This window comes from Solirubrobacter soli DSM 22325 (genome assembly GCF_000423665.1).
Classification (GTDB): Bacteria; Actinomycetota; Thermoleophilia; order Solirubrobacterales; family Solirubrobacteraceae; genus Solirubrobacter; species Solirubrobacter soli.
The window spans coordinates 452,599-564,351 of the sequence record NZ_AUIK01000008.1; the positions used below are offsets into that span (position 1 = coordinate 452,599).

The 111,753-nt window shown below is 72.3% G+C and carries 108 protein-coding genes and 1 pseudogene (2 of these 109 cut by a window edge); 63 read left to right on the forward strand and 46 right to left on the reverse strand.

What is annotated here, in order from left to right; translation table 11 throughout:
• The 7 genes in view from G569_RS0106345 to kdpF are tightly spaced (at most 46 nt apart) and all read right to left on the reverse strand, a layout consistent with a single transcriptional unit that may run on beyond the window.
• Positions 1-340: the start of an ABC transporter ATP-binding protein gene (locus tag G569_RS0106345; RefSeq protein ID WP_028062797.1), read on the reverse strand. The gene continues 419 nt to the left of window position 1, outside the view; the window shows 340 of its 759 coding nt (coding positions 1-340); its start codon is at positions 338-340; its stop codon lies beyond the left edge, outside the window.
• Positions 341-386: 46 nt separating this feature from the next.
• The gene (locus G569_RS0106350) at positions 387-953 is read right to left on the reverse strand and encodes a putative universal stress family protein (protein WP_028062798.1); all 567 of its coding nucleotides are present in this window, start codon (positions 951-953) and stop codon (positions 387-389) included.
• Positions 950-2,008: a histidine kinase gene (locus G569_RS0106355; RefSeq protein ID WP_028062799.1), complete on the reverse strand. Its 1,059-nt coding sequence runs from the start codon at positions 2,006-2,008 to the stop codon at positions 950-952. Before G569_RS0106355 ends, G569_RS0106350 begins: the two co-directional genes overlap by 4 nt.
• Before the next feature lie 25 nt (positions 2,009-2,033).
• The gene (gene kdpB, locus G569_RS0106360) at positions 2,034-4,106 is read right to left on the reverse strand and encodes a potassium-transporting ATPase subunit KdpB (protein WP_028062800.1); all 2,073 of its coding nucleotides are present in this window, start codon (positions 4,104-4,106) and stop codon (positions 2,034-2,036) included.
• Positions 4,103-4,711, reverse strand: coding sequence for a potassium-transporting ATPase subunit C (locus G569_RS0106365; RefSeq protein WP_028062801.1), 609 nt, complete (start codon positions 4,709-4,711; stop codon positions 4,103-4,105). The genes kdpB and G569_RS0106365 overlap by 4 nt, the downstream gene beginning before the upstream one ends.
• A gap of 3 nt (positions 4,712-4,714) precedes the next feature.
• A complete protein-coding gene (kdpA, locus tag G569_RS0106370; protein ID WP_028062802.1) occupies positions 4,715-6,403 on the reverse strand; it encodes a potassium-transporting ATPase subunit KdpA in 1,689 nt (562 codons plus the stop codon).
• Between the two features lie 2 nt (positions 6,404-6,405).
• Complete coding sequence (kdpF, locus tag G569_RS60470) at positions 6,406-6,495, reverse strand: K(+)-transporting ATPase subunit F (RefSeq protein ID WP_064750271.1); 90 nt, start codon at positions 6,493-6,495, stop codon at positions 6,406-6,408.
• Positions 6,496-6,667: 172 nt separating this feature from the next.
• Between kdpF and G569_RS0106385 the strand changes: the two genes are divergently transcribed.
• Complete coding sequence (locus G569_RS0106385) at positions 6,668-6,850, forward strand: hypothetical protein (protein ID WP_028062803.1); 183 nt, start codon at positions 6,668-6,670, stop codon at positions 6,848-6,850.
• On the opposite strand, the gene gad is transcribed toward G569_RS0106385, so the two are convergent.
• Together gad and G569_RS46050 are read right to left on the reverse strand one after the other, a co-directional pair.
• Positions 6,847-8,244 carry a glutamate decarboxylase gene (gene gad / locus G569_RS0106390; RefSeq protein WP_028062804.1) on the reverse strand — a complete coding sequence of 466 codons (1,398 nt, stop codon included), beginning with the start codon at positions 8,242-8,244 and terminating at the stop codon, positions 6,847-6,849. The two genes, G569_RS0106385 and gad, sit on opposite strands and share 4 nt — an antisense overlap.
• Before the next feature lie 10 nt (positions 8,245-8,254).
• On the reverse strand, positions 8,255-9,538 hold the full coding sequence (locus G569_RS46050; RefSeq protein WP_211232919.1) for a chloride channel protein: 1,284 nt from the start codon (positions 9,536-9,538) through the stop codon (positions 8,255-8,257).
• 109 nt (positions 9,539-9,647) lie between these two features.
• Between G569_RS46050 and G569_RS46055 the strand changes: the two genes are divergently transcribed.
• From G569_RS46055 to G569_RS0106415, 5 genes and pseudogenes are all read left to right on the forward strand, one after another.
• Positions 9,648-10,934: a cation:proton antiporter gene (locus G569_RS46055; protein ID WP_037495129.1), complete on the forward strand. Its 1,287-nt coding sequence runs from the start codon at positions 9,648-9,650 to the stop codon at positions 10,932-10,934.
• A gap of 46 nt (positions 10,935-10,980) precedes the next feature.
• Positions 10,981-12,123 (forward strand): annotated as a pseudogene (locus G569_RS65185) (SulP family inorganic anion transporter); the annotation flags it as partial.
• 111 nt (positions 12,124-12,234) lie between these two features.
• Positions 12,235-12,669 carry an STAS domain-containing protein gene (locus G569_RS65190; RefSeq protein WP_245602433.1) on the forward strand — a complete coding sequence of 145 codons (435 nt, stop codon included), beginning with the start codon at positions 12,235-12,237 and terminating at the stop codon, positions 12,667-12,669.
• Positions 12,670-12,742: 73 nt separating this feature from the next.
• Positions 12,743-13,120 carry a response regulator gene (locus G569_RS46065; protein WP_169542083.1) on the forward strand — a complete coding sequence of 126 codons (378 nt, stop codon included), beginning with the start codon at positions 12,743-12,745 and terminating at the stop codon, positions 13,118-13,120.
• Between the two features lie 13 nt (positions 13,121-13,133).
• Positions 13,134-13,772, forward strand: a complete 639-nt coding sequence (locus G569_RS0106415; protein WP_028062805.1) for a response regulator transcription factor — start codon at positions 13,134-13,136, stop codon at positions 13,770-13,772.
• Here G569_RS0106415 and G569_RS46070 read toward each other — a convergent pair whose 3' ends face one another.
• On the reverse strand, positions 13,773-14,891 hold the full coding sequence (locus tag G569_RS46070; protein WP_053225946.1) for a sensor histidine kinase: 1,119 nt from the start codon (positions 14,889-14,891) through the stop codon (positions 13,773-13,775).
• Between the two features lie 21 nt (positions 14,892-14,912).
• Positions 14,913-16,013 (reverse strand): S1C family serine protease, encoded by a 1,101-nt coding sequence (locus tag G569_RS0106425; protein WP_064750272.1) that lies wholly within the window; start codon positions 16,011-16,013, stop codon positions 14,913-14,915.
• A 97-nt stretch (positions 16,014-16,110) separates the two neighbouring features.
• Between G569_RS0106425 and G569_RS0106430 the strand changes: the two genes are divergently transcribed.
• The gene (locus tag G569_RS0106430) at positions 16,111-17,211 is read left to right on the forward strand and encodes a hypothetical protein (protein ID WP_028062807.1); all 1,101 of its coding nucleotides are present in this window, start codon (positions 16,111-16,113) and stop codon (positions 17,209-17,211) included.
• On the opposite strand, the gene G569_RS0106435 is transcribed toward G569_RS0106430, so the two are convergent.
• A complete protein-coding gene (locus G569_RS0106435; protein WP_028062808.1) occupies positions 17,195-18,058 on the reverse strand; it encodes a hypothetical protein in 864 nt (287 codons plus the stop codon). The genes G569_RS0106430 and G569_RS0106435 overlap by 17 nt on opposite strands.
• Before the next feature lie 103 nt (positions 18,059-18,161).
• Here G569_RS0106435 and G569_RS60880 point away from each other — a divergent pair, with 103 nt between their 5' ends.
• Complete coding sequence (locus tag G569_RS60880; RefSeq protein WP_084284325.1) at positions 18,162-18,689, forward strand: metal-dependent hydrolase; 528 nt, start codon at positions 18,162-18,164, stop codon at positions 18,687-18,689.
• Here the strand turns inward: G569_RS60880 and G569_RS0106445 are convergent.
• The 3 genes from G569_RS0106445 to G569_RS57385 are packed head-to-tail and all read right to left on the reverse strand — an operon-like array spanning position 18,601 to position 21,383.
• On the reverse strand, positions 18,601-19,365 hold the full coding sequence (locus tag G569_RS0106445) for a glycosyltransferase family 2 protein (protein ID WP_028062810.1): 765 nt from the start codon (positions 19,363-19,365) through the stop codon (positions 18,601-18,603). The genes G569_RS60880 and G569_RS0106445 overlap by 89 nt on opposite strands.
• Positions 19,366-19,367: 2 nt before the next feature.
• Positions 19,368-20,654 carry a phospholipase D-like domain-containing protein gene (locus G569_RS0106450; RefSeq protein ID WP_157591853.1) on the reverse strand — a complete coding sequence of 429 codons (1,287 nt, stop codon included), beginning with the start codon at positions 20,652-20,654 and terminating at the stop codon, positions 19,368-19,370.
• Positions 20,655-20,681: 27 nt separating this feature from the next.
• Entirely contained in the window at positions 20,682-21,383 is a 702-nt protein-coding gene (locus tag G569_RS57385; protein WP_028062812.1) for a hypothetical protein, read from the reverse strand.
• An 86-nt stretch (positions 21,384-21,469) separates the two neighbouring features.
• On the opposite strand from G569_RS57385, the gene G569_RS0106460 reads away from it, so the two are divergent.
• Positions 21,470-22,549, forward strand: a complete 1,080-nt coding sequence (locus G569_RS0106460) for a lysylphosphatidylglycerol synthase transmembrane domain-containing protein (protein ID WP_028062813.1) — start codon at positions 21,470-21,472, stop codon at positions 22,547-22,549.
• A gap of 23 nt (positions 22,550-22,572) precedes the next feature.
• Positions 22,573-23,904 (forward strand): hypothetical protein, encoded by a 1,332-nt coding sequence (locus G569_RS0106465; protein WP_028062814.1) that lies wholly within the window; start codon positions 22,573-22,575, stop codon positions 23,902-23,904.
• Here G569_RS0106465 and G569_RS0106470 read toward each other — a convergent pair.
• Positions 23,901-26,702, reverse strand: coding sequence for a helix-turn-helix transcriptional regulator (locus G569_RS0106470; protein ID WP_028062815.1), 2,802 nt, complete (start codon positions 26,700-26,702; stop codon positions 23,901-23,903). The genes G569_RS0106465 and G569_RS0106470 overlap by 4 nt on opposite strands.
• 106 nt (positions 26,703-26,808) lie before the next feature.
• Here G569_RS0106470 and G569_RS0106475 point away from each other — a divergent pair, with 106 nt between their 5' ends.
• The 6 genes from G569_RS0106475 to G569_RS0106500 are packed head-to-tail and all read left to right on the forward strand — an operon-like array spanning position 26,809 to position 32,200.
• Complete coding sequence (locus G569_RS0106475) at positions 26,809-27,009, forward strand: putative signal transducing protein (protein ID WP_028062816.1); 201 nt, start codon at positions 26,809-26,811, stop codon at positions 27,007-27,009.
• Entirely contained in the window at positions 27,002-27,373 is a 372-nt protein-coding gene (locus G569_RS0106480; protein WP_028062817.1) for a SpoIIAA family protein, read from the forward strand. The genes G569_RS0106475 and G569_RS0106480 overlap by 8 nt, the downstream gene beginning before the upstream one ends.
• A gap of 2 nt (positions 27,374-27,375) precedes the next feature.
• Positions 27,376-28,635: an FAD-dependent oxidoreductase gene (locus tag G569_RS0106485; protein WP_028062818.1), complete on the forward strand. Its 1,260-nt coding sequence runs from the start codon at positions 27,376-27,378 to the stop codon at positions 28,633-28,635.
• Complete coding sequence (locus G569_RS0106490; protein ID WP_028062819.1) at positions 28,635-29,168, forward strand: DUF1269 domain-containing protein; 534 nt, start codon at positions 28,635-28,637, stop codon at positions 29,166-29,168. The genes G569_RS0106485 and G569_RS0106490 overlap by 1 nt, the downstream gene beginning before the upstream one ends.
• A gap of 48 nt (positions 29,169-29,216) precedes the next feature.
• Positions 29,217-31,400: a S8 family serine peptidase gene (locus G569_RS57390; RefSeq protein WP_084284329.1), complete on the forward strand. Its 2,184-nt coding sequence runs from the start codon at positions 29,217-29,219 to the stop codon at positions 31,398-31,400.
• Positions 31,397-32,200 carry a substrate-binding domain-containing protein gene (locus tag G569_RS0106500; protein WP_028062820.1) on the forward strand — a complete coding sequence of 268 codons (804 nt, stop codon included), beginning with the start codon at positions 31,397-31,399 and terminating at the stop codon, positions 32,198-32,200. Before G569_RS57390 ends, G569_RS0106500 begins: the two co-directional genes overlap by 4 nt.
• A 4-nt stretch (positions 32,201-32,204) precedes the next feature.
• Here the strand turns inward: G569_RS0106500 and G569_RS46085 are convergent, their stop codons facing one another.
• Positions 32,205-34,007: an alkaline phosphatase gene (locus G569_RS46085; protein ID WP_084284332.1), complete on the reverse strand. Its 1,803-nt coding sequence runs from the start codon at positions 34,005-34,007 to the stop codon at positions 32,205-32,207.
• A gap of 66 nt (positions 34,008-34,073) precedes the next feature.
• Entirely contained in the window at positions 34,074-34,952 is an 879-nt protein-coding gene (locus G569_RS0106510; protein WP_157591854.1) for a hypothetical protein, read from the reverse strand.
• Between the two features lie 43 nt (positions 34,953-34,995).
• Between G569_RS0106510 and G569_RS0106515 the strand changes: the two genes are divergently transcribed.
• From G569_RS0106515 to G569_RS0106540, 6 genes are all read left to right on the forward strand, one after another.
• Positions 34,996-36,324, forward strand: a complete 1,329-nt coding sequence (locus G569_RS0106515; RefSeq protein ID WP_028062822.1) for a dihydrolipoyl dehydrogenase family protein — start codon at positions 34,996-34,998, stop codon at positions 36,322-36,324.
• 54 nt (positions 36,325-36,378) lie between these two features.
• Positions 36,379-38,598, forward strand: a complete 2,220-nt coding sequence (locus G569_RS0106520; RefSeq protein WP_028062823.1) for a hypothetical protein — start codon at positions 36,379-36,381, stop codon at positions 38,596-38,598.
• A gap of 71 nt (positions 38,599-38,669) precedes the next feature.
• Complete coding sequence (locus G569_RS0106525) at positions 38,670-39,122, forward strand: hypothetical protein (protein WP_028062824.1); 453 nt, start codon at positions 38,670-38,672, stop codon at positions 39,120-39,122.
• A gap of 29 nt (positions 39,123-39,151) precedes the next feature.
• Positions 39,152-39,436, forward strand: coding sequence for a hypothetical protein (locus G569_RS0106530; RefSeq protein WP_028062825.1), 285 nt, complete (start codon positions 39,152-39,154; stop codon positions 39,434-39,436).
• Between the two features lie 62 nt (positions 39,437-39,498).
• A complete protein-coding gene (locus tag G569_RS0106535; RefSeq protein WP_028062826.1) occupies positions 39,499-44,079 on the forward strand; it encodes a DUF6531 domain-containing protein in 4,581 nt (1,526 codons plus the stop codon).
• On the forward strand, positions 44,076-44,543 hold the full coding sequence (locus G569_RS0106540) for a HEAT repeat domain-containing protein (protein WP_028062827.1): 468 nt from the start codon (positions 44,076-44,078) through the stop codon (positions 44,541-44,543). The genes G569_RS0106535 and G569_RS0106540 overlap by 4 nt, the downstream gene beginning before the upstream one ends.
• Here G569_RS0106540 and G569_RS46090 read toward each other — a convergent pair.
• Both G569_RS46090 and G569_RS62270 read right to left on the reverse strand, forming a co-directional pair.
• The gene (locus tag G569_RS46090) at positions 44,536-45,132 is read right to left on the reverse strand and encodes a DUF4291 domain-containing protein (protein WP_053225950.1); all 597 of its coding nucleotides are present in this window, start codon (positions 45,130-45,132) and stop codon (positions 44,536-44,538) included. The two genes, G569_RS0106540 and G569_RS46090, sit on opposite strands and share 8 nt — an antisense overlap.
• Positions 45,090-46,760: a protein kinase domain-containing protein gene (locus tag G569_RS62270; protein ID WP_064750273.1), complete on the reverse strand. Its 1,671-nt coding sequence runs from the start codon at positions 46,758-46,760 to the stop codon at positions 45,090-45,092. The genes G569_RS46090 and G569_RS62270 overlap by 43 nt, the downstream gene beginning before the upstream one ends.
• An 18-nt stretch (positions 46,761-46,778) precedes the next feature.
• On the opposite strand from G569_RS62270, the gene G569_RS0106555 reads away from it, so the two are divergent.
• Positions 46,779-50,951, forward strand: coding sequence for a type VII secretion EssC family protein (locus G569_RS0106555; RefSeq protein ID WP_028062828.1), 4,173 nt, complete (start codon positions 46,779-46,781; stop codon positions 50,949-50,951).
• On the opposite strand, the gene G569_RS46100 is transcribed toward G569_RS0106555, so the two are convergent.
• Positions 50,936-51,700 (reverse strand): neutral zinc metallopeptidase, encoded by a 765-nt coding sequence (locus G569_RS46100; protein ID WP_053225953.1) that lies wholly within the window; start codon positions 51,698-51,700, stop codon positions 50,936-50,938. The two genes, G569_RS0106555 and G569_RS46100, sit on opposite strands and share 16 nt — an antisense overlap.
• Before the next feature lie 159 nt (positions 51,701-51,859).
• Between G569_RS46100 and G569_RS0106570 the strand changes: the two genes are divergently transcribed.
• Entirely contained in the window at positions 51,860-52,186 is a 327-nt protein-coding gene (locus tag G569_RS0106570) for a YkvA family protein (RefSeq protein ID WP_084284402.1), read from the forward strand.
• Positions 52,187-52,329: 143 nt separating this feature from the next.
• Here G569_RS0106570 and G569_RS0106575 read toward each other — a convergent pair whose 3' ends face one another.
• Positions 52,330-52,719, reverse strand: a complete 390-nt coding sequence (locus tag G569_RS0106575) for a VOC family protein (RefSeq protein WP_028062830.1) — start codon at positions 52,717-52,719, stop codon at positions 52,330-52,332.
• Between the two features lie 2 nt (positions 52,720-52,721).
• Complete coding sequence (locus tag G569_RS0106580; RefSeq protein ID WP_084284339.1) at positions 52,722-53,675, reverse strand: RNA polymerase subunit sigma-70; 954 nt, start codon at positions 53,673-53,675, stop codon at positions 52,722-52,724.
• Between the two features lie 85 nt (positions 53,676-53,760).
• On the opposite strand from G569_RS0106580, the gene G569_RS46105 reads away from it, so the two are divergent.
• Complete coding sequence (locus G569_RS46105; RefSeq protein WP_053225955.1) at positions 53,761-54,594, forward strand: serine/threonine-protein kinase; 834 nt, start codon at positions 53,761-53,763, stop codon at positions 54,592-54,594.
• Here G569_RS46105 and G569_RS46110 read toward each other — a convergent pair.
• Positions 54,575-54,853 carry a cupin domain-containing protein gene (locus G569_RS46110; protein ID WP_053225956.1) on the reverse strand — a complete coding sequence of 93 codons (279 nt, stop codon included), beginning with the start codon at positions 54,851-54,853 and terminating at the stop codon, positions 54,575-54,577. The genes G569_RS46105 and G569_RS46110 overlap by 20 nt on opposite strands.
• A 40-nt stretch (positions 54,854-54,893) precedes the next feature.
• Entirely contained in the window at positions 54,894-55,952 is a 1,059-nt protein-coding gene (locus G569_RS57400) for an RNA polymerase sigma factor (RefSeq protein ID WP_053225957.1), read from the reverse strand.
• A gap of 96 nt (positions 55,953-56,048) precedes the next feature.
• Between G569_RS57400 and G569_RS0106600 the strand changes: the two genes are divergently transcribed.
• A complete protein-coding gene (locus tag G569_RS0106600) occupies positions 56,049-56,582 on the forward strand; it encodes a hypothetical protein (protein ID WP_028062832.1) in 534 nt (177 codons plus the stop codon).
• Here G569_RS0106600 and G569_RS46120 read toward each other — a convergent pair.
• Positions 56,579-57,406 carry an SGNH/GDSL hydrolase family protein gene (locus G569_RS46120; protein WP_053225958.1) on the reverse strand — a complete coding sequence of 276 codons (828 nt, stop codon included), beginning with the start codon at positions 57,404-57,406 and terminating at the stop codon, positions 56,579-56,581. The two genes, G569_RS0106600 and G569_RS46120, sit on opposite strands and share 4 nt — an antisense overlap.
• Positions 57,407-57,447: 41 nt before the next feature.
• On the opposite strand from G569_RS46120, the gene G569_RS46125 reads away from it, so the two are divergent.
• Both G569_RS46125 and G569_RS46130 read left to right on the forward strand, forming a co-directional pair.
• Positions 57,448-58,065 carry an N-acetylmuramoyl-L-alanine amidase gene (locus G569_RS46125; protein WP_053225959.1) on the forward strand — a complete coding sequence of 206 codons (618 nt, stop codon included), beginning with the start codon at positions 57,448-57,450 and terminating at the stop codon, positions 58,063-58,065.
• Between the two features lie 13 nt (positions 58,066-58,078).
• Positions 58,079-59,974, forward strand: a complete 1,896-nt coding sequence (locus G569_RS46130) for a beta-propeller domain-containing protein (RefSeq protein ID WP_053225960.1) — start codon at positions 58,079-58,081, stop codon at positions 59,972-59,974.
• A 90-nt stretch (positions 59,975-60,064) separates the two neighbouring features.
• Here the strand turns inward: G569_RS46130 and G569_RS65890 are convergent, their stop codons facing one another.
• Positions 60,065-60,190 (reverse strand): hypothetical protein, encoded by a 126-nt coding sequence (locus G569_RS65890; RefSeq protein ID WP_306764995.1) that lies wholly within the window; start codon positions 60,188-60,190, stop codon positions 60,065-60,067.
• Between the two features lie 112 nt (positions 60,191-60,302).
• Here G569_RS65890 and G569_RS46140 point away from each other — a divergent pair, with 112 nt between their 5' ends.
• Together G569_RS46140 and G569_RS46145 are read left to right on the forward strand one after the other, a co-directional pair.
• Entirely contained in the window at positions 60,303-61,835 is a 1,533-nt protein-coding gene (locus tag G569_RS46140; RefSeq protein WP_064750274.1) for an MFS transporter, read from the forward strand.
• Entirely contained in the window at positions 61,832-62,437 is a 606-nt protein-coding gene (locus G569_RS46145; RefSeq protein WP_053225962.1) for a TetR/AcrR family transcriptional regulator, read from the forward strand. Before G569_RS46140 ends, G569_RS46145 begins: the two co-directional genes overlap by 4 nt.
• A 150-nt stretch (positions 62,438-62,587) precedes the next feature.
• Here the strand turns inward: G569_RS46145 and G569_RS0106635 are convergent, their stop codons facing one another.
• The 3 genes from G569_RS0106635 to G569_RS46150 are packed head-to-tail and all read right to left on the reverse strand — an operon-like array spanning position 62,588 to position 65,662.
• Positions 62,588-63,742, reverse strand: a complete 1,155-nt coding sequence (locus G569_RS0106635; RefSeq protein ID WP_028062833.1) for a ribonuclease D — start codon at positions 63,740-63,742, stop codon at positions 62,588-62,590.
• 40 nt (positions 63,743-63,782) lie between these two features.
• Positions 63,783-64,769, reverse strand: a complete 987-nt coding sequence (locus tag G569_RS64470) for a L,D-transpeptidase family protein (protein WP_053225963.1) — start codon at positions 64,767-64,769, stop codon at positions 63,783-63,785.
• 50 nt (positions 64,770-64,819) lie between these two features.
• Positions 64,820-65,662 (reverse strand): alpha/beta fold hydrolase, encoded by an 843-nt coding sequence (locus G569_RS46150; protein WP_053225964.1) that lies wholly within the window; start codon positions 65,660-65,662, stop codon positions 64,820-64,822.
• A gap of 127 nt (positions 65,663-65,789) precedes the next feature.
• Between G569_RS46150 and G569_RS57410 the strand changes: the two genes are divergently transcribed.
• The gene (locus tag G569_RS57410) at positions 65,790-66,437 is read left to right on the forward strand and encodes an EcsC family protein (protein WP_053225965.1); all 648 of its coding nucleotides are present in this window, start codon (positions 65,790-65,792) and stop codon (positions 66,435-66,437) included.
• Between the two features lie 105 nt (positions 66,438-66,542).
• Here G569_RS57410 and G569_RS0106655 read toward each other — a convergent pair whose 3' ends face one another.
• Positions 66,543-67,202: an SDR family NAD(P)-dependent oxidoreductase gene (locus tag G569_RS0106655; protein WP_028062835.1), complete on the reverse strand. Its 660-nt coding sequence runs from the start codon at positions 67,200-67,202 to the stop codon at positions 66,543-66,545.
• A 44-nt stretch (positions 67,203-67,246) separates the two neighbouring features.
• Here G569_RS0106655 and G569_RS46160 point away from each other — a divergent pair, with 44 nt between their 5' ends.
• Positions 67,247-68,146, forward strand: a complete 900-nt coding sequence (locus tag G569_RS46160) for a 3'-5' exoribonuclease YhaM family protein (protein WP_053225966.1) — start codon at positions 67,247-67,249, stop codon at positions 68,144-68,146.
• 12 nt (positions 68,147-68,158) lie between these two features.
• On the opposite strand, the gene G569_RS46165 is transcribed toward G569_RS46160, so the two are convergent.
• Positions 68,159-69,331, reverse strand: a complete 1,173-nt coding sequence (locus G569_RS46165) for an MFS transporter (protein WP_053225967.1) — start codon at positions 69,329-69,331, stop codon at positions 68,159-68,161.
• 114 nt (positions 69,332-69,445) lie between these two features.
• On the opposite strand from G569_RS46165, the gene G569_RS0106670 reads away from it, so the two are divergent.
• On the forward strand, positions 69,446-70,081 hold the full coding sequence (locus G569_RS0106670) for a GntR family transcriptional regulator (RefSeq protein ID WP_053225968.1): 636 nt from the start codon (positions 69,446-69,448) through the stop codon (positions 70,079-70,081).
• Positions 70,082-70,266: 185 nt separating this feature from the next.
• Here the strand turns inward: G569_RS0106670 and G569_RS0106680 are convergent, their stop codons facing one another.
• Together G569_RS0106680 and G569_RS0106685 are read right to left on the reverse strand one after the other, a co-directional pair.
• Positions 70,267-70,713: a pyridoxamine 5'-phosphate oxidase family protein gene (locus G569_RS0106680; protein ID WP_028062837.1), complete on the reverse strand. Its 447-nt coding sequence runs from the start codon at positions 70,711-70,713 to the stop codon at positions 70,267-70,269.
• Positions 70,710-72,617, reverse strand: coding sequence for a helix-turn-helix transcriptional regulator (locus tag G569_RS0106685; protein ID WP_245602425.1), 1,908 nt, complete (start codon positions 72,615-72,617; stop codon positions 70,710-70,712). Before G569_RS0106685 ends, G569_RS0106680 begins: the two co-directional genes overlap by 4 nt.
• A gap of 189 nt (positions 72,618-72,806) precedes the next feature.
• On the opposite strand from G569_RS0106685, the gene G569_RS0106690 reads away from it, so the two are divergent.
• Both G569_RS0106690 and G569_RS0106695 read left to right on the forward strand, forming a co-directional pair.
• Positions 72,807-73,445 (forward strand): response regulator, encoded by a 639-nt coding sequence (locus G569_RS0106690; protein ID WP_037494854.1) that lies wholly within the window; start codon positions 72,807-72,809, stop codon positions 73,443-73,445.
• Positions 73,442-73,648, forward strand: coding sequence for a histidine kinase dimerization/phospho-acceptor domain-containing protein (locus G569_RS0106695; protein WP_028062840.1), 207 nt, complete (start codon positions 73,442-73,444; stop codon positions 73,646-73,648). The genes G569_RS0106690 and G569_RS0106695 overlap by 4 nt, the downstream gene beginning before the upstream one ends.
• Here G569_RS0106695 and G569_RS46170 read toward each other — a convergent pair.
• Positions 73,626-74,531: an acyl-CoA desaturase gene (locus tag G569_RS46170; protein WP_037494857.1), complete on the reverse strand. Its 906-nt coding sequence runs from the start codon at positions 74,529-74,531 to the stop codon at positions 73,626-73,628. The genes G569_RS0106695 and G569_RS46170 overlap by 23 nt on opposite strands.
• Positions 74,532-74,616: 85 nt before the next feature.
• Between G569_RS46170 and G569_RS0106705 the strand changes: the two genes are divergently transcribed.
• From G569_RS0106705 to G569_RS0106720, 4 genes are all read left to right on the forward strand, one after another.
• The gene (locus G569_RS0106705) at positions 74,617-75,861 is read left to right on the forward strand and encodes a PucR family transcriptional regulator (protein ID WP_028062841.1); all 1,245 of its coding nucleotides are present in this window, start codon (positions 74,617-74,619) and stop codon (positions 75,859-75,861) included.
• A 7-nt stretch (positions 75,862-75,868) separates the two neighbouring features.
• Positions 75,869-76,711, forward strand: coding sequence for a dTDP-4-dehydrorhamnose reductase (gene rfbD, locus G569_RS46175; RefSeq protein ID WP_037494860.1), 843 nt, complete (start codon positions 75,869-75,871; stop codon positions 76,709-76,711).
• Positions 76,712-76,713: 2 nt separating this feature from the next.
• Positions 76,714-77,703: a dTDP-glucose 4,6-dehydratase gene (rfbB, locus tag G569_RS0106715; RefSeq protein ID WP_028062842.1), complete on the forward strand. Its 990-nt coding sequence runs from the start codon at positions 76,714-76,716 to the stop codon at positions 77,701-77,703.
• An 88-nt stretch (positions 77,704-77,791) separates the two neighbouring features.
• Positions 77,792-78,613: a hypothetical protein gene (locus tag G569_RS0106720; protein ID WP_028062843.1), complete on the forward strand. Its 822-nt coding sequence runs from the start codon at positions 77,792-77,794 to the stop codon at positions 78,611-78,613.
• Here G569_RS0106720 and G569_RS57415 read toward each other — a convergent pair.
• Together G569_RS57415 and G569_RS0106730 are read right to left on the reverse strand one after the other, a co-directional pair.
• Entirely contained in the window at positions 78,542-79,021 is a 480-nt protein-coding gene (locus tag G569_RS57415) for a GyrI-like domain-containing protein (RefSeq protein WP_053225969.1), read from the reverse strand. The genes G569_RS0106720 and G569_RS57415 overlap by 72 nt on opposite strands.
• A complete protein-coding gene (locus G569_RS0106730) occupies positions 78,994-79,398 on the reverse strand; it encodes an MTB12 C-terminal domain-containing protein (RefSeq protein WP_028062844.1) in 405 nt (134 codons plus the stop codon). The genes G569_RS57415 and G569_RS0106730 overlap by 28 nt, the downstream gene beginning before the upstream one ends.
• A 40-nt stretch (positions 79,399-79,438) precedes the next feature.
• Here G569_RS0106730 and G569_RS0106735 point away from each other — a divergent pair, with 40 nt between their 5' ends.
• The 4 genes from G569_RS0106735 (at position 79,439) to G569_RS0106750 (ending at position 86,795) form a co-directional block, all read left to right on the forward strand.
• Positions 79,439-80,125: a uracil-DNA glycosylase gene (locus tag G569_RS0106735; protein WP_028062845.1), complete on the forward strand. Its 687-nt coding sequence runs from the start codon at positions 79,439-79,441 to the stop codon at positions 80,123-80,125.
• Positions 80,126-80,209: 84 nt separating this feature from the next.
• Positions 80,210-81,403 carry an MFS transporter gene (locus G569_RS0106740; protein ID WP_028062846.1) on the forward strand — a complete coding sequence of 398 codons (1,194 nt, stop codon included), beginning with the start codon at positions 80,210-80,212 and terminating at the stop codon, positions 81,401-81,403.
• Positions 81,404-81,433: 30 nt separating this feature from the next.
• The gene (locus G569_RS0106745; RefSeq protein WP_028062847.1) at positions 81,434-85,780 is read left to right on the forward strand and encodes a DEAD/DEAH box helicase; all 4,347 of its coding nucleotides are present in this window, start codon (positions 81,434-81,436) and stop codon (positions 85,778-85,780) included.
• Positions 85,781-85,817: 37 nt separating this feature from the next.
• Positions 85,818-86,795, forward strand: coding sequence for a tetratricopeptide repeat protein (locus tag G569_RS0106750; RefSeq protein ID WP_028062848.1), 978 nt, complete (start codon positions 85,818-85,820; stop codon positions 86,793-86,795).
• On the opposite strand, the gene G569_RS0106755 is transcribed toward G569_RS0106750, so the two are convergent.
• Positions 86,770-87,423, reverse strand: a complete 654-nt coding sequence (locus tag G569_RS0106755) for a hypothetical protein (RefSeq protein WP_037494864.1) — start codon at positions 87,421-87,423, stop codon at positions 86,770-86,772. The genes G569_RS0106750 and G569_RS0106755 overlap by 26 nt on opposite strands.
• 69 nt (positions 87,424-87,492) lie before the next feature.
• Complete coding sequence (locus G569_RS46185) at positions 87,493-88,752, reverse strand: reverse transcriptase family protein (protein ID WP_037494865.1); 1,260 nt, start codon at positions 88,750-88,752, stop codon at positions 87,493-87,495.
• A 181-nt stretch (positions 88,753-88,933) separates the two neighbouring features.
• Between G569_RS46185 and G569_RS0106765 the strand changes: the two genes are divergently transcribed.
• The gene (locus tag G569_RS0106765; RefSeq protein WP_028062850.1) at positions 88,934-89,704 is read left to right on the forward strand and encodes an Fpg/Nei family DNA glycosylase; all 771 of its coding nucleotides are present in this window, start codon (positions 88,934-88,936) and stop codon (positions 89,702-89,704) included.
• Positions 89,701-90,426 carry a glycerophosphodiester phosphodiesterase gene (locus tag G569_RS0106770; protein ID WP_028062851.1) on the forward strand — a complete coding sequence of 242 codons (726 nt, stop codon included), beginning with the start codon at positions 89,701-89,703 and terminating at the stop codon, positions 90,424-90,426. The genes G569_RS0106765 and G569_RS0106770 overlap by 4 nt, the downstream gene beginning before the upstream one ends.
• Here G569_RS0106770 and G569_RS0106775 read toward each other — a convergent pair.
• Positions 90,390-90,863: a hypothetical protein gene (locus G569_RS0106775; RefSeq protein ID WP_028062852.1), complete on the reverse strand. Its 474-nt coding sequence runs from the start codon at positions 90,861-90,863 to the stop codon at positions 90,390-90,392. The two genes, G569_RS0106770 and G569_RS0106775, sit on opposite strands and share 37 nt — an antisense overlap.
• 63 nt (positions 90,864-90,926) lie before the next feature.
• Between G569_RS0106775 and G569_RS46190 the strand changes: the two genes are divergently transcribed.
• The 10 genes from G569_RS46190 (at position 90,927) to G569_RS0106825 (ending at position 99,598) form a co-directional block, all read left to right on the forward strand.
• Positions 90,927-91,451, forward strand: coding sequence for an RNA polymerase sigma factor (locus G569_RS46190; protein WP_053225970.1), 525 nt, complete (start codon positions 90,927-90,929; stop codon positions 91,449-91,451).
• Positions 91,444-92,502, forward strand: coding sequence for a DUF4349 domain-containing protein (locus tag G569_RS0106785; RefSeq protein WP_028062853.1), 1,059 nt, complete (start codon positions 91,444-91,446; stop codon positions 92,500-92,502). Before G569_RS46190 ends, G569_RS0106785 begins: the two co-directional genes overlap by 8 nt.
• Positions 92,503-92,550: 48 nt before the next feature.
• Entirely contained in the window at positions 92,551-93,246 is a 696-nt protein-coding gene (locus tag G569_RS0106790) for a Crp/Fnr family transcriptional regulator (RefSeq protein WP_028062854.1), read from the forward strand.
• On the forward strand, positions 93,236-93,649 hold the full coding sequence (locus tag G569_RS46195; protein ID WP_053225971.1) for an NUDIX hydrolase: 414 nt from the start codon (positions 93,236-93,238) through the stop codon (positions 93,647-93,649). The genes G569_RS0106790 and G569_RS46195 overlap by 11 nt, the downstream gene beginning before the upstream one ends.
• 11 nt (positions 93,650-93,660) lie before the next feature.
• Positions 93,661-94,059, forward strand: coding sequence for an ASCH domain-containing protein (locus G569_RS0106800; RefSeq protein ID WP_028062855.1), 399 nt, complete (start codon positions 93,661-93,663; stop codon positions 94,057-94,059).
• A 53-nt stretch (positions 94,060-94,112) separates the two neighbouring features.
• Complete coding sequence (locus G569_RS0106805; protein ID WP_028062856.1) at positions 94,113-95,339, forward strand: hypothetical protein; 1,227 nt, start codon at positions 94,113-94,115, stop codon at positions 95,337-95,339.
• Positions 95,340-95,429: 90 nt separating this feature from the next.
• On the forward strand, positions 95,430-95,720 hold the full coding sequence (gene groES / locus G569_RS0106810) for a co-chaperone GroES (protein ID WP_028062857.1): 291 nt from the start codon (positions 95,430-95,432) through the stop codon (positions 95,718-95,720).
• 27 nt (positions 95,721-95,747) lie between these two features.
• On the forward strand, positions 95,748-97,376 hold the full coding sequence (gene groL / locus G569_RS0106815) for a chaperonin GroEL (protein WP_028062858.1): 1,629 nt from the start codon (positions 95,748-95,750) through the stop codon (positions 97,374-97,376).
• A gap of 143 nt (positions 97,377-97,519) precedes the next feature.
• Positions 97,520-99,349, forward strand: coding sequence for a methyl-accepting chemotaxis protein (locus tag G569_RS0106820; protein WP_028062859.1), 1,830 nt, complete (start codon positions 97,520-97,522; stop codon positions 99,347-99,349).
• Positions 99,350-99,379: 30 nt separating this feature from the next.
• On the forward strand, positions 99,380-99,598 hold the full coding sequence (locus tag G569_RS0106825; RefSeq protein WP_028062860.1) for a hypothetical protein: 219 nt from the start codon (positions 99,380-99,382) through the stop codon (positions 99,596-99,598).
• Here the strand turns inward: G569_RS0106825 and G569_RS46200 are convergent.
• Genes G569_RS46200 through G569_RS0106845 form a run of 4 tightly spaced genes read right to left on the reverse strand, consistent with a single transcriptional unit; the run spans position 99,570 to position 102,417 of the window.
• A complete protein-coding gene (locus G569_RS46200; RefSeq protein WP_037494872.1) occupies positions 99,570-99,797 on the reverse strand; it encodes a hypothetical protein in 228 nt (75 codons plus the stop codon). The genes G569_RS0106825 and G569_RS46200 overlap by 29 nt on opposite strands.
• A complete protein-coding gene (locus G569_RS0106835) occupies positions 99,798-100,568 on the reverse strand; it encodes an ABC transporter ATP-binding protein (protein WP_028062861.1) in 771 nt (256 codons plus the stop codon). It abuts the gene before it with no gap.
• Complete coding sequence (locus G569_RS0106840; RefSeq protein WP_028062862.1) at positions 100,565-101,551, reverse strand: FecCD family ABC transporter permease; 987 nt, start codon at positions 101,549-101,551, stop codon at positions 100,565-100,567. Before G569_RS0106840 ends, G569_RS0106835 begins: the two co-directional genes overlap by 4 nt.
• Positions 101,552-101,571: 20 nt before the next feature.
• Positions 101,572-102,417, reverse strand: a complete 846-nt coding sequence (locus G569_RS0106845; RefSeq protein ID WP_028062863.1) for an ABC transporter substrate-binding protein — start codon at positions 102,415-102,417, stop codon at positions 101,572-101,574.
• 72 nt (positions 102,418-102,489) lie between these two features.
• Between G569_RS0106845 and G569_RS0106850 the strand changes: the two genes are divergently transcribed.
• From G569_RS0106850 to G569_RS0106865, 4 genes are all read left to right on the forward strand, one after another.
• Entirely contained in the window at positions 102,490-103,677 is a 1,188-nt protein-coding gene (locus tag G569_RS0106850; protein WP_084284367.1) for an HtaA domain-containing protein, read from the forward strand.
• On the forward strand, positions 103,674-104,978 hold the full coding sequence (locus G569_RS0106855; RefSeq protein ID WP_028062865.1) for an HtaA domain-containing protein: 1,305 nt from the start codon (positions 103,674-103,676) through the stop codon (positions 104,976-104,978). Before G569_RS0106850 ends, G569_RS0106855 begins: the two co-directional genes overlap by 4 nt.
• A gap of 17 nt (positions 104,979-104,995) precedes the next feature.
• Positions 104,996-105,988 carry an HtaA domain-containing protein gene (locus G569_RS0106860; RefSeq protein WP_028062866.1) on the forward strand — a complete coding sequence of 331 codons (993 nt, stop codon included), beginning with the start codon at positions 104,996-104,998 and terminating at the stop codon, positions 105,986-105,988.
• Between the two features lie 222 nt (positions 105,989-106,210).
• Positions 106,211-107,023 carry a HugZ family pyridoxamine 5'-phosphate oxidase gene (locus tag G569_RS0106865; RefSeq protein ID WP_028062867.1) on the forward strand — a complete coding sequence of 271 codons (813 nt, stop codon included), beginning with the start codon at positions 106,211-106,213 and terminating at the stop codon, positions 107,021-107,023.
• Here G569_RS0106865 and G569_RS0106870 read toward each other — a convergent pair.
• Entirely contained in the window at positions 107,013-108,635 is a 1,623-nt protein-coding gene (locus tag G569_RS0106870; RefSeq protein WP_084284370.1) for a Vgb family protein, read from the reverse strand. The genes G569_RS0106865 and G569_RS0106870 overlap by 11 nt on opposite strands.
• Before the next feature lie 64 nt (positions 108,636-108,699).
• Here G569_RS0106870 and G569_RS0106875 point away from each other — a divergent pair, with 64 nt between their 5' ends.
• From G569_RS0106875 to G569_RS0106890, 4 genes are read left to right on the forward strand one after another with little or no spacing between them, the layout of a single operon-like run.
• A complete protein-coding gene (locus G569_RS0106875) occupies positions 108,700-109,278 on the forward strand; it encodes a TetR/AcrR family transcriptional regulator (protein WP_028062869.1) in 579 nt (192 codons plus the stop codon).
• The gene (locus G569_RS0106880; RefSeq protein ID WP_028062870.1) at positions 109,275-109,994 is read left to right on the forward strand and encodes a hypothetical protein; all 720 of its coding nucleotides are present in this window, start codon (positions 109,275-109,277) and stop codon (positions 109,992-109,994) included. The genes G569_RS0106875 and G569_RS0106880 overlap by 4 nt, the downstream gene beginning before the upstream one ends.
• Positions 109,991-110,998 (forward strand): alkaline phosphatase family protein, encoded by a 1,008-nt coding sequence (locus tag G569_RS0106885; RefSeq protein ID WP_028062871.1) that lies wholly within the window; start codon positions 109,991-109,993, stop codon positions 110,996-110,998. Before G569_RS0106880 ends, G569_RS0106885 begins: the two co-directional genes overlap by 4 nt.
• Positions 110,995-111,420, forward strand: coding sequence for a cupin domain-containing protein (locus G569_RS0106890; protein WP_028062872.1), 426 nt, complete (start codon positions 110,995-110,997; stop codon positions 111,418-111,420). The genes G569_RS0106885 and G569_RS0106890 overlap by 4 nt, the downstream gene beginning before the upstream one ends.
• On the opposite strand, the gene G569_RS0106895 is transcribed toward G569_RS0106890, so the two are convergent.
• On the reverse strand, positions 111,407-111,753 hold the end of the coding sequence (locus tag G569_RS0106895) for an alanine racemase (protein WP_064750275.1). The gene runs 670 nt beyond the window's last position; only the last 347 of its 1,017 coding nucleotides appear in the window; the start codon falls outside the window, past its right edge; it ends in the stop codon at positions 111,407-111,409. The two genes, G569_RS0106890 and G569_RS0106895, sit on opposite strands and share 14 nt — an antisense overlap.

Here is a 111,753-nt window from a genome sequence, read left to right on the forward strand (position 1 = left end):
TTCCGGGGTCCTGGAGATGCCGCAACCGAGCCATCAGTGCGAGGTTCTCGCGCCCGCTGAGGACCTCGTCGACGGCCGCGAACTGGCCTGTGAGGCTGATCGACTCGCGCACCCGCGCCGATTGCGTCGCGACGTCGAACCCGTTGACCCCGGCCGCTCCGGCATCTGCCTTCAGCAGCGTGGACAGGATCTTCACGACCGTGGTCTTGCCCGCCCCGTTGGAGCCGAGGAGGGCGAAGATGGTCCCTCGCGGGACACCGAAATCCACGCCGCGGAGCACCTCCAGCTCGTTGAACGACTTCTGCAGTCCTCGTACTTCAATCGCGAGATCGTCTGGCATTGCAGAAGTGTGTGGGGTTTACGCAGCGTCAAGGTCAAGCCCGTTCTCAGAAATGTCCCTTGACGGCCTCGCCGGTGACGCGGCGGTCGTCCGAGAACCCCGGACGCAGGATCAGCACTTCCGCGGGAGCGCGCTCGAGCAGCCAGACGAGGTCGTCGCCCGAGAGGCCGGTGCGCGTGTCGCCCGCGGCGGGGACGATCACCCGGTCGACGGGTTCCTCTTCGAGCAACAGTGCGAGGGCATGCCGGTAGGTGCGGCCGCGCCCGATCCGGGCGTCGACCGGGATCTCGGCGCTCGCTGCAACCTGTTCGATCGCCTCGAGCAGCGGCATGCCGATGCCACACTGACCAGGGACGGCCGCGTCGAGTGGGAGGTGGCGCGGGACGGTGGCCAGGAACGCGGGCACGAGCGTGGCGTCCTCGGCCCGCGCGAGACGGAGTGCGGCGTCGAGCGAGCGGCGCGAGATCGCGGTGCCGGTGAAGGGCAGCAGGATGCGCCGGACGCGTCCGGCGCCGGCGTTGCGGCGCGCTCGGCGGTGGCGCGCGTACGCGAAGCCCCCGACCGCACCGAGCACGATCGCCACCAAGGCGACGGCGACGTCGTAGACGCTCATTTCTCCCTCCTGGCTGCGACGATCCGGACGTCCACGCCGCGAGGGGCTACCTGCATCAGGCGCTGCGGCAGCGGCTCACGGAGACGCCGGAGGCCGCGACGCGGCGGTGACTCGCCGACGAGCACGTATGTGGTGCCGCGCTCGCGGATCTCGTCGGCTGCCGCGGCGACCACATCGTCGGACTCGCGCACGATCATGTGCGCGCCGAGCACCGATGTCAGCTGGCGCAGGGCGGCGAGCGCGCGGGCGCGCTCCTCGTCAGGTGCGCGGCCAGGCGGCTGCACCCACAGCACATCGAGCTCGGCACCGAGCCGCTGCGCCGAGCGCCAGGCGCGGCGGACGAGCCGCTGCGCGGACGGCTGCGGCTGCACGAGCGCGAGTAGGCGCTCGCCGACCGCCGGCGCCGGGGACATCTCGTCGCGGCGCGCGACGACCTCCTCCGCGGTCTGGCGCAGCGCCGCCTCGCGCAGCGCGACGAGGTTCTCGATCCGGAAGAAGCCGTTCAGCGCCGCGTCGATGCGCGCCTCCGGATAGACCTTGCCCTCGCGCAGCCGCGCGAGCAATGCTTCAGGCGTGACGTCGACGAGGACGATCTCGTCGGCGCGCTGGAGGCTCTGGTCGGGCAGCGTCTCGCGGACGCGCACCCCGCTCATCTCGGCGAGGGTGTCGTTGAGCGACTCCAGGTGCTGGACATTCAAGGTCGAGAAGACGTCGATCCCCGCTTCGAGCACGTCCTCGACGTCCTCGAAGCGCTTCGCGTGCTCGACGCCGGGCGGGTTGGTGTGGGCGAGCTCGTCGATCAGGCACAGCGCGGGCGCGCGGCGCAGGATGCCCGGGAGGTCCATCTCCTCCACGGTCACGCCGCGATAGGAGATCGAGCGGCGCGGCACGATCTCCAGATCGGCGACGAGTGCGGCGGTCTCGACGCGCCCGTGGGTCTCCACCAAGCCGATCACGGTGTCGCGGCCGTCGGCCGCTCCCTCCTGGAGCATGCGGTAGGTCTTGCCGACGCCCGCCGCCATGCCGAGGAACACCTTGTGCCGCCCACGGGCCATCAGAGCGCCCGGCGCGTGGGCATCGTCACGCCCCCAGGAGGTTGTGGACGATCAGGTCGATCAACTTGATGCCGACGAACGGCGCGATCAGGCCGCCGACGCCGTAGATCAGCAGGTTGCGGCGCAGCAGAGCGGTCGCCCCGACGGCGCGGTACTTGACGCCGCGCAGCGCGATCGGGACCAGCAGCGGGATCACGATCGCGTTGAAGACGATCGCGGAGATGATCGCCGACTGTGGTGTCCCGAGGTCCATGACGTTGAGCTTCGCCAGCGGGCCTTGGGATGCTCCCGGTGCGGCGTAGGTGGCGACGAAGATCGCCGGCAGGATCGCGAAGTACTTCGCGATGTCATTGGCGATCGAGAACGTCGTCAGCGCGCCGCGGGTGATCAGCAGCTGCTTGCCGACCTCGACGATCTCGATCAGCTTCGTCGGGTTGGAGTCGAGGTCGACCATGTTGCCGGCCTCGCGGGCGGCCTGGGTGCCGGTGTTCATCGTCACGCCGACGTCGGCCTGGGCGAGCGCGGGGGCGTCGTTGGTGCCGTCGCCGGTCATGGCGACCAGGCGGCCCTGCTCCTGCTCTGACCTGATGAGCTCGAGCTTGCGTTCGGGCGTGGCTTCGGCGAGGAAGTCGTCGACGCCGGCCTCCTCGGCGATCTTGGCCGCCGTGAGGCGGTTGTCGCCGGTGACCATGACGGTGCGGATGCCCATCGCGCGCAACTGCTCGAAGCGCGCCCGCATGCCCTCCTTGACGGTGTCCTTCAGGTAGACGACGCCGAGGATCTGGGCGTCGCGGGCGACGGCCAGCGGCGTGCCGCCTTCGCGCGAGATGCGATCGAGGACCGGCGCCAGCTCGGACGGCGCGGCGCCGCCCTCGGCCTCGACCCACTTGACGATCGCCTCGCCCGCTCCCTTGCGCAGCCGCGTCCCATCGGTGTCGATGCCACTCATCCGCGTCTGCGCGGTGAACGGGACGAACTCGTGGGTGCCGAGCTCACGCTCGCGGATGCCGAACTGCTTGGCCAGCACGACGATCGAGCGCCCCTCGGGGGTCTCGTCGGCGAGCGATGCCATCTGCGCCGCCTCGGCCAGCTCGACCTCGCTCACGCCCGGCATCGGCACGAACTCGGCGGCCTGGCGGTTGCCGAGCGTGATCGTGCCGGTCTTGTCGAGCAGCAGCACGTCGACGTCGCCGCTCGCCTCCACGGCGCGGCCGCTCAGAGCGAGCACGTTGCGGCGTACGAGCCGGTCCATGCCCGCGATGCCGATCGCGCTCAACAGCGCGCCGATCGTCGTCGGGATCAACGCGACCAGCAGCGCGATCAGCGTCGTGGTCGAGATGTCGGTGTTCGCGAACTCCGCGAACGGCTTCAGCGCGACGATCACGAACAGGAAGATCAGCGTCAGCCCCGCGAGCAGGATGTTGAGCGCGATCTCGTTCGGCGTCTTGCGCCGCTCGGCGCCCTCGACCAACGCGATCATCCGGTCCAGGAACGACTTGCCGGGCTCCTGCGTGATCTCGACGACGATGCGGTCGCTCAGCACACGCGTGCCGCCGGTCACCGCGCTGCGATCGCCGCCGGACTCGCGGATGACGGGCGCGGACTCGCCGGTGATCGCGGACTCGTCGACCGAGGCGATGCCCTCGATCACCGTGCCGTCGCCCGGGATCACCTCGCCGGCGGTGACCACCACGGTGTCGCCGCGCTGCAGTTGCGACGCGGGGACCTCGCCACCGCTCGAGAGCCGCGCGGTCGTCTCCGCCCGCATCGAGCGCAGCGACGCGGCCTGCGCGCGGCCACGGCCCTCCGCCAGCGCTTCGGCGAGGTTGGCGAAGACGACCGTGAGCCACAGCCAGACCGCGATCGTGAACGTGAACCACCCCGGGTCCTTCGAGCCCAGGATCCACGCGATCGTCGTGATCGCCGCGCCGACCTCGACCACGAACATGACCGGGTTGCGGACCTGCACGCGCGGGTCCAGCTTGGCGAACGAGTGCCCGATCGCGGGCCAGAGGATCTCCGGCGTGAACAGCGACTTCGACTTGCGCGGCGTGCCCGTGGGCGGCGCCGGGGCGGGGGGATGTGCGAGTGCGGTCATCGGCCGAGTGCCTCGTTGAGCTTGGTGGTGTTGACGCCGGGCTCGCCGAGCAAGCCGAGGAAGCGCCCGTCGGTGTTGTCGTCCACGAGCTGGTTGACGCGCTCGAGCGAGATACCGCGCACGGCGGCGACGCGACGCGCCTGGATGCGTGCGTTGTCGACCGAGATGTGCGGGTCCACGCCCGAGCCTGAGGTCGTGACGGCGTCCGCCGGGACCTTGGCGTTGGTCAGGCCGGGGTTGTCAGGGCCGTTGAGCGCGATGTACGCGGCGAGCTGGTCGCGGTAGAAGTACCGCGCGCTGGACTGGTTCGGCCCGCGGTTGGAGAAGAAGGTGCCGTTGGCGTTGTAGCCGGTCTGCGACGGGCGCGGCTGGAAGTAGCGCGGATCGGGTTCGGTGACCTCGTTGCCGTCGGCGTCCTTCTTGGGCTGGCCGTTGGCATCCAGGACCGGCTTGGTCCACGCCTTGGCGATCAGGTCGGGGTTGCCGTCGGCGTTCTTTCCGAACGCGACCTGCGAGATCCCCGTGATCACGAGCGGATAGACGAGCCCGAGCAGGACCGTGAAGACGACCACGGCCAGAGCTGAGGTGATGAAGTTCCGTTTCATGGCTTAGAAGAGCTGGTTGGTCATGCCCTGGACCACCGGTCCGAGCAGCAGGGCGGGGAAGAAGGTCAGCGCGCCGATCAACACCACGACGCCGATCAGCAGCCCGGCGAAGGTCGGCGTGTCCGTGCGCATCGTGCCGAGGCCCGCGGGTGCCACACGCTTCTTCAGCATCACGCCGGCGACGGCGAGCGTGAAGACGATCGGGATGAAGCGCGCGAGCACCATCGTCATGCCGCCGAGCAGGTCGGCGAACGTGATGCCGTGGGCGCCGATGTTCCCGGGCGTCGGCTGGAAGTAGCCCGTGTAACCGGCGAACGCCGAGCCGTTGTTGTTCGCCTGTGACATGTAGGCATACAGCGACTCGCTGAAGCCCTGCGGGCCGGAGGCATAGATCGACGGGGCCCCGTACTTCGAGGCGGTCGCGAGACTGGTGGCGACGAGGATCGCGAGCGGCGTGAACAGGAGGCCGAGCACGATCAACTTGATCTCGCGCGCCTCGATCTTCTTGCCCAGATACTCCGGCGTGCGCCCGACCATCAGGCCACCGATGAAGACGGCCAGCAGGACGTAGAGGAGCATCGTGTACAGGCCCGTGCCGACGCCGCCGAACACGCTCTCGCTGTAGGCGAGGTCGACCATCGGAACCAGGCCCCCGATGCCCGTCAGCGACTCGAACGCGGAGTTGACGGCGCCGGTCGATGTCACTGTGGTCACCGCGGTCCACAGCGCGGAGGGCGCGGTGCCGAAGCGCACCTCCTTGCCCTCCATGTTCGCGCCGACGATGCCGGCCGCGTGCTGGGCGGGGGTGACATGTGACTCGGCGATGTACACGACGATCACCGAGATCGCGAACAGCACGAACATCGCGCCGAAGATCGTCCAGCCCTGCCGGCGGCTGCCGACCATGCGGCCGTACGTGAACGTCAGCGACGCCGGGATCGCGAGCATCGCCAGCGTCTCGAGGAAGTTCGTGAGCCCGTTCGGGTTCTCGAACGGCATCGCGGAGTTGACGTTGAAGAACCCGCCGCCGTTGGTGCCGAGTTCCTTGATGATCTCCTGCGAGGCGACCGGGCCCCAGTGCGAGAGCGACTGGACCACGCCCTGAGACGCGAGCACGAGCGCGCCGACGATCGAGATCGGCAGCAGCACGTACAGCAGCGACCGGGTCAGGTCCTGCCAGAAGTTGCCCAGGCCGGTCGCGCCGGTGCGGCGCGCGGCGATCGCACGGATCAGGGCGACGGCGACGACGATGCCGACCGCGGCCGAGACGAAGTTCTGCACGGCCAGGCCGGCCATCTGGCTGAAGAACGACAGCGTGGTCTCGCCGCCGTAGTACTGCCAGTTGGTGTTGGTGATGAACGACGAGGCGGTGTTGAACGACAGGTCCCAGGTGCCCGAGTGAAAGCCATCGGGATTGAACGGGTGCAACGTCTGCGTGCGGAGAATGAGGTAGAGCGCGAACCAGAACAGGCCGGAGAACACGAGCAGCGCGCCCGCGTAGGACTTCCAACCTTGGGTGCGCTCGACATCGACGCGGAGGACGCGGTAGACGAGCCGCTCCAGCGGCCCGACCACCGGGGTGAGGAACACGCGCTCGTTCGTGAACACGCGAGCCATGTAGCCGCCCAACAGCGGCACGATCGCGATCAGAACGGCGCAGAGGAAGATGATCTGAATCCAGCCCTGGAGCATGGCTAGAAGCGCTCCCCTCGCAACAGCGCGTAGAGGAGGTAGACCGCCAGGACGGCGGAGACGATCAGGCCCGCGAGGTCGGCGGCGCTCATATGCGGTCCACCAGCTCGATCAGGCCGTAGAGCGCGATGAAGGCCACCAGGGCCAGTGCGACGGCGACGAAATCCATGCCACCGATCGTGGATCGCGAGCGGTCAAGCGCCCATTCAGGTTCCGCCCACGCGTATACAGATTTCGTAAAGGACGGTGGGAGCCCCCGGAGTCGTGGTTCTCCGCGATCGGCATCTGTGGCATCGGCGGGTCGTCGACCGCCGCGAGATCCTCAAGGCGGCTCCCGCCCACCTACGCGATCGACGACCTCGTCATCGACGACTCGGCTACGCCGCCGAGTTCTTCGGGCTGCCGCGCGACCGGACCGTCATCGTCGGCTCGCACATCGACGTCTAGTACCCGGTGCCGGTCTTGACGCGTTGCCGGTCGCGGGGGTGTAGTCCGCCCTTGTGACTCAGCGTCTCGCACGCCTCGTTGATGTCGTCGGCCAGGGTGCTCGCCAGCGTGTGGCCGAGCGTCAGCTTGACCAGTGCGCGCATGATCGTCACGTGCTGCGCGTTGGGCGGGAGCGTGTACGCGGGCACCATCCAGCCGCGCTCCGCCGCCAGTTGTGAGGCGACGTCGAACTCGTCGTAGTTGTGGTCGCCCTCGAGCTGGAACGCGACGAGCGGGAGTTGCTCCGCGTCCGGGTCGCCGACCAGGCGGAAGTCCCCGCAGGTGGCGATCCGCTGGGCGAGCGCCCGCGCGTTCGACTGCATCGTCTCCATGATGTAGCGGTAGCCGTCGTGGCCGAAGCGGACGAAGTTGTAGTACTGCGCCAGCACCATCGACGAGCCGGTGGAGAAGTTCAGCGTGAACGTCGCGTCCGTCTTGCCCAAGTAGTTCTCGTAGAAGACGAGGTCCTCGGCGAGGTCCGAGCGCTCGCGGAAGATCAGCCAGCCGATCCCAGGGTAGACGAGGCCGAACTTGTGGCCCGAGACGTTGATCGAGCGGACCTGCTCGAGCCGGAAGTCCCATGCCGAGTCGGGATACAGGAACGGCCACACGAAGCCGCCGCTCGCGGCGTCGACGTGCAGCGGGACGTCGAGGCCCTTCTCGTCGCGCAGCCGGATCAGGAGGTCGTTGATCCCGACGATGTCGTCGGCATGGCCCGTGAAGGTCGTGCCGAGGACGGCGGCCACGCCGATGGTGTTCTCGTCGACGTGCGGTTCGACGTCCTCGGGCCCGATGACGTACTTGTCGGGCTGGAGCGGGATGATCCGCGGCTCGACGTCGAAGTAGCGGCAGAACTTCTCCCACACGACGTGCACGTCGCCGCCGAACACCAGGTTCGGGCGCGTCGTGTCCTTGTTGGCCGCCTCGCGCCGCTGCCGCCACTTCCACTTCAGCGACAGCGCGCCGAGCATGATCGCCTCCGACGATCCCTGCGTGCGGGCGCCGGTCGTCTCCCCGGGGGCGTGGAAGAGGTTCGCCAGCATCCGGATGCAGCGCTGCTCGATCTCCGCCGTCTGCGGGTACTCGGCGTGGTCGATGAAGTTGCGGTGCAGGTTCTCGGCGATGATCCGCTGCGCCTCGGGCTCCATCCACGTGGTCACGAATGTGGCGAGATTGCGCTGCGGGATGCCGTCGAGCACGAGCTCTTCGCCGATCAGTCGCATCGCGTCGACCGCGAGCATCCCGTGTTGGGGGAGTTGATGGTCGGGCGCAGGCTCGAGCAGGAAGCGGTTGCCGTACGCCAGGGCGAGCTTCTCGAGCTCAGCCGTCAGCGGAATTTCGTCTTGTGCGGCCATTTCGGCGACACTAGGCCTGCGCGGTGACCTCCGCATCCCCCGCATCGGATGACTCGCGTGAGAGCGCGAGCGTGGTGATGAGCGCGACGGCGACGCCGACGATGACCAGCGGCTCGACCCCCTTGCCCGCTCCGCCGCTCAGCGCGACCGCGAGCAGGACCGAGGACAGCGGCAGGCGCAGGACGGCGACGAGCGCGGCACCCATGGCGACGGCCACCGCCGGTGTGAGCGCGAGGCCGGGCAGGTGCGAGGCGAGGACGCCGGCGGCGGCGCCGAGGAACAGGCCCGGGAACGTCGGCCCGCCACGGAACCCCGCGAGCGACACGCTCCACGCCAGTCCTTTGAAGGCGATCACCAGGATGAGCGCCCCGATCGACCAGGTGCTCGCCCCCGCGACGAAACCGGTCAGCTGATCCTGGCCCGAGAAGAGCACCTCCTCGGACCCTTTGTCGGTCAACTGCTCGAACGCGATCGCCAAGCCGGCGATGACGATCCCGGCGGCCGGGAGCAGGATCGTCCGCCGCTGTGCGAGCACCGGCAGGAGCGCACGCGCGCCGCCGAAGATGACGAAGCACCCGGCGGCGACGGCCACCGCCAGCGGGACCGTCCAGATGAAGTCGCCGACCCCCGGACGCGGGAAGTCCGGCAGCGTCAGCACACCGAGCGCGTAGTCCTTCGAGCTCAGCCCGGTCCATGACCCGACGCCGATCGTGACCAGCGAGCCGATTCCGGCCGCGAGCAGGCCGACCGGCACGATCACCATCAGGCGCTTGCGATCGAGCCCGGCGGCCTCGATCAGGATCACCGCGCCGACCAGCGGCGAGCCGAAGATGAACGACACCGCGGCGAAGCTCCCCGCCGCCGCCATGACCGCTCGCACCTGGTCGGGGGAATCTTGCTTGATCAGTTGCACGGCGAGCAGGCCGAGCCCGCTTCCGAGTGCGATCAACGGCGCTTCGGGCCCGAGCACGACGCCGAGCGCGATCGTCGCCACGGCCGCCAGCAGCACGCCGGGCAGTTCGATCGGCTGGGTCGACGAGGTCGCGAGGCCGCCCGCCGGCGAGTGGCCGCCCGTCCCCGGAAGCCGCTCGATCGCCAGCGCGGTCACCAACCCGGCGATCGCGAGGACGGGCAGCGGCCACCAGGCGGGCGCGCCGTTGTCGTAGCCGAGCTCGCGCGGCAGGTCGGTGAAGACGCCCTCCTGGAGTTGGTGGATGCCCTCGAGCAGACCCCACGACGCGAACGACACGACCAACCCGACGACCGCAGCGACGACGAGGAGCCCCAACAGCATCGCCGGGCGCATAGGTGACGACATCGGCGAGATGGTGATGGCGACGGCCGCTCTCAACATCACCCTGATCGGACGACGCGCCTGGCGCGGCGGCAGGCACGCTCCGGCGATGAGCTGGTCCCTCGCGCTCGTGGCGCTCGCGCTGATCGGTGTCGCCGCCGTCTCGAGACGGCTCGAAGGCACGCCGGTCACGCCGGCGATGCTGTTCACCGGGTTCGGGCTGCTCGCCGGCCCGCTCGTGCTCGACGGGATCGATCTCGAGGCGAGCGGCTCGATGGTCCGCACGCTGGCCGAGGCGACGCTGACGCTCGTGCTGTTCAGCGACGCGTCCCGCATCGACGTCGGGCGCCTGCGGCGCACGGCGGGCTTGCCGATCCGGCTGCTGGCCGCCGGTCTCCCGCTGACGATCGCGCTGGGGACCTTGGCGGCGGTGGGCGTCCTCGGGGACCTGAGCGTGTCCGAGGCGCTGATCCTCGCCATCGTCCTGGCGCCGACCGACGCCGCGCTCGGCCAGGCCGTGATCGTCCACCCGCGTGTCCCGCCGCGCATCCGCCAGGGGCTCAACGTCGAGAGCGGGCTCAACGACGGCATCTGCGTGCCCTTGCTGTTCGCGGCGGTCGCGCTGGCCGACGCCGAGTCCGAGGTGTCCGGCGGGCACGGTGCCGGGACCCTGCTGGTCGAGGAGATCGGCTACGGCGTGCTCGGAGGCGTGGCCGCCGGGCTCCTCGTCGCCATGGTGGTGGTCCACGCCGGGCGGCGAGAGCTGATCGCCGGCCCGTGGCGCCAGGTGATCCCCGCCGCGGGCGCCGCCCTGAGCTACGGCGTCGCCGCCGCGCTCGGCGGCTCGGGCTTCATCGCCGCGTTCGTCGCCGGCGCCACCTTCCGCATCGCGCTCGGCCGCGACCCGGAGGAGCTCAACCGGCTGACCGAGGAGCTCGGTGACCTCCTCAACGGCGTCACGTTCGTGTTCTTCGGCGCGTTGCTGCTCGGGCCGGCGCTCGAGGAACTGACGGGGCCGATCGTGCTCTACGCCGTGCTGAGCCTGGTCGTGATCAGGCCGCTCCCGGTGGCCGTCGCGATGCTCGGCTCCGGCGCCCGGCCTCCCACGGTCGCGTTCGTCGGCTGGTTCGGCCCACGCGGGCTGGCATCGATCGTGTTCGCCGTGATCGTGCTCGAGGAGTCCGCGCTCGCCCACGAGCACCTGGTCGTGCTGACGATCTATCTGACGGTCGGGCTCTCCGTCCTCGCCCACGGCCTGACGGCCGCTCCGGCGGCGGGCCGCTACGCCCGCTGGTACGGCCGGCACCCGCGCGACGCGCAACCGCCGATGGAGAGCGTGCACACCCACGTCACGCGTACGCGCGGACCGGTGGATGCCGACACCCCCGCGCGGTGATGCGTGCACCTTTGCGCGCGCCGCGCGACACCGGCAGGCTGCGGCGATGTTGCTGCCGATCGTCCGTTGGCTGCCGGCGTATGACCGCCGCTGGCTGCGCGGCGACGTCGCAGCCGGGATCGCCGTCACCGCGCTGATCGTCCCGAAGAACCTCGGCTACGCGGGCATCGCCGGCGTTCCGCTCGAGAACGGGCTCTACGCCGCGGCGGCGGGCGCCGCGATCTACGCGCTGTTCGGCACGTCGCGCCAGATCTCGACCGGGCCGAGCTCGTCGCTCGCCGCGATCGCGGGCGGCGCCGTCCTCCTGACCGGGCTGGCGGGGGACGAGGCCGCGGGGCTCGTCGCGGCGATCGCTCTGGCCACGGGCGTGTTGTTCCTGGCGATGGCGCTGTTCCGGCTGGGCTGGATCGCGCGCTTCCTGTCCAAGGCCGTGGTCACCGGGTTCCTGGCGGGCGCGGCGATCGACGTGGTGATCGGCGAGCTGCCCAAGCTCACCGGGACCGACGCCGACGGCACGAACGCGTGGCGGGAGCTCGGCTCGTGGATCGGCTCGCTCGGCGATGTGCACTAGGCGACCGTCGCCGTCGGCGTCGCCGGGTTGGGCACGATCCTGGTTCTGCGCTTCGCGGCGCCCGCGGTTCCGGGCGCGCTGGTGCTGGTGGCCGGCGGCGTGCTCGCCGGGTACGCGCTCGACCTCGACGCGCGCGGCGTCGCGCTCGTCGGCGACGTGCCCCGCGGGCTCCCGGCGCCGCTGCTGCCGGACGCCGACCTCGTGGCCGACCACATCGCCACGATCCTCACGGCCGCCGTCGCGCTGGTGTTGATCGGCTTCTCGCAGACCGTCGGGGACGCGCGCGCGTTCGCCGGCCGGCACGGCTATCGCGTCGACGTCGACCAGGAGACGGTGGCGCAGGGCATGGCGAACGTGGGAGCGGGGCTGTTCCAGGGCATGCCGGTGTCCACCAGCCTGTCCGCGAGCTCGCTCAACGAGTCGGCGGGCGCTCGCACCCCGGTCGCCTCGCTGGTCACCGGCGGTCTCGTGCTCTTCACGCTCATCGCGCTCGCGCCGGTCTTCTCGCAGCTCCCGAAGGCGATCCTGGCCGCGGTGATCATCGACGCGGTGGTGTTCGGGATGATCGACGTCGCCGAGCTGCGACGGCTGCGCCGTATCGCCCGCTTCGATTTCGCGATCGCCCTGGCGGCGATCGTCGGCGTGCTGTCCGCGGGCGTGCTGGCCGGCGTGGTCATCGGGGTCGCGCTGTCGCTCATCTGGCTCGTGCGCGTGGCGACGTCGCCCGCGATGCCGGTGCTCGGCCGGCAGACCGGCACCGGGTTCTTCCGCGAGCTCGACGAGCACCCCGGCGACGACACGTTCGAAGGCGTGGTCACCCTGCGGCTCGACAGCGGCCTGTTCTTCGCCACCGCCGACGCGCTCGAGGAGCGGGTCCGCGAGCTCACCGACGGGGGCACGAGAGCGCTGATCGTCGACTTCCGCGGCGTCAACTTCATCGACTCCCAGGGCGCCGAGCGCCTGACCGGGATCCTCGAGCTCATGCAGTCCCGCGGTGCGACGCTCCGGCTGGCGCAGGTCAGGCCACACGTCCTGCGGGTGCTGCGGGCGGACGGGTTCGTCGACCGCGTCGGCGCCGCCCACATCCACGACACGCTCGATCTCGCGATGCGGGCGGAACAGGCGTCGGAGGTGGACTTCGACGTCCGCCGCCCCGCCCCGTGACAGATGACAGTCATCCGCCCGGTCATCCGCCCGGCGGATGGTCGCCGAGCCGCTCGGGATCGACCCTGGTGACATGCCCGATCAGCCGATTCGCATCCTCGTCGCGGACGATCACCCGCTGGTCCGCGACGGACTCGTGCGCGCGCTGCGGGCCGACGGCCGGTTCGATGTCATCGGCGAGGCCTCCGACGGGTGGGCCGCGGTGGCGCTCGCGAAGGAGCTCGTCCCCGACTGCGCGGTCCTGGACGTGCGGATGCCCCGCATCGACGGCCTGGAGGCGATGGTCCGGATCCGGGAACGCGATCCGGGCGTCCGCGTCGTCCTCCTGAGCGCGTTCAGCGACGAGCTGGTGATCCGCTCGGCGGTGCGGGCAGGGGCGGCCGCGTACCTGACCAAGGACACCGATCGCGCCGCGATCTGCGAGGCGATCGCCCAGGCGGTCGCCGACTGATACAAGTGGCCGCGTGGATCGTGCCCGGGTGCTGATCGCCGACGATCATCCGCTCTTCCGCGAGGGCCTGGCACGCGCGGTCAGCCAGCGCCCGGAGTTCGAGCTCGTCGCCGAGGCCAAGGACGGGCGCGAGGCGCTGGAGCGGATCCGCGAGCTCGAGCCGGACGTGGCGGTGCTGGACCTGCGGATGCCCGGCCTGGAGGGGATCGACGTCGTCAAGGCCCTGGTGCGCGACGGCGTCCCGACGCGCACCCTGATCCTGTCCGCGGCGTCCGACAGCGCCGTCGTCTACGCGGTGGTCGCCGCGGGCGCCGCCGGCTACTGGAGCAAGGACGCCGACCGGGACACGATCTGCGGGGCGATCGCCGCGGTCGCGCGCGGCGATCGCGTGCTCGACCCGGCGTTGCAGGCCGGCGTGTTCACCGAGATCCACGCGCGCGAGGTCGATGCCGACCGCCCGGTGTTGACCGATCGCGAGCACGAGATCCTCCAGCTGATCGCCGACGGCCTGTCCGCGCCCGCGATCGGCGAGCGGCTCTTCCTCAGCACGGCGACGGTCAAGACGCACCTCGCGCACGTCTACGAGAAGCTCGCCGTCAGCGACCGCGCGGCCGCGGTCGCGGAGGCGATGCGGCGCGGGCTGCTCGAGTAGCTACGGGATCCAGACCCGCACGGTCGTCCCCTGCCCGGGCGCCCCGTCGACGGTGAAGCGACCGCCGAGCGCCTCCGCGCGCTCGGCGGTGGAGGCGAGCCCGATGTGTCCGTCGGCGAGCGCCTGGGCGCGACGCTCGGCGTCGAGCCCGATGCCGTCGTCGCGGACCTCGAGCAGCACGCCGCCGTCGGCCTCGCGCACGTCGATCCACGCGTGGCCGGCGCGAGCGTGCTTGGCGACGTTGATCAGCAGCTCGCGGGCCAACGAGCCCAGGAGCCGCGCATCGCGGTCCTGCGTGAGGGCGTCGACGGACACGGTCGCGGTGAAGCCGCCGCGCCGGCCTTGGGCCTCGGCGAGGGCGGTGAGCGACGCCTCGAGCCCGGACGCGGTCAGGAGCCCTGGGTGCAGGTCGATCAGGACGGTGCGCAGCTGCGGGATCGTGTCGCGGAGCACCGCTCGCGCACGCGGGAGCGCGTCGCGATCGCCGCGGTCGGCATCCGCGAGGTCCTGGGCGACGACCAGCAGGTTCTGGACCGGGCCGTCGTGGAGGTCCGCGGCGAGCCGGCGGCGCTCGCGTTCCTCCGCGTCGAGGATCTCGACCATCAGCCGCCCGCGGACCGCGGCCAGCTCGCCGATGGTCGCCTCGCGGCGGGTCAGCACATTGGAGAGCACGAGCGCGGCGAACGCGGTCCAGACGAGATAGACGATCTCGACGGCCGCCGCCTTCTCGTCGGCGTCACCGCGGTTGAGCGCCAGCGAGCCGTAGATGAGGGTGACGGCGACCGAGACGGCGGCGGTCATGCCGGGGCCGTAGCGCAGCGCGGCCAGCATCGGCATCGCGAAGAAGGCGAAGCGGACCTCGGAGGTGGCGCCGCCGGAAGCGTGGGCCAGGACCGCGAGCAGCACGATGTCGATGGCGGTGAACAGCCAGGGCGGTCCGAGCCGCGACGGCACCAGCGCGAACGCGAACGCAACGACGAGCGCGACCACGAAGGTCGCGCTGTATTGGCCGGGCCGGTCGTCGATGACGGCGCCCACGCCGATCGCGACGTAGAGCGCGCCGCGGACGACGCTGGCGGCGTCGTCCGCGGTGAGCCTGGCGACTCGCGCTCGAAGCACGCCTGCGGTTCTACCACCGCGTCAGCGGCTGGTGACCGCCGTCGGCTGCTTGCCGAGCGTGATCCGCAGCGTCTGCGTGTGACCGTTGCGCTGGACCGTGAGGGTCGTGGTGTCGCCCGGCTGCAGGGCCGCCGTGGCGCCGATCAGCGTCTCCACCGACGTCACTTTCTGATCGCCGATCCCCGTGATCACGTCGCCGACCCGCACCCCGGCCTGGGCGGCGGGCCCGTTGGCCTTGACCTCGCCGACCTGCGCGCCCGTGGCCCCGTTGGCGCCGATGGCGTCCGACGCGCCGATGCCGAGGTCGGCGTGGGCGGGCACGCTGCCGGTCTCGAGCTGCGACAGCTCGTCCTTGGCGATCTCGATCGGGACGGCGAACCCGACGCCCGTGGAGCTGTCGCTGCCGCCGCCGGTGGCGATCTGGTCGGCGATGCCGATCACGTGCCCGGAGGCGTCGAAGACGGGGCCGCCCGAGTTGCCCGGGTTCATCGCGGCGTCGGTCTGCAGGGCGTGCGGGATCGAGTAGCCGTTGAGCCCGGAGATCGTCCGGTCCAGCCCGGAGATCACGCCCGTGCTGAGGCTGCGCTGGACGTCGAACGGGTCGCCGATCACGGCCACCGGGTCACCCACGCGGTGTGTGCCCAGCGACCCGAGCGCGAGCGGGTGCAGGGTCAGCCCGGCCGGGTCGATCTTGATCACCGCGACGTCGGTGGCGGCGTCCCCGCCGAGGACGGTGGCCTTGCGATTGATCCCGCCCGGAAGGGTGACGGTGACCGAGCCGGCACCGGCGACGACGTGGTCGGCGGTGAGGATGTCGCCCTTGGGGTCGATCACCATCCCGGTGCCGGTCGCCGTCGAGGCCGGCAGGTGCGAGGTGATGTCGACGACGCCCGGGTTGGCGCTCGCGTAGAGCGCGGCGGCGTCGAGGCCGGTGGCCGGCGCGGTGCGCACGATCGTCGTGGTCCGGCTCCCGAAGGCGCCCGTCGCGAGCAGCGCGCCGGTGAGCGCGATCACCGCGACGCAGGCGGTCGCGCCGGCGACCATGCCGGCGGGCAGGCGCCGTCGGGGCGGGGGTGGTGGAGGGAACAGCGGCTGTTCGACTGGGGTGGCGGTCTCGTTCATGGATCGAGCATCGCCACGCGTGAGCGTCGCCGGCATCCGCCGATGAGTGAGAGGTGATGTGGTCGTCAGGTCATCCGATCGATCATCCGGTCGGCGGATGACCGTCGCGACCGGCCCGGCGGAGGATCACGAGATGACCGTGCGCGCGATCACCTCCGTGGCTGCCGCCGGGTGCCTGGCGGCCGGCCTGGCGAGCTCGAGCGCCCAGGACCGTCCGGCGCCCGCCGACACCTCCTGCGCCGCCGCCTACACGTCGGTCGCGCGGCGGATCTACGAGCAAGCCGTCGACGGTCCCAACCTGCGCGCCTCGGTGCGTCGGATCGAGCGCTCCAAGGCGGTGGCGTCCGCGGTCGCCGCCGGCGATCCGGCGGCGACGCGCGCGGCTCTGCGCCCGCTGCTGCGGGCCGACATCGTGCGCATCGCGATCATGCGCCACGGCCGTGTCCTGGCCGACGCGGGACATGCGGCGGCGCTCGCACCCGCGACCGGGACGATCGACGACGCGGGCGTCCCGGTCGGCACGTTCCGCCTCTCGGTGCTCGACGACGCCGCGCTGGCGCGGATCATCCACGGCCTCACGGGAGCGCGGGTCGTCGTACGCGCAGGGGTGACGTCCCGGGGCATCTCCGGCACCGCATATCCCTCCGGCCCGCTCTCGATCTCGCTTTCCACGCGGGACCGGTGCGACTCGACCGCGAGCGCGATCGCCAGAGTCGGGAAGCGGCTGTACCGGCAGGAGCGCGGCAGCGCGCAAACCGCCCACGTCCTCGCCGTCGTCGCCCACGACCCGCGGTTCGCCCGCGCCGTCGCGACCGACGACCCCGTCGCGCTGCGCACCCAGATCATCCGGTTCTTCCGGGTCCCGAGCCTGCACGTCGTTCGCATCCGGGCCACGACGGCGAGCGGCGCGCTGGTCGGCGACGTCGGCGGACCGTACGTGCTCGCCCCGGCCTCGGCGCCGGTGCGACTGCACGGCGCGACCGTCGGCACCGTGACGCTCTCGATCCAGGACGACGCGGGCTACATCAAGCTCATCCGCCGGTTCACCGGGGCCCGGGCGATCCTGACGACCCCCGCCGGTCAGGTCCCGGGCAGCGCCTCCGCCCCGGGGCGCGCGGACGCGGTCGCGTCCTTCGACGCGACCGCGTTTCCCGCGGATCCGCTGAGGATCTCGCTGCTGATCAGGCGCCCGTACTGAAGAGCGTGAGCGCGAAACCGCGGTCCGCGAGCGTCCCGGCCGAGTCCGCGGTGAACACCTGGACCGCGCCGCCTGACGTCGTGGCACGTGTCTCGCCGAACGCGGCGCCGACGAGCGTGACCTGCGGCAGCGCGTCGTCGGCCGAGAAGCCGGGGAACGTGACCGTGTAGGAGCCGGTGCCGTTGTGGGTCACGGTCGGGATGCCGCCGCGGCGGTTGAACGCGGCGCCCAGGGTGCCACCGGAGTCGACCTTCACGCCGCCGACCGCGACGCCCAGCGCGTTGGCCGCCAGCTGCGGGTTCGGGTACGTGCCCGAGAGCGCGCCGCCGGCGGTCCCGCTCGGCGGCCCGGGTGTCGCGGCGATGTCCGACGCGTCCTGGCCGTCGACCCGATCGGCGTTGAGCCCGGTCGCGACGCCGTTGGCGTTGGTGGTGAACGGCCGCGCGCTCGGGCTCGGGGTCTTCCCGTCGCCCACGGCGATCAGGCCTGCGACCCCGCCCGCGGTCGAGAACTCGAACGCGTACCCCGCCGCCAGGTTCACCGAGCGCAGGCACGGCGCCGAGCCGGAGGCCGTCCCGCCCGCCGCGCCACGGCAGCCGTAGATCGCCCCGCCGCCCGCCTTGGACCCGGTCTGCGTGTTCGACTGGCGCGTCACGTAGCCGCCCTTCGAACCCGTCGTCGCGTTGAACTGCCCGATGATCTCGGTCTCCTTGGCCGTGGTGCCGTTGCGCACCTCGGCCCTGAGGGGATCACCGGCGGCGATCGCGGCCGCCTGCGCCCGCGGCGCATCACCCGTTTGTGCCTTCGCGAACGGGACCGCGACGAGCGCGAGCGCCGCGGCGCCCATGACGGTCAACCTTGTCGGACTGCGGAACATCAACCCACCTCCGGATCGCTTCGCCAGGCATCCTCCCGGACCGCCTGGACGTCACCGTGGGAAGATCGGGGCGATGCCCGATCGCTCGACGACGGCGCGGCGCGTGCAGGTCTACAGCGACCCGCTGCAGCACGTGCTGATCGCCGCCGCGGTCGTCGCGCCGTTTCGTGACGCCTCCGTGGTGCGGACCGCGGCGGTGGCGTCGATCGTGATCGACGCCGACCACATCGTCGCGGCGCGATCGGTGCGGGTGCGGCACACGACCGGGCTGGATACGCGCCCGCGCAGCCACAGCCTCATCACCGCCCTCGGTGCCGGTGCGGCGGTCGCGGCGGTGCGCGGGGCCGAGCACGGGTGGGCGACCTTCGCCGCGCTCACCTCGCACCTCCTCCACGACGCGGGCGACCGCGCCGCGCCGACGCCGCTCCTGTGGCCGTTCGCGCCGGCCCGCCAGCTCGGCCGCCGCCGCCAGCTCGCGGGCACGGCGCTGCTGGCGTTGGCCTCGGTCGCGGTCAGCCGCGCTTTGGCAGCAGCTTCCGCAGACCCGCCGGCTGCGGGCGCGAGCGGTGGCGGCGCAGCAGCTCCCCCGCGAACAGCGTGAGCCCGATCGTGACCACGAGCTTGACGGCGCGGCTGCCGCGGAACGACGACTCGCCGTGCTCGCGCTGGCGCATCTGCACCGGGACCTCGACCAGCCGCAGCTTCGCGTCGGTGATGCGCACGAGCGCCTCGACCTCCGGGGCGTCGCAGACGTAGTCGTCCGCGAGCAGCGCGAGCGCCTCGCGGTTGACCGCGTAGAGCCCGCTCGTCCCGTCGGAGATCGGCTGCCCGAGCCGCAGCCGCATCAGCAGACGCAGCAGCGACGTCCCCAACACGCGCTCCGGGGCGGGCTTGTAGCGCTCGCCGTCCTTGGCCGACTCGGGCAGGAAGCGCGAGCCGATCGCCACGTCGCACTGCCCGGACTTCACGAGCTCGAGCATGCGGGCGAGCTCAGCCGCGGGATGCTGCCCGTCGGCGTCGAGGCGCCCGCAGAAGTCGTACCCGCGGACGAGCGCCTGGCGGTAGCCCTCGGCGATCCCCTCGCGCAGCCCGCGGTTCTCCGGGAAGGAGACGACGATCGCCCCGCCCGCCTTCGCCACCGCGGCCGTGCCGTCGGTCGAGCCGTCGTCGATGACCAGCAGATCGGCCTCGGGCAGCGAGGAATGGGCCTCGGCGAGCACGCCGGGCAGCGACTGCTCCTCGTTCCATGCCGGGATGAAGACGACGGTTCCGGACATGCTCAGAGGTAGTACGCGATCGAGTGGGCGAGTCGAGCGACCGTCCGCGCGCCGCCCTCCGGCGGCTCGGCGAACCGGCTGCGCACGATGTCCGGCGCGAACAGGCGCTCCTCGACGAGCGCCGCGAGCTCAGGGCTGCGAGCCAGCAGGGCGACCTCCGAGTTGCGGTACAGCGCCCAGGCGTCGAGGTTGACCGTGCCGATGCTGACCACGTCGTCGGCGACGACGACCTTGGCGTGCACGACGACGTCCGGGAGCTCCCAGATCTCGACGCCCGCGTCGAGCAACTGGGCGTAGCGATGCCGTGCCGCCGCGGCCGCCACCGCGCTGTTGGACTGTTGCGCGAGCACCACGCGGACCTTCGCACCGCGCCGGGCGGCGGCGAGGATCCGCTCGACCATCGCCCTGTCGGTCAGGTACGGGTTCATGACGTCGAGCCGCGCGTGCGCCGCGTCGACCTGCGCGGCGATCGCCTGCGACGCCGCGACGAACCCGCCCGGGATGACCTGGGCCAGCGCGGCCGGCGTCGTGCCGGGCTCGGACGGCACCGGGAAGTACGGCGCGAGATCGTCCGGCAACGGGCCGCCGTGGCCGTGGAAGCTCGTCAGGAAGGCGGCCTGCGCCTGCCGCACGACCGCGCCGGTGAACCGGACCATGACGTCGTGGAAGCGGCCGTCGGCGAAGTGGTCCTCGATCCCCGCGCCGCCGGTCCAGGCGACCGCGCCGTCGATCACGTAGAGCTTGCGATGGTCGGCCCGCCCGAGCTCGGCCTGGCTGCCGTCGACGCGCAGCCCGTCCGGGAACAGCCCGCGCCGGCCGGGCGGGAGCACGTCGTTGACCACGATCTGCGCGCCCGCGCCGGCCAGCCGCGTGAACATGTCCCGCGACGCTCCGTAGGGGCGGGAGCCCATCCCGTCCACGATCACCCGCACCGCGACGCCCTCGGCCAGCTTGCCCTCGAGCAGCTTCGCGAGCCGCGCGCCGATCTCGCCGGCCTTCCAGCCGAACATCAGGATGTGCACCGACGACCGGGCCGCCTCGACGTCGGCCAGGATCCGCGGGAAGAAGCTCGCGCCGTCCGGCCACGGGTCGACCGTCGCCGCCGTCGACCACGCGAACGCGAGCGCCGCGTCGCGCGGGCCGGCGTCGGCGCGCGACGCGAACGCGCGGGTCGCCTCCTGCGCGCCGTCCGCCGTCACCGCGTCCGCCGGCGGCGGCCAGCAGGCGCGCTGCGCGATCCCGAGCACGCGCCGGTGGGCGAACGTGAACAGCGCACCCGCGGTCAGCACGGCGCCAGCCGTGGTCGCGCGCCCCACCTACGAGCCCCCGAGCGCGGAGCTGCAGGTCGCCGTGATGCTCGCGAACTGGTCGCGCACCGCCGCCGCCTGGGCGCGCAGATCGTCGCCGTCGAACAACGTGCCGAGCGCGGTGATGTAGGCCTTGGAGCAGTCCTTGACGACGGTCGCCTTGGACTCCGCGGCATCCGCCTCGGCCTGCGCCTGCTTGGCCTCCGCCTTCGCCTTCTCGGTCTCGTCGCCGGCCTGGTCCGCCTCCTCCTTGGCCGCTGCCGCCTCCTTCTCCGCCTCGTCGGCCTTCTTGTTCGCGGCCTCGAGGTCGCCCTGCGTCGCCGCGAGGTCCTCCTCGGTCGCGCCGAGCTGCTTCGCGAGATCGTCATAGACGGACTTGAACGCCGCCACGGCGCCGCCCGCCAGCACGGTGCGGCGCCCGGTCTTCTTGTCCTGCTCCTCGACGTCCTGAGTCGTGGTGTCGAGCTCGCTCTGCGTGCTGTCGAGCTTCTGCGAGGTCTGATCGAGGCTCTGCTTCGTGGTGTCGAGCTCCTGTTGGGTGCTCGCCAGCTCCTGCTGGGTGCTGTCCAGCTCGGCCTGGGTGGAGTCGAGGTCCGACCGGGACGACAGCGCCCAGATCACCAGGCCGGCGCAGACGAGCGCGAGCGCCACGCTCACCCAGACCCAGAGGTTGCGCCGCCGCGTCCCCGGGGCCTCGGTGTCCGTCGCCATCGGCGAATCGTCATGGCCGCGGGCGCGTGTGACGTCATCCGCACCGGGTGATGCGCGAGGCGATCGTCCGGCGCATCGTGGCCCCGATGAGCGCGGCGGAAGCCCTATCGCCCGGCGATCGACTCGAGCGGGCGATCGAGCGGCACGCCGACACGGCCGGCGAGATCGAGCGGGGCGAGCGCGAGAAGCCGCACAACCTGCGCCGCAACGTCCTCTGGCTGGCGGTCACCCTCGTGTCGCTGTACTTCGTCTTTCCGAAGCTGGTCGACGTGTTCGGGTCGTGGCGGGACATCACCCGCTTCTCGGCGGCCTGGCTGGGCGCGATGCTCGGGCTGCAGGTGCTGACGAACGCCTGCATGTGGGACCTCCAGCGCGTCGCGCTGCGGGCGAGACGCTGGCGGCCGGTGATCGCCGCGCAACTGGCCAGCAACGCCCTCTCGAACATCGCCCCCGGCGGCGGTCCGGTCGGCGCGGCGCTGCAGTACCGGATGCTGGTCCAAGCCGGGCTCGAGGGCCCGCGCACCGTGACCGCGCTCACCGCCGTGAACCTGCTCGTGTTCGGCGTCGTGCTGGGGCTGCCGGTCCTGGCGCTCCCGGCGCTGCTGCGCGGGCCCGTCGATCGCACCCTGCTGGAGGCGGCGATCGGCGCCGTGGCCGCGTTCGCGATCACCGCGGGCGCCGTCGCCGTCGTGCTCACCACGGACCGCCCGCTCGCCTGGGCCGGTCGCCTCGCCCAGCGCGTGCGCAACCGCCTGCGCCGCCGGGCCGAGCCGGTGAACGACCTGCCGGAGCGCCTGCTGGCCAGCCGCGACCAGATCATCGGCACGCTCGGACCGCGCTGGAAGCGCGCGGTGCTGGGCACCGTCGGGCGCTGGATCTTCGACTACATGACCCTGCTCGCCGCGCTGGCCGCGCTCGGCTCACACCCCCGCCCCAGCCTCGTCCTGCTCGCCTTCTGCGGTGCCCGCGCGCTGGCCAACATCCCGATCACCCCTGGAGGTCTCGGGTTCGTCGAGGGCGGCCTGACCGCGATGCTCGCGCTGGCCGGCGTCGGCGCCGCCGATGCCGTGCTCGCCACGTTCGCGTACCGCCTGTTCTCCTTCTGGCTCCCGCTGCCGTTCGGCCTCGTCGGAGTCGCCATCGCGCCGCGCGCCGTGGCCGCGTGAGAGCCGTTCCCCCAAGGCTCACGGTGCCGCGCTACAAGGGAGACGTCCGCAACACGATCCTCACGACGGCCGCCGCGATGGCGACCCTTCTGTGCCTGGCGCTGCCCGCGGCCGCGGCGACCTGGACGACCGAGCCCGTGCCCGCCGGTCCAGGGGCGCTCGGCCCGGCCCGGCTCTCGTTCGACGCCCAGGGGCGCGCGCTCCTCGTCTGGAACGGCGTCCCGACGGCATCGCAGCCGCGCTTCACGGGCATGGCCACGCGCGCTCCCGAGGGCGGCTGGACGCGCCTCGCCAACCTTCCGGACGTGGGCTGGGGCAACGCGCAGGCGCTGCAGTACGGCGCGACCCGCGTGCTGTTCGTCAGCGGCCAGGTCGCCTCGGTCGGCGCCAACAATCGCGCGAAGCTGCGTCTCGTCGCCGCGTTCGGCCGCTCCAACGGCAGCGGTCTCGGGAGTTGGCGGACCCTCGCCCCGCTCGAGACGGGGTTCGTCGCGGCGGCGGCGCCGTCCGGCCAGGCGATCGTGCTCTATGACGCGGGCGGCACCGGGCTCTCGACGATCGAGCGGCCGGCCGGCGGGAGCTTTAGCAAGGCGACTCGTGTGTCTTCGGCCGGAGCGTCCACGCCGGCCGTGGCGATCAACGCCCGCGGCGACCGCATCGTCGCGTGGATCAGGTCAGGACGCATCGAGGCCCGCGTCCGCAGCGCGGGTCGCGGCTGGGGCTCGGTGCTCGCCGTCGCCGCGGCTCCCCGCGTCGCGAACACGTCATTGCGAGCGACGGTGAGCACCGGCGGCACGTTCCTCCTCGCGTGGGAGGCCGCGGACGTGCGTGAGAGCTCGCCCACACGCCTGATCGCGGGCGCCGCCCAACGACGGCCGGGCCGGGGGTGGCGCAGCTACCCGCTCGAGAACGGCGTGACCGAGAGCATCCTTCCGGAGACGGCGGCCGCCTTCCCGCTCGTCACGAGCACCGGCGCCATCGCGATCGTCTGGACGGGCGTCGTGGGCGGCGACGCGCACGTCGGCGCCAAGGCCGCGCGGCTGACCAGCACCGGTCTGCGCCCCGCGGCCACCGTCTCCGATCCGGCCGCGGACGCCGCGGTCGCCGACGCGGCCGTCGGGCCGACCGGCCAGGCGGCGATCGTGTGGACCCAGTCGCAGAGCTCCACCTACGCCGCGCTGTCGCCGGGTCCTGGCGCGCCGTTCGCCGCACCCGACCTGCTCACGCCTCCCGGCACCACCGGCATCCCCGGACCGGCCGTCGCGTCGGACCCGGTCACCGGCCGGGCGATCGCGATCGTCCCGGTCGTCCAGGACAGCAGCGGCGGTTACGTGGCGGCCGTGCAGGCGCCTTAGTGAGGGACGAGCTCGCGCGGCAGGTCGCGGCGCGAGCGGATGTCGAGCTTTCGGAACGTGCGGTGCAGGTGGGTCTCGACCGTCTTCTCGGTCACGAACAACGCCTGGGCGATGTCGCGGTTCGTCTGGCCCGCGGCGGCCATCTCGGCCACGCGTCGCTCGGCGGCCGTGAGGGCGTCGATGCCGGAGAACATCGCGCGGCGGGGGCGGGCGCCGAGGATGACGAGCTCCGCGCGGGCCTCGGCGACGAGCGGGGCGGCCTCGCAGCGGGCCGCGATCTCCATCGCCTCCTCCAGCGTGGAGCGGGCGTCGATGCGGCGGCCGTCGCGGCGCAGGACCCGGCCGAGGTCGACGAGCGCCCGCGCGAGCTCGAGCCGGTACTCGGACGCGCGCAGCGTCGCGACCGCCTCCTCGAGCAGTGCCTCGTCGCCGCCGGCCACGACGGCGACGACGCGCTGCGCCGAGCCCAGGCCGCCCGGCGCGCCCCAGGCGCGGGAGATCGCGAGCTGCTCCGAGGCCAGCGCGAACGCCCGCTCGTCGGCACCGGCGGCCGACAGCGCCCGCGCCGCCCAGAGGCGCCAGAGCGCGCCGCGCTCCTCGTAGCCGCCGGCCAGGGCGGCCTCGCCGAACGCGAGGAAGTCCTCGGCGGCGCCGCCCGGGTCGCGGTCGACCTCGAGCCGCACCCACGCGCGGGCCGCCCGCGCCCACACGAGCTCCTGGCGGTCGTAGTCGCCGCGGGCCTCGGCGCCGGCGATCACGGCGCGCGCCTCGTCGACCTGCCCGCGGGCGAGCAGCGCCTCCACGAGCCAGCTGCAGGCGAACGCGACCGAGCGATTGCCCACGGGCGTGTCGCCCAGGGAGAGCGCGGCGTCGAGCGCCGCCTCGAAGTCGGCCGCCGCGGATGAGAGCCGGCCGCGCGCCAAGGCGCTCTGCCCGAGGACGATCCACGCCATCAGCGACTCCGCGATCGAGCCGCGGTCGCGGGCGCGGGCCAGCAGCGCGGTCAACTCGCGCTCGGCGGCGTCCAGCTCCTCGGCCTGCACGAGCACGTACGCGGGCTGCGCGCCGGCGGGGCTGTCGACCGGGAACTCCGCCGTCAGGGCACCGCCGCCGATCGCGCGGCGGGCGATCGCGGCGGCCTCCCGGGCCTGGCCCGAGGTGATGAACGATCGCTCGAGCGCGGCCTGCACGAGCGCGAACCGCTCCTCGGGGCTGCGCCCTTCGAGCTCCGCGAAGCCGGCGAGCAGCTCGTCGCGCCAGGGCGGCGCGGCCAGGTCGCGGACCCAGTTGGCCAGCAGCGCGCGCTCCGCGTCCAGGCGCAGCTGCGCCGCGCCGCCGAGCCGCGTTCCCTCGCGCTCGAGCGCGACGAACGCCTCGTCGAGCCGGCCCCGGGCGGCCAGCGCCGAGCCGAGCAGGACGGCGGTCCGCACCGCGAGCTCGCCCGCCGGCTCCAGCCCGGCGGCGCGCTCGAGCAGCGCGACGGCCTCCTCGACCTCACCGGCCCGCAGCGACGCGTCGCCGAGCGCGCTCAGGACGGCCGCGAGCTCCTCGGAGGCGGGCGGCTCGGCGAGCGCGCGCCGCAGCATCGCGATCGCCGACTGGTTGGCCCCGCGGGTCAGGGCGCGCTCCCCCGCCTCGCGCAGCGTCGCGCCCACCCGCTCGTCGCCGCGCGGGGTCGTCAGCATCAGGTGGTGCGCGACCTCTTCGACGGGCGCGCGCATGTCCACCAGCGCCGCGCCCGCCGCGGCGTGCAGCGCCTCCCGCCGCGCGAGCGGGATGTCCTGATAGACGGCGGTGCGGACCACGGGGTGCACGAACCCCGCGGGCCCCGCGATCCCCGCCTGCGCGAGCTCGTGCAGCCGCGCCGCGACCCCGTCGGCGCTCAACCCCGTCAGCGCGCCGAGCAGCGGGACCGGCGCCTCGTCGCCACCCACCGCCAGCGCTTCCGCGAACTCACGGACGCCGTCGCCCAGGCGGGACAGACGCAGCAGGATCGAGAGCCGCACCTCGTCCGGCACGAGCGTGCCGATCCGCTCCAGCAGCGCGCGCTCGTCGCCGGCCGGCGTCGCGGCCAGCTCGCCCGCGACCTGGCCGAGGAAGAACGGGTTCCCGCCGGACACCCGATGGCACGCGCTGATCGCGGCGGCGCCGAGCGTGCCATTGAAGCGCTGTCGCAGCAGTGCCTCGCTCCCGCGCTCGGTCAGCGCGTCGACCACGACCCGTCGCCGCGCCTCGGTCCGCAGGTGGGCGATCAGCGCCGGATCGGGGGACGCCTCGCCCGTGCGCAGGCCGAGCGCGAGCAGGACGCGCAGCGCCTCGAGGCGGCGCGCCAGGTAGAGCAGGAAGCGCACCGAGGCCGCGTCCGCCCACTGCACGTCGTCGACCACCAGCAGCAGGGGAGCGTCGGTCTCGAGGTTCGCGACGAGCCAATAGAGCCCGTGGTCGACCCCGGTCTGCGGCGAGAAGACCACGCCGGCGTCGGGCCCGACGACGGCCTGGGCGAGCCGGGCCGCACCCGACAGGAGCCGCTCGCGCTCGGCAGGGCCGCTGTCATGCAGAAGACGTTCGAAGAGCTGCCGCGCGATCCCGTATGACACGTCGAGCTCGAGCTCCCCGCCGCGGGCGGTGAGCACGGTCGTGCCTTGTCGGCGTGCGCGGCCGGTCAGCTCGGAGAGCAGGCGGGTCTTGCCCGTGCCGGCCACACCCTCGATCACCAGCAGGGCGCCCTCGCCGCCCGTTGCCCGTTCCAGCAGCCCGCCCGCCGTGGCGAGCTGTCCCTCCCTCTCGATCAGCCCCATCCCGATCGGGAACTCAAACGAGATCCTCCTGTGAGACCGATGAGAACCGCCAGGTTCATGCGGATCGGGTGACGACGCGGCCGCGCCCGAGCGCGACAGTGCCCGCATGAGCGAGTACGTCACGGTCGAGCAGGCGGGGAACGAGGCGATGGCCGACCTGATCAAGCAGCGCTTGGAGGAGGCGGGCATCCCGAGCGTGATCGCGGTGAGCAACCTCGGCGCCTTGGCGCAGGCGGGTGCGTCGTACGCCGTGTCCGTTCCGGCCGAGAACGCCGACGAGGCGCGGGAGCTGCTCGGCAATGGTTGAGCTGATGGCCGACATGCCGGCGGGGACCCTCGGGTTCCGCGTCGACGGCGACATCGAGGACGACGACTACGAGGACGTCCTGGTGCCGGCGCTGAAAGGCGCGATCGAAGGCGGCGGGAAGCTGCGGACGCTCTACCTGATCGAGGAGGTCGACGACATCGAGGGCGAGGCCATGTGGGCCGACGCGAAGCTCGGGTTCGACCTCGGCGTCAAGCATCAGGACGCGTGGGAGCGTTCCGCGATCGTCACCGACATCAAGTGGATGGCGCGCGCCACGCGTCTGTTCGCGTGGATGATCCCCGGCGAGGCGCGCGTGTTCCCGGTGTCCGAGCTGGCGGCCGCGAAGGCGTGGGTGAAGGGATAGCGATGGACGTCCTGATCGCAGGCGGCGGGATCGCCGGGCTGGAAGCGCTGCTCGGGCTGCGCGAGGTGGCCGGCGACCGCGTGCGGCTGACCCTGGTCGCCCCGGGCGCCGAGTTCACGTACCGCCCGATGGCGGTGGCCGAGCCGTTCGCCGTCGGGACGGCGCGTCGGGTCCCGCTCGCCGACGTCGTCGCCGACGCCGGCGCCGAGCTGATCGCCGACGGTCTGGCGGCGGTCGACGACGGTGCGCGGCGGGTGCGGCTGAGCGGCGGCGCCACCCGTGGCTTCGATGCGCTGCTGGTCGCGACCGGCGCACGCGCCGTGGCAGGTGTCGAGGGCGCGATGACGTGGTGGCCCGACGGCGACCCGGAGACCTACGGCGGCCTGCTGCGAGACCTCGAGGAGGGCTACTCGAAGCGGCTCGCGATCGTCGTCCCGCCGGGAGCGACCTGGCCGCTGCCCGCCTACGAGCTGGCGATCATGACCGCGGGCGAGGCGCGCGACCTCGGCCAGGACGATGTCGAAGTAACCGTCGTCACGCCTGAGCGGACGCCGTTGTCGCTGTTCGGCGAAGAGGCGGGCGCCGCCGTCGCCGAGGAGCTCGAACGCGCCGGCGTGCGGCTGATCACCGGCGCGGTCGCCCAGCGTCGCGACGGCGGGCTGGTGCTGGAGCCGAGCGGCGAGCACCTGGACGTCCAGCGCGTCGTCGCGGTCCCCCGCCTGGTCGGCCCGGCCGTCGAAGGCCTGGCCGCGGACGACGAGGGCTTCCTGCTCACCGGCGAGGACGGGCTCGTCGAGGGCGCGGAGCGCACGTGGGCAGCGGGCGACGGGGTCGACTCGCCGCTGAAGTTCGGCGCGCTCGCCACCCACCAGGCACGCGTCGCGATCGCCGCGATCGCGCGGCTCGCCGGCGTGAGCGATCCGCCCGACCCCGGCGAGGCGGTGATCGAGGGCCGGCTGCTCGTCGGCCTCAAGAGCCGCCGGCTGCGCGGGCGCGGCGACGCCGAGAGCGCGCCGCTGTGGTGGCCGCAGGGCAAGGTCGCCGGCCAGTACCTCCCACGCTGGCTGGCCGGCCACGGGTTCGCTCCGCCGCCCGCCGCCGAGCCCCCGAGCGACGAGGGCATCCCGGTGCGCCGGTCGGTCCGTGCGATGGCGGGCGCCGAGGCGAACTACCTCTTCGACGTGCGCCGCCGCTACCGGATCGACGACCCCACGCTCGCCTCGCTCGGCCGGGCGATCCACCAAGCGAAAGGAAACTCCTGATGCCATACGACACCTTGCTCGTCTACGTGGGGGTCTACGAGCGCGTCGAGGACGCCGAGGCCGACTACCAGCTCGTCAAGGAGCTGCACACTGACGCGGACCTGATCGACGCGTACGACGCGGCCGTGATCGAGCGCCGCGACGGCGGGAAGACGAAGATCGTCAAGCGCCACGAGACCCCCACGCGGGTGGGTGGCGTGCTCGGCGGCGGCATGGGCCTGGCGACCGGGGTCGTCGTGGCGCTGTTCCCGTTCGCCGCCGTCGGCGGCGGGCTGCTCGCCGGGACGACCGCGGGCGGCGCGATCCTCGGCGCCGTCGCGGGTCACGCCGCGGCGGGCATGAGCCGGCACGACCTCAAGGAGCTCGGCGAGCATCTCGACACCGGCGAGGCGGGGCTCGTGGTCGTCGCGCTCTCGGACATGGGCGGCAAAGTCGAGGCGGCGATGCAGCGCGCCGAAAAGCTGGAGACCAAGGAGATGAAGGCCGACGCGGCCGAGCTCGAACGCGACGCTGCCGAGGTCGCCGCGACGTAGGTGCGTGCACCCTTGACCCTCGTGTTGGCCGGAGGAACATCGGCGGGCATGGGAGCGCTCACGACACCCCGAATGGTGATCGCCGCTTCGGCGGCTCTGCTCGCACTCCCGGCCGTGGCCAGGGCGCAGGAGCCGCAGGTCCGGCTCGCCGCCCCGGCCTCGTGTCCGGTCAATGTGAACTGCATCCCCGGGTTCAAGCGTGTCTACGACTTCGACCCGACGAGCTCGTTCGTCAAGCTGCCGGTCGCCGACGGTGGGGTGCAGGCGCTCGACGACGGGATCGCCGAGGTCGCCGAGGTGTTCACCTCCAACCCGCAGCTGTCGCGCCCGGACATCCTGCCGCTGGCCGACGACAAGCGGATGATCTCCAGCGACCACATCGTGCCGGTGGTGCGCAGCAGCCTTCTGAAGACCTATGGCCCGGCGCTGCGCAAGCGCCTCGACGCGGCGTCGGCGTTGCTCACGACGCTGCGGCTGCGCGGGCTCAACCAGCAGGTGATCGACGGCCGGTTGCCGGAAGCGGTCGGCGGCGAGTTCATCGACGCCAACGGTCTCGGCGGCCCGGCCCGGCACACGCGCCGCGGACCGGTCATCGTCCTGGGCTGGCAGGCGTTCGACGAGAACGAGACGCTCGCGTACCTCTACGCGGCGGCGCTCCGGGGCGACGGCTTCCGCGTCCGCGTGCGCCCGTCCGGCGGCCTCCGGCCGGAGACCGTGGCCGCGTTCAAGCAGCGCAAGATCGACATCTGGCCGGGCTACTCCGGGTCGCTCCTCGGCTACCTGGGCGGCAAGTCGCTGCGCAGTTCTCTCGCGCGGTTCGGGGCGACCGCGATGCGCAAGTCGCCGGCCCAGGACCGCAACAGCTTCGCGATGTTGCGCGACGTCGCCACCCGGCTCGGCGTCACCAAGCTGTCCGACCTCGCGCGCTATTGGCCGAAGCACTCCGTCAGAGCGCTGAAGGCGCGAGCCGCGGCCGCGCCCGAGGCCCTCGAGGAGGAGCAGTGGGCCGTCGCCCCCGACGTCGTGATCAACCTACCCGAGGCCTGGAACCTCACCAGCGGCGCCGGGGTCACGGTGGCCGTGATCGACTCCGGTGCCCGGATCGAGCATCCCGACCTCGCGCCGAACATCTGGACCAACTTCAACGAGGTCCCCGGCAACGGGATCGACGACGACAACAACGGCTACATCGACGACGTCCACGGCGTGGACCTGTCCAGCACGCAGCCCGGCCAGGACGTCTCCGACGGCTTCGGCCACGGCACGCACGTCGCCGGGATCATCGCCGCGGCGCGCAACGGTCGCGGGGTCGTCGGCGCCGCCCCGCAGGCCAAGCTGATGATCATCAAGGCCCTCGGCAACGACGGCTCCGGGACGACCGGCTCGGTCGCGGAGGGCATCCGCTACGCGGTCGCCAACGGCGCGCGGATCATCAACATGTCGTTGACCAGCACCGAGAACGATCAGCGCGTGGCCGACGCGGTGCAGACCGCCGCCGCCGCCAACGTGCTCGTCGTCGCGTCCGCGGGCAACGACTCCAAGGACATCGACACGCAGCCCGCCTATCCCGCGGCGCTGGCCGCCCCGAACCTGCTCGCCGTCGCCTCGACCGATCCGGCGAACGGGCGCGACCTGAGCAGCTACTCCAATTACGGCAAGCTCACCGTGCAGGTGGCCGCGCCGGGGGCGGACATCCTCTCGACCGCCAACGACGGCGGCTACGTGGTCAAGAGCGGCACGTCGATGGCCGCCCCGATGGTCGCCGGCGTCGCAGCGCTCGTCGCCGCCGCCAGCCCGGGGATCAGCGCGGTCGACCTGCGCGCGGCGCTGATGGCGAACGCCGCGCGGTCGGATCTGCCGGTCGCGGCGGGGTACGTCGACGCGCTCAACACGGTGCTGGCCGCGACCGGGAAGGTCGGCTACACGCCGCCGCAGCCGCCGTCGATCAAGATCCTCAGCGCGACGAGCAAGAAGCGCACCACCAAGGTCCAGGTCGGGGTCTCCGGCTCCACGGCGGCGGTTAAGCGCTACCGCTTCACGCTCGGCAACGCCAGAGCCGAGGTCCAGGCCCGGCGTTCGCAGTTCAGCGTGAAGATCAACCGCGCCGCGTCACGCGTCAAGGTGGATGCGATCGACGCGTCCGGGAAGGTGCTGGCGAGCGCCACCCGCAAGGTCACGGCGCAGCGCGCCGGGAAGCGCCAGGTCGGCTCCGGGGGAAGGGTGGGCACGTGATCCGTTCGCTCGTCGCGCTGCTGGTGGTCGCGGCCGTGCTCGCCGGCGCGGCACCCGCACGCGCGCAGACGACGCTCACCCTCGGCGGCGACCAGGTCGTCCAGGCACTGCTCGCCGACCTCGCCTACTTCTACCGCCACTCCACCCCCAACCCGCCGAGCTTCGCGCTCTCGGGCGGCAACACCGCCACGGGCATCGCCGACACCGAGCGCGGGATCGCGGACGGGGGCCTGGTCTCACGCCCGCTGCAGGCCGGCGACCCGGCCGATCTCGTGCTGACGCCGCTGGCGACGAGCGGCATCTGCCTGATCTCCAGTCGCCGCAACCCGGTACCGGGCATCACCCGCGCGCTCCTGCAGGACATCGTCGCAGGGCGCGTCACCGACTGGAGCCAGATTCCGGGCTCGAAGGTGACCGGCCCGATCGTGCCTGTCGGCCGCGCGCTCAACACGGGCGCCGGGCAGGTGTTCCAGTCGGTGTTCGTCGACCCTGCCACACCGGTCGCCTGGAAGCCCCTGACGGTCCTGACCTCCGCGGCGGTGCGCGACTACGTCGAGCAGACCCCGGGCGCGTTCGGGTACGTCGACCTGGCGCTCACCGCGCCGGTGCACGCGATCCCGTACGAGGGGATCGCGTGCACCCGGTCGACGATCGCGAACGGCACCTACCCGGCGCACCGCCCGCTCGGCGTGGTCACCCGCGGGAAGCCGCGCGGCGCGATGGCCCGGTTCCTGAAGTGGGCCACCACGTCGCGCAAGGCACGGCAGGCGATCGCGACGCGCTACGTCCCGGTCGGTTGAGGTTCTACGGGTTCGTCGTCGACAGCGTGAACGTCAGCGACTTCGAGTAGCTGCCCGTGCGCAGCGCGTCGGCCGCGCCCACGTGCTGCTTGAAGTTGATCGTGACCGGGTCGTTGGAGACGGGGCCGGTCCAGGTCGACTTCGAGAAGGCGACCTCGAGCGCGGACGGCAACGAGAACGTGCCGTTCATCAGGTGGCCGGGGTCGGAGACGGTGAGCGCGGCGTCGCCGGCGCTCGAGACCACGTTGGCCGAGGTCGAGGCGGTGTAGTCCTTGGCGACGCCGGGGGTGAACGCGCCGAACGACGGGTTGGCGCCGAGCGACAGCGCCAAGGTCGCCGGGACGGTGGCGCCGACCGGGGCCTGCGCCGTGCTGGTGGCCGCGCCCCGCGTGATCGTCAGCACGGAGAAGATGTCCGTCTGGTCGATCGTGCCCTGGATGTCCGCGGCGCGCGGGCCGGAGGCCCAGACCGGGACCTGGGCGCCCGTGTGGTGCTGGGAGCCGGACGTGGTCGCGCCGGCGCCGGTGTCCGCGGTGCCGTAGGAGACGCGGATCGGGCTGTTGTCGACGGTCTGCAGCGTGGCGAAGCTCGTGCCGGTCGCGGGCGGCGAGGTGTTGTAGGTCATCTGCGACGTGTGGGCGTGGTCGGCGGTGACGATCACGAGCGTGTCGGGATGCGCGGCCTGGTAGTTGAGGGCGACGCCGATCGCCTCGTCGAAGCCGAGCGTCTCGCCGATCTGGCCGCAGACGTCGGCGGCGTGGTCGCGCTTGTCGATCGAGGCGCCCTCGACCTGGAGCACGAAGCCGTCCTTGTCCTGCTCGAGCAGCGAGAGCGCCTTGGTCGTCATCTCGGGGAGCGAGGGCTCGTTGCCGCGGCTCTGCGGCTGGCACTTCGTCGTCTCAGACCCGCCCTGGACCTGGATGTCGCGGTTCGGGTTGGCCGTGTAGTAGGCCTGCGTGCGGGCGTACAGCGGCGCGTACTCGGTCGTCATGTTCGACGAGTTGAAGAGGCCGAGGACCTTGGCGCCGGGCTGGACGCCGGACAGGCCCTGCTTGTCGGACACGTACGTGTAGCCCTTGCTCTTCGCGTAGTCGATGACGTTCGTCGTCCCGCCCGCGGCCAGCGCCTGCTCGTAGCGGGCGCGACCGCCGCCCAGGTAGACGTCGAAGCCCTGGTCGACCTGCTGCTCGGCGATCGAGCCGAGACCCGGCGTCGCCGCCGTCTTGGCCTCGGTCGGGCACGTGGTGCGCGTGTCCGCCGGGCCCTGGCAGGCGCGTTGGGAGATGTGCGAGCTCGGCCCGGCGGGCGTCGCGTCGGTGATCTCCGCGGTCGAGACGTTGCCCGTCGCCTTACCCGCGTCACGCGCGAGCTCCATGTAGGTCGTGTACCCGGCGTTGGCGCCCGGGACGTTGTCGGCGGTCGACGGGCCCTGCGAGAGCCGGCCGTCCTGCGTGCGCTTGCCGGTCGACCACGCGGTCGCGGTCGGCGCCGAGTCGCCCACGTAGTTGGGCGCGTAGTTCGGCCCCGGGCCGGGCCGCAGGACGTAGTGGATCGAGCTGCCGCGGAAGGCGAGCTTGTCCATGTTCAGCCGCCCGTTGGCGCCCTTGCCGTAGTAGCGGGCGAGGGTGACCTCCGAGTCGCCCATGCCGTCACCGACCAGCAGGATCACGTTCTTCGGCTTGTTCGCGTCGATCTTGCTCGCCAGCTCAGCCGTCTTGTCCGGCCCGGCGGCGCCGATGGCGACGCCACCCGCGGCCGCTCCTACGGCCACGCCCAGCGCCACGGCGCCCATCCTCATCGCTCTCATGAGCCCGGATGCTGGTCCAACGGCACTCGCGGCTCGTGATCGTTTCGTGAAAGCTAGATGAGAAGATCACCGCCAGGTCAGGGCGCGCAGCTCGGGTCCGGCCGAGAGCAGCGTCAGCACCCGCTTCGCGGGCAGGGCGTCGAGGTCGACGACCGCGGTCATGATCTCCCGCTCGCCGATCTCGCGTTCCTCGACCGACGCGTCCTTGAACGCCCGCTGGAGTTGCTTCTCGAGCGCGTGCACGTGGCGGATCAGCCGCGGCGCGCCGCAGATCCGCAGCTCGAGCGCGTCCGGCTCGGTCGCCGAGTGCGCCAGGCCGACGCCCACCGCGGCGTCGGACCCCATCTCCGCCGGGCCGACGATCGTCTGCGCGAGCACGTCGCCGAGGCAGGACTGCACCGCGCTCTGCGCGTTGGGGGTGATCGCGCTCGTCTCCGGGTTCGCGTCGGCCAGCGCGTCCGCCGCGGCGCCCTCGACGCCGAGGATCACGCCGTCCGCGCCGCTCGGCACGCCCTCGAGGTCCGCGACGCCCTCGCCGCGCAGGACGGTCGCGTCGCGCCCCACCTGCACCGCGGAACTCGCCGCGCCGCTCGGCACATCGGCGACGACCGCCGCACCGCGCCCGAGCACCGTTTGCAGCAATGCCTCCTCGTCGAACGGCAGCGAGACGTCGCCGAGCTGGTCGAGCGCGACGTAGGAGAGCCGGCTCTGCGCCGCCGGGCCGTCGGGGATCCGCGTCAGCGCGGCGGACGTGGGCGGCGCGGGCGCGTGCGCCTGGGCGCCGGTGAGCGGCCGCGGGGTCGCCGTCGGGCGGCCGGCATCCTGCGTGGAATCCCCGCCGCCGAACGCGCAACCGGACAGCAGGACGAGGGCGGCGAGCGCGCAGACGCGGGGATGCATCCCGGCAGCTTGGCCGACCCGCGAACCGCCCTTCGTGAAAGTCATGTGAAAGCCACATAAAGGGGTCAGGCCCCTTTATGTTGCGGGCATGGACTACGACGTCATCGTGATCGGCGGCGGCTCGCCAGGCGAGCACACCGCGGGGGCGCTGGCCGAGGGCGGCTTGCGGGTCGCCATCGTCGAGCGCGAGCTGGTCGGAGGCGAGTGCTCCTACTACGCCTGCATCCCGTCCAAGACGTTGCTGCGGCCCGGTGAGGCCGTGCAGGGCGCCCGCGAGGCCGCCGGCAAGGCGGAGGTCGATGTGGAGGCGGCCCTCGCCTACCGCGACTTCATGGTCTCCAACTACGACGACACCGGGGCGGCGAAGTGGGTGACCGACAACGGCATGACGCTGCTGCGCGGGACCGCCAAGCTCGCCGGTACCGGGGTCGTCGAGGTCGGGGACGCCCGTTACACGGCCGAGCACGTCGTGCTCGCCAACGGCGCCGACCCGGTGATCCCGCCGGTCCCCGGCCTGCGCGAGCTCGACGGCGTCTGGACCAACCGCGAGGCGACGGGGATGAAAGCGGTGCCGCGGCGGCTGATCGTCCTCGGCGGCGGCCCGGTGGGGACGGAGCTGGCCCAGGCGGTCCGCCGGTTCGGCGGCGAGGTCGTGCTGATCGAGCGCGGCGAGCGGGTGCTGGCGCGCGAGGCAGCGCAGCTCGGCGACGCGCTCGGCGAGGTCCTGCGCAAGGACGGGATCGAGCTGATCCTCGGCGCGGGCGCCGCCTCCGCGGCACGCGACGGGGAGGACTACGTGATCACGCTCGACGACGGCCGCGAGGTGCGCGGCGACAAGCTGCTCGTCGCGACCGGGCGGCGCCCGCGCGTGCACGGCATCGGCCTCGAGACGGTCGGGATCGAGCCCGACCCGCACGGTGTCCCGGTCGACGCGACGCTGCGGGTCGCCGAGCGCCTGTACGCGGTCGGCGACGTCACGGGCCTGTTCCCGCTCACGCACGTCGGCAAGTACCAGGGGGACGTGCTCGCGGCGAACCTGCTCGGCGAGCGCCGCGAGGCCAACTACGACGCGGTCCCGCGCGTCACCTACACCGACCCGCAGGCCGCCGCCGTCGGCGCCACCGAGGCGCGGTTCAGCGCCACCGCGAAGCTGGCCGAGGTCGCCAAGACCGCCACGTACACGCACGCGTACGCGGAGTCCAACGGCTACCTGACCTTGCTCAGCGACGGCGAGCGGATCACCGGCGCGCACGCGCTCGGGCCGGAGGCGGGCGAGTGGCTCCAGCAGGCGACGCTCGCGATCCGCGCGCGCATCCCGGTCGACATCGTCAACGACACGATCCAGCCGTTCCCGACGTTCTCGGAGATCTACGTCGCGGCGCTGAAGGCACTGCGAAAGGCGATCGCCGCGGCGTAAGTTCGGGGTCGCCCACCGATTGTCAGGGCGCACTCAGGAGGGTCTCATGCTCGGATGCGCACAGCCGAGCGGAGACCGAAGCGGACCGACGCGGCGCCCCGGACGGCGCCGCGTCCCGACGCGCTCGGCCCCGCCGGGCTGCTGGCGCTGCAGCGCGGCGCGGGCAACGCCGCCGTGGCCCGGATGCTCGCCCGCGAGCCCGTTGCCGAGGCGCCGGCGGCGGCCGAGAAGGGCTACGACTTCGAGGTCACGATCGACACGCGGCCGATGCGCTTCCACGGGCTCACGCCGGTGGAGGCCGTCAAGAAGCTGCGTCTGGTGTGGCGGATGGCGCACGACATGCTCGACACCGGGCGGGCGGAGAATCAGCGGCAGGTCGAGCGCCGTCAGGAGCACCGGATCGCCGGCTTCTGGTCGGACCTGCTCGGCGGGGCGGAGCTGCCGGACCCCGACATGTGGAACGAGGTCGGCCGCGGAGCGCTGGCCGACGTGCGCGACGTGCTCGACTCCACCGACGCGGCCCTGCAGAAGAGCTGGGCGGCGGGCGAGGCGCTGATCGACCGCGGCCTCCCGCCGGAGCTCGAGCGCAACCCGTTGATGCAGGCGGCCCTGGCGTTCGACGCCACGCAGGAGCGGATCGAGCGCGCGACGCGGCTGCTGGAGAAGGCCGCGGCCGACCTGCGCGAATGCCAGCGCAAGCTCGACGAGTACGTCGACGCCTCGATCCAGGGCGCGTCGCGGGCGATCACGGGCATCAAGGTGACGATCGTCGTGCTCGAGGCGGGCGCGGGCGGCGCGGCCGCGAGCGCGGTCAAGGGTGCCGGGCTGCTCGGGCAGGCGGCGATCGGGGCCGGGACGACCGCCGGGCTGGGCGCCGCCGAAGAGACGTTCAACCAGATCGGCGAGATGCGGATCGGCGAGCGCGAGCACTTCGACGTCGCCAAGATCGGCAAGCGCGGCGCCAAGGACCTCGTCACCGGGTTCGTCGGCGGCGTGATCGGCGGCAAGTTCTCGCAGGTGCTCGGCGGGCGGCTGGCCAAGTGGGGCGCGACGGTCTCCGACGAGGTGCTCGCCGCGAACGGGCTCTCGCGCGCCTCACTCGCCGCCAACGGCCCGCAGTTGTTCGCCGATTGGGTCGCCGGCAGCGTCGCGTCCTCCCCGTTCACGACCGCGACCGGCGCGCTGATGGACCGCGCGCTCGAGGGCAAGTGGACCGTCAAGACCTGGGGCGACTTCGCCGACCACGTGCTCGACGACATGATCACCAGCGGCGCGATGGGCGGCTTCCTCACGTTCGCCGGCCACGCCGTGAGCAAACCGGCGGCGAAGCCGGTCGAGCCGGCGGCCGGTCGCGGGCCGGTCTCTGACGGCGTCCCGCAGGCGATCCACGAGCCCGGTCCCCCGCCGGAGGCGCTCGTCGGCGCCGTCGAGCGCGCCAAGGCCAAGACCACCGCCAAGCCGCCGTCGGCCGCGCGGCCGCGGACCGAGGAGGACTACGCCGGCAGCCGCCGCCCGCGCAGCAAGGGCGCGCGGCCGTTTCACCACAAGGACCCCGTGGCGCCGGTGCGTGAGACGAAGATCAAGCCCGACGACGGGCGCAAGTACCACGAGTCCGCGGAGAAGGTGCGCGCGGAGGTCGGCAAGGCGCTGCGCGAGGTCCGGCGGGCGGCGGTCGAGAAGGCGAAGGAGAGCGGCGTCCCGCCCGAGATCGACGGGCTGATCGCGGAGATCGCCAAGACCGACGCCGAGTTCGCGGGCAAGGTGCGCGAGTACTACGAGGCGATGTCGAGCGTCGACTTCGTCCAGGAGCAGATGGTCTTCCTGTGGGAGCAGGCGCGCATCAACAAGCGGACGGTGGCCGAGGAGCTGCACGAGCGGATCGGCGGCGGCCGCGAGCCGAACGAGTTCCGCACGCCGAAGAAGGGCACGCCCGAGGAGGAGTTCGCCCAGTTCCTCGCGATCATCAAGGATCCGCGGATGATGGTCGACCTGCCGTTCTCCGGCATCGACCACGGCGCCCACATCCACGCGTTCCAGCAGTACCTCGGCGACCAGCTCTGGGGCGCCGGCAAGGGCCTCGAGTTCCGCCTCAAGCTCGCCGAGCTCAAGGGACCGGCGAAGACCCACCGCGCGGGCGGGACCGACCAGTACGACGAGCCGTTCTGGGCGCAGCTCTGGGACGAGCTCTTCGACTCCTTCGGCCAGATGAACAGCCCGGAGAAGCTGTTCAACATCCTCATGACCCACCTGGACTTCCCGTACTGGGACTCCTAGGCCGGGTCCCAACCGCAAGTTGGGTCCTGGGACTCTCGTAGGACCCCCCGCTTCTGGGCACCATCGTGACCATGGGCGACGAACTCAAGGGCATCGAGGAGGACGTCCGGTTCAACTGGGCCGGTGCGTCGTCGCTCGAGCAAGAGCTGCGTTCGACCGCCGGGACCCTCGACAGCCAGGTCCCCCAGCGCAACGGGTACGCCTCACACGCACGTGAGGAGTGGCGCGGGCTGTACTCGCGCCAGTTCGCCCAGCGCATGCGGATCTGCACCTCCGACGCCGGGCGTCTCTCGGATGCGATGACCCTGGCGGCCAATCAGGTCAAGGAACTGGCCGAGGCCGCGCGGCGCGAGCAGGATCGCCGCGAGAAGGCGCGCGAATGGAAGCGCAAGCAGGACGACGAGGGCTTTCTCGACAAGGCTGGGGACTTCCTGTTCGGCGAGGACGACAAGCCGCCGATCCCCCCGCCCGAGCCGCCCCCGCATTTCGTCACCCCGGCCCCGGGCACCCAGGGACGGGAATAAGCAGTGACCATCGCTGAAAGGAGCGAATGATGGCCGGACGTGTGCTCTCCACGGAGCAGGCAAAGAGCGCGATTCAACAGGTGCAGGGGATCATCAACGGCGGGCTGGTGGAGCAGATCACCAAGCTCGACGCGCAGGGCAAGATCCTGTCCAACCCGGACGTCTGGGACGGGCCGCTGGCGCAGACGTTCCGCGACTCGACGTGGCCGGAGACCAAGTCGGCGCTCGACAAGGCGCACACCGAGCTCGATCAGCTGCGCGAGCAGCTGCAGAAGATCGCCACGAACATCATGACCGCCGGCGGGGGCGCCTGAACACGCCGATGTGACGAGCGGCGCCCGGCGGGGGCGCCGCTCCCAAGGACGGGAGGTGACCGATGGGTACGAGTTCCGCGCGTCCGGATGACCTGGACCGCTTCGCCGCGCGCAGCCGCGGCGCCGATGACGTCCTGCGCACCCACAAGGGCCGCTTGCGCAGCGACTATGCGAGCTTCCTCGACGGCACCGAGTGGGGCGTGCTCGACATCCACTCGCTGCTCGCGGGCTTCGGCACGTTCGTCGAGTACAACGAGATCGACGCGCGCTGGGTCGCCAAGATCGCGCAGGCGTTCCGGCACGCGGGCGGCGACGGTCAGGTCAAGACGCTCCCGGACTCGGCGATCCACGCCAGCCTGAAGGCCGCGGGCCTGCTCGGCGGGCGCGCGCACGTCACCTTCGACGACCCGGTCGCCTACGGCATGCCGCCCACCACCGGCTACGCCAACGACCCGGTCAACACCGCCTCAGGCAACTTCGTCGAGCTCGAGGACGATCTCCCGTTCGACGGCCTGCTGACCGGCCTGCGCGTCGCGCGCATGTACAACAGCCGCTCCGATGCCGTCGGTGCCTTCGGCCCGGGTTGGTCCTGCTGGGCCGACGCGCGGCTGATCGCCCGCGCCGACGGCGCCGAGTACATCGGCCCCGACGGCCAACGCGCGCTGTTCCCCCGCATGGGCGCCGGCTACGGCCGCGTGCTCGGTGTCGCCGGGCTCGTCGAGCCCGGCCCGTCCGGTCTCGTGCTGCACCGCTTCGGCGGTGAGCGGTGGGAGTTCGACGAGGCGGGCCTGCCGGTCCTCGCCACGAGCGGGCCGGGAACCGACGTGCGCTTCGAGCACGCCGACGGCCGCGTCATCGAGCTGCGCCACCCGGGCGGCCGCAGCGTGCGTCTGCTCTGGGACGGCGACCGCGTCACCGCCCTCGAGGCCTCCGACGGCCGCACGGTCAGCTACCGCTACGAGGACGGCAACCTGGTCGAGGCCGACGGGCGCCGCTACGAGGTCGGCGACGCGGGCAAGGTGCTGTCGGTCACGGATGCGGACGGCGTCGTCGAGCTCGCCAACGCCTACGACGACGACGGCCGCGTCATCCACCAGCTCTCCCCCTTCGGCCGCAACACCCTCTTCGCCTACCTCCCCGGCCACGTGACCGTCACCTCCGACGACACCGACGGCCCCGCCAACGTCTACATCCACGACACCCACGGCCGCCTCGTCTCGCTGATCGCCGGCGACGAGACCCGCGTGTCGTTCCAGTACGACGCGCTCGGCAACCCGGTCGCCGTGACCGACCGCAAGGGCGCCGTCACCGTCCAGGAATGGGACGAGCGCGCGAACCTCGTCCGCCGCGTCCTGCCGACCGGCGTCGAGATCGGCTTCACGCACGACGACCAGGACCGCGTCGTCGACGTGACCGCCTCGACCGGCGGGCGCATCACCCACGTCTACGAGCGCGACGAGCGCAGCCCCGCCGAGCTGATCGACGCCGAGGGCGGCGTCACCCGCATGGACGTTCGCGGCGGGCTCGTGCACGCCATCACCGACCCCGACGGCGTGCGCCTCGAGTTCGGCTTCGACGCCGACGGCAACCTCGTGTCCGCCACCGACGCCGACGGCAACACCGCGCTGCTGGAGCGCGACGCCGCGGGCACGATCGTCGCCGCGGTCTCCCCGCTCGGGCGCCGCACCACGTTCGTCGCCGACGCCGCGGGCCGGCCGGTCGAGCGCCACGAGCCGGGCGGCGCGATCTGGCGCTACGAGTACTCGGCGGCCGGCCGCGTGACCGCGATGGTCGACCCGTCGGGCGCGCGCGTCGAGACCCGCTACGGGGAGCACGGCGAGACCGCGGAGACCGTCGACCCGCTCGGCCGCGTCACCCGCCACGCCTACGACGTGCTCGGCAACCACACCAAGGTCGTCGAGCCCGGCGACGCCACCTGGCGCTTCGCGTACGACGAGCTCTGCCGTCTGACGCGGATCTCGGACCCGACCGGCGCGACCTGGCTGCGCGAGTACGACGCGGGCGGGAACCTGACCGCCTCGGTCGACCCCGCCGGCACCCGCTTCGAGGCCACCTTCGACCGGCTGAGCCGGGTCACCGGGATCTTCGACGGCGTCACCTCCGCGAGCTTCGACTACGACGTGCTCGGCCGGTGCGTCGCCAACTCGCGCCCCGACGGGACGACGGCGCGCGCCACGTACGACCGCATGGGCCGGATGACGGCGAGCGAGGACCCGCTCGGCGGCACCACGCAGACCGAGTTCACCGCCGGAGGCCGGGTGTCGCGCGTGACCGAACCGGCCGGCGCGGTCACGACCTTCGAGTACGACCGCTGCGGCCGGCCCGCGGCGCGCGTGGACGACGTCGGCCGCCGGTGGGCGTTCTTCTACGACGCCGATGGTGCGCTCGTCGAGTCGCACTCGCCGGACGGCGACGTCGAGCGGTTCGAGTACGACGAGGCCGGACGGCTGGTCGAGCGTCACGTCCCCGGGCACGGCCTGACGCTGTACGCGTACGACGACCGCGGCCAGACGGTCGCGATCACCGACAGCTCGTCCGGCACGCGCCGCTTCGCCTACGACGCCGCGGGCCAGCTCGTCGCGGCCACCGACTCGGGCGGCGGCGTCACGCGCTTCGCGTATGACGAGCGAGGCCGCGTGACCGAGATCACCGATCCGCTCGGGGCGACCCTCCGGCGCGAGTACGACGGCGCGAACCGGCTCGTCCGCGAGGTCGACGCCCTCGGGCGCGAGACGACGTGGGAGTACGACGCCGCAGGGCGGCTCGTGGCGCACGTGGACGGCGCGGGCCGGCGGCGCGAGTGGCGCTACGACGCATCAGGCAGCGTGTGCGCGTTCGGCGCCGCGGGGGCGGAGCCGGTGCGGATCACGCGCGACGAGCTCGGCCGCACGACCGCGGTCGTGGAGCCGGGCGGGCGCACGCACGCCTACACGTGGGACCGCGCCGGCCGGCTGCTCGAGCGGCGCCGCGACGACCTCGCGCTCCAGTACGGCTACGACGACTACGGCCGCTGCGCGTTCATCGGCCTTCCGGACGGCTCGCGCACCCACTGCCGCTACGACACCGAGGGGCGGCTCATCGCCTCGACGGGGACGCCGGAGCTCCGGGTCGAAGGCGAGTACGACGCGGCGGGTCAGCTGATCGCGGCCGGCGACCGGTCGTTCAGCTACGACGCCGGCGGGCGGCTCGTCCAGGAGCGCTCGCCGCTCGGGACCGTCGACTCCTCCTACGACGCGGCGGGCCAGCTCGTCTCGCGCGGCGGGACGCGCTTCGCATACGACGGCTCCGGCCGGCGCGTGCACGACGGCGAGCGCGAGCTGCGCTGGGACGCGCTCGGCCACCTGGCGGGCGTCGGGGACGTGGAGGTCGACGTCGACGCGCTCGGCGAGCTGGCCGCGGTCGACGGCGCCGCGGTCATGTGGGACACGGCCGACCCGCTCATGCCGCTCGTCTGGCTGGACGGCCGCGCGCTCGTGGGCGACGCGCCGGCCGCCGATCCGCGCGACCCGTTCGGCGCGCCCGTGGGCGACGCGCCGCGCGACCCGTTCGGCGCGCCCGCGGAGTCGCAGCTGGGGCTCGGCTACCGCGGCGAGCTCGAGTTCGCCGGGCTGACGTGGCTGCGCGCCCGCGCCTACGACCCGTCGACCCGCGCGTTCCTCTCCCCGGACCCGCTCCCGCCGGTGCTCGGCACCGCCTACTCGGCCAACCCGTACCACTACGCGGGCAACGACCCCCTGGGCAAGGTCGACCCGCTCGGCCTGCGTCCCGTGACCGAGCAGGAGCTGCGCGACATCCGCGACCGGATGGGCCAGAGCTGGATCTCGCGCAACAAGGACTGGGTCATCGCGGGCGCGTTGATCGTCGGCGGCGTGGTCGTGATGGCCACGGGCGTCGGCGGGCCGATCGGCGCCGCGATGATCGGCGGCGCGCTGCTGAGCGCGGGCTCCAGCGCCGCGGTGCAGAAGGTCACGACGGGCAGCGTCAACTACAAGGAGGTCGCGGTCGCGGGCCTCGTCGGCGGCCTGGCGGGCGGCGCGGGCGCGTACCTCGGCTCGGCGCGGGCGCTGGCGACGATGAGCCCGGTGATGCGCGGCGTGGTCGCCGGCGGCGCGAGCAACGTGCTCGGCGGCGGCGTGAACCGCGGCATCCACGGCGACAACCCGTTCGACCCGGCCGGGATGGCGACCGACCTGGTCGTCGGCGGCGCGACCGGCGGCGTCGGCTGGCGCCTCGGCCGCAACGAGCCTGAGGTCTACTACCGGGGCATGAGTCCAGAAGAGCTTGCGAGCGTGCGCTCGGTGAAGGGCATCACGCCGCGCGGCGAGAACTTCGTCACCCAGGACCGGGCGTACATCGAGCAGCTCGCGGCGCGCCATCCGGGCACGTACGACAACATCGTGCGCTTCGAGATGCGTCCGGGTACGACGGACGCGATGGTCGACGCGGGCGCCACGAGCCGCTCCGCGCTGATCGACAACAACCCCGCGTACTCCGACCTGCCGCGCATGCCCAAGGGCGACACCACCCACATCCACATCAAGGGCGAGGGCTCGTCGGTCAACTACGGCCTGCGGCGCGACAGCGCGGACATCTTCAACTCGAATATCCAGGGCATCCGGTGACCTGCGAAGAACTCGACGAGCGCATACGGGCGTGGCAGGTCTTCGGCGAGAAGGCCGATTGGCTCGACGAGCAGAGCGGCCTCGAGCCATGCATCGCCGCGGCATTGGACGCGAACCGCGCGTCCGGTGACTGGCCGACGTTCGAGAAGTACGTGATCGCGGCGCTGCGGCATCCGTCCGCGACGTACACCGAGACGCTCGGCGCCGTGCTCGACGAGCGCCGGGACGACGTCAATGCCGAGGACATCGTCTCCGCGCTCGAGGAGGCGCGCGACCCCGTGGCGATCCCGGCCCTGCGGCGGGCGATCACGTGGGATGCCGACGAGTTCGGGCAGCTGCAGCGCAAGGCGGTCTGGGCGCTCAGCCACATCGGGACGCCGGAGGCGCTCGCCGCGATCCGCGAGACGGTCACGCCGGACATGCCCGAGAAGGTCGTCGAGGCCGCCGCGCAGGCGCTCAGCTGACGCCGACGGCCGCCGCCGCGGCGGCGGAGAGCTCCAGCGGCCGTTCTTCCGGCACCAGCCGGGCCGCCGCTGCGAGGTCGCCGGCCCTGACCAACCCGGCGACCTCGCGCGCGAGCGGCGTCACGTCCTCGATGCCCGTGATCCACTCGTCGACGTAGCGGCCGACGGCCTCGCCGCCGAGCCCGACCTGGATCGCGCGGTGCTCGAGGCGCTGGAGCGCGACGTCGCGCTCCGGGTCCCACTGCACGCGCACCGGGCTGGCGTGCTTGCGCTCCTTGGACGCCTCGTCCGCGAGGCACGAGTGCTCGAGCGCCCAATCGAAGCCCGCGCGGGTGATCGTGATCGCCAGCACGCGCTCCTGGCCGGGCTTCTCCGCCCACCCACAGCGGTACATCATCCAGTTGAACGACGGCTTGATCCACGTCATCCGCTCACGCTTGAACGGGGACACGAACGTCCCGGCCCGCAGCGCGGGCTCGGCGATGGCGGGCGAGTACGCCTGGTAGACGACCAGCGTGTCGTCGTCGTGCCTGGCCCTGACCTGCCTCAGCACCTGGTGCTCTTCAGCCCGGCCTTCGAGATCCGCCATGTCCCTCCGATCCTGCGCAGCTCGTACGTTCCCGACCAGTCGTGGCAACCGCTGCGGACCGCGTCCGTCCGCAGCTTGACCACGCGGGCCGTCGCGGTCGTGGGTGAGGTGATCGTCGGAGCGACCTCGAGGTCGAAGTCGACCAGCCCGTCGCGCTTCTGCGCCTGGATCCACCGTGAGCGGGCCTCGGCATCCTGGAGGTTCGGCGCGAAGCGGTCGTAGGCCGCCGCGAAGTTGCCGGACTGGATCGCCCGCCAGTGGCGCGCGATCGCGCGCTCGACGTCGCGCTCCGCCGGCGCGGCCGTCGGCTCCGCCGTGGGCGTCTCGGTCGATTCGGGCGTGGGCGTCTCGGTCGATGCCGGGCTCGGCGTGAGCGTGGGCGACGGGGTCGCCGTCGCGGTGGGAGTGGGTGCCGGTTTCGGCTTGTCGCCGCCGAACGCGACGAACGCCCCCGCGGTCGCCGCCACGAGCACGATCGCCGCCGCCCCGAGCACCCACGCGCGCCGCCGCTCCCACCACGTCGGCTCGGGCTCGTCGGGGATCACCGGCCGCTCCGCCCGCACGGGCCGAGGCCGCAACCGCGTCTCGCTCGCGGCCGAGCGCGCCGCGCCGCCGCCCGCCGCGCCGCCGCCCGTCGCTCCGCCGCCGCCCGCCGCGCCGCCGCCCGTCGCTCCGCCGCCGCCCGCCGCTCCGCCGCCCGCCGCGCCGCCGCCGCCCGCCGCGCCGCCGCCGCCCGCCGCAGCGCCGCCCGTCGCTCCGCCGCCGCCCGCCGCACCGCCGCGCGCCCCCGCGGCCGTGGACGGGCGCGTCGTCGCCCGCGCCAGCCGCCGCGCCTCCTCGATCGCGGCACGCGCCGTCTCACCCGCGCTGTCGTAGCGCTGCTCCGGGTCGCGGGCGCGGGCGCGGGCGATCACCGCCTCGATCGTGGGCGGGAGCGGGATGTCGCCGGCGGGCTGATCGCCCCACAGCTGGCCGATGCCCGGTGTCCGGCCGGTGAGCATGAACAGGAAGACGCAGCCCAGCGAGTACACGTCGGTGCGGGCGTCGACTTCGCGGCCCTCCATCTGCTCCGGGGCGGCGTATTCGAGGGTCCCGCCAACGAGCTCGTCCTCCCCGCGCGGCGCCCCGGTGAGCTGCTTGGCGAGTCCGAAATCGGTCAGGAGGGCCCGCTCGCCGACGACTAGGATGTTGCTCGGCTTGACGTCCCGGTGCACGACCCCCATCGCATGGGCCGCGTCCAACCCGCCGGCGATCTGAGCCAGCAGGGCGAGCGCGCGCTGCGGCATCAACGGTCCCTCGCGCTCGACCAGCCGTTCGAGGTCGACGCCCTCGACATACTGCATGACGAGGTATGGAGCGCCGTCGACGTCACCGAAATCGTGCACGGTCACGACGTTCGGGTGCTCGATGCGCGCCGCGGCGGTGGCCTCGATCCGGAAGCGCTCCAGATAGCGGCGGTCGCGGGCGAATTGCGGCGTGATCAGCTTCACCGCCCGCGGCAGGTCGAGCGTGACGTGGATCGCGCGATAGATCACGCCCATGCCGCCGCGCGCGATCTCCTCCTCGATCCGGTAGCGGCCGTCCAGCACCGTCCCCGGGTTCAGCGCATCGACTGCCGGGCCCTTCATGGGGGAAAAGCGTAGGCCGTGCACGTCGTACTCCGCGACAGTGGCGGGGATCGCGAGCTGCTCGTCTCCCTGCGCAATCCCGAGGCCACGCTCCACGACGTCCTGCACGCGGCGCTCGACGTCCAGGCGCCGGAGTCGGTGGCGATCGACGGCCGCGTGGTCGACGCCGCCGCCCGCGCCCTCGACGCCGGCCTGCATGAGGGCGCGATCCTCGAGCTGGCGCCGAACGGCACGGGCGCGCGGCCACGCCCGCCGCTCGAGCTCGCCGTCCTCACCGGGCCGGCCGCGGGCCGCACCGTCCCGGTCCGCGCCGGGCGCTGGACGATCGGCCGCGACGCGACCAACACGATCACGCTCGACGACGAGACGATCTCGCGGGCCCACGCGGAGCTCGAGCTCGACGAGCACGGCGCCGGTTCCGTGCGGGACCTCGGCTCGGCCAACGGGACGTGGGTCGACGGCGCCGAGGTCACCGACGAGACGGCGGACGTGGCCGTCGGGAGCGTCGTCCAGCTCGGCGCGGTCGCGTTCACCGTCCGCGCTCCCGCCGACGAGGACCGCCCGCTCGGCCTCGACCTGCGCCGCCACGTCGGCCCTTCCGGCGCGGTCGCCTTCAACCGTCCACCCCGCCTCGCCGGCGCCGCGGGGCCCGGCGCGCTCGAGGTCCCGTCCGAGCCCGGCGACCCGCCGCCCGCCCACTTCAGCATCGCCTCGACGGTCGGCCCCCTGGTCCTCGCCGTGGTCATGGTCGCGATCACCCGCGACCTGCGGTTCGCGCTGTTCTCGCTGCTCAGCCCGGTGATCGGCATCGGCACCTACGTCGAGTCCAAGCGCCGCAACACCACGACGAAGGTCAAAGACCAGAAGGAGTACCGGGCGAAGCTGCGGGAGCTGCAGACGGAGGTCGGCGACGCGGGCGCCGTCGAGCGAGCCCGCCGCCGGCAGCGCACGCCCGACCCCGCCGAGGTCCTGCGCCGGGTCGAGCTCCCGAGCATGCGCCTGTGGGAGCGCCGCCCGAACCACGACGACTTCCTCAGCCTGTATGCGGGTCTCGGGGACGTCGCCTGGCAACCCCAGGCCGACAGCCCGTCGACCAAGTTGCCGGAGCAGGTCTCGGAGACGCTGAAAGGCGAAGGGCTGCGGGCCGCTCCGGTCGCGGTCGAGCTCGCCAAGGGCGGCGTCGTCGGCATCGTCGGCGACCGGCGCCTCGCGCTCGCCACCGCCCGCAGCCTGCTCTGCCAGGCCGCCGTCCACCACGGCCCGGCGGATCTGACGGTCGGCGTCTTCGTCGACGAGGGCCGCGACACCGACTGGGAGTGGACGAAGTGGCTGCCGCACACCCGCAGCGCCGACGGTGACGGCGAGCAGTGGCTGTCGGCGCGTCGAGAACGCAGCGAGGCGCTGCTGCGCCGCCTCACCGCGGGCGCCGCGAGCGGGACCGCACTGGTCGTGCTCGACTCCGACCTGCTGATCGAGGGCCGCAACGCGCCCGCGCGGGAGCTGCTCCGCGGCGGTTCCGAGCGCGAGGACAAGCGGCTCCCCGTCGCCGGGATCGTCGTGTCCAGCTCGCGCGACCGCCTGCCCGCGGCCTGCAACACGGTGATCGAGATCATCAGCCCGGACGGCGACGCGATCGCCCACCGCACGGACTCCACCGACGGCGGCCAGGAGCTGATCGTCGCCGGCCTCGATCCCGCAACCGCCCGCCGCTGCGCCCGCGACCTCGCGCGCTTCGAAGACCCCGAGCTGAGCGTCGCCGGCGCCGGCCTGCCCGACAGCGTGCGCCTGCTGCCGCTGCTCGAGCTCGACGCCGTCACCCCCGACGCGATCCGCCGCCGCTGGCAGCGCGCCGGGACGCCCGCCTCGCCCGCCGGCCCGGTCGGCGTCACCGAGCAGGGCGTCTTCAGCCTCGACCTCGAGCGCGACGGCCCGCACGCGCTCGTGGGCGGGACGACGGGCTCGGGCAAGAGCGAGCTGCTGCGCAGCCTGATCGCCGCGCTCGCCGCCACCACCGACCCCCGCCAGCTGACGTTCCTGCTGATGGACTTCAAGGGCGGCGCCGCCTTCGACGCGTGCGCGCGGCTGCCGCACACCGTCGGGATGGTCACCGACCTCGACGAGGCGCTCGTAGAACGCGCGCTGAGAGCGCTCGAAGCCGAGCTGCAGTACCGCGAGCGGCTGCTGCGCAAGGCCGGCGCGGACAACCTGCGCGCCTACCACGAGCGCGACCACGACGAGCCGCTCCCGCGCCTGGTGGTCGTGATCGACGAGTTCGCCAAGATGGCCCGCGAGCAGCCCGAGCTGCTGGCGGCGCTGGTCGACGTCGCCCAGCGCGGCCGCACGCTCGGCGTGCACCTGATCCTCGCCACCCAGCGCCCAGCGGGCGTGGTCAACGACCACATCCGCACCAACACGAATCTGCGGATCGCCTTGCGCGTGCAGGACGCGGCGGACTCCACCGACGTGATCGGGGATCGCAGCGCCGCCGAGATCAGCCGCCACCGGCCCGGCCGCGCGTACTTCCGGCTCGGCCCGGACGAGGTCGTCCCGCTGCAGAGCGCGCTGATCACGTGCGTGACCGACGCGACGTCCGACACCGCGGTCGAGGTCGCGCCGTTCGAGTTCGGCGCGACGGCGGGCGCGCGCCAAGAGGCGATCGACGAGCGCATGGGCGAGCGGCCGAGCGACCTCGCGCGGCTCGTCGACGCGATCATCGAGGCCAACGACGCGGAGGGGATCGCGCCGCCACGCAAGCCGTGGCCCGAGCCGCTGCCCAGCCAGCTCGACCTCGCACAGCTCGACGGCCACGTCGCCCTGGCCGACGAGCCGCGGCGCCAGCGGCAGTTCCCCGTCGGCTGGAACCTCGACGACGGGAACCTGCTGCTGTTCGGCATCCCCGGGAGCGGGACGACCACCGCGCTGGCGAGCCTCGTCCTGAGCCTGTCGACAGCGAATCCGCCGGATCGGCTCGAGGTCTATGCGTTCGACAACGGCGCGGGCGAGCTGCGGGCGCTGGAGACGCTCCCGCACACCGGCTCCGTGATCCTGGCCGGTGACCGCGAGCGCCAGATGCGGCTGATCCGGCGGCTGCGCCGCGAGCTCGACGAGCGGCGCACGCTCGGCCGCTCCGGCGCGCGGACGATCGTCCTGATCGACAACCTCGCCGCGCTGCGCTCGGAGTTCGACGACGTGGCCGGCCTCGAGCTGATGGACGAGCTCGCTCGCGTCTACGCCGACGGCCCGCAGAGCGGCATCCACATGGCGGTCACCGCCGACCGGCCGAACACCGTCCCGACCGGATGGATGGCCGTGACCACGCAGAAGTGGCTCTTCCGGCTCGCCGACCCCTACGACTATGTCTCGCTCGGGCTGACGGTCAAGGACATCCCGTACGCGACCCCCGGCCGCGCCGTGATGGCCGAGTCGAAGCTGCAGATCCAGCTCGGCCGCCCGCTCCCGTCGCTCGCCGAGGCGGCCGCGGTCGTCGCCGGCCGCCACCCGGGCGTCGCACCCGTCGCGGCGCCGGTCGGCGTCCTGCCCACCGAGGTGACGCTCTCGCCGGCCGCGGATCTGCACCAGGAGCCCTGGCGGATCGGGTTCGGCATCCGGGAAGCGGATCTCGACGTCGCCGAGCTGGTCCTCTACGAGGGCGAGCACGCGATCGTGGCCGGCCCGGCGCGCAGCGGCAAGAGCCTCACGCTATGGACGCTCGCCGAGACGCTCCGCGCGTCCGGCGCGCCGCTGCACATCGCGGCGACTGGCGGGCGCCGCTCGCCGCTGCCGGACTGCCCGGCGCTCGACCGCTACGCCCCCGCCGCCGAGGCCGGGGCCATGCTCGCCCAGCTGCGTGTCCAGCAAGGCCCCATCGTCCTGCTGATCGACGACGCCGAGGGCTTCGACGACGTCGACGGCGCGATCGCCGGCCTGCTCGGGGCGGGCCGGCACGACCTGCACGTCATCGCCGCCGCGCGGGCGGACTCACTCCGATCGCTCTACGGCCACTGGACGCAGGAGGTCCGCAAGTCCAAGGTCGGCGTACTGCTGCGGCCGAACATCGACTACGACGGCGACCTGACGGGCGCGACGCTCCCGCGCCGCGCCCCGGTCGCGATGACCGTCGGGCGCGGCTACCTCTGCCACAACGGCGAGGCCGAGATCGTCCAGGTCGCGCTGCCTCAGGACTGGAGGTAGACGCTGCAGGAGGACGGATCGCCGGACTCGAAGCCGCGGCTCCACGCCTCCTCGCGCTGCTCGGGCGTCCCGTGGTGGCCCGGGTTGGTGGTGTCGAAGTCGCCCACGGCCAGCGCGGCGTTCAGCGCTTCCTGGATGTCGCCGTCGTCGAGGCGCTTCTCGTCATACGCGCTCTTGGCCCAGTTGCCGGCGTAGCAGTCGGCCTGCAGCTCGGTGTTCTCGGTCGGGATGTTCTGGTTGTTGAAGACGCCGAGCTCGTCCTGGATCTGGTGGCCGTACTCGTGGGCGACGACGTAGGCGACGGCGAAGTCGCCCATCGTCCCGCCGAAGCCCTGCGAGCTGCCGGGCAGGGCGCGGTCGAGGCTGCCGTCGTAGATGCCGTCGGCGAAGCGCTCGGCGATCGTGATCGTGTCGTCGCCGGGGCAGTAGGCGGCGGTGCTGTCGTCAAGCTGACCGCAGGCGCTGTCCGCCGTCTCGCCGGGCTTGAGGATCTGGTAGCTCACGCGCGGCTCCGGCAAGCCTTGCGCGGCGAAGACCTTGGTCCAGTAGGCGTCGACGTCCTTGGTCACGGCGACGAGGAAGTCATTCATGGTCTGTGGTTGGGCGCCATCTGTGGTGCCGACGGCGAGCTGGTGCGGGCGCTGCTCACCGGCCTGCGCGGCCGAGCCGTGCAGTTGCGTCGCGCCGATCAGCGCAACCAGGGCGAGGCCGGCAACGATGAACAGTCGCGGGCGAATCAGTGAACTCATGCCAGCAGTGACGCAGCCCTCCGTAAGGTTGTTCCGAGAGATGGCTAACGCTTTCCGTAGGATCCCCTAAGCGCTGACTCAAGGCCCACCTTGGACTGGCGTCTCCTCCTCGAAATCGCCGCGATCACGCTCGTCCTGTGGGTGCTGTCGTGGGTCGCGATGGTGCTCTTCGCGCGCCGGCTGCCGCCCGGCCTGCTGCGCGATGCCGCCGAGTTCCTCCCCGCCTGCGTGACCACCGCGAGGCGCCTGCGCGGCAACCCGACGGTGCCCCGCAGATCGAAGGTCGCGCTGCTGATCGCGATCCTCTGGGTGCTCTCGCCGATCGACCTGTTACCGGAGTTTCTTCCCGTGATCGGCCCGCTCGACGACGTCGTCGCCGTCGTCCTCCTGCTGCGCTACGCGGCGCGTGCGATCCCGCGCGAGGACCTGCTCGCCGCCTGGCCGGCCGAGCCGCGCCTGCTCGAGCGCCTGCTCGGCTCGTCGTAGCTCTCACGCTCAACCCACGCCGCGCCCCTACGGTCGCCCGCAATGCTCGCGTGCGTCGTCGGACTCCTTCCCAGCCTCCTCTACCTCGCCCCCGTCATCGCGATGGTCGCCTTCGTGGTGGTCGCGAAGATCCGCGGAGCCGGCTACGACGAGGAGGAGGGATCCTCCAGCACCGAGAGTATGTTGCCGGCGGGATCGCGGAACCACGCGATCGCCGGTCCGCCCTCCTGACGCGAGATCCCGCGCTCGTCCTGACCGAAGCCGTCGTAGAGTTCGAACGCCACGCCGCGCTCTGAAAGCGCGTCGACCGCGGCGGCGATGTCCTGCACGGGGAAGTTCAAGATCGTGTAGGTCGCCGGCTCGAAGTCGGGTTTCGGGTAGACGATCGTGGGCCGGTCGCCCGCGATGTGGAGCGTCAAGAGGCCCATCTCCTCGGTCGTGACGTCGATGCCGAGCACGGAGCCGTAGAACTCGCGCGCCGCGTCGAGGTCATCGACCGCGAAGCCGCTGAAAGCCTTCGTGTCCTTGAACATCCCTACAGGGTGACCGGCAGACCGAACTGCTCGAACAGCGCGGGCCCGAACGTCGTGATCTCGGCGACCCCGCCGTCCACGCAGCGCAGGATGTCGAACTTGAAGGCGCGCCACTCGGTCTCGCCCGGGCGGCGGAGATAGCTGGCGGCGGTGGGCATCCGGTTCGCGCGGGTCGGGACCAGGCGCCAGTCGCCCTCGCGCTGTTCGCCGAACGCGCGTGCGAGCAGCGGCACGATCGCGTCGCGGCCGTCGTAGACCATCGCGAGCGGCGGCATCGTGATCCGGATGTCCTCCCGCATCAGCGCGGCGGACGCCTCGGCGTCACAGGCCTCGTGGGCGGCGATGAAGCCGGCGAGCAGGCGCTGCTCGTCCTCGGAGAGGGCGTCGGCGGAGACCGGACGGCGCTCGGGGAGCTCGGTCCGCAGGGTCTCGCGGGCGCGCTGGAGCGCGCTGTTGGCCGCAGCGACGCTGATCTCCAGCAGCGCCGCGGTCTCGGCGGCGGACCAGTCGAGCACGTCGCGCAGGATCACGACCGCGCGCTGGCGCGGCGGCAGCAGTTGGATCAACGTGATGAACGTCAGCTCGATCGTCTCGCGGGCGACGACGACGGCGTCCGGCTCCTGCTCGGCCGGCGCGACCTCGTCGAGCAGCCGGTCCGGATACGGCGTCAGCCACGGGATGTCGGCCTTGGACTCGAGCACCGGGACCTGGCGCTTGCTCTTGCGCAGCGCGTCCAGACAGACGTTGGTGGCGATCTTGTACAGCCACGCGCGGAGGTTCATCTCCTCGGTCTGCGTGTCACGGGCGCGCCACGCGCGCAGGAACGCCTCCTGGATCGCGTCCTCGGCCTCGTCGAAGGACCCGAGCATGCGGTAGCAGTGCACGTGCAACTCGCGCCGGTGCCGCTCGATGGCCTGCTCGAAGTCGGTCGTCATGACGTGCGTATTAGCGCTCATGCCCCGTGAGACGACGCGCCAGGTGAGAACTCATCGGTCGGTCGTTGCGCGCGCCCATGCGGGAGTGGTACGAACGGCATCGACAATGGAAGAGCTCACGGTTGGCGCCAGTTTCGCGGATCACGAGATCGTCGGTGTCGCGGGACGCGGCGCGATGGGCGTCGTCTACCGCGCGCGCCAGAACGGGCGCGACGTCGCGCTGAAGGTGATCGCGCCCGAGCTCAGCCAGGACCGCGAGTTCCGGATCCGCTTCCAGCGCGAGTACGAGGCGGAGGTCTCGATCCGCCACCCGAACGTCGTGCGGGTCTTCGGCGCGGGCGCCAAGGACGGCCGGCTGTACGTGACGATGCAGTACGTCGAGGGCTCGGACCTCGCCACGCTGCTCAAGCGCGGGCGGCTGGAGCCGGCGGTCGCGGCGCGGCTGATCGCGCAGGTCGCCGACGCGCTCGACGCCGCCCACGCGCGCGGGATCGTGCACCGCGACGTCAAGCCCGCCAACGTCCTGATCGAGGGCGAGGGCGACGAGATGCACTGCATCCTCACCGACTTCGGGCTGATGAAGAACGTCTCCAACGCGGCGGAGCCGCTGACCCGCGCGGGCAGCTTCCTCGGCTCCTGCGACTACGCGGCGCCCGAGCAGCTGCTGGGCGAGACGATCGACGCGCGCGTCGACGTCTACGCGCTCGGCTGCATGCTCTACCAGGCCGTGACCGGGATCGTCCCGTTCCCGCGTCCGGTCAGCGCGGCGACGATGCTCGCCCACATGGACGAACCGCCGCCGATCGTCTCCGAGCACGCCCCGGACGCGCCGCGCGCGCTCGACGACGTCGTCCGCACGGCGATGGCCAAGGATCCCGACGAGCGCTACCCGACGGCGGGCGCACTCGGCCGCGCGGCGCTCACAGCCACTCGGTCTTGAACACCGGGCTGGCGTGGATGTCGACGGTCACCAGCCGTCCCGTCCCGGTGTTCTTGAACGCGTGCGGCGTGTCGGGCGGAGCGATCACCGGCGTGTCCCCACCGCGGACCACGAGCGTCTCGTCGCCGAGCGTGAACGTCGCCTCGCCCTCGACGATCACGAAGACCTCCTCGTAGGGATGCTTGTGCAGCGCCGGGCCCGCCCCCGGCGCCATGTCGTTCGTGATCACGGACATGGTCTCGCTGTGGAAGTCGGCCATAAACCGAAGATAAAAGGGAGCAGGCCGGCTTTAGGTTCGGCTACCCGTCCGATCCGCCGCCCGCGACCGCGACGCTGGGGAACTTGCCCGTGGCGCGCTGCACCGTCGTCGGGACCGGCGTGGGCGTCCACACCGGCGTGGCGTACGGCGTGGGCGTGTAGGTCGGCGTGGGCGTCGGCGTGGGGAGCTGGCGGACCTTCTGCACGTGGACCTTGCGCGGGACGATCCTCGCCGTCATCGGCTTCGGGGTCGGCTTCGGGAGGATCACCACGGCGGGGGCCGCGACGGTTCCGGCGCTGACCGCGGTCAGGCACGCCGCGGTGCAGAGCTTCGCCGCGCTCGCCTGCGCCTCCCAGGCGGGGTTGAACGCCATGAAGTCGCGGAACTTGCCGAGCTTGAGCGCGAGCCCGAACGGCATCACGAGCGCGACCCGCACCCGCCGGCGGCGGCGGATCTCGCGATGCGCGCGGGCGCAGGACCGGCAGCCGCGCAGGTGCAGCGTGACCTCGCCGGTGAGTCGCACGCCGCGCGCCGCGGACTCCTCCATCTGCACCCGCACGGCGTCGCAGCCGAGGTCGGCCGCGGCCAGCCGGTGGGTGAGCGTGCGGCGCGAGCGGGCGACGAGCGACTTCGCCGTGTCCGGCGCCACGTCCAGCGCGTCGCCGATCTCCTCCAGCGAGCGCCCCTCGAGCGCGCTCAGGCGCAGCGCCGCCCGCTGGCGCTCGGGCAACTCGGCGAACGCGGCCACGACGCGGCCGAGCTCGTTGGCCTGGATCGCGCGCGCCTCGGGCTCCAGCGCGGGCGCGGCGACGACGTCGGCGTCCAGCGGCAGCGCGGAACGCTCGCGGCGGGTCAGGTCGAGCGCCCGCCGCCAGGCGATCGTCGACAGCCACGCGCGTGCGTCCGCCGGCCGGGTCCCGGCCAAGAGCGCGCGGTGGGCGGAGAGCAGCGCCTCCTGCACGGCGTCCTCCGCCAGCTCTGACCCGAAGCGCCGCGCGACGTAGCGCAGCAGCGGGTCGCGATGGCGCTCGACGAGCTCCGTGAACGCCGCCTCGTCGCCCGCGCCCGCCCGCTCGATCAGTCGCTCGTCACGTGCCATCCATTGCAGTGACGCCGGATCTCGTCTGAGGTGTCGCATGTTCTGAAAAGAGTCGAAGGTGCGACACCGGATCGGTGGCGGCTCGACGTTGAAGGTATGCGAACCAAGATTCTCAGCGCCACCGTGGTAGCCACACTCGGCCTCGCCGGCACGGCGTTCGCCCAGGCCGGAGGCGGCGGGTCCGTCGAGCCGGTCCCGCAGGAGGCGATCGACCGGCCCGTCGCCGTCGACGTCTCGATCCTCGACGCGGGCGGCGCGACGGTCGACACGCTGAGCTGCGAGTGGTCGACCGGCGGCCCCGGCGACGACGACGCCAGGTGCCTGAAGTTCCAGTCCGACCCGCAGGTCGCGTTCGAGGCCATCGAGGCCGCGGGCGGCGTGCGCGCCGAGCAGCACACGGTCGTCGGTGGCGACGACGCCGACGTCCGCGGCAACATGGCGATCACCTACTCCAAGCGCGGTGACGGCACGTGGCTGATCCGCTCGAAGGGCACGGTCGGCGGCGAGCCGATGCACTTCGGCCGCGTCTGCACCGCCGACGGCCAGAAGTGCGTGCGCTGGGACGCCGACGGCGCGAAGTTCGCCCGCAAGCAGGTGCGCGCCGCCGCGTCCAAGCTCAAGCGCCGCTAACTCGACGCCGCCGTCACGACCACCGCGACGCCCGCCTCACCGCGGGCGTTGGGGTGGAACGGCGCGGCCGCGTTCTGAGGCACCAGCGGCTCGACCCACCGGGTGCCGGAGGACTTGCACGCGTCCTTGCCGATCGACGCCGTGTAGTCGTCGACGTACGTCGCCCCGTTGTTCGCCGCGGCGGTCTGCAACATCGCGTTGAGCGCCTTCTGCTTGCCGCGCAGGTACGGCACGTCGGCGTAGGCGAGCGGCACCTGCGGCCAGCAACCGTTGCCGCTCTCGGGCAGGATCGCCGCGTAGTTGACCACCAGGACCTTGGCGGACGGCGAGCGCTGGTGGATGCCCTGGATGACCGCGGCGACCTTCGGCGCGGTCGCGGCGATGCGGGCGTTGATCTGATCGTTCGCGCCGGTCCCGTAGCGGTCCTGGCAGGGATGCGAGAACGGGTTGTAGGTCACGCAGTTCTGGAGGATCTCGGTGAAGCCGATGTCGTTCCCGCCGATCTGCAGCGAGACGACCTTGGTGGCGGCGGACAGCGCGTCGAACTGCGGCGGGTTCGTGCCCGCGTCGGTGCTCTGCGACGCGGTCATGTGCGTCGTCTTGGCGCCGCTGCAGGAGGCGTCGGCGAGCGACATGCCGCGGTTGGCGGCGGCGATGTGGGCGAAGTTGTGGCTCGAGCGCAGGCACCCCAGCGGGCTCAGCGACTGGTTGGGGATCAACGGTCCTGCCGCGTAGGAGTCCCCGAGTCCGACCCAGTCGGCGCCGCGGGCGACCCCCGGCACCAGCAAGACGGCCAGCAACGCGAGCACGACGGACTTACGCATTCCAACCTCCCAATTGGACGGGCGCTTCGTACGGTGTTTACATGGTCGCCTTCATCGCCGCGCTGATCGCGGCCCTCAGCGCGCCGCAGCCGACGATCGTGCAGAAGCCGATCCCGTTCGGCGCCAAGCGCAAGCAGGAGATGCAGGCGTACGCCAAGCGCCACTACGGGATCGACTCCTACCGCCTGCGCGATCCGAAGGTGATCGTCGAGCACTACACGGTCACGGCGACCTTTCAGCAGACGTGGAACACGTTCGCGCCCGACACGCCCGACGCGGAGCTCGGCGAGCTGCCCGGGACCTGCGCGCACTACGTGATCGACAAGGACGGGACGATCTACCAGCTCGTCCCGCGCTCGATCATGTGCCGGCACACGGTCGGGCTCAACTACACGGCGATCGGCATCGAGCACGTGGGCTCGTCCGACTCCCAGGTGCTCAACAACAGCAAGCAGATGGCGGCCTCCCTGCGGCTCACGCGCTGGCTGCGCTGCCGCTACGACATCGACGTCAAGAACGTCATCGGGCACGCCGAGAGCCTCAGCTCGCCGTACCACAAGGAGCGCGTCGAGCGGCTCAAGAACCAGACCCACGGGGACATGACCCACAGCGCGATGCAGACCTACCGGTCAAAGCTGGCGCAAAAGGGCTCCTGCTGAGTACGGTGGGCCGATGCGAATCGTCGCGTCGGCATCTCTCATCCTGGCGCTGCTCGCGGTGGACACCGCCGACGCGGCGACCAAGGCCAGGCCACGGCTGAAGGCCTTCTCGTCCTGCCAGTCGCTCGTCGAGTACGCGCGAGCGGGCGCCATGCGCACCGACGGCGGGGTCGGCGTCGTCGGGCGGGCCATGCCCGGCTCGCCGGTGATCCTCACGACGCCCCCGATCGCGTCGATGCCGACGCCGATAACGACCGACAACCAGACGGTCGGCGGCGTCGTCCCGCCCACCGCGCCGGCGCCGGCCGCGGGTGAGGTCGGCGGGCGCGCCGACGTCCCGGACTTCTCGGGGACGAACACGCAGGAGGCCGACGTCGACGAGCCGGACGTCATCAAGACCGACGGCCGGCGGATCTTCGCCGTCACCGACGCGACGCTGCGGGTGATCGACCCGGCGACGAGCACGGTGACCGGCACGCTCAAGCTCGACGGCAACGAGCACCGGCTGCTCCTGCGCGGCGACCGCGTCCTCGTGATCGCCAACAAGGGCGCGTCGCCGACCGGGCTCCCGGTCGAGCCGCCGATCGCGCCCACGGTGGCGCCGCTGCAGAGCACGACGATCGTCACCGAGATCGACGTCTCCGGCCCGCCGAAGGTCATGCGCACGATGGAGGTGCCGGGCCGCTTCGTCGACGCGCGCCAGAACGGCGGCACCGCGCGCCTGGTGATCGACTACGTCCCGGAGCCGATCATCCCCGCCGAGGGAGAGACGCCCGACGACGCCGCCGAGCAGGCCAAGCTCGCCGACTTCCTCGGCAAGACGACGCTGCACTCGAACATCTCCGGCAACACGTTCCGGCGCAACCTCGCGCCGTGCGACTCGGTCACGCACCCGAACCAGTTCGCCGGGCTGGATCTGCTGGCGATCCTGACGGTCGACCTCGACCGCGGCATGTACTCGCTCGACCGCGACGGCGTGATGGCCGGCGCGCAGGTCGTCTACGGCTCGACCGGCAGCCTCTACGTGGCCAGCCGCCGGTACGTCCGCGCGCTCGAGCTCGGCACCGACGTGCCGGAGGGGACGCGCACCGAGATCCACCGGTTCGACGTCTCGGACCCGTCGAAGACCGTCTACAAGGCGAGCGGGTCGGTCCCGGGCTTCATCCTCAACAACTACGCGCTCTCCGAGTACAACGGGGACCTGCGCGTCGCCACGATCGAGGACCCGCCGTGGCAGACCGCCGGCCCGACCGCGCAGTCGTCGAGCCGCGTCACCGTCCTGCGCCAGGACGGCAACAAGCTCAACCAGATCGGCGCGGTCGGCGGACTCGGCGCGGGCGAGCGGATCTTCGGCGTGCGCTTCATGGGCGAGCGGGGGTACGTCGTCACGTTCCGCCAGATCGACCCGCTGTACACGCTCGACCTGTCGAACCCGGCCGCGCCGCGGGTCGCCGGCGAGCTCAAGATCCCCGGCTACTCCTCGTACCTGTACCCGATCGGCAGCGACCGGCTCCTCGGCATCGGCCGCGACGGCCAGAGCGCGAAGGTGTCGCTGTTCGACGTCTCCAACCTGGCCGCTCCGACCGAGGTCACGAAGCTGCTGTTCGCCAACAGCTACACGAGCGTGGAGAACGAGCCGCACGCGTTCCTGTACTGGGCGCCGAAGAAGCTCGCGATGTTGCCGCTGACCAGCTACCAGCCGCCGTTCGTCGGCGCGGTCGGCGTGCACGTGGAGGCCAATGCCCTCGCGGAGGCCGGCCGGATCACGCACCACGTCCCGGCCCGCCCGGAGGACGCGCCGGTCGAGCGGTCGCTGGTGATCGGCGACAAGCTCTACTCGCTGTCGTACCTCGGCCTGTCGACGGCGAGCGTCGACTCGCTGGGCATCCTCGGCTGGACGGCCTTTTAAAAGAGGGTGCCGCGGCGCCCGGAGGAGAGGGAATTCCGGGCGCCGCGGCTATGAGGGTCGCGGCTGTGGATTGAGAGGGTCTGCCGCGAATCAGTGTGTACTGCCCCCGGCCCACGCCATCACGGCGAAGAGCGCGGCGGCCGCCATGGCCAGGAGGGTCGGGAGGGTGTCGACCACGGCGGTGAGCACGGAGACCATCTTGTAGGCCTTCCTCAAGGCTGCGCTAAGCCGACTCTCAAATCTCGTTAAGCGCTTCCCCAGCGGCTCATTAAGCACTTTCGAAACGGAACGCTTGCGTTTCTTATCTGCATGCCCTACGGTGCGCGATATGAAACGGAACAGTCTCGTATCTGAACCTGACCCGCGTCGCTGGTGGACGCTCACCGTCCTCTGCCTGTCGCTGCTCGTGATCGGGCTGGACAACACGATCCTCAACGTCGCGCTCCCGACGATGCAGCGCGACCTCGACGCGTCCTCGTCGCAGCTGCAGTGGATCGTCGACGTCTACATGCTCGTCTTCGCGGGGGTGCTGCTGACCGCGGGCTCGCTCGGCGACCGCTTCGGCCGCAAGCGGGCGCTGTCGCTCGGCCTGCTGATCTTCGGCGCCGGGTCACTCGGTTCAGCGCTCGCCGGGACCCCGGAGCTTCTGATCGCGATGCGCGGGTTGATGGGCATCGGCGGCGCGCTGATCATGCCGTCGACGCTGTCGATCCTGACCGCGACGTTCCCCGCGAACGAGCGCGGGAAGGCGATCGGCATCTGGTCCGGCGTCTCCGGCATCGGCATCGCGATCGGGCCGGTCGCCGGCGGCTGGCTGATCGAGCACGCGAGCTGGAGCTGGATCTTCCTCGTCAACGTCCCGATCGTCGTCGTCGCATGGATCGCGGGCCGCCGGCTGGTCCCCGAGAGCCGTGACGAGACCGAGCCCAAGCTCGACCCGCGCGGCTTCGCCCTGTCGTTCGTGGCGTTGACGTCGCTCGTGTGGGGCCTGATCGAGGCGCCCTCGCGCGGGTGGACCGACGGCCTCGTCGTCGGCTCCTTCGCGTTCGCCGTGCTGATGATCGGCGCGTTCGTGTGGTGGGAGCGCCGCGCGCCGGCACCGATGCTCGACCTCGCCCTGTTCCGCAACCCCCGCTTCAGCGCCTCCAGCACGGCGATCTCGCTCGCGTTCTTCGCCCTGTTCGGCGTGATCTTCTTCCTCACGCAGTACCTGCAGGAGGTCCGCGGCTACTCGGCGCTGGACGCCGGCATCCGCACGCTCCCGGTCGCCGTCGGCCTGGTGGTCGGCGGGCCGTTCTCGGCCAAGCTCACCGAGCGCCTCGGGATCCGCGTGGTCGTCCCGTTCGGCCTGACGCTCGTGTCGGGCGCGCTGTACCTGCTCACGCTGGCCGACGCGACCTCCGGCTACGGCCTGATCGCCGGGACGCTCGTGCTGCTCGGCTTCGGCATGGCGAGCGCCATGGCTCCGGCGACCGACGCGATCATGGGCTCGCTGCCCGCCGCGAAGATGAGCGTGGGCTCGGCGATCAATGACACCAACCGCGTCGCGGGCGGCGCGCTGGGCGTCGCGGTCCTCGGCTCGATCCTGGCCAGCGGGTACCGTGGGGACATGGACTCGGCCGTCGCTTCGCTGCCGCCGCAGGCGCGCGAGATCGCGCAGGACTCGCTCGCGGGCGGGATGGCGGTCGCGGAGCGCCTGGGCGACGGCCGGCTCGCCGCGACCGCCCAGGACGCGTTCCTGTCCGGCATGCACGCGGCCGCGCTCGTCGCCGCCGCGGTCGCCCTGGCGGGCGCGCTCGCGGCGGCCGTCTTCCTGCCCTCGCGGGAGCGCGCCGTGGCGCGGGAGGCCGTCCCGGCTTGAGCGCCGCCGCGCACGATGCGGCGCGGCCGCCCGGGCGGCCGCGCTCGGCCGAGGCGGACGTGGCGATCCTGCACGCCGCGCTCGAGCTCCTCGCCGCGCACGGCTACGCAGCGTTGACGATGGAGGCCGTGCGCGAGAAGTCCGGAGTCGGCAAGGCGACGCTCTATCGCCGGTACGGCTCCAAGGAGGAGCTCGTGCGCGCGGCGATCGTGCACCTCAACTCCGACATCCCGTTGCCGGACGACACGGGCAGCGTCGCCGGCGACTTCGCGGCGACGGCCGCCAATGTGCTGGCCGGCGCCGCCCGGACCGGTGCGCTGACGCTGATGCCCCGGCTGCTGTCGGAGGTCGCGGGCGATGCCGAGATGCACGCGCTCTTCCACGAGCACCTCGTCGAGCCGCGCCGCCGCGTCGTGCGCGGGATCGTGGAGCGCGCGAAGGCGCGCGGCGAGATCCGCGCCGACGTGGACTCCGACCTGGCCGTCGACCTGATGGTCGGGCCGTTCATCTACCGGCTGATCATCTCCGGCGGCGACGCCGCGGCGATCGGCAACCCGGCCGAGGTCCTCGAGGCGGTGATGGGCGGCCTCAGGCCTCGTTGAAGCATGGTCGGTCCGACCGATGTGGTGCAGCCGCCAGTGGCTCGCGTCGCACGCGCTCGCGATGCGGCCCTCTGGGCCGTGAGCAGCGTGGGTGGTGCGAGACGCCGCGGATGTGCCGCAGCGGGCGCACCGGAATGCTTCAACGCGGCCTCAGGCCTCGTTGACCTCGACGCGGCCGCCTTGGCCGACGCCGAGGGTGCGCCTGCCGGCGAGGAGCTCGAGCAGCTCCGCGCCGACGAGCTCGCGGCGCCAGCCCTGCAGCGTGCGCACCTCGGGCTCGGGACCGCCCTTGCGGGCGGCGACGACCACCGGAGAGAGGTCGGCACGCGCGGCGATCAGCTCGTAGGCGAGCCCGGCCTCCTGCGCCCGCGAGCGCACGAGCGACTCGGCGAGCGCGATCGTCGGGCCGTCGACGGCCTCCGTCGAGCTGCGGTCGGACTCCTCGAGGCGGATCGGCTCGGCCTCGAGGCCGCGCTCGATCGCGGACATCACGTCGTCGCCGCGGCGGCGGACGACGTCGGGCGTGATGCCGCGGATCTGCGAGAGGTCGCGGCGGCCCTTCGGCTGGCGCTTGGCGAGCTCGACGACGGTCGGGTCGCGCAGGATCGCGCCGACCGGGCGGTCCTCCTTGGCGGCGGTGCGCTCGCGCCAGCCGGCGATCGCCTGCGCGACCGCGCGCTCGCGCGGGTCGAGCCCGCTCACCCGCGGGAGCCGGCGCCAGACCTCGTCGGGGTCGCGCTCGTCCGTCGCCTCGGCGATCGCGACGCATTCCTCGCGCGCCCACTCGAGCCGGCCGCGGTCGGTGAGCCGGCGCTGGATGTCGTCGGCCAGCGGCAGCAGGTGCTCGACGTCACCGCGCGCGTAGGCGACCTGCTCCTCGGTCAGCGGCCGCGCGTCCCAGCGGGTGAAGCTCGCCGTCTTGGGCAGGCGGATGCGCAGGACGTCGTGCAGCAGGCCGTTGTAGCCCGCCTGGGCGGAGAAGCCCGCGAAGCCCGCGGCGACCTGGGTGTCGAAGACGTTGGTGAACGTCGTGCGCCACTCGCGTCGCAGGATCGCAACATCCTGCCGTCCCGCGTGCAGGACGATCTCGATCGCGGGATCCGCCAGGACCTCCGCCAGCGGGGTCGGGTCGAAGGCGTCCACGATCGGGTCGAGCACCTCGACCTGCTCGCCGACGACGATCTGCACCAGGCACAGGAGGGGCTTGTAGCGCCCCTCCGGCATGAACTCGGTATCGAGACCGAGGCGTCCGTGCGCTCGCGCGGACTCGGCGAGACCGTCGAGAAGGCTTTGCGTCACCTGCATCCTGGCGCGACCCTACCCGGACCCGCAGGGCGGGTGCGTGTCAGTTTCCGATCAGGACGGGCGTTCCGACGGGAACGCGCGGATAGAGATCGATGACGTCCGGCACGGTCATGCGGATGCAGCCGTGGGAAGCGCGCGAGCCGATCGACCCCGGAGCGCCGGTCCCGTGGATGCCCACGCCGTTGACGATCCCCATCCAGCGCGCCTTCAGCGGGTTGTCCGCGGCGCCGCCTTCGACCGTCTCGTTGGCGTAGGCGCCCGCCCACGGCGAGTTCGGCGCGGTCCAGGCCGGGTTGACGGCCTTGTTGGCGATCGAGAAGAGCCCGGTCGGCGTCGGATAGGCGGGCATGCCGACCGCCACGCCGTAGGTCTTGGACAGCTTCAGGCCCTTGAACAGGCGCAGCTTGAAGTTGCCGCGGTCGATGGTGATGATCGTCCCGTAGGCCTTCGAGAGGCCGCCGGTCGTGACCTTCGGCTTGATCACCTTCAGCTTGGGGGCGAGGATGCGGTCCGTGTTCGGGTCCGCCAGCGCGGCGCCGACGCTCGCGGAGAGCTTCGTAGCGTCGATCGCGCGCCCGTCCTTGGACTTGACCTTGCCGATGCTCTTGAGCTTGATGTCCACCCGGGCGTCGCGGGCGTCGCGCTTGATGTCAGCCGCGACCTTGTTCGCGTACGCGTCGACCTTCGCCTGGTCGAACGTGATGAACAGCGGGACGTCGACGACCTTGTCGTGCGGCTTCAGGCCCGCGTTGTAGGCGCGGCGGGCGGACTTGTTGACGTCGAAGACGAAGCCCAGGTCCGCCGGGCTGACGGCGTACTTGTGACCCGCCACGTGGGTCGACAGCGGGCGGCCGGTGTTGAAGCTGTGCGTGTTGTAGAGCTTCCCGGCCGCCTCGGCGAGCGTGAGCCCCGAGACGTCGGTTCCACCGGCGGTGACGTTGGCGGCGATGCGCGGCTCGGCGGCGTTCGCGGTTGCGGCGGTGACGAGGAAGAGCGCGAATGACGCGGTAATGAGACGGCGCAGCATGGTCGCAAGAGCGTAGCCGGGCCGCTGCTGACGCAACGGTAATTGCGCGGTCAGGTACCGAACGGGAGAAGCAATTCGAGCAATCGACCCGTCGCCTCGAGCTGCGGGCGGCGGCCGGCGCCCTCGATCAGCGCGACCTGGGTGCTCGGGAGCGATCCGAGCGCGATCCGCGCGTCGCTGGCCGGGAGCATCCGGTCGTGGGCGCCCCACACGAGCAGCACGGGGCAGCGGATGCCCACGAGGTCGAACGGGGCGTGCGAGAGCTCAGGCGCCAGCTCGCGGCCGTCGCGCAGCAGCGCGGCGAGGTCCGCGCGGGTCTCGCCGCTGCGGCTGAAGGCGTCGACGACGGCCTTCTGCGTGTCGGTGGGATCCTGGAAGCTGAAGTGGCGGTACGCGCTCGACCGCGCGCGGCGCACGAGGACGCCGGGAACGGGAACCGGGATCGACAGCAGCCGGCGGACGATCGGGTCCTCCTCGATCGGATCGAACCAGGAGGGAAGTTCCAACCCGTCCGGCGCCACCGGAACCACGCCGGCGAGCCGCACATTGCCCGGGTGCTCGGCGAGCCGCAGCGCGACGCAGCCGCCGAGGCTCGTCCCCGCCACGACCACGGGCTCCTTGTCCGCCCAGGTCTCCACGAGGTCGGCCGCGAAGGCGTCCAGCTGCGGGAGGACGGCGCCGTCGTGCAGGCGGGCGGCCTCGCCGAAGCCCGGCAGGTCGACCGCGATCGCGCGCCGCCCGCGGGCGCCGAGTTGCGCCAGCAGCGGGCGCCAGGTGTCGGCCGAGTCGCTCCAGCCATGAAGCAGGACGATGCCCGGGGTGCCGCCGTCGACCTCCAGCGCGCGGGTGGAGAATCCCGCGACCTGGATGCGGTGCTCGACGACAGAAGCCATATCCCAGGACATACCCCCTCATCGGCTGTCCCGGACACCGGGTCAACTATGTTGGACGAGTGACTGACCCCGGCAACCCGGTGCTGCGGCATCGAGCGCAGGTACCGGGGACCCCCGGGGCGGCTCTGTGAGCAGCGAGTTCATCTCGGCCGAGGAAACGGCCCAGGAGCCGCCGCCCCGCCTGTGGGAGCGGCTCCGCGCCGACCCGCTGCGAGCCCCGGAGCACGTCGCCCTCGCCGCCTCCGAGATCCACGCCCCAGCCGCCGAGCTGTGGGCGGGCAAGCGCCGCCGCGTCTACGGCACCGACCCGAAGACGCTCGCGCAGATGGCGCGTCGGCGTCATATCAACATGGCGTCGATCGAAGGCGCCGCGACCGGCGTCGGCGGCATCATCACGATGATCCCGGACCTGCTCGGACTCGCCTGGATCCAGTCGCGGATGGTGTTCTTCGTCGCCGCCGCGTACGGGTTCGACCCGAGGGATCCGATGCGCCCCGCCGAGCTCCTGGTGCTGAACGGGCTCTACGCGACCCCCGGCGAGGCGCGGCACGCGCTCGACGGCCTCGGCGTGACCGTCGCCGAGGCGTGGATCGGCGGGAAGATGCAGCGCGACGAGGCGATCGCCTACAAGCTGGCCAAGATGGTCGGCAAGTCGTCGGGCAAGAAGATGGCGGGCCGGATGATCCCGGGCTTCGCGATCGCGTTCAATTCCGTCTCCAACCGCCGCGACACCAACGCGCTCGCCAAGCGCGCGATCAAGTTCTACGGCGGCTAGAAGCCGCCTGACGGATACCGGTACGCCCGCTGCGGCACATCCGCAGCGCCTCGCGCCACTGGCGGCTGCACCACATCGGTCGGACCGACCATCCGTCAACCGACTTCAGACCGGGATCGCCGCCCCATTGATGGCCGAGCTGCGATCACTGCACAGGAACGCGACGACCGAGGCGATCTTCTCCGGCGGGACGAGCTTGTGGTGCTCCGAGGCGGGCATCGCGTCGCGATTGGCCTGCGTGTCGATCAGCGTCGGCAGGATCACGTTGCAGCGCACGCCGTGCGGGGCGCCCTCGGCCGCGACCGCCTTCGCGAACGCGATCACCGCCGCCTTGGAGGAGGTGTAGCCCGCGCCGCCGGCGAACGGGGTCAGCGCGGACGCCGCGCCGGTGCAGACGATCGAGCCGCCGCCCGCGTGCTTGAGGTGCGGCAGCACCGCCTGGGTGACGAGGTACGTGGGGCGCACGTTGAGCGCGAACAGCCGCTCGAACTCGTGGATCGGCGTCTCGTCCACCGGCTGGTCGGCGGCGAACCCGCCGACGAGGTTGACGAGCGTGCGGATGTCCCCGGCGGCGCGCACCGCGCGGGCGACATCGTCCGGGTCGGTGAGGTCGGCGACGACCGTGCTCATGCCTTGGCGCGGCTCGAGGTCCGAACCGGCCTCGACGGGCACCACGACCCGCCAGCCGTCGGCGAGCAGTGCGGCGACGACGTGGCGGCCGAGACCTCCTGCGCCGCCGGTGACAAGTGCGGTGTGGCCGGGCATACGTGGCACCGTATCGTCCGAACCCGTGCCTAGGGTTTGCGCTCGTGCGCGTCCGAGAGCTCACCCCCGGGCAGGAGATCGACCAGGTCCTGATGGTCCGCGCCGCCGAGCCCCGCAAGCTCGTCCTCGGGGACCGCACGGGCACGCTCGAGGCCGCGCCGCGCGGGGATGTCGCTCCCGGCCTGTGCGTGCGGGTGAGCGGGCGGGTCGAGGGCCGCGGCCGGCTGGTCGTGGACGCGCTGCGCGTCGCCGAGCCGGACGAGTACGCGCTCGACGACCTGCTGGACGGTCCGCGGATCCCGGTCGAGCGCATGGAGTCCGACCTGCGCGAGCTGATCGCGACGATCCAGTGCTCGCACCTGCGCGCCCTGCTGGACGCCGTCTTCGGCGCCGGCACCGGGACCTGGGCGCTGTTCCGCGAGGCCCCGGCCGCGAAGCGCTACCACCAGGCCTACCGCCACGGCCTGCTCGAGCACTCGCTGACGGTCGCCCAGAGCGTGAGCGCCATCTCCGCGACGTTCGGCGGCGTGGACCGCGACGTCGCCGTGACCGGCGCACTGCTGCACGACATCGGCAAGCTCGACGCCTACACCGCCGACCCGCTGGCGATCGACCTCACCGACATCGGCAAGCTCCAGGGCGAGATCGCGCTCGGCTACTACCGCGTCCGCCGGCTGATCGAGGACCTCCCGGGCTTCCCGCCCGACCTCGCCGTCGCGGTCCTGCACATCATCCTCTCCCACCACGGGCAACTCGAGCACGGCTCACCGGTCGTCCCCTGCACCCGCGAAGCGACCCTCGTGCACATGATCGACAACCTCGGCGGGCGCCTGGGCTCGTTCGATCGGTTGGAGAAGGAGCTCCCGGACGGGTCGAACTGGTCGGGCTGGGACCGCGTGCTCGGCGGGGGCGCCTGGTTCGGGGCCACCCGCGCCGCCGCCTGACCCCGCGACCCCCTAAGCGCGAACGACAGCCAGGCCCGCGTGGCGCGTCGCCTGGACCGCGCCATAGGCACACAGCAGCGCCAGCGGCAACAGCGCGACCCGGTAGTCGAGATGGATCGAGACGAGCAGCCCGATCGCCGACTGGGCGACGATCGCCGCCCCGAAGCCGCCGACGTTCACCATGCCCGACGCGCTGCCGCCACCCTCGCGGGCGATGTCGAACGCGAGCATCGAGGTCGCTCCGCCCGCGCCGGTCAAGCACAGGACGGCGGCGAGGACCTCGACCGGCGGGTGGCCGCCGGGCCAGGCGAGGAGGAGGGTGAGCCCGGCGACGGTCAGCAGCGCGGCGCCGCTGGTCAACGGGCCTCGCCGCTGCGGGCGCCGGCCGGCGAGTGATCCCAACACCGGCGCGGAGAGGCCGAACGCGAGCACGGCGCCGGCCAGGAGCGCGGCGGCGGTGCCGCGGCCGAGGTGCTGGTCCTCGACGAGGTACGGGAACGCCCACAGGCCGGTCAGCGTCACGAACGGCGCCATCAGCGCGAAGTGCACCCAGAGACCGTGGCGGGTCGCGGGGGCCTGCCAGGTCCGCCGCAGCGCGAGCGCGCCGCGCGACGGCTCGGCCGCGCCGTCCGGGCGGTCCTGCAAGCGGTTGACGGCGAGGATCGCGAGAACCGCGGTGAGCACACCGCTGGCGGCGAACGTCGGCGTCCAGCCGACGTCGCTCAAAGCGGCGCTCAGCGGCGCGGTGCTGAGCAGTTGCCCGAACGCGCCGCACGCCGCCGTCAGCGCCGTCGCCAGCGCGTACCGTCGCGGCGGGAGCCAGTGCGCCGCGACGCGCAGGACGTTGAGGAACATGCAGGCGTCACCCGCGCCCACGAGCGCCCGCCCGGCGATCGCCGGCCCGAGGGCGGGGCTGAACGCGAACAGCAGCTCACCCACACCCATCGCCAGCAGCCCGACCGTCAGCGACCGGCGCGGCCCGAGCCGGTCGGCCAACACGCCCGCCGGCACCTGCATCGCCAGATAGACCGCCAGCTGCACGGTCGACAACACGGCGATCGCGCTCGTCGACACCCCGAACCGCGCGCTGGCGTCCAGCGAGGCCACGCCGAGGCTCATCCGATGGAAGATCGCCACCAGGTAGAAGGCCGCCGCCAAGCCCCACATCCGCCACGCCGCGTTCATGCATCCGCATGGTATCCAACTTGCATACAAGTCGCATACCGGGGTCTGTCCCCTGCATACAAGCCGCATGCACGTGTCTGGCACCGGTATGCGAGGTGTGTGCATCATGTGTGCATGGGAGAGGACGACCTGGAGTGGCCGCCGGACCCGATGGGAGAGCGGCCGAAGGTGAGCGCCAGCCGGCGGGCGTACGAGCACGTCAAGGAGCGGATCCTCGACGGGAGACTGCCGGGGACGTGGCTGCTGTCGGAGAACGACGTCGCGCAAGAGCTCGGCGTCAGCCGGACGCCCGTGCGGACCGCGTTCGGGCAGCTCGAGGCCGAGGGGTACCTGACGCTGTATCCCAAACGCGGAGCGGTGGTCACACCGATCTCGCCGCGGGAGGCCGAGGAGGTCATCGAGGCGCGCTGGGTGATCGAGCGGCACGCGCTGGAGCAGGCCTCGCCACAGCTCGGCGCGGAGCTGGCCGCGCTCGCCGACCCGGGCGAGAAGGACTTCGTCGAGGCCGACCGCGCCTTCCACCGCGCGCTCGTGGCCGGCACCGGCAACGAGATCCTGCTCGGCCTCTACGACACGCTGCGCGACCGCCAGCGCCGCATGCTGCGCGTCGGCTCACGCACCGATGAGCGCAAGGCGACCATCACCGCCGAGCATCGCGAGCTGGCGCAGGCGATCGCCGACGGCGAAGACGCGACCGGAATCCTCCGCCGCCACCTCGACGGGGCGCTCGCGGCGCTCCGCGGCCGCTAGGGCCGCGAGGGGTGGGGCGGCCGCGAGGTGGCGGCGGCCGGCGCGTGGTTCCCGCGGCGCGAGGTGGCGGCGGCCGGCGCGTGGCTCCCGCGGCGCGAGGCGGCGGCGGCCGGCGCGTGGCTCCGGCGGCGCGAGGTGGCGACGGCCGGCGTCGCGCCGCGAGGTGGCGGCGCGCTCCGCGGGCGCTAGCCGCCCACGAGCTTCCGGTGGTCCCAGGAGGCGGTGTGGCTGACGATGAACTGCAGCGCCACCCGCTTGGAGGCCTGCGCCGGCGTCACCTCGTACCCGCCTGACCCGTAGCGCGTGCCGAGCTCCGTCCCCACACCCGCCACGACGACCGGGTCGCGGTGGATCGCGCAGACGCACTTCATCATCACGCCGCGCAGCTGGTCGTACGTCTCGCCGGTCTCGACCTGGAGCGTGCAGCGCGAGTCGCGCTCCAAGTTGCGCACCTTCTGGGACTTGCCGTACGTCCAGCCCCAGATCTCGCCGTCGCGGACGACGAACCAGAGCGGCATCATGTGCGGCCAGGCGTCGCGCCCGATGGTCGCGCAGGTCACGGTCCGCTGCTCGTCGAGGAACGCCGCGACCTCGACCTCGGACATCGCGATCAAAGCGCGGCGGGAACTCATGTCGCCCGGGCGATCAGGCCCTCGGCGGCCGTCAACACGGCCTCGCGCGCGTCGGCGGGCTCGAGCACGACCGCGTCGCCCGCCTCCTTCAGGACCTCGCGCACCAGGAACTCGATGCCTTTGAACGTGATCTCGACGATGATCCGCCCGTCGGGCAGCTCGGCCAGGACGGTGCGCTGCTCGCGCACCCACCGCGCCTGCTCGGCCGAGATCAGCACCCGCGCCACCCGCGAGCCGCCGACCGTGCCGGTGCGCGGCCAGCCCGCGATGTCGGCGATCGGGTTCAGCCCCGCCCGCGGCTCGAAGTGCTCCACCCGCGCCGCCGCGCTCTTGATGCGGTCCAGCCGGAAGTGCCGGAGCCCGCGGCCCTCCTCCCAGGCGGCCACGTACCAGGAGTCCTTGCCGTTGAACAAGGCATACGGCTCGACGACCCGCTCGGAGTAGCGGTCCGACGCCTGGGTCCAGTACTCGAGCTCGAGCAGCCGGTTCTCGTGCACCGCGAGCTCGACCGTGTGCGTGATGTCGTCGTGCGCGATCGGGGAGACGATCTGCAGGCCTTCCTCGACCGGGTCGAACCCCAGCGCGTCGACGACCTTCGAGCGAGCGGTGCGCAGGTCGGCCTGCACCAGGCCGATCAGGTCGATCGCCGCGACCAGCGCCTTGGCCTCGATCGGCAGCAGCCGAGCCGGGTGGTCGAACGTGTCCGAGTAGGGCTCCGGGTCGACCTCGATCTCGCCGCTCGGCAGCACCTCGGCGTAGATCACGTACGCGCCACCGCCGAAGTTGACGACGTTCAGCACCGAGATGTCCTCGCGGAGCTCCTGCGGCGACATCTTCAGCTGCTCGCAGACGGCCTTCAGCTGCAGCGTCTCACCCGCCCGGCCCGCGGCGATCAGCACCGACGCCAGGGTCACGAGCCGCGCGAAGCGCTCCGGCCGGATCGCCGCGTCCGCGCCCCGCCCACGCCCGTTGGACTCCACGACCGGCGCCGGAGCCGGGACGAGCCCGGAGGCGACCGCCACCGGCGCCTCACCGCGATGTGCCTCGATCAGCTCGTCGACGCGCCGCCGCGCCTCGTCCACCAGCGCCGCCGGCCCGAGGATCCGCAGGCCGAAGCTCAGCGCCCACGAGATCAGCAGCCGCGGAAGCGCGTACCCGGTGCGGAACACACCCCCGTCGAGCGTGCCGTACGCGCCGTATTGGCGCTCCACGTACCACGCGACGTCCTCGGGGACCTCGACCTCGGCCACGCCGATCTCGTCGCCCAGCTGCCACGGAATCCGGTTCGCGTAGCCGCGGGGGTCGAAGTCCGAGGGGCGCTGGAAGTCGTGCTCGGCCTTGGTCGCGTAGGCGACCTTGCCCCGTATGCGAGAAAGACGGAAGACGCGAACGCCTTTACGCTCATGCGCATACCCGACCAGATAGAACTGCCCGCCCTCGAAGAGCAAGTGGTACGGGTCGACGCGACGCAGGGCGGTCTCGTCGCTCTGCATCGTGTGGTACTCGAACTCGATCCGCTTGCGCCGGTAGATCGCGGTGTCGATCTTCGCCAGCCGCGCGCTGACCTCGCCGCCGCCGGCCGAGGCCGTGATGCCCAGGCCGATCGTCTGGCGCGAGTCGCTGCCCAGCGGCGACGGCCGGCCCCACGTGATCTGCTGGAGCGCCAGGCGCAGCGGCTCGGCGTAGGCGAACTCGCCGTCGAGCAGCGTCAGCGCCGTCTGCAGCGCGGCGCGCTCGGAGTCGGTGAACGCGATCGGCGGCAGGTGGAATGCCTCCGGCGCGAGCGAGTAGTTCTCCTGCTCGGAGAACCCGTCCGCGGGCTTGTCGACGGACAGGTGGATTCCGAGTGCGTCGAGCTCCGCTCTGTCCGCATAAAAACGCCGCGCGAAGGCATCCTCGGTCATATCCGAGTATCCCTCGACGTCGCGGCGGATCTCCGTAGCCGTCACCGGACGGCGCTCTGCCATGAGATACGAGATCAGCGACAGCTGACGGATCAGCTTTTCCGTGTCCTTCGCCAAACTGCGCGACACCTTAGAGTGCGGCGGGCTCCGTAACCTTCAACCGCGCCGGAAATTCCGCCGTTTGTTGCCATGCCGTTACGCCTTGTTCTCGTCGAAGATCACCAGGCCCTCCGTGAGGGTCTCGAACTGCTGCTCGGTCGCGACGGCATCGAGGTGCTCGGGACGGCCGGTTCGGCGACCGAGGGCCGCGAGCTGGTCGAGCGCCTGAACCCGGACGTCTCGCTGATCGACATCCGTCTCGGCGACGAATCGGGGATCGAGCTGACGGCGCAGCTGATCGACGCCGACCCGGACCGCCGGATCGTGCTCTACACCGGCTCGAACGAGATCGAGCTGCTGATCAAGGGCCTCGACTCCGGCGCGCGCGGCTACGCGCTCAAAGAGGGCACGCAGATCGAGCTGCGCACGGCGATCACCACGGTCGCCGAGGGCGGGACCTACGTCGACCCACGCCTGCACCCGGCGCTGCTGTCCAGCAAGGCCACCAAGACGCAGAAGGGCCTCTCCAACCGCGAACGCGAGATCATGGACCTGCTCGCGCAGGGCCTGACCGGCGAGCAGGTGGCCGAGCGCCTCTACCTGAGCCCCGAGACGATCAAGACCCACATCCGCAACGCGATGAACAAGCTGGAGGCCAACACGCGGGTGCACGCGATCGCCATCGCCCTGCGCGAGGGCTTCATCTCCGCCCCGACGGGCTCGCAGTGAACGACAACGACCTCGTCCTCGACGCCGAGACCCGCAGAAAGCTGCGCCACGACCTGCGGACGCCGCTGACGATCGTCGCCGGCTTCGCCGAGGTGCTGGCCGGCGACCGCGAGATCTCTCAGTCGGACCGGCGCGAGTTCGCCGTCCGCATCCAGGACGCGGCGACGGAGATCCGCAAGCTCATCGACTCGGCACTGGAGTAGCCGCCCGGGCCAGCTTCTCCTGCTGGCGCTCAGGCGTGATCTCGACCACGTTCCAGGCGAGCTTGAACCGCCGCATCACGCGGATCACCAGCCCCGTCGGGTCGATCTCCCAGCTCTTGAGACCGTGGAAGGCGCTGCGCGGGAACGTGTGGTGGTTGTGGTGCCAGCTCTCCCCCATGCTCAGCACGGAGAGCCAGAACACGTTGGTCGAGTGGTCCTCGACGTCGAAGCGCCGGGTCCCGAAGAAGTGGCAGACCGAGTTGATCGACCAGGTGACGTGGTGGCCGAGGAAGACCCGCACCGCGCCACCCCACAGGGCGGCCTCGAACGCGCCCCGCCACGTGCCGGTGATCGCCAGGCCGATCGCGGCCGGGAGCGCGATGCCAACCGCCACCCAGAGCCCGAACGTCTTGTGGATGAACTGCATCCCGCGGTCCTCGTAGAGGTCGCGGCAGTAGCGCTGGTGCTCGCTCGTCCCGGAGCGCTCGAACAGCCAGCCCATGTGCGCGTACCAGAGGCCCGTGACCGCGCCCTTGAGGCCTGAGCCGTGGCCGTGGGGCGTGTGCGGATCGCCCTCCTGGTCGGTGTGCGCGTGGTGCTTGCGGTGATCGGCGACCCAGTTCATGACCGGGCCCTGCACCGCCATCGAGCCGATGATCGCGAGCGCATACTGCACTGGTTTGTAGGTTGCGAACGAGCGGTGGGTGAGCAGACGATGGAAGCCGAGCGTCACCCCCATCACCGAGATGACGTACATCACGGCCAGGACGGCGAGCGAGGTCCAGCCCACCGCCTTGTCCCAGAGCAGGACGACGGCGACCAGCACGCCGAACAACGGCAGGAAGACACCCGTGAGGTTGAGGATCTGGTGACCCCGCGTCATACCGTCATATCTACCCGTTAGGGAGGCCGAACTTCATGGCACCCCGCCACACTTGCACGGGCCGATTCTTGTAGCCTCGTGACAAATGTCCACGTTGTCACCGCCGTCGGCCGACGCGCTGCGGTCGACCTTGCCGGGGCTTGCGGACCAGATCGTCGCCGCAATCGCCGAGGAAGTCCCCGACTACGCGCGGCCGATGGAGGGCCGCTTCGGGGAGACCGTGCGCTTCGGCGTGCAGGTGGCGCTGAACCGCTTCGTCGACCTGCTCGTCGGGCAGGGCCCGCGTCATGCAAGGGACACGTACCGTCAACTCGGGGCCGGGGAGTACAAGCAGGGCCGGACGCTCGACGCCCTGTTGAGCGCCTATCGCGTCGGCGCCCGGGTCGCCTGGCGGCGCTTCGTCGACGCCGGGACGCAGGCCGGCTTCCCCGCCGATGCGCTCTATGACCTCGGCGAGGCGATGTTCGTCTACATCGACGAGATCTCGGCCGAGTCCGCCGCGGGGTTCGCCGAGGCGCAGTCCGAGGCCGCGGGCGAGACGCAGCGCCGCCGCCGGCGCCTGCTGCGGCTGCTGGTGCAGGAGCCGGCCGCTGACACCGAGGCGGTGCGGACGGCCGCGACCGCCGCGGGCTGGGCGCTCCCGCGCGTCCTGGCGGCGGTCGTCGCTGCCGAGGCCGACCAACCTGAGGGGCTCGCCGCCGCGCGCGGTGCGCCGGGGGCGTCGGAGGAACTGCTGGACGGGATCGCGGCGCGGCTCGCGCGCCGGCTCGGGCCCGGGGCCGTGGGCGCGGCCGTCGGCGGGCTCGCCGTCGTCCTGATGCCCGACCCGGACGGCCCCGGCCGGCGCAAGGCGCTCGAGGCCGCGTTGCACGGCGACCTCGGCGCGATCGGACCGGCGGTCGCGTGGCCCGAGGCCGCGGGGTCGCTGCGTCGCGCCGAGGCCGCCTTCCGCCTGGCCGCGCAGGGCCGCCTGGACGTCCAGAATCGGACCTCCCCATCGGAACAGGGCTTGATCGTCGCCGACGAGCACCTTCCCGCGCTGCTGCTCGCCGCCGCGCCCGGCATCTCCGCCGACCTCGCACGGACCCGGCTCGCGCCGCTCGACGGCCTCGCCGACGGGCCGCGCGAGCGGCTCGCGATCACGCTGCGCGCCTATTTGGACCGCCCCGGACAGGTCCAGGCGATCGCCTCCGCGCTGGACGTCCACCCCCAGACCGTCCGCTACCGCCTCAAGCAATTGCGTGAGCTCTTCGGCGAGCGACTGGAGGATCCGGAGGCGCGTTTCGAGCTCTCGCTGGCCCTTCGCGCCGCCGAGGGTCTGCGCTATTGATGTCGCCATGCGCCTTCTCGTCACCGGGGCAGCCGGCATGCTCGGCACGGACGTCGTCGCCGCGGCCGCCGACCACGACGTGGTCGCCCTTGCCCGCGCCGATCTCGACATCACCGACGCCGATGCGGTCCGCGCCGCGGTGCGCGACTCGCGCCCGGACGCGGTGATCAATTGCGCGGCGTGGACGAACGTCGACCTCGCCGAGACCGAGGAGGCGCAGGCGACTCAGGTCAACGGCGACGGCGCCGGTCATCTCGCCGCCGCCGCGGCCGAGGTGGGCGCGCACATCGTCCACGTCTCGACCGACTACGTCTTCGACGGCGCCGCGACGGAGCCGTATCCGGAGGACGCGCCGACGGGCCCGATCGGCGCCTACGGGCGCTCCAAGCTCGCGGGTGAGATCGCGGTCCGCGACGGTGCTCCGGAGCGCCACGCGATCGTCCGCACCGCGTGGGTGTTCGGCCCGCACGGCAAGAACTTCGTCGACACGATGCTGCGGCTCGGCGCCGAGCGCGACGAGCTGACGGTCGTCGACGATCAGCTCGGCTGCCCCACCTACACCGGCCACCTCGCGCCCGCACTGGTTCGCGTGGCCGAGGGGCGCCTGCACGGCGTCCTGCACGTCGCGGGCGGCGGCTCCTGCACGTGGTGGGACCTCGCGTGCGCGACGTTCGAGCGCGCCGGCCTGCATCCGACCGTCCACAAGGGCACGACCGCCGGCTTCAACGCGCCCGCGCCGCGGCCCGCCTTCTCCGTTCTCGGCAACACCCGCTCCGACGCGCCGGTCCTCCCGGCGTGGGAGGAGGGGCTCGCCGCCCACTTGCTCGCCAGAGAGGTCCTCGCGTCGTGAAGCTGCTCGTCACCGGCGGTGCCGGGTTCATCGGGGCGAACTTCGCCCACTACACCCTCCGCAACCACGCCGACTACGACGTCGTGGTGCTCGACGCGCTGACCTACGCGGGCAACCGCGAGTCGCTCAAGCCGGTGCAGGACGAGATCGAGTTCGTGCACGGCGACATCTGCGACGCGGCGCTCGTCGACCGGCTCGTGGGCGCGTGCGACATGGTCGTGCACTTCGCCGCGGAGTCCCACGTCGACAACTCGCTGCACGACCCCGCGCCGTTCATCCAGACCAACGTGGTCGGGACGTACACGATCCTCGAAGCGGTCCGCAAGCACGGCAAGCGCCTGCACCACATCTCCACCGACGAGGTCTTCGGCGACCTCGACCTCGACGGTGACGACCAGTTCACCGAGCAGACGCCGTACGACCCGTCATCGCCGTACTCGGCGACCAAGGCCGGCTCGGACCTGCTCGTCCGCGCGTGGGCCCGGTCGTTCGGCATCCACGCGACGCTGTCGAACTGCGCCAACAACTACGGCCCCTACCAGCACGTCGAGAAGTTCATCCCGCGCCAGATCACGAACGTCTTCACCGACGCGCGCCCGAAGCTCTACGGCCTGGGCGAGAACGTGCGCGAGTGGACCCACGTGGACGACCACAACGAGGCCGTGCACCTGATCCTGAGCAAGGGCGCGCCGGGCGAGACCTACCTGATCGGCTCCGGCGACGAGCGCAACAACAAGGAGATCCTCGAGCTCATCCTCGAGCTGCTGGACGAGCCCGCGGACGCCTACGACCACGTCCCGGACCGGCCAGGCCACGACCTGCGCTACTCCAACGACTCGACCAAGATCCGCACCCAGCTCGGCTGGACGCCCCGCTACGGCGACTTCCGCGCGGGCCTGCAGGCCACCATCGACTGGTACCGCGCCAACGACTGGTGGTGGAAGCCGCAGAAGCAGGCAACCGAGGCGCGCTACACGCAGCTCGGAAGATAAAGGGGCCTGACCCCTTTAGGTTTGGTGTAGTTGCGCGCACACCTAGGGTGATCCGCGTGGGCGCGCGCCGCGTGCCCAATGTGGAGGCATGTTCCTCCTCCCCAAGCTCCTGATCTCCACCGCGGCGGTGCTCGCCGTCGCCGCGCCCGCGGCGCACGCCGCCACCGACACCGTCGTCGCGACCACCGCCAAGCCGACCCCGCTGGCCGCCGACGGCGGCAACGTCCTCTACAGCGCGTGGGACGGCTCCGAGTACCGGCTCACCCAGCTCGGCGGCGACCCGATCGACGTCGCCGGCTCGTCGAAGCCGTTCGTCGTCGACCTCGACGGCGACATCGCCGTCTACCCGCGTGACGGCAAGCTCTTCTCGTTCGACCTCGGCACCCGCGAGGAGCGCGACCTGCGCGCGAACGGCGCCGTCGCCGGCTCGGTCTCCAACGGGCGACTCGTCTACGCGACCCAGAAGGCGATCTACGTCCGCGCCCACGGTAAGACGACGAAGGTCGCCGACAAGGAGGCGTTCAGCCTCGACTCGCACAACTCGCGCTTCACGTTCTCGGGCTCGCGCGAGTGGAGCCATGAGCCGTGGCTGGCGAGCCAGACGTCGCTCACGCGGCTCACGCGCGTGCCCGGCGGCGGCGCCTCGCCCGCCTTCTTCGACACGCTCAATCCGACGTTCTCCGGCAACGCGATCTACTGGATGCTCAGCCGCGAGGGCGAGAAGCCCTACAGCGAGATCCATCGCTTCAACCGCAAGCTGGACCGCGACGAGCGGGTGGCGCTGACGATCCCGGGCCCGGCGCGCGGCTTCGCCTACGACGACGGCCGCGCGTACTACTCACTCGGCACCGAGATCCACGAGGTCACCGGTCTCGCCTTCGAGAAGGCGCCCCGGATCCGCATGTACTAGCCAGAAGACCTCGACCTCGGGCACTTCCTGCCAGGGGCCGTAGATCTCCCAGCGCACGCCCGTCCTGACCAGGCCGTGCTCCGCGATGTGGCGGAGCACGGCCTCGTGCGTCTCGCCGAGGCGCTCGTACGGCCCGCGGTGGGTCATGCCGACGGCGGGACCCGCGGGAAGCTCGGACTGGATGACGCGTCCGCCGGGGGTGAACTCGCCGCGCGGGAGCACACCCACCTCGACGTGCGGGACGTCGTCCAGGTAGACCATCACGTTGCGGCCCTGCGCGTGCTCGCGGACCTCGTCGAGCAGCACGCGCCACAGGCGCGGGAACTCGTTCCAGTCCGTGGCGGTCGCGACGACCGCCGTCACCCGTCCTGACGGCGCGCTCAGCTGCCGAGGGCGGACGCCTTCCACGTGCCGCCCTCCTTGACGAACGTGAAGGTGGCCGTCTGGCCGTCCTTGCCCTGGCGGACCTGGGCGGTGGCGTTGTTGCCGTTGATCTTGACGCTCGTGACCTGCAGGTCGTAGTCGCTGGCGTCCTTGATCGCGCGGTCCATCTCGGCGATGCAGTCGCCGCCCGCGGACTTGAGCTCGGTGACGAGCTGCTTGGCCAGGATGTCGTTGCAGATCTTCTCCGCGTTGCCGCGGCTGCCGGCCTGCGCGAGCGCGTCCACGACCTTCACGACGTCCTGCTGGGCGCCCGTGAACTTGCTGTTCTGGCTGGTGGTCGCGGTGCCGCACGCGCTCAGGAGGAGCGCGAGAACGGCAGCGATGAGCGCGGCGCGAGGCATGCGTCAGAGAGCGTAGCCGCCGGTACGCTCTGATGGTCCGATGGCCGCCTTGGAAGCGCTCAACGAGGCGGTCGTGGACTGCCGTAGATGCCCGCGTCTCGTGGACTGGCGGGAGCAGGTCGCGCGCGAGAAGCGAGCCGCCTACCGCGAGTGGGACTACTGGGGCAAGCCGATGCAGGGCTTCGGCGATCCCGCCGCGCGGGTGCTGATCCTCGGCCTCGCGCCCGCCGCGCACGGCGGGAACCGCACGGGCCGGATCTTCACCGGCGACCGCTCGGGCGACTTCCTGTTCGCGTCGCTGCACCGGGTCGGGCTCGCCAACCAGGCCGAGTCGATCCAGCGCGGTGACGGGCTCCAACTGCGCGGCGCCTACATCGTCGCCGCCGTCCGCTGCGCGCCGCCCGCGAACCTGCCGACGCCGGAGGAGCGGGCGAACTGCGCGGAGTGGCTCGAAGGCGAGGTCGCGCTGCTGCCAGACGTCCACGTGGTCGTCTGCCTCGGCGGCTTCGCGTGGGAGAGCGCGCTGCGGCTGCGAAGCGTGCTCGGCGGGACGGCGATGCCCCGCCCGAAGCCGAAGTTCGGGCACGGCGTGGTCGCCGACGGTGACCCGTGGCCGCTGCTCGGCTGCTTTCACCCGTCCCAGCAGAACACGTTCACGGGCAAGTTGACGCCGCCGATGATGGACGCGGTGTTCGGGCATGCCCGCGAGATGGCGTGGGGCGCGTGACGGGCGCGGCGCGCCCGTGAGCGAGCCCGGCAATCGCCTTCGCGGGACCACCCGTGCGGTTTCGGGCATCCCGGCGGTGGCGCTGTGAGCCGCTACGGCGACATCCTGCGTTCGCGCTACGTGGCGGCGCTGGTCGCGTCGTCGCTGCTGGCGCGGCTGCCGATCGGGATCAACGCGCTCGCGATCGTCCTCTACCTGCGCGAGCGGACCGGCTCGTTCGCGATCGCCGGCGCGGTCTCCGGGACGCTCGCGTTCGGGTCGGCGGTCGGCGCCCCCGTGCAGGGCCGGCTGGTGGATCGCATCGGCGCACGCCGGGTGCTCGTCCCGCTGGCGTGCGTGCACGCGCTCTCGCTGGGCGCGATCGTCGGCTTCGCCGAGCTCGACCTGCCGACGGCGCTCCTGCTCGTGGCCGGCTTCGTCGGCGGGTTCGCGATCCCGCCCACCTCGTCCGTGCTGCGCTCGATGTGGACCGACCTGCTCGAGCCACGCCTCTATCAGGCCGCCTACGCGCTGGACTCGACCCTGATCGAGGTGGTGTTCATCAGCGGCCCGCTGCTGACCGCGGTGATCGCCGCGATCTTCTCGCCGGCGGGCGCCCTGATCGTCTCGGCCGTGGCCGTCGTGGTCGGCAACACGGTGTTCACCGCGCTGCCGCCGACCCAGCACGTCGAGCGCGAAGAGGAACACCACGAGGGCGGGCTGCTGGGCGCGCTCGCGTCGCCCGGCGTGCGCACGCTCGTGCTGATCTCGCTGCCGACGGGCGTCGGGCTCGGCATGCTCGAGGTCGGGATCCCGGCCTTCAGCCGCGCGGAGGGCACAGCCGCGGCGGCGGGCGTCCTGCTCGCGCTGTGGTCGTTCGGCAGCCTGATCGGCGGCCTTCTCTACGGCACCCTGCCGCGGCCGTGGGGCCTGTTCCGCACCCACCTGATCGTCGGCGGGCTGCTGCCGCTGACGCTGCTGCCGCTGGCGGTCGCCCCGTCGGTCTGGGTGATGGGCCTGCTCGTCCTCCCGGCCGGCTGCTGCATCGCGCCGCTGCTCGCCACCCGCAACGAGCTCGTCGGCGGCGTCGCTCCGCCCGGTATGCGCACCGAGGCCTACACGTGGCCGATCACGGCGTTCGTCGGCGGGATCGCGATCGGCGCGGCGGTGTGCGGGGCGCTGGTCGAAGGCCCGGGCTGGCGGACCGCGTTCGTCATCGCCGCGGCCGTCTCCGCGTTGGGCGCCGTCATGGCCGTGGTGTGGCGTCGCACCGTCGTGCCGATTCCGGTCACTACCTGACCGCAAATCGTCGTACCGTACGGTGCTGTGATGGCCGATCCCCTCGCTCACTTCACCCCACAGGTACGCGAGTGGTTCGGGCGTGCGTTCGCGGCGCCGACGGCCGCGCAGGAGCAGGCGTGGCCGGCGATCGCGACCGGCGAGCACGTCCTGATCTCGGCGCCGACGGGCTCGGGCAAGACGCTCGCCGCGTTCCTCTACGGGCTGGATCGCTTCGTCGCGAAGCCGACCCATGAGCAGACGCGGCTCGTCTACGTCTCCCCGCTGAAGGCGCTGTCGTACGACGTGGAGAAGAACCTGCGCGCGCCGCTGCGTGGGATCGGGGCGGAGCTCAACGTCGCGATCCGGACCGGTGACACGCCGCAGAAGGAGCGGCGCGACATGGTCAAGCACCCGCCGGACGTGCTGATCACGACACCGGAGTCGCTCTATCTGATGCTCACCTCCGGCGCCCGGGAGATCTTCGAGGGCACGGAGACCGTGATCCTGGACGAGATCCACGCGGTCGCGCAGACCAAGCGCGGGGCACACCTGGCGATCACGCTGGAGCGACTGGTCGAGCAAGCGGGCCGCGACGTGCAGCGGGTCGGCCTCTCGGCGACCCAGAACCCGCTGGAGGAAGTGGGCCGCTTCATGGTCGGGCCCAAGCGGCGCGTGACCGTGGTCGACACCGGCGTGCGCAAGCCGCTGGACTTGAAGATCCACGTCCCGGTGGAGTCGATGGTCGAGCCGGAGCAGATGGACCTCGAGCTGGACCCCTTCGCGGGCGGCGAGGCCACGCGCAAGTCGATCTGGCCCGCGATCTACCCCGAGCTGCTCAAGCTGGTCAAGGAGCACCGCTCGACGCTGATCTTCGTCAACAACCGCCGCGCGGCGGAACGGTTGGCGCTGCGGCTCAACGAGCTCGCCGAGGAACCGCTGGCGCGGGCGCACCACGGCAGCCTCGCCCGTGAGGAGCGGCTGGTCGTCGAGGAGCAGCTCAAAGCGGGCGAGCTCCCCTGCCTCGTCGCGACGTCCTCCTTGGAGCTGGGCATCGACATGGGCGCGGTCGACCTCGTGCTGCAGGTCGAGTCGCCGAAGTCGGTCACGGCCGGCCTGCAGCGCATCGGGCGCGCGGGCCACAACGTCGGCGACACCTCGAAGGGCCGGATCTTCCCCAAGTTCCGGGCGGACCTCCTCGAATGCGCGGTCGTCGCGCAACGCATGCGCGAGGGGTTGATCGAGACCACCGTCGTCCCGCGCAATCCGCTCGACGTGCTGGCGCAGCAGATCGTGGCGATGGCGGCGTCGGCCGAGGACGAGGTGCTGTCGGTCGACGTGCTGGCGGCGATGCTCGCGCGGACCTACACCTACTCCGAGCTCTCGCGACAGCAGCTCGAGAACGTGCTCGACATGCTCGACGGGCGGTATCCGTCCGAGGAATTCGGCGAGCTGCGGCCGCGGATCGTGTGGGACCGTGTGGCGGGGACGATCCGGGCGCGGAAGGGCTCGCGCGCGTTGGCGATCACCAACGCCGGCACGATCCCGGACCGTGGCCTGTTCTCGGTCAACCTCCCGGACGGCCGCCGCGTCGGCGAGCTCGACGAGGAGATGGTCTACGAGGCGCGCGCGGGCCAGGTCTTCCTGCTCGGCGCGTCGTCGTGGCGGATCGAGGAGATCACCCGCGACCGCGTGATCGTCACCCCGGCGCCGGGCGTGCCGGGCGCCGTTCCGTTCTGGAAGGGCGACGGCCTCGGGCGCCCACGCGAGCTCGGGGAGGCGATCGGCGCCTTCGCCCGCTGGGCGGTCGAGCAGGACAAGGAGACGCTCGCCGACGGCTACGACCTCGACCCGAAGGCGGCGTCGAACCTGCTCGAGTACCTGCGCGAGCAGCAGGAGGCGACGCGGGTCATCCCGAGCGATCGCACGATCGTGATCGAGCGCTTCCGCGACGAGATCGGCGACTGGCGGGTCTGCGTGCTGTCGCCGTTCGGCGGCCGCGTCCATGCCGCCTGGGGACTGGCGTTGAGCGCTCGCATCCGCGAGGTCTACGGCCTGGAGTCGGACGCCATCTGGTCCGACGACGGCATCATCGTCCACCTCCCCGACGCCGACGAGGCGCCCGGCGAGGAGCTCGTGATGATCGAGCCGGACGAGCTCGAGGACCTCGTGGTCGGCGAGCTGGGTGGGTCGGCCCTGTTCGGGGCGCGGTTCCGCGAGAACGCGGGACGCGCGCTGCTGATCCCGCGGGCGTATCCCGGGCGGCGGACACCGCTCTGGCAGCAGCGGCTCAAGTCGCAGTCGCTGCTGGAGGTCGCGCGCCGCTACGCGCAGTTCCCGATCGTGCTCGAGACCTACCGCGAGGTCCTGCGCGACGTGCTGGACCTGCCGGGCCTGCACGAGCTGCTGACCAAGCTGCACCGGCGCGAGCTCTCGCTGGTCGAGGTCGAGACGCAGACCGCCTCGCCGTTCGCGTCCTCGCTGCTCTTCGACTACGTCGCGACCTACATGTACGAGGGCGACCAGCCCAACGCCGAGCGGCGCGCGGCCGCATTGGCGCTCGACCGGGAGCTGCTGCGCGAGCTGCTCGGCCAAGAGGAGCTGCGCGAGCTGATCGACCCGGGCGCGCTGGAGACCGTCGAGGCCGACCTGCAGCGGCTCTCGGATCGCACACGGGCGGACACGGTCGACGCGCTGCACGACGTGCTGCGCAGGGTCGGCGACCTCACCGTGGACGAGGCCTTGGCGCGCGGCGGGACCGTCGCGTGGCTGGAGCAGCTGCGAGGCGAGCGGCGCGCGGCGCTGCTGCGGGTGGGGGGCGAGCAGCGCTGGGTCGCGGCCGAGGATGCCGGCCTGTTCCGCGACGCGCTGGGCGCGGTCCCGCCCTCGGGGCTGCCCGAGGCGTTCATCGCCGACGTCCCGGACGCGATGGAGCGGCTCGTCCGCCGCTACGCCCGCACGCACGGTCCATTCGAGGGCCGGGCGTTGAAGGACCGCTACGGCCTCGACCTCACGCCGGTGCTCGAGCGGCTCGAACAGGGTGGCCATCTCGTGCGCGGCGAGCTGCGCCCGGGCGGGACGCAGCGCGAGTGGTGCGACCCGGAGGTGCTGCGACGGCTCCGGCGGGCGTCGCTGGCCGCGCTGCGGGCCGAGATCGAGCCCGCCGACCAGCGCGCCTTCGCCCGCTTCCAGGCCTCCTGGCAGGGTGTCGACCGCCACCCGCCGACCGGCGCGGGAATCGACCGGCTGCGCGAGATCCTCGTCCCGCTGCAGGGACTGCCGCTGCCGCTGGAGGTGTGGGAGCGCGACGTGCTGCCGCGGCGCACCGGCGCGTACTCGCCCGCGTGGATGGACCAGCTGTGCGCGGCGGGCGAGATCGTCTGGATCGGTGCCGGCGCCCTGGGTCGCCGGTCCGGACGGGTCGCGCTGTACTTCCGCGACGACGCGCAGCTGATCGGCCCGCCGCCGCGTTCCGGCGAGCCACCGTCGGAACCGGTCCACGAGGCGGTGCGAGCGCGCCTGCAGGCCGGCCCGTGCTTCTTCACCGACCTGCTGACCGACGTCGGCGGATTCACGACCGAGGAGCTGCAGAACGGACTGTGGGACCTCGTGTGGGCGGGCGAGGCGACCAACGACGCGTTCGCGCCGCTGCGCTCGCCGAAGCTCACCGCCACCCCGGCGTGGTCGCAGCGCGCCCGCGCCTCCCGCCGGTCCTTCAGCGCGCGCCGCCGCGGCGGCCAGCCGGCCGTCCAGGGCCGCTGGTCGCTGACCACGTCGCTGTTCGGCCGCGACGAGGATCCGGTCGCGCGGCGCCGCACGCAGGCCGAGCTGCTGCTCGAGCGCTACGGCATCGTCACCCGCGAGCAGGTCCTCGCCGAAGGCATCCCGGGCGGGTTCTCCTCGCTCTATGACTCGCTGGCCGCGCTGGAGACGATCGGCGTGGCGCGCCGCGGCTACTTCGTCGAAGGGCTCGGCGGCGCGCAGTTCGCGCTTCCGGGCGCGGTCGAGCGCCTGCGCGCGCAACGCGACGACGACGCGGCGCCGCCGGTCGTCCTCGCCGCCACCGACCCCGCACAGCCCTACGGCGCCGCGTTGAAGTGGCCGGACACGCCCCGGCGCCCGGCCCGTCAGGCCGGCGCGTACGTGATCCTGGCGGGCGCGGAGCCGGTGCTGTTCGTCGAGCGGGGCGGGAAGGGCCTGCAGATCCTCGTCGAGGCGGACGATCCCCGCATCAAGCCGTCGCTGGAGGCGCTCACCGAATCCGTGCAGCGCGGCCGGATCAAGCGCCTCGCGCTGGAGAAGGTCGACGGGGAGTCGATCATCGGGTCCGTCTACGAGGAGACGCTGCTCGACCTCGGCTTCCGCCCGGGCCCGCGCAAGCTCACGCTGACGACGTAGCACGGAATAGCTGGACGGTCCCGGCGTCCTCTCTGACATGTCCAGGCTCGCCGAGGAAGGCTTCGCCCGCGCGGCGCTCCAGTCCGGGTGTCGGTTCTCCGCGGGCCTCGCCGAGGCGCGGGCGTTGATGGCCACCGGCCGCCCGGACGCTGCCGAGCGCCTGCTCGCCGACCTCACCGCGCCGGACGAGCGCGGGGCGACGACCCTGGCGCTCGTCCGCGCCTGGAACCTCTTCTGGACGCTCGACCGCCCCGCCGACGCCGAAGCGGTCCTCACGGCGCGCACCGCCGCGCCGGAGCTGCACGCACTGCGGGCGCGGTTCGCCTTCGCGCAGGGGGATCCGCTGGCCGCGCTGGCGCTGGCGGCGCCGGTCGAGGCGGACGAATGCGCGCCCGAGGCCGCGCGGGTCCGCGCGGCGGTCGCGATGGCCGAGGCGCTCGCGGTGTGCGGGCGGCGCGACGAGGCGGTCGCGGTCGCGCGGCGCTGGGAACCCGCCTCGCAGCGGCAGCTGGCCGGAGCGCAGGCGCTCGCGCACTGGCTCGCCGGAAGCCTCCACGAGGCCACGTACGAGGCCGAGCGCGCCTACGCGGCGGCGACCGACGAGCAGGGCTGGGCCGTCGCCGCGCTGCTGCTCGGCCACGTCTGGCTCTCGCGGGGCGACACCGAGGCCGCGCTGCGCTGGTTTCGCGAGAGCGCGGTCCTGCTGCGGGGGTCGGACCCCGTCGCGATGCGCCCGGCCGCGCTCGCGGGCATGGCCCAGGCGGCGGCGCAGGCGGGCGATGCCGCCCACGCGCGGGCGGCGATCGCGGAGCTCGACCGCATCCCGCATCCCGCCGGCCGCGGCGTCGGCGAGGAGCTCGGCCTGGCCCGCGCCTGGACCGCCCATGTCTCCGGCGATCGCGACGGCGCCGTGGCGATCGCGCAGACGGTGCTGGCCGCCGCGGAGGCCCGCGGCGCGGACGGGTTCGCCGCGCGCGCCCGCGCCGAGCTCACCCGCCTGTCGGCGCGAGATTGACCGCCGTGGCGATCAGCTCGCCCGCGTCGTCGGGGATCAGCTCGATGCTCGACACCACGGCACCCGGGCGGATGCGCGGGTCCGAGCAGCCGGCGTAGCCGTAGTCGTCGTCACCGCCGAGGTCGACCACGGTCTCCTGCGTATCCTCCTCGTCCGGCGGCGCGGCGTCGTCCTCCGGCGCCTCGCCCGACACGTCCTCGGTCGTCTCGACGAACCCCTGGTCCTCGTCGCTGCCCGCGCACAGCGTGTCGTCGACCAGCACGTCGAGCTCTGGGCCGTGGAAGCGGCGGACGGTCAAGACCGTGCCGTCGAACGCGGTGATCACCCCCGCGTTCTCGTCGCCGTCGCGAACCCCGTCGCCATCGGTGTCGGGCTGGAGCGGATCGGCCGCGGCTCTCAGCTCGTCGCCGTCGCGCAGGCCGTCGCGGTCGGTGTCGGCGCGCCGCGGGTTCGTCCGCAGCGCGTACTCCTCGCGGTTCTTGAGCCCATCGCGGTCGGCGTCCTTCGCGCGCCACGCGCCGTGCAGGTCGTAGCGGTGCGCCCAGCGGTCCAGCTTGCCCGCCGCGAAGGCAGGGTGCGGCACGACGAGCGCCAGCAAGATGGCGCCGCCGGGAATCCAGGTACGCATGTGGGTCCTCGGGGGAGTCTCGGGGAAAGTACGGGGCCCGAGGCGTGGGTACCCGCCTTCTGGACGCTGCTACCCGTTTTCTAAAGGCGTCCAGGCGATGTGTCCGAACGCGGTCCGGAGCTTGGCGCCGCGAGCCGGGTTGAGCGACTCGACCCAGGCGATCCGGCCCAGCAGCACCGTGGGGTCGAGGCCGGCGGGACCGTCGTGCGCCGCCCGATGCAGGGTCGCCTTCAACCGCTCGTACTCGACGCGCGGCACGTTCGGGTGGGCGTTGACGACGACGCCCGTGACCGTCTGGCGGCGCCCACGGCCCATCACCCGCGTCTTGCCGGCGTTCACCTGGAAGCCCTCGTCGCGCGCGATCCCGCCGATCGCCGCGACCGGCGTCCGCAGGTGGGTGTCGCTGGAGAACACGAGATCGTCGGCGTAGCGCGAATAGCGCGCGCCGACGGCGGCGGCGAGGCCCGACAGGCGCCGGTCGAGCGCGAACGCGGCGAGGTTGGCCAGCGCGGGTGAGGTCGGGGCGCCCTGCGGGAGGTGCGGCGCCGCCAGCCGGCGCGAGAGCCGCCAGTGCCCGGCGACGGACTCTCCGGCCGGCACCGCGTTCGTGCAGAGCCCGGTGAGCACGTGCGCGACGCCCTCCGGATACCCGCAGGCGCGGAAGATCCCGAACACCCGCGCCGCCGTCACGCCCGCGAAGAAGTCCTCCAGGTCCACCCGCACCACGACGCGCCGCCCCACGTGCGTCGCGGCGTGCGTGCGCGCCGAGCGCCCACCGACGAACCCGTGCGCCGCCGGGTGGACCGGCACGAAGGCCAGCACCTCGCGCAGGAGCCGCCGCTGCAGCGCCTTCAGGCGCGGCTTCGGGGCTTCCAGCACCCGTGGCGGGCCGGACGCGCGAGGCAGCCGCGTGTACCGGTAGTGGCGCAGCCGCTCGTCGTCCACCACCCGCTCGAGCCCGCGCACGTCGGCGAACCACTCCAGCTCGCCCACCTCCAGCCCGAGGAACGCCGCCAGGTCGCCGACCGTGTCGATCCGCGGCACCGGCCAGCGGGCGAAGCCCATGGCGGGGTGGAACGTGGGCTGCCGGAGGATGCGCGGCGGCAGCCGCACCCTTCGCGGGATCGCGTGCTCGATGTACGCGACCAGCTCGCGGCGGCGGTCCAGCGGCGGCCGGCGATACGCGTCGACGACCTCGATCGCCAGCGGTCGCAGCCACGCGCGCCGTCCGAGCGCGCGCCGCGCCCGCCGCTGGAGCTCCTCGAAGTGCCACTCGCCGCTCAGGAACGCGACCGCGAGGACCTCGGAGACCTCACGCCGGGTCAGCACAGGCGACGACGCCGCCCGACGGCTCTCGTCGTGCGTGCCCCGCACTGCACGGAACGGCAGCCGGGGGCACGCGATGCTCTGCGGTGGTCAACGTTCTCTCCCCGAGGAACCCTCGGAGACGCACCTCTGATGGTGCGGGCTCGGGCGGGCATCGTCGCGGGCGGCACCATACTCAGACGAGGTGCCTGAAGGCGACACCATCCACTACGCGGCGAACCGGATCCGCCCCGTGCTGGAAGGCCGCGTGCCCGACCGGATCGAGACGCCGCACCCGCGTTTTCGCCGCGACCGCTGGCCGGAGCGCCTCGCGGGCCAGACGGTCACGAGCGTCGACGCGCACGGCAAGCACCTGTTCCTGCGCTTCGAGAACGGCCTCGTCATCCACTCGCACCTGCGGATGACCGGCAAGTGGCGGGTGCGCGACGCGGCGACGTACGAGCCGCCGCGCAACACGTGGTTGATCCTGCGTGCCGCCGACAAGGTCGTCGCGCAGATCAACGGCCCGGTGCTCGAACTGATGACCCAGAGCCGCACCCGCTTCGACCAGCGGATCGCGGGCCTCGGGCCGGACATCCTGGCGCCGGCCCTCGACGAAGCGGGAATCCTGCGGCGGCTGCGGACCGACGACCCCACCCGCGCGATCGGCGACGCCCTGCTCGACCAGCGGATCGTCGCCGGCATCGGGAACATGTGGAAGGCCGAGGGCTGCTTCCACGCGGGCATCGACCCCTGGCGGCGCACCGGCGACGTGTCCGACGAGGAGGTGCTCGCGATCATCCACGAGACCCGCCCGCGGATGCAGGAATCCGCGCTCGGCGGCATGCAGGAGCGCTTCAAGGTCGTGCACGGCCACGCGGGCGAGCCGTGTCCGCGGTGCGGCGCCAAGGTGCAGGCACGCGGGCAAGGCGACGACAACCGGACGACATACTGGTGTGCGGGATGTCAGCGATGAGGCGCATCGGGCACAAGGGGGCGGATCTGATCGTCCCCGGCAACACGCCGGCGTCCTTCGACGCGGCGCTCGCCCACGGCGTCGACATGATCGAGTTCGACGTGCTCCCCGAGAATCAGCACGAGCCCGCGAAGGGCCGGCTGCTGCTCGCGCACGACTACGAGCACGTCGCCGAGGCTCCCACGCTCGACGAGGGCCTGGCGCACCTCGCGTCCGCGCCCTTCGACGGGCTCGAGTTCGACGTCGACCTGAAGCTGCCCGGCTACGAGGACCGCGTCGTCGCCGCCTTGCGCGAGCACGACCTGGTCGGCCGCGTGCTCATCTCGAGCAACTGGATGCGGTCGCTGATCGTGCTGCGCGAGCTGGAGCCGAAGCTGCGCCTCGGCTACTCGGTGCCGCGCCTGAAGAAGGACCCGACGCAGGCGTGGCTGACCAAGCTGCCGGCGTACGCGCTGGCGGCCTGGGTGCGATTCAAGCTCCCGTCCTCGATCAAGGTCCACATGGCCGCGGGCCGCTGCGACGCGCTGATGTGCCACTGGCGGCTCGTCTCGCCGCGCCTCGTGCGCGCCGTCAAGGAGGCGGGCGGCGAGCTCTACGTGTGGACCGTCGACGACGGCCCGCGGATCGGCCGGCTGGAGAAGCTCGGCGTGACCGGCGTCATCACCAACGACCCCCGCCTCTTCGGTCAGCTCCCGCCAAGCGCGCACGTCGCGGCCGAGTAGCCGACCGGGTCCGAGCCCGCGGCGGACTTGTGCCCGCCGTCCGTGGCGACCTCGGCGGTGCGTGGCAGCGCGTCGCCCTTGCGCCAGCGGAACCGGACGACGCCGCGCAGCGTGACCGGCTTCGACGGCTTCGTGAAGCTGAACGACCAGCCGGACTCGACCGGGACGCCCTTGGCGGTCCCGACCAGGCGCCAGCCGGAGTCGGCGTCCTCGACGTCGGCCCACGTGTCCTCGTCGACCTTGTACTGGACGCGGAAGCGCATCGAGAGCCGCACGCCCTTGGGCGAGCCGGGCATCGAGGCGCGGATGCCGATCGTGTCCGGCTGCTTGGCCGTGTCGCACACGTTGACGGTCGCCCACGGCTGCGGGTCGCGCGCCGAAGCGGCCGACGGAGCCAGCAACAGAACCAGACCTGAAAGAGTCAGCGCGATCCGCATACGACGGGCGGAAAAATCTAGCGTCGATTTGTGATGGATCCCATGGGCGATCGTAGTAAGGGTGTGACGACGGCCACCACCGCGACTCTTCCCGCCACCGCGGCGCGCGCGCTCGACTTCGACGCGCTCTACCGGGACGCGCGGGACGACGTCTTCGCCTACACCGCGACGCTTCTGCGAGACAGCGCCGCCGCCGAGGACGTCACCGCCCAGGCGTTCGAGCGCGCCTACAAGCGCCGCTCCCGCTTCGACGCCCGCCGCGGCTCCCCGCGCGCGTGGCTGTTCGGCATCGCCCGCAACGCCGCCCTGGATGAGCTGCGGCGCCGCAAGCGCGTCGAGACGACCGATCTCCCCGCCCCGTCGTCCGAACCCGGACCCGACGAGGCGGCTGAGCTGGCCGCCGAGCGCGACGCCGTCCGCCGCGCCCTCGGCACGTTGCCGGCGAAGGACCGCGAGCTGATCGCGCTCAAGTACCACGCCGACCTGACCAACGGCGACATCGCCGAGGTCCTGGGCATCAACGCCAACCACGTCGGCACGCTCCTGCACCGTGCCATGACCAAGCTCCGGGAGGCCGTCGATGCCTGATCTCGAGATGCTCCTGCGAGACGTCCGTCCCGTCCCGAACCCCGCCTGGGCCGCAAGCCTGGACAAGCGGGCGGCCGCCGGGTTTCCGTCGCCGCCCTCGTTCCCCAAGAGGGTCCTGCGCGGCATCCGCAACCACTTCGCGGCGCTCTCGCTGGCCACGGCCACCGTCGGCGCGTTGTTCGTGACCGTCCTGGTGATCTCGAACCTCGACACCGGCAGCAACGACGACTCCGGCGCGACGCGCGCCGCGGTGCCCGCCGCGGCGCCGGAGAGCTCCAAGAGCGCCTCGGGCGCGGGCTCGACCCCGGACGTCGCGACGGCCCCGCCGCTGGCTCGCGACAGCGCGGGCGGGGTGGCCGGCGAGGACCGGTCGGTGCTCAAGAACGCTTCGATCACGCTCACTACAACGGTCGGCGAGGTCCAAGGTCTCTCTGATCGCGCGATTCGCGTCGCGGACACGCTCGGCGGCTACGTCGCCAGCTCGAGCGTCGACTCGAGCGGGTCGCACGCCACCGCCACGCTGGAGCTCAAGGTCCCGTCGGCCAAGCTCGACACCGCGCTGGCCCAGCTCTCCAAGCTCGGCCACGTCAGCTCGCGCTCGCAGCAGACGCAGGACCTGACCGACCAGCGCGCCGTGTTCGAGGCCGCCGTCCGCGACGCCCGAGCCGACCGCCAGGGTCTGCGCAACCGTCTCGCCAAGGCGACGACCGACAAGCAGCGCGACCGCCTGCGCGCCCAGCTCAACCGCGCCGGCCGCCGGGTCACCAGCGCCGAGCGCCAGGTCGCCCAGCTCGACTCCACCGTGTCCTACGCGACGATCGATCTGACGATCCGCGGCAAGAAGGAGAGCGGCGGCACGGCCGTCCCCGGCGACCGCTGGACGCCCGGCGACGCGCTCAAGGACGCGGGCCGCGTGCTCGAGGTGATCGCGGGCGTGCTCGTCATCGGCCTGGCGATCCTGCTGCCCGTGGGGATCCTCGCCGCGCTCGCCGCCTACGCCAATCGCGGCCTCACCCGCCGCCGCCGAAACCGGGCGCTCGAGGCGTCGTAACGCAGGCAAAACGTGTGCTCGCCGCCTCGGAGTGGTATTCACTCCCGAGTGACGGCGAGCACACAGGAGACGGTCGACCTCCTCGGCAACGTGCCGGTCTTCGCGCCGCTGGGGGCGTCGGACCTCGAGCTGGTGGCCGAGGTCTGCCACCCGCGGCACTTCGGCGCGGGTGAGGTCATCTTCCGCGAGGGCGACGAGTCGAACACGTGCTACATCGTGCGCTCCGGCCACGCCCGGGCGGTCCGCGAGCACGCCGACGGGCGCCAGATCGCCCTCGCCACGTTCGGTCCCGGCGACATCTTCGGCGAGCTGGCGATGTTCGACGACGAGCGCCGCTCGGCCACCGTGGAGACGATCGACGCGCTCGACGTCCTGGCGATCCTCGGCCCGGACATGCGCCGGCTGATGCTGCGCCGCCCGCAGCTCGCCGTCGCGCTCGCGGTCTCCTTGAGCCGCCGCCTGCGCACCACCAACGAGCGCCTCTCGAGCCAGTCCTTCCAGACCGTCCAGAGCCGCGTCGCAAGCGTCATCGCCAACCTCGTCGACCAGGCCGTGGCCGAGGGGGCGAACGCCGTCGACGTCCCGATCACCGCCACCCAGGCGGACCTGGCGATGCTCGCCGGCTCCTCGCGCGAGTCCGCTTCCCGGTTCCTCGCGACGCTCGAACGGGCAGGGGTGATCTCCCAGGGCCGTGGGCGGCTCACCGTCCACGACCCGCAGGCGCTGCGGAACTATGTCTACTGAGCTGGAGACCTCCTACGGCGGGGTCGTCGTCCGCGGCGACAAGCTGCTCGTGATCACGCCCGCCGGCAAGAAGGTCACCGGGCTGCCGAAGGGCGGGATGGAGGCGGGCGAGACGCCCGAGCAGGTCGCGGCGCGCGAGGTGCGCGAGGAGACCGGGGTCGTCGCCAACGTGGTCGAGCCGCTCGGCGATGTCCGCTACACCTACCGCCGCGGCGGGCGGCGCGTGCGCAAGACCGTCCATTTCTTCCTCTGTGAGTACGTCGAGGGCTCGACGGCCGACCATGATCACGAGGTCGACGACGCCCGCTGGATCGCCCTCACCGAGGCCCACGACGAGCTCAGTTACCCCGGGGAGAGAGCCTTGATCGATCGCCTGCTGTCCAAGACGGCCTCCGGTCGCTAGGCTGCCGCACCGTGCAGGTCCTCAACTTCTACTCCACGGTCTTCGCCGACCAGATGAAGCGCGGGCGCAAGACGGCGACGATCCGGCTGGGCGACAAGCGGCATAAGTACCGCAAGAACCAGGTCGTGCTGGTCACCGTCGGCTACCAGTACTCCCCGCGCGAGAAGCTGTTCCATGCGGTGATCGACAACGTGGAGGTCAAGCGGGTCAAGGACCTGTCTCCACGTGACATCGAGCACGACAACCCCGAGTTCCGCCGGACGGAGGAGCTCGTGCACTTCCTCAAGCAGATCTACGACCGTGAGGTGGCGCTCGACGACACCGTGACGGTCGTGCGGTTCTCGCAGATCGTCGAGAACCCGCCCGACTTCCAGGATCGCCTCCGCGGAGTCGGGGGAGCGCAAAACTAAGGCGGCACATCCCCTCCGCCCCACCCCGATCATCCGGCCTTAAGGCGCGGCGCATGGGGCGGCGGAGTGGACTGCTGGCGGTCATCGTCGGCGCGCTGCTGTCCCTGATCGTCGGCGTCAGCGTCGCGCACGCGTGCGTGTGCGTGCGCTCGCACCCCGCGATGCGGCTGCCGTACGCCGACGGCGCGATCGTCGGCACGGTGGAGTCGCGCACCGACGCGAACGACACGCTGACCTACGTCGTCCGCGTCGAGCGCGCGGTGAAGGGGACGGCGATCGAGCGCGTGACCGTCGCGTCCGGGCTCACGTCGTGCCAGCTCTTCCTCGACGTCGGCGCCCGGGTCGGCCTGTTCCTGCACTCGGGCGGCGAGGCGACCGCGTGCGACGTCACCGACCCCGACGAGCTGCTCGCCGCCGCCGACCTGCCCGCTCCGCGCGGCAGCACGCGGTTCGTCGCGGCGGTCCAGGGCTCCGCGACCGCGGTCGGCCTCACGGCGGGCGGCACGCCATCCGCTTACGGGCGCGGGGCGAGCCCGATGGCGATCGCCCGCTGCGGCTCGCTGGTCGTGACCGCGGCGCGCGACACCGCCGGGCTTCACGTCGTCACTCAATCCGCCCGCCTCGACCTGGTCTCCTCGGTCGACGTCCCGCTGCGCAACGTCCAGGCGCTCAGCTGCCGCGGTCGGACGATCTGGGCCGCCGGCGCGGGCGGGCTGGTCAAGATCGCCCGCGGCAAGGCGGAGCTCGTGCGGCGCATCACCGAGGTCGGCACGGCCACGTTCACGAGCGTGCGCGCGTACCTCGCCACGTCCGGCGGCCTGCACGTGATCACGCTCTCCACCGGCCGCGAGCAGACCTTCCACCACTACGGCGAGTTCGTGACGCTGTCGGTGAACCGCGGCCGGGTCGCGGGGCGCCTGCTCGGCGGTGGCGCGGCGACGCTGGTCGACGGCCGGATGCGACTCGCTCGCCGGGCCGAGGGGGCGACCTGGGTCGACCGCGACCACCTCGTCGACACGCGTCGCGGCGAGATCCTCGACACGCTGCTCCGGCCGGTCCGCAAGATCGCGCCCATCCCGGGCGACCTGGTCGCCGTCGAGGGCGGTGCCGCGTATGTGGCCGACGGCAACATCGTGCGCCGCCTGGCGCCCGGCGCGCGGTCGGCGAAGGTCTTCGCGAAGCTCCCAGGCAAGGTCGTCGGACTGACCGCTGTGGCCCCAAAGGCGGCCGCCGCTTGGCACTCGTGTGAACAGAGTGCCAAGCCACCCTTGACGACCTGAGCTTTCGTCGTATAGTGCACGGCCGTTGGCACTCGCTCACCGAGAGTGCCAAGAAGCTTTGCTGGCACCGATCTGAGTGGAGGTCACTCAATGAAGCTCAAGCCGCTCGGCGATCGTCTGATCGTCAAGGCCGTCGAGGAGGAAGCGACCACGGCTTCCGGCATCGTCCTGCCTGATACGGCCAAGGAGAAGCCCCAGAAGGGCAAGGTCCTGGCTGTCGGCGACGGCAAGCTCGACGACAACGGCACGCGCCAGCCCCTCGACGTCGTCGAGGGCGACGAGGTCCTGTACTCGAAGTACGGCGGCACCGAGATCACGGTCGAAGGCGAGGACCTCCTGGTTCTTCGCGAGTCGGACGTGCTCGCCAAGGTCACCGGCTAAAGAACTTTCAAGGAGACCTGAAACCACATGGCTCACAAGGAACTGAAGTACGACGTCGAGGCCCGCAAGGCCCTCGAGCTTGGCGTTGACGCGGTCGCCAACGCCGTCAAGGTGACGCTCGGCCCGCGCGGCCGCTACGTCGTCCTCGACAAGAAGTTCGGCGCCCCGACGATCACCAACGACGGTGTCACCATCGCTCGTGAGATCGAGGTCGAGGACGTCTTCCAGAACCAGGGCGCGCAGCTCGTCCGCGAGGTCGCCACGGCGACCAACGACGTCGCCGGCGACGGCACGACGACCGCGACCGTGCTCGCCCAGGCGATCGTCCGCCAGGGTCTGAAGAACGTTGCTGCGGGTGCCAACCCGCTGTCGCTCAAGCGCGGCATCGAGATCGCCGTCGACCAGGTCGTGGAGCACATCCGCAACCAGTCCAAGGAGATCTCCGGCAAGGACCAGATCGCTCGCGTCGCGACGATCTCGGCCGGCGACGAGGAGATCGGCGACGTCATCGCCGACGCCATCGAGAAGGTCGGCAAGGACGGCGTCGTGAACGTCGAGGAGGGCCAGACGTTCGGCATGGACCTCGAGTTCACCGAGGGCATGCAGTTCGACAAGGGCTACATCTCCCCCTACATGGCGACCGACCAGGAGCGCATGGAGGCGGTCCTCGAGGATCCGTACATCCTCATCGCCAACCAGAAGATCGGCTCCGTCCGTGACCTCCTGCCCGTCCTGGAGCAGGTCATCCAGTCCGGCCGCCCGCTGCTGATCATCGCCGAGGACGTCGAGGGCGAGGCCCTGGCGACCCTCATCGTCAACAAGCTCCGCGGCACCTTCACGGGCGTCGCCGTCAAGGCTCCGGGCTTCGGCGACCGCCGCAAGCGCATGCTCGAGGACATCGCGATCCTCACCGGCGGCGAGGTCATCACCGAGGAGATGGGCCTCAAGCTCGAGAACACGCAGATCTCGCAGCTCGGCCGCGCCCGCCGTGTCGTCGTCGCCAAGGACAACTCGACGATCGTCGACGGCGCCGGCGAGACCGACGCCATCAAGGGCCGCATCAACCAGATCAAGGGCGAGATCGAGAACACCGACTCGGACTTCGATCGCGAGAAGCTGCAGGAGCGCCTCGCCAAGCTCTCCGGCGGTGTCGCCGTCGTCAAGGTCGGCGCGGCCACCGAGACGGAGATGAAGGAGAAGAAGCACCGCGTCGAGGACGCGCTGCAGGCGACCCGCGCCGCGCTCGAGGAGGGCATCGTCCCGGGCGGCGGCATCGCGCTCGTCGAGTCCACCGAGGCGATCAACCTCGACGCCACGGGCATCGACGACGAGAAGACCGGCATGCGCATCGTCCTGCGCGCGCTCGAGGAGCCGCTGCGTCAGATCTCCGAGAACGCCGGCTTCGAGGGCTCGGTCGTGGTCAACGAGGTGCGTCGCTCCGAGGCCGGCGTCGGCCTCAACGCGGCCACCGGCGAGTACGTCGACCTCGTGTCGGCGGGCGTCATCGACCCGGCCATGGTCACCCGCTCCGCGCTGCAGAACGCGGCCAGCATCGCCAAGAACATCCTCACCACCGAGGCCATCGTGGCCGAGGTCCCGGAGAAGGATGGCGGCGGCTCCGGCGGCGGCATGCCCGACATGTCGGGGATGATGTAGTCACCCGCTCACCCGGATGATTTCGTCCGAAGGCCCCGGTTTCCGGGGCCTTCGGCCGTTAACCCGGTACTCGGTACCGGTCAGGCGGAACCTAAAGGTGACGATGGATCTTCACCGCCCTCTCATTAAAGGTTCCCGTACCGATGTACGTCTCCGTAAAGGCCAAGATCTCCGGCCTGGCCGCCGGCCTGATCGCCGCCATGGCCATCCTCGCCGTCCTCGGCATCTCCAGCCTCGGCAAGCTCGACCACGCCTCGCAGGAGAGCTTCGAGACCACCACGCAGCCGCTCGCCCACCTCGGCGTCGCCCGCGCGAAGGCGAACGAGAACCGCGCGCTGCTCAACAACCACATCCTCGCCGGCACCGCCGAGGACAAGCGCGCGCTCGCAGCGAAGATCGCGGCCAACGACGAGTTGATCGGGCGTGAGCTCGACGCCGTCAACCCCACGCTGCGCACCGCGGCCGGCAAGGAGGCGTTCCAGAGACTGCGCAGCGGGCTGACCGAGTACGGCGAGCGCCGCAAGGAGGCGCTCGAAGTCTCCAACACGGGCACCGACCCGCAGACCATGCTCCGCGCGGCCGAGGTCAACACAAAGCGCGTGAAGCCGGTCTTCGATGGCATCGCCAAGGCGTTCGGCACGCTGTTCGACTCCAAGGTCGCGCTCGCCGAGTCCCAGAACCACGCGATCACGCAGCGCTACCACGCGCAGCGCCGGAACGCGATCGTGCTGCTCGTCGTCGCGCTGCTCGCCGGGGTCGCCGCCGCCTGGTGGATCGCGTCGCGGATCGCCCGCGGTGCCGGCCAGATGCGGCTCGCCGCCCAGGGCATCGCGCAGGGCGACCTCGACCAGGACGTGCACATCCGCTCACGCGACGAGCTCGGCCAGACCGGCGACGCGTTCGCCGAGATGATCGACTACCTCCGCGAGACCGCGGGCGCGGCGCAGGAGATCGGCGCGGGCGACCTGTCCGCGGAGCTCGACCCCCGTTCTGACCGCGACGTCCTGCGGCTCGCGTTCGTCGAGATGCGCACCAACCTGCGTGACGTCGTGAGCGAGCTCTCGCGTTCGGCCGGCGTCGTCTCCGCCTCCTCGGAGCAGCTGTCGGCGACCTCCGAGGAGGCCAGCCGCGCGGTCGTCGAGATCGCCCACGCGATCGGCGGGGTCGCGGCGGGTGCCGAGGACCAGGTCCGTCAGGTGTCCAACGCCGACGAGGCGATCCGCGAGGTCGCCGCCGCGGCCGCCGCGAGCTCGCGCTCGGCCCAGGCCGCGGCCGAGATGGCCGGCGCGACCCACTCGAGCGTGCGCGACGGCGTCGCCGCTGTGGGCGAGGCGTCCGCGGCGATGGAGGCGGTCCGCCACAACTCGAGCGAGGCCGCCGCCGCGATCGACTCGCTCGCGGAGAAGTCCAAGCGGATCGCCGAGTTCATCGACACGATCACCGGCATCGCCGAGCAGACCAACCTGCTGGCGCTCAACGCCGCGATCGAGGCCGCGCGCGCCGGCGATCAGGGCAAGGGGTTCGCGGTCGTCGCCGACGAGGTCCGCCAGCTCGCCGAGGACGCGGGCACCGCCGCCGCGACGATCTCCGGGCTGGTCGGCGAGATCCAGCGCGAGACGCTGAACACCGTCGCGGTCGTCCGCGACGGCGCGACCCGGACCGCCGAGGGCGCCGCGACCGTCGACCGCGCCCGCGAGGCGTTCGAACGCATCGAGCACGCCGTCTCCGAGCTCGCCGTGACCTCGCAGGAGATCTCCGCCGCCGCCCAGCAGATCCAGGCACGCACCTCCGAGGTCGAGGTGGGCATCGGCTCCGTCGCCCGCGTCGCCGAGACCTCCTCGGCCAGCGCCGAAGAGGTCACCGCCGCGACCGAGGAGTCCTCCGCCTCCGCCCAGGAGATCACCGCCTCCGCGCAGGAGCTCTCCTCCACCGCCGCCGCCCTCGAGCAGCTCGTCGGCCGCTTCCGTACATAAAGGGGTCAGGCACCTTTAGGTTTCGCGGGCATGGACGACCTCCGTGCCCGCGTCAGGGAACTCGAACTTCTGGTGGACCACCTCTACGCCACGCTCGACGTGGTGCGGCCGGAGCCGGACAACAGCGTCAGCCCGGAGGTCCGGGCGCTGGTCGCCAAGGGGAACCTGATCGGGGCGATCAAGGCCTACCGCGAGGAGACCGGCTGCGACCTCCAGACCGCTAAGGCCGTCGTGGAGAGCCTGACGTGAGGTGCCAGCCGCCGCAGATCTCGCAGCGGTAGGCCGAGGTCGCGGCGCCGCGACCTCGGGGCGCGTTCATCAGCGCGATCGAGCGCGCCTCGGCCTCCGAGTCGTAGCGCTCCTTGGTCGCGCAGCTCGCCTTCTGCGCCGCGCGGGGCTGGAACGTGACCGGCGGCGGGCCGGGGGAGCGGCGGTTTCGGCGCGGCATCTACCTTTGCAGCCAGTTGACGTGCAGGGCGCCGCGCTCGTCGAGCGTCGCGTCGACGCCCCAGATCTCGCTCAGGCGGGCCGGGGTGAGCACGTCGCGCGGCGCGCCGGTGGCGGCGGAGCGGCCCTTGGCCATGACCACCACGGTATCGGCGACCGCCGCGGCCAGGGCGAGATCGTGGACGACGAGGATCACGGACAGGCCGCCGTCGGCGAGGTCGCGCAACAGGCGGGCGACCGAGGCGGTCGCGCCGAGGTCCAGGTGCGAGGTCGGCTCGTCGGCGATCAGCACCGGCGCCTCCTGCGCGAGGCCGACCGCGATCTGCACCCGCTGGAGCTCGCCGCCGGACAGCGTCGTCAGCTTGCGGTCGGCGAACTCGGCGACCGCGGTGCGCTCCAGGGCGCGGTCGACGGCGTCACGGTCGTGGCGGGTCGGGCGGCCGAGCGGCTTGATGTGCGGCGAGCGGCCGAGCTCCACCGCCTCGCGCACGGTCACGCCCGCGGGGACGGGCGCCCGCTGCGGGACGAACGCGCGCAGCTTGGCGATCCGGCGGCCCTTGAGCTCCGCGAGCGGCGTCCCGCTCCAGCGCACGTCGCCCCCGTGCAGGCGCTGGAGGCCGGACACCGCGCGCGAGAGCGTCGACTTGCCGGCGCCGTTCGGCCCCACGACGGCCACGAGCTCGCCGGCGCTCACGCTGAGGTCGGCGCCGTGGAGGATGTCGACGTCGCCGATCCGGACCTTGACGTCGCGGGCCTCGAGCAGCGCGGTCATACCGCCTCGCGCAGGAGCCAGAGGAACAGCGGGACGCCGAGGACGACCATCAGCGGCCCGACCGGCAGCTCGATCGGCGCCAGCACGACGCGGGCGAGGGTGTCGGCGGCGGTCAGCAGCGCGGCGCCGGTGAGCGCGGAGGCCGGGATCACGAACCGGTGCGAGGACGTCCCGCCCGCGAGCCGCACCAGGTGCGGGATCACGAGGCCGATGAAGCCGAGCAGGCCGGCCAGGGCGGCGGCCGAGGAGGCGAGCAGCGCCGCGGACCCCGCCGCGAGCAGGCGCACGCGGCGCGGGTTCCCGCCCAGCGAGGACGCGACGTCATCGCCCAGCGCGAGCCGGTCGAGCGGGCGGGTGAGAAACACCGCGCCCAGGAACCCGATCGCGAAGTAGGGCCAGACGACGCTCAGCGAGGACCAGCCCTCGCTCGACAGCCCGCCCGCGAGCCAGAAGACCGCGGACTGGACGCGGTCGCTGTACGCGACCATCAGCGAGGTCGTCGCCGCGCCGAACAGGGCGCTGATCGCGATCCCGGCGAGGATCACCCGCCCGATCGCGCCCGCGTGCGGGCCCGACCAGCCGATCACGAACACGATCGCGGCCGCGAAGACGCCGAAGAACAGCGCGCCGACGGGCAGCAGCGCGATCGCGCTCGGCCACACGAGCAAGGTGAGCATCGCGCCGAAGCCCGCGCCGCCGGTGACCCCGATCACGTCCGGCGACGCGAGCGGGTTGGCGAGCGCGCCCTGCAGCAGCGCGCCCGCGACGCCGAGCGCCGCCCCGACGATCGCGGCGCTGACGGTCCGCGGGAGCCGCAGCTCGGTGATGATCTGCTTGAACGGGCCCGGCTCCAACTGGCCGGTCAGCGCCAGCCAGATGTCGTGGAGCGGGACGTGGACGGCGCCGAAGGCCATCGACGCGGCGGCCGCGGCCACCAGCGCGACGGCGCCGACCGCGACCACCGAGAGGCGTCTGCCGTTCAATTCAGTGCCCGGGACGGACGCTAGTTCCTGAGGAACTTGCGGCGGACGTCGCGGATCGTCGACGCGACGCCCGGATAGGGCTGCAGCAGTGAGTTGCCCGTGGCCACGTAGACGCGCTTGTTCTTGACCGCGTTCGTGTTCCGCCAGTTCGGGTTGTTGCGGTAGTACTCGGCCAGACGCGGGATGTTGCCGGGGGTGCCGTGCGGCACCGCGATGATGATGTCCGGGTTGCGCTTGACCACGATCTCGTCGGAGATCCTGGCGGTTCCGCTCGGCGATGTCAGCCCTGAGGTGAGCAGCGTGCCGCCGGCTTGGGCGACGACGTCGCCGCCCCACGAGTTCGCGAGCATCGCGTAGGGCGTGCGACCGACGCCGAGGATCACGAGCACGCGCGGGCGGCTGCGGATGCCGCGCTTGGCGGCGGCGACGTCGTTCTCGATCTTGGTCGCGAGGGCGTTGGCGGCGCGGGTGCGGCCGAGCACGCCGCCGATCGCGCGCGTCTCGCGGCCGACCGCGGCGACGCTGTTCGGGTCGGACTCGTAGACCTTCATCCCCAGCTTGCGCATGGCGGGCGTGCCACGGGCCCACGTCTTGCTGGAGAGGACGATGCTCGGGTTGTAGGAGGCGAGCTTCTCCATGTTCGGGCCGAGCGGGTGCGTGAGGGTCAGCACGGGGACGCCCTTGAGGGACGAGATGTACTGGTCGGAGCCACCGAGGGTCTGTCCGATGACGACGGGGCGCACGCCGAGGCGGGTGATGGTCGAGGCGGAGAAGGGCGTCAGGGCGGCCACGCGCGGCGCCGCCTGGGCGGGCGCGGCGAGAACGGCCGTGGAGAGCGCGATCGCGAGAGCGGCAAGGAGCTTCATGGAGGCCGTTAGGCTACCCTAAGAACCTGTGTTAGGGTCCGCATTCCCGGCCGGAGCGGTCGGGTTTGCCTTATGACTCTTCGCTGGTTCGTTCTCATGGCGCTGTGCGCCTGCGGCCTGGTGGCCGCTCCCGCTGACGCGCGCGTTCCGTCGCGCGCCTCGCTCGAGCTCTCGAGCGCCGGCAAGAAGGTCCTCGGCAAGTCGCAGACCTTCGCGATCGGCGACTGGACGATCGGCTCCTCGGCGCGGATCGACCTGAAGGGCTCGCTGCGCTTCAGCAACGGCAAGCGCAAGGTGAGCGCGACCGGGCTGAGCGTGACGATCGCGCGCACGTCCTCGTACGTCAGCGCGCGGCTGGGCGGGACGAGCCTGCGCCTGTTCGCGCTCTCGACCACGACGCCCGCGGTGCTGGACCCGAACGCGCAGAGCGCGTCGCTCGTGGGCGCGCGGGTCGCGCTCACCGCGACCGCGGCGAAGACGCTCAAGGCGAAGTTGAAGCTCCGCCGCGCGCCGTCGCGAGCGACGCTCGGGAAGCTGACCGTGGGTATCGCCGCCGAGATCACGACGCCGCCGGCGGTCCTGCCGACGCCGACTCCGGTGCCGACGCCCGCCCCGACCGTCACCTCCACGCCGACCCCGTCGCCGGGCCCGACCTGCGAGCAGCAGTTCCGAGAGACCCCCGCCGCCAGCGTCGACTGGTTCGGCTGCGACCTTCCGGGCAACGGCGACCTGCACAGCTGGACGGACTACATCCAGCGCCCGTTCCCGCCGCTCGCCGGGTGCGGTGGCGCTGCGGGAACGATCGTGGCGCGCGACGGCGCCGAGCGCCTCGGCACCGCCTACGACCACCGCTTCCCCGTCGGCGCCACCAGCGGCGTCCGGCCCAACGGCTCGGCGACGATCGTCGCCGACGGCAGCGTCACCTACACGATGCCCGCCCACGGCATCGACGAGCAGATCGGCGCGCTGCGGATCGAGATCGCGCCGGGCGGCACGTCCGGCACCGTGTACGCCTCCGGGCACGCCAAGCCCCGGGACATGGGCGCGGGCGTGTGCGCGACCGCCGCCCAGGACTACACCGACCAGCCCGTCCTCGACCTCGACCTGCGCGGGATCACGCCGGAGTCCAGCGGCGGGGTGACGCGCTGGGTGCACGTCCCGGCGACGATCGCCACCGCGGGCAACGACCGCATCGGCGGCGGCGTCTACGGCGCGGGCTCCGCCTGGGGCGCGTTCACGATCGCGATCCCGGAGCGATGACCGCTCGCGTGCGGACCGCCGCCGCGCTGGCCGTCATGGCGGCGGCGAGCGCGCAGAGCAGCGCCGCGACCGCGGCGGCGGGCGCGGGCGCGGCCGGCGGCGCGAGTGCTGCGACGGGCGCGGGCGCGGCCGGCGGCGTCCCCGCGGCGGCGCGCGGCGCGAACGCGGCCGGTGGCGCCCGCACGACGGCGCGCGGCGCGGGTGTGGCCGGCGGCGCCCCCGCGGCGGCGCGCGGCGCGGCCGCGCAAGGCGTCGGCTCGCTCACCGTGACCATCTCCGCGCGCGCCGACCGAGCGCTCGATCTGGGCGCGACCGGGAACGCGTCCCGCCGCGGCCGCACGGTCACGTTGCCGCTCGCTTCGGCCGACGCGTCCGGGCTGCGGACGGGCGGGGCCCTCGTGCTCAAGCGGGGGAAGCGGAGCGTCACGCTCGCCTCGCCGCGGCTGGAGCTCGGGGCGCGGCCGCGGGTCACCGCGCTCCTCGCCGGCAAGCGGAGCACGGTGCTGACGCTGGCGGTCGCGCCGCTCACCAGCGCGCGCGGCGTCACGCTCGAGGCCACGAGCGCCGCGCTCACCGGCGCGGCGGGAAAGGCGATCGAGCAGCGGTTGCGGACGAAGCTGCGCCGGACCGCCTTCGCATCGGTGGCCGCGTCCGCCGCGTTCGCGCAGGCCGAGCCGCCCACCGGACCGTGCGTGACGACGAACGCCGGCGGTACACCAGTGACCCCCGGCGACGGGGAGCCGCCGGTGAAGGCGCGGCCCGCGGGGGCGCGCACGATCACGAGCGCGACGCTCACCTGGCGCCCGCGCGAGTCGTTCGTCCAATACATCAACTCCGGCGAGGGGACCTCGACCGTGCGCGGCGCGACGAGCGACCCGCCCGAGGTCGCCGGCGGCAGCGACGCGCCGCTCGTCTACTCCTTCCACTTCCCGTTCGCGGAGGGCTGGTGCGATCCGGCGACCGGCGCGGCGCGGGTCGCGTTCACCGGGACGGTCGCGTTCAAGTACGCCGACCACGAGATCGACCTGCGCGTCAACGATCCCGAGGTCGAGCTCGACGGCCCCGCGTCGCGCGTGATCTTCCGCATGACCGGCTCGGGCGACACGAACGGCGGCAACCAGCGCGCCGTCGTGGAGACGCTCGACGTGTCGAAGGCCGCCATCACCGCGGCCGCGCCGAGCTTCGCCTACGAGCGCATCCCCGGCGCCGTCCCGCCGGGCGCCGCGACCTCCGTCTTCGCCGGCTACTACCTCCCGGGCGATCCGTTCGGGTGGGTCTCCATCTCGTTCACGACCGACTGACCCCGCTGAAAGGACTCATGCGCAAGACCACCCTCGCCCTCGCCGCCGGCCTCACGCTGCTGGCCGCGGCGCCCGCGGCCGACGCCGCCGACTACTCCGTCACCGGCGGAAAGCTCGACTGGACGATCGCGAACGTGATGACGTCCTTCGGCGACCCGGCCCGCTCGTGGCTCGGGTACGTCACGTTCAACCAGGTCGGCAACCCGGGCTCGTCCAACGGCACCGCCTCCGCCACCGCGCCGGCGACGCTGACCGGCCCGACGGGCGCCGCCGCGACCAGCGTCACGCCCGACTCGGTCCGCGGCGCCGACCAGGCGTACACCTTCGGCTACCCGGTGGCCGCCGGCGGCAAGTACACCGACAAGGGCGTCGGGACGGTCGAGACCAAGGGCACCGTGACGTTCACCGTCCACGGCGTCCCGATCACGGTCGTGGACCCGCTGATCACGCTCGACGGCCTCACCGGCACGCTCAAGGCGTCCGGCGTGACCGCCGACCGGACCGGCACGCCGAGCACCTACGACCGCTCGACCGACCAGTTCAAGCTCGACCTCTCCAACGCCGAGGTCAAGCTCCGGGCCGACGGCTCGCGCCGGATCACGGGCATCGTCCCGCTGTCGACCGCGACGACGCAGCTCGCCGGCTTCGGGGCCAACTCGAACCGCTACGGCACGATGAGCCTGACGCTGGCGCTGGACGAGACGACGCCGCAGGTCGGCGCGGCCGGGCGCGACGGCAAGGACGGCGTCAACGGCACGAACGGCAAGGACGGCCGCGACGCCGAACTGCGCGTGATCCGCCTGAAGAAGGCCCCGTTCAAGACCACGACCGAGGTGCACGTGCGGCTCGTCGACCGGGCGACCGGCAAGACCGTCGCCAGCGGCACCGCCGAGCGCAGGACGCTGCGCCTGGGCGTCCTCTCCGGCACGACGCTGAAGGGCACGTACCTGCTCAAGCGCACCGCCAAGAAGGCCACCGGCAACCTCCAGGCGACGGTCACGATCGGGTAGTGCGCGCTCGCGCGACTACAACGGATTCTGGCGGGCCCCGCCCGCCCCTGCCGGACCCCGGCAGGCGCACACGTACCACCAGTATGCGAGCGCCTGCCCGGACCCGGCAGGGACGACCGGTGATCTGGCCAGCGATCCGCCGTAGCCGCCTCGCACACACCGCTTCACGACTTAGCGACAGGTGTCTTGATCTTGGGGACACCTGTCGCTAAGGTCGACGTCGTGACCGCCTTCCCCACCGATCACCTCGCTCCGCCCGAGGTCCTCACCGGGGCCGCGCCGCTCGGCGACATCCGGCCCGCGCGCCGCCGCACCCCCGCCGAGGAGGCGCGCACGCTCGTCGCGAGCACCCAGACGGCCGCCCTGGCCACGCTCAGCGAGGACGGGTCGCCGTGGGGGTCGCTCGTGCTCTACGCGGCGCTCGAGGACGGCTCGCCCGTGCTGTGCCTGTCGACGCTGGCCGAGCACGGCCGCAACATCACCCGCGACCCGCGGGCCAGCCTCGTGGTGGGTGAGACCGACGTCGCCGGCGACCCGCTCGACAGCGGCCGGGTCACGCTCGCCGGCGTGCTCGAGACGCCCGTCGGCGCGGAGCTCGACGCGGCACGTGACGCCTACAAGGCGGCCTCACCCGCCTCGGGCCTCTATGGCGGCTTCGGCGACTTCACCTATTACGTCCTGCGAATCGAGCGCGTGCGCTGGGTGGGAGGCTACGGCCGCATGGACTCCACCGACGCCGACGCCTTCCACGCCGCCGAGCCCGACCCGGTCGCGAGCGGCGCCGCCTACGCGATCGAGCACCTCAACGACGACCACGCGGACGCGCTGCTGCTGATGGCGCAGAAGCTGGCCGGCCACCCGGACGCGAGCGAGGCCAAGTGCGTGCGGATCGACCGCTACGGCATGGACCTGCACGTCCAGACGCCGCGCGGCTTCGCCGAGACCCGGCTGGAGTTCGCCGAGCCGGCGAACCGACCGGGCGACCTGCGGGCCGCCACGGTCGAGCTCGCCAAGCGGGCCCGCGCTACTTCTTGAACTTCAGGTTCTTCTTCAGGATCTGCTTCGGCTTGGCGCCGTTGATCGACTGAGTCACGGTCAACGTCGCCTTGAAGCTCTTCTTCTTGCGCAGCTTCTTGCCCTTGGCGTTGAGCTTGATCGTGACCTTCTTGGACTGACCGCCCGTCAGCGTCACCTTCAGCTGGCCGATCGTGGTCAGCTTCTTCGGCCTGGCCGCCATCAGGCCCTTGGTGCCGGGGAAGCCGGTGACGTACTCGTGGGTCTGGATCAGGTAGATCAGCGAGCACTTGTCCTGGGGCGGGCCGACGCAGATCTGGTTGGCCGAGATCGTGTCGCCCTTGACCGTGGGGTCGTTCACGGTCGCGCGGGCGCTCGTGCTCGGCGTGAGCGTGACCGTGGTCGCCGGCGGCGTGGACGTCGCGGGCGGGGTCGTGGTCACCGGGAGCTGCTCGCCACCGCCGGTCCCCGGGTTCGTCGCGACCGCGTCGCCGAGGCGCCCGAACCCGCCGGGCCCACCGAAGGACGTGCCACTGAACCACACGTTGCCCTTGGTGTCGGTCGCGATCGAGGTGGGCGCGATCGAGGTTCCGATCTTGTACACCGTCGCCTGCGGCGGACCCGTGACAGCCGGGACGATCTTGACGATCGCGTTGGCATTGGGCTGCGAGAAGCCCGAGACCGCCAGCCAGACGGAGCCGTCGCCGCCCGCCGCGAGCGCGACCGGCCTGCCCGCGGAGAGACCCAGCGTCGCCAGAGCGAAATCCTCGTAATCGTGCGTCACGGGATCGAAGCGCCCGAAGCTGTTCTTCTGCTCGTTCGTGTACCAGAGCATCCCGCCGGTCGCGGCCACGACGTCGGTGAGGGAGGGCGAACCGGCGACCGAGCCGCACGGGCACAGCCGGTACTCCTCGTACCCGGTGCCGTTGGTCGTGCCGATGTACCACCCCGGGTTGCCGGGATCGGAGGAGACGAACCACGGCTTGCCGTCGACACCCATGGTGATCCCCTTCGGCTGCGCGACGTAGCGCAGGCCGTCAAGCGTGGTCCGCCCGCCCTGGAGCGCCAGGTTGACCTGCTCGTTCGGGCCGCCCAGCGAGCTGGAGACGTACGCGATCCGATTCCCATAGAACGTGGGCGAGATGTTGGAGCCGCTCTTCTCGGTGAACCAGGCCCCGCCGTCCGGCGCGGCGACGATCCCGAACGGTTCGATGTAGCCGCCGGTCTTGCTGCCGATCGTGATCGAGGACATCCCACCGGTGTCGAGCTTCCCGACCTGGGCGTCGCTGCGCGTCCAGAACAGCGTGTTGGACAGCGGCGAGAACGTCAGGTCGCGGAAGAGCCGGACGCAGCAGGCATCCGGATCCGGGTTCGGGGGCGAGGGGATAAGCGTGACCCCGTTCGCGGTCCCCGGCGACACCTGCGCGGGATCGACCTTGGCGATCGGCGGCGTCTTCGTGTTGTCGTCGGTGCCGACATAGACCGTCCCGTCCGGGGCCGCGGCGATCCCCTCGGCCGACTTGACACCGATGGGGAACGTGTAGGTCTGGAGCGTCGGGTCGGCCGACGCGGTCGGCGCGGCAGCGGCGAACGCCCCGGCAACGACCGCGAGACCCGTGATCAGGCGTCGCATGAGCGCGATCATCTGCGCCACTCGTTCGCGGTGCCCTCCCCGACGGCCTAGGATCGGGCCTCCGATGCCCCAGATCGACGCACCGACGGTCGCCGAGCACCGCGCCCAGCAGCGGGAAGCGCTGCTGGACGCCGCCGAGGCGATCCTGCTCGAGGCCGGACATGGCGCGCTGACGTTCCGCGCGCTCGGCGAGCGCACCGGGCTCGCGCGCAACTCGATCTACCGGTACTTCGGGTCGCGCGACGACCTGATCGCCGCGCTGTGCGAGCGCGACATGCCGCGCTGGCTGGAGGAGCTCGAGGCGGCGATGGCGGCCGCCGACGGCCAGGACGCCCGGATCGCGGCGTTCGTCTCCACGCAGCTGCGACTCGTCGCCCGCGGCAGCCACCGGATGGCCGAACTGCTCGGCGACGCGCCGCTCGGGCCGGCGGTCCGCGCGCGCATCAACGCGCTCGCCTACCGGCCCGCCGCCCTGCTCGAGCCCGAACTCGGGCCGAACGACCCCAAACTCGTCGCCCAGCTCGTTCAGGGCGTGGTCAATGCCGGCGTGCGGCTGCTGCACGGCGCGGGAACGCTCGACCAGGTCGAGCCGCTCACCGTCCAACTCGCCCAGACGCTCGTCCGGTCGCGACAACAGCGATGAGTGGCCGCAGGCTCCCATTCGCGCTCTGCATCGGCTTCGCGCTGCTCGGCGCGGTGCTGCTGATCGCCGGCCCGGACTCCGACACCCGCGTGGTCGGCGCGATCTCCATCCTGTTCTTCGGCGTCGGCGGGCTCGCGCTCGCGCTGCCGCTGCTCAGCCGCGAGGGCGCGGCGGCGGTCAAGATCGTCGACGTGGGCTCCGAGCGCGGCTTCCTGCTCCCGGTCGCGCGGGCGAAGCAGCTGGTGCTGGTCGCGGCGGCGGGCGGGATGACCGCGGCCGGCGTGCTGATCGCGCTCTCGGCCTCGTTGATCGTGGGGCTGGTGTGCGCGATCACGTTCGGGGCATTCCTGGCGATCGGGCTCGTGCAGCTCGGCGGCGCGCGCGGGCTCGCGCTCACGCCGACGCGCGTGCGGCTGCTGGGCTGGGGCGACGCCGAGCTCGACTGGGACGCGGTCGAAGGCGCCGGTGTGATCACGCTGTCGCGCTCGCGCATCCTCGGGATCTCCGCCACCGATCCACGGCGCGTTCGCCGCCGGGGGTGGCGGGTCGTCTCCGCCATCAATCGGCGGCTGGCGATCGCCGACCTCGTGCTCCCGGCCGACCAGCTCGCCGGTGACGCGGAGCGCGCCGCGGACCTGGTCAACACCTACCTGCGCGACCCGTTCCGGCGCGCCCGGATCGGCGAGCCGGACGAACTGCGGCGCGTGAGCGGGTGATCGGATTCGCCGACCTGCCGGGCCGCGTCGCGGCCCTCACTCGCGAGCACGAGCGCGTCGCGGTCGTCCTCCTCGACGCCTTCGGCTGGGCGTTCGTGCAGCGCCACGCCGACCACCCGTTCCTGAAGCGGCTGGAGATCGAGCCGGTCGCCTCGCAGTTCCCGTCGACGACGACCGCGCACCTGACGACGCTCTACACCGGGTTGCCGGTCGCTGAGCACGGGCTCTACGAGTGGTGCGTCTACGAGCCGCAGCTCGATGCACCGATCCTCGCGCTGCCGTTCGTGACCCCGTCAGGCGTCCCGCTCGAGCTCGACCCGCGGACCGTCGTGCCGGGCCCGACCATCTTCGAGCGACTCGACGCCCCCGCGAGGGTCCTGCAGCCGGAGGAGATCGCGTTCGGCAAGTACAACCAGGCCGCGTTCGCCGGCGCGACCGTCGAGCCCTATCAGCGCTTCGAGCAGGCGGTGGCGCGGCTGAACGCCACGCCCGGGCTCACCCACCTGTACTGGGACAAGATCGACGCCGCCGGGCATCGCCACGGTCCGTCGCATCCCGAGTTCGTCGCCCGTTCGCTGACGGCGCTCGACGCCCTCGCGAGCGTGCGCGACACGTTCATCGTCGTCACCGCCGACCACGGGCAGCTCGACGTCGGCCCCGTCGACTATCTCGACGATGCGTGGCCGCCGCTGCTCGAGCACCTGCGCCAGGAGCCGTGCGGGTCCGCGCGTGACTGCTTCCTGCACGTCTCGGATCCCGACACCGTCGTCGGGGAGTTGACCGCCGCCCTCGGCGACCGCGCCGAGGTCCGCCTCGCCGCGGAGCTGTTCCCGGACGCCGGCCCGCGCCTGCAAGCGCGGCTCGCCGACGTGTGCGTCCTGCCCGCCCCCGGCCGCATGGCCTGGCTGCGCGCGTACCCGTCGCGCCAGTTGGAGTTCAAGGGCCACCACGGCGGGCTGACCGCGGCGGAGTCCGAGACCTGGGTCGGCATGATGCAGCTATGAACCCCGGTGTCAGCTACACCGCGCTCGAGCCCGGATCGGAGGAGCGCTTCGTCTCCTTGCGCCGCGCGCTCGGCGTGACGACCTTCGGCATCAACCAGGTCATCCTCCGCCCCGGCCAGCGTGGCCGCATCCACCGCCATACCGCGCAGGAGGAGGTCTACCTCGTCCTGGAGGGCACGCTCTCGCTGGTCTTCGAGGACGAGGTGAAGGAGCTCGGCAAGGGCGACATCGCCCGCGTCGCGCCGGACGTCCGCCGCTACATCGCCAATCGGCACCCCGAGAACGTGCTGCTGATCGCGCTCGGCGGCGCGAACGAGCACGTCGGCCGCGACGGCGAGGCCTTCGCGGCCTGGGAGGACGACGAGCCGACCGCCCCGCAGGACCTGCCCCTCCCGCCTGACGAGCCGCTCAAGGGCGTCTAGCCTCGACCGGCCAGCGCTCCACCGTCCCGTCGCCGTGCACCGCGTGCAGGGCGGCGTGGAGGTTGACCGTGGGGTCGACGTGGGCGGGGATGAGCAGGATCGCGTCGCCGACGGCCACAGGACTGTCCTCCGCCAGGCGCAATGTCGTGTGCTCGTCCGCCAAGCCGACCGCCTCGATCGACGGGTCGAGCGCCCGTGGGAGGCCGTACTCGGCCGAGAGCGCCTTCAGGCCGGCGTCGCAGACGGCGCGGGTGCCGTTGCGCGAGACGATCGTGGTGCGACAGGCGAGCGCCAGCTCGAACGGGAGGTCGAGCTGGTCGTAGCTCGCGTCCA

Coding starts and splice junctions, on each gene's coding strand:
- G569_RS0106350 (WP_028062798.1), bottom strand. CDS start 953: ATGAGCGTCTACGACGTCGCCGTCGCCTTGGTGGCGATCGTGCTCGGT.
- G569_RS0106775 (WP_028062852.1), bottom strand. CDS start 90,863: ATGCGGATCGCGCTGACTCTTTCAGGTCTGGTTCTGTTGCTGGCTCCG.
- G569_RS0106735 (WP_028062845.1), top strand. CDS start 79,439: ATGGCCGCCTTGGAAGCGCTCAACGAGGCGGTCGTGGACTGCCGTAGA.
- G569_RS0106785 (WP_028062853.1), top strand. CDS start 91,444: ATGCCTGATCTCGAGATGCTCCTGCGAGACGTCCGTCCCGTCCCGAAC.
- gad (WP_028062804.1), bottom strand. CDS start 8,244: ATGGCCGCACAAGACGAAATTCCGCTGACGGCTGAGCTCGAGAAGCTC.
- G569_RS0106635 (WP_028062833.1), bottom strand. CDS start 63,742: ATGCAGGTGACGCAAAGCCTTCTCGACGGTCTCGCCGAGTCCGCGCGA.
- G569_RS0106745 (WP_028062847.1), top strand. CDS start 81,434: ATGGCCGATCCCCTCGCTCACTTCACCCCACAGGTACGCGAGTGGTTC.
- G569_RS0106860 (WP_028062866.1), top strand. CDS start 104,996: ATGCGCAAGACCACCCTCGCCCTCGCCGCCGGCCTCACGCTGCTGGCC.
- G569_RS57400 (WP_053225957.1), bottom strand. CDS start 55,952: ATGGCACGTGACGAGCGACTGATCGAGCGGGCGGGCGCGGGCGACGAG.
- G569_RS0106515 (WP_028062822.1), top strand. CDS start 34,996: ATGGACTACGACGTCATCGTGATCGGCGGCGGCTCGCCAGGCGAGCAC.
- G569_RS0106770 (WP_028062851.1), top strand. CDS start 89,701: ATGAGGCGCATCGGGCACAAGGGGGCGGATCTGATCGTCCCCGGCAAC.
- G569_RS46170 (WP_037494857.1), bottom strand. CDS start 74,531: ATGACGCGGGGTCACCAGATCCTCAACCTCACGGGTGTCTTCCTGCCG.
- G569_RS0106355 (WP_028062799.1), bottom strand. CDS start 2,008: ATGGCCCGTGGGCGGCACAAGGTGTTCCTCGGCATGGCGGCGGGCGTC.
- G569_RS0106570 (WP_084284402.1), top strand. CDS start 51,860: ATGGTGCTCTTCGCGCGCCGGCTGCCGCCCGGCCTGCTGCGCGATGCC.
- G569_RS46130 (WP_053225960.1), top strand. CDS start 58,079: ATGCGAATCGTCGCGTCGGCATCTCTCATCCTGGCGCTGCTCGCGGTG.
- G569_RS46105 (WP_053225955.1), top strand. CDS start 53,761: ATGGAAGAGCTCACGGTTGGCGCCAGTTTCGCGGATCACGAGATCGTC.
- G569_RS0106525 (WP_028062824.1), top strand. CDS start 38,670: ATGGGCGACGAACTCAAGGGCATCGAGGAGGACGTCCGGTTCAACTGG.
- G569_RS0106575 (WP_028062830.1), bottom strand. CDS start 52,719: ATGTTCAAGGACACGAAGGCTTTCAGCGGCTTCGCGGTCGATGACCTC.
- G569_RS46050 (WP_211232919.1), bottom strand. CDS start 9,538: ATGCTGTTGGGGCTCCTCGTCGTCGCTGCGGTCGTCGGGTTGGTCGTG.
- G569_RS0106490 (WP_028062819.1), top strand. CDS start 28,635: ATGCCATACGACACCTTGCTCGTCTACGTGGGGGTCTACGAGCGCGTC.
- G569_RS0106750 (WP_028062848.1), top strand. CDS start 85,818: ATGTCCAGGCTCGCCGAGGAAGGCTTCGCCCGCGCGGCGCTCCAGTCC.
- G569_RS0106535 (WP_028062826.1), top strand. CDS start 39,499: ATGGGTACGAGTTCCGCGCGTCCGGATGACCTGGACCGCTTCGCCGCG.
- G569_RS0106835 (WP_028062861.1), bottom strand. CDS start 100,568: ATGACCGCGCTGCTCGAGGCCCGCGACGTCAAGGTCCGGATCGGCGAC.
- G569_RS46110 (WP_053225956.1), bottom strand. CDS start 54,853: ATGGCCGACTTCCACAGCGAGACCATGTCCGTGATCACGAACGACATG.
- G569_RS0106435 (WP_028062808.1), bottom strand. CDS start 18,058: ATGGGCGCCGCGGCGCTCGCGCTCGTCGCGGTCCCGTTCGCGAAGGCA.
- G569_RS0106480 (WP_028062817.1), top strand. CDS start 27,002: ATGGTTGAGCTGATGGCCGACATGCCGGCGGGGACCCTCGGGTTCCGC.
- G569_RS57385 (WP_028062812.1), bottom strand. CDS start 21,383: ATGGCGACGGACACCGAGGCCCCGGGGACGCGGCGGCGCAACCTCTGG.
- G569_RS0106580 (WP_084284339.1), bottom strand. CDS start 53,675: ATGAGCGCTAATACGCACGTCATGACGACCGACTTCGAGCAGGCCATC.
- G569_RS46200 (WP_037494872.1), bottom strand. CDS start 99,797: ATGCCGCGCCGAAACCGCCGCTCCCCCGGCCCGCCGCCGGTCACGTTC.
- G569_RS57390 (WP_084284329.1), top strand. CDS start 29,217: ATGGGAGCGCTCACGACACCCCGAATGGTGATCGCCGCTTCGGCGGCT.
- G569_RS46120 (WP_053225958.1), bottom strand. CDS start 57,406: ATGCGTAAGTCCGTCGTGCTCGCGTTGCTGGCCGTCTTGCTGGTGCCG.
- G569_RS46085 (WP_084284332.1), bottom strand. CDS start 34,007: ATGAGAGCGATGAGGATGGGCGCCGTGGCGCTGGGCGTGGCCGTAGGA.
- G569_RS0106475 (WP_028062816.1), top strand. CDS start 26,809: ATGAGCGAGTACGTCACGGTCGAGCAGGCGGGGAACGAGGCGATGGCC.
- G569_RS0106755 (WP_037494864.1), bottom strand. CDS start 87,423: ATGCGTACCTGGATTCCCGGCGGCGCCATCTTGCTGGCGCTCGTCGTG.
- kdpB (WP_028062800.1), bottom strand. CDS start 4,106: ATGACCGCACTCGCACATCCCCCCGCCCCGGCGCCGCCCACGGGCACG.
- G569_RS0106520 (WP_028062823.1), top strand. CDS start 36,379: ATGCGCACAGCCGAGCGGAGACCGAAGCGGACCGACGCGGCGCCCCGG.
- G569_RS46150 (WP_053225964.1), bottom strand. CDS start 65,662: ATGGCTTCTGTCGTCGAGCACCGCATCCAGGTCGCGGGATTCTCCACC.
- G569_RS60880 (WP_084284325.1), top strand. CDS start 18,162: ATGCCCGATCGCTCGACGACGGCGCGGCGCGTGCAGGTCTACAGCGAC.
- G569_RS0106730 (WP_028062844.1), bottom strand. CDS start 79,398: ATGCCTCGCGCCGCGCTCATCGCTGCCGTTCTCGCGCTCCTCCTGAGC.
- G569_RS0106425 (WP_064750272.1), bottom strand. CDS start 16,013: ATGAACGAGACCGCCACCCCAGTCGAACAGCCGCTGTTCCCTCCACCA.
- G569_RS0106470 (WP_028062815.1), bottom strand. CDS start 26,702: ATGGGGCTGATCGAGAGGGAGGGACAGCTCGCCACGGCGGGCGGGCTG.
- G569_RS0106485 (WP_028062818.1), top strand. CDS start 27,376: ATGGACGTCCTGATCGCAGGCGGCGGGATCGCCGGGCTGGAAGCGCTG.
- G569_RS0106655 (WP_028062835.1), bottom strand. CDS start 67,202: ATGCCCGGCCACACCGCACTTGTCACCGGCGGCGCAGGAGGTCTCGGC.
- G569_RS0106855 (WP_028062865.1), top strand. CDS start 103,674: ATGACCGCTCGCGTGCGGACCGCCGCCGCGCTGGCCGTCATGGCGGCG.
- G569_RS0106670 (WP_053225968.1), top strand. CDS start 69,446: ATGGGAGAGGACGACCTGGAGTGGCCGCCGGACCCGATGGGAGAGCGG.
- G569_RS46100 (WP_053225953.1), bottom strand. CDS start 51,700: ATGAGTTCACTGATTCGCCCGCGACTGTTCATCGTTGCCGGCCTCGCC.
- kdpF (WP_064750271.1), bottom strand. CDS start 6,495: ATGAGCGCCGCCGACCTCGCGGGCCTGATCGTCTCCGCCGTCCTGGCG.
- G569_RS0106820 (WP_028062859.1), top strand. CDS start 97,520: ATGTACGTCTCCGTAAAGGCCAAGATCTCCGGCCTGGCCGCCGGCCTG.
- G569_RS46140 (WP_064750274.1), top strand. CDS start 60,303: ATGAAACGGAACAGTCTCGTATCTGAACCTGACCCGCGTCGCTGGTGG.
- G569_RS46125 (WP_053225959.1), top strand. CDS start 57,448: ATGGTCGCCTTCATCGCCGCGCTGATCGCGGCCCTCAGCGCGCCGCAG.
- kdpA (WP_028062802.1), bottom strand. CDS start 6,403: ATGCTCCAGGGCTGGATTCAGATCATCTTCCTCTGCGCCGTTCTGATC.
- groES (WP_028062857.1), top strand. CDS start 95,430: ATGAAGCTCAAGCCGCTCGGCGATCGTCTGATCGTCAAGGCCGTCGAG.
- G569_RS65190 (WP_245602433.1), top strand. CDS start 12,235: ATGCCGGTGCTCGGCCGGCAGACCGGCACCGGGTTCTTCCGCGAGCTC.
- G569_RS0106445 (WP_028062810.1), bottom strand. CDS start 19,365: ATGTCCGGAACCGTCGTCTTCATCCCGGCATGGAACGAGGAGCAGTCG.
- G569_RS62270 (WP_064750273.1), bottom strand. CDS start 46,760: ATGAAGGGCCCGGCAGTCGATGCGCTGAACCCGGGGACGGTGCTGGAC.
- G569_RS46090 (WP_053225950.1), bottom strand. CDS start 45,132: ATGGCGGATCTCGAAGGCCGGGCTGAAGAGCACCAGGTGCTGAGGCAG.
- G569_RS46195 (WP_053225971.1), top strand. CDS start 93,236: ATGTCTACTGAGCTGGAGACCTCCTACGGCGGGGTCGTCGTCCGCGGC.
- G569_RS0106510 (WP_157591854.1), bottom strand. CDS start 34,952: ATGACTTTCACGAAGGGCGGTTCGCGGGTCGGCCAAGCTGCCGGGATG.
- G569_RS0106805 (WP_028062856.1), top strand. CDS start 94,113: ATGGGGCGGCGGAGTGGACTGCTGGCGGTCATCGTCGGCGCGCTGCTG.
- G569_RS0106720 (WP_028062843.1), top strand. CDS start 77,792: ATGTTCCTCCTCCCCAAGCTCCTGATCTCCACCGCGGCGGTGCTCGCC.
- G569_RS0106875 (WP_028062869.1), top strand. CDS start 108,700: ATGCCCCAGATCGACGCACCGACGGTCGCCGAGCACCGCGCCCAGCAG.
- G569_RS0106680 (WP_028062837.1), bottom strand. CDS start 70,713: ATGAGTTCCCGCCGCGCTTTGATCGCGATGTCCGAGGTCGAGGTCGCG.
- G569_RS0106530 (WP_028062825.1), top strand. CDS start 39,152: ATGGCCGGACGTGTGCTCTCCACGGAGCAGGCAAAGAGCGCGATTCAA.
- rfbD (WP_037494860.1), top strand. CDS start 75,869: ATGCGCCTTCTCGTCACCGGGGCAGCCGGCATGCTCGGCACGGACGTC.
- G569_RS0106365 (WP_028062801.1), bottom strand. CDS start 4,711: ATGAAACGGAACTTCATCACCTCAGCTCTGGCCGTGGTCGTCTTCACG.
- groL (WP_028062858.1), top strand. CDS start 95,748: ATGGCTCACAAGGAACTGAAGTACGACGTCGAGGCCCGCAAGGCCCTC.
- G569_RS0106825 (WP_028062860.1), top strand. CDS start 99,380: ATGGACGACCTCCGTGCCCGCGTCAGGGAACTCGAACTTCTGGTGGAC.
- G569_RS46055 (WP_037495129.1), top strand. CDS start 9,648: ATGAGCTGGTCCCTCGCGCTCGTGGCGCTCGCGCTGATCGGTGTCGCC.
- G569_RS0106845 (WP_028062863.1), bottom strand. CDS start 102,417: ATGAAGCTCCTTGCCGCTCTCGCGATCGCGCTCTCCACGGCCGTTCTC.
- G569_RS64470 (WP_053225963.1), bottom strand. CDS start 64,769: ATGCTGCGCCGTCTCATTACCGCGTCATTCGCGCTCTTCCTCGTCACC.
- G569_RS0106705 (WP_028062841.1), top strand. CDS start 74,617: ATGTCCACGTTGTCACCGCCGTCGGCCGACGCGCTGCGGTCGACCTTG.
- G569_RS0106890 (WP_028062872.1), top strand. CDS start 110,995: ATGAACCCCGGTGTCAGCTACACCGCGCTCGAGCCCGGATCGGAGGAG.
- G569_RS0106460 (WP_028062813.1), top strand. CDS start 21,470: ATGAGCGCGGCGGAAGCCCTATCGCCCGGCGATCGACTCGAGCGGGCG.
- G569_RS0106430 (WP_028062807.1), top strand. CDS start 16,111: ATGACCGTCGCGACCGGCCCGGCGGAGGATCACGAGATGACCGTGCGC.
- G569_RS46065 (WP_169542083.1), top strand. CDS start 12,743: ATGCCCGATCAGCCGATTCGCATCCTCGTCGCGGACGATCACCCGCTG.
- G569_RS0106685 (WP_245602425.1), bottom strand. CDS start 72,617: ATGACCGAGGATGCCTTCGCGCGGCGTTTTTATGCGGACAGAGCGGAG.
- G569_RS0106690 (WP_037494854.1), top strand. CDS start 72,807: ATGCCGTTACGCCTTGTTCTCGTCGAAGATCACCAGGCCCTCCGTGAG.
- G569_RS46165 (WP_053225967.1), bottom strand. CDS start 69,331: ATGAACGCGGCGTGGCGGATGTGGGGCTTGGCGGCGGCCTTCTACCTG.
- G569_RS0106600 (WP_028062832.1), top strand. CDS start 56,049: ATGCGAACCAAGATTCTCAGCGCCACCGTGGTAGCCACACTCGGCCTC.
- G569_RS0106870 (WP_084284370.1), bottom strand. CDS start 108,635: ATGCGACGCCTGATCACGGGTCTCGCGGTCGTTGCCGGGGCGTTCGCC.
- G569_RS0106850 (WP_084284367.1), top strand. CDS start 102,490: ATGACTCTTCGCTGGTTCGTTCTCATGGCGCTGTGCGCCTGCGGCCTG.
- G569_RS0106880 (WP_028062870.1), top strand. CDS start 109,275: ATGAGTGGCCGCAGGCTCCCATTCGCGCTCTGCATCGGCTTCGCGCTG.